This is a genomic window from Herbidospora sp. NBRC 101105, assembly GCF_030269205.1.
Classification (GTDB): domain Bacteria; phylum Actinomycetota; class Actinomycetes; order Streptosporangiales; family Streptosporangiaceae; genus Herbidospora; species Herbidospora solisilvae.
In genome coordinates this window covers 961,198-1,076,540 of record NZ_BSSX01000001.1, presented here as the reverse complement: position 1 = coordinate 1,076,540, position 115,343 = coordinate 961,198, and the positions used below count along the sequence as shown (strand labels likewise).

The 115,343-nt window shown below is 73.4% G+C and carries 74 protein-coding genes (2 of these 74 only partly in view); 18 read left to right on the top strand and 56 right to left on the bottom strand.

The genetic code is table 11. From position 1 onward, the window contains the following. From QSK34_RS04865 to QSK34_RS04815, 11 genes are all read right to left on the bottom strand, one after another. A protein-coding gene (locus QSK34_RS04865; RefSeq protein WP_285580330.1) for a serine hydrolase domain-containing protein crosses the window boundary here: on the bottom strand, positions 1-163 show its 5' portion. It extends 1,058 nt beyond the left edge of the window; 163 of the gene's 1,221 nt are visible here — the first part of the coding sequence; it begins with the start codon at positions 161-163; the stop codon falls past the left edge of the window. A 98-nt stretch (positions 164-261) separates the two neighbouring features. Further along, complete coding sequence (locus tag QSK34_RS04860) at positions 262-1,278, bottom strand: endonuclease/exonuclease/phosphatase family protein (protein WP_285580328.1); 1,017 nt, start codon at positions 1,276-1,278, stop codon at positions 262-264. After that, positions 1,275-2,291 (bottom strand): glycosyltransferase family 2 protein, encoded by a 1,017-nt coding sequence (locus QSK34_RS04855; protein ID WP_285580326.1) that lies wholly within the window; start codon positions 2,289-2,291, stop codon positions 1,275-1,277. The genes QSK34_RS04860 and QSK34_RS04855 overlap by 4 nt, the downstream gene beginning before the upstream one ends. Before the next feature lie 4 nt (positions 2,292-2,295). Then, a complete protein-coding gene (locus tag QSK34_RS04850; protein ID WP_285580324.1) occupies positions 2,296-3,537 on the bottom strand; it encodes an endonuclease/exonuclease/phosphatase family protein in 1,242 nt (413 codons plus the stop codon). Beyond that, positions 3,534-4,499: a class I SAM-dependent methyltransferase gene (locus tag QSK34_RS04845; protein WP_285580321.1), complete on the bottom strand. Its 966-nt coding sequence runs from the start codon at positions 4,497-4,499 to the stop codon at positions 3,534-3,536. Before QSK34_RS04845 ends, QSK34_RS04850 begins: the two co-directional genes overlap by 4 nt. Then, positions 4,496-5,437, bottom strand: coding sequence for a lysylphosphatidylglycerol synthase domain-containing protein (locus QSK34_RS04840; RefSeq protein ID WP_285580319.1), 942 nt, complete (start codon positions 5,435-5,437; stop codon positions 4,496-4,498). Before QSK34_RS04840 ends, QSK34_RS04845 begins: the two co-directional genes overlap by 4 nt. Then, a complete protein-coding gene (locus QSK34_RS04835) occupies positions 5,434-6,441 on the bottom strand; it encodes a glycosyltransferase family 2 protein (protein ID WP_285580317.1) in 1,008 nt (335 codons plus the stop codon). The genes QSK34_RS04840 and QSK34_RS04835 overlap by 4 nt, the downstream gene beginning before the upstream one ends. After that, positions 6,438-7,388, bottom strand: a complete 951-nt coding sequence (locus QSK34_RS04830; protein WP_285580316.1) for a glycosyltransferase family 2 protein — start codon at positions 7,386-7,388, stop codon at positions 6,438-6,440. Before QSK34_RS04830 ends, QSK34_RS04835 begins: the two co-directional genes overlap by 4 nt. Before the next feature lie 10 nt (positions 7,389-7,398). Continuing rightward, positions 7,399-8,340, bottom strand: coding sequence for a UbiA prenyltransferase family protein (locus QSK34_RS04825; protein WP_285580315.1), 942 nt, complete (start codon positions 8,338-8,340; stop codon positions 7,399-7,401). Positions 8,341-8,357: 17 nt separating this feature from the next. Further along, positions 8,358-9,425, bottom strand: coding sequence for an NAD-dependent epimerase/dehydratase family protein (locus QSK34_RS04820; RefSeq protein WP_285580313.1), 1,068 nt, complete (start codon positions 9,423-9,425; stop codon positions 8,358-8,360). Further along, a complete protein-coding gene (locus QSK34_RS04815) occupies positions 9,413-10,822 on the bottom strand; it encodes an aspartate aminotransferase family protein (protein ID WP_285580311.1) in 1,410 nt (469 codons plus the stop codon). The genes QSK34_RS04820 and QSK34_RS04815 overlap by 13 nt, the downstream gene beginning before the upstream one ends. A 187-nt stretch (positions 10,823-11,009) precedes the next feature. On the opposite strand from QSK34_RS04815, the gene QSK34_RS04810 reads away from it, so the two are divergent. Then, positions 11,010-13,154, top strand: coding sequence for an AfsR/SARP family transcriptional regulator (locus QSK34_RS04810; RefSeq protein WP_285580309.1), 2,145 nt, complete (start codon positions 11,010-11,012; stop codon positions 13,152-13,154). A 44-nt stretch (positions 13,155-13,198) separates the two neighbouring features. Here the strand turns inward: QSK34_RS04810 and QSK34_RS04805 are convergent, their stop codons facing one another. The 3 genes from QSK34_RS04805 to QSK34_RS04795 form a co-directional block, all read right to left on the bottom strand. Beyond that, positions 13,199-14,647, bottom strand: coding sequence for a purine-cytosine permease family protein (locus QSK34_RS04805; protein ID WP_285580306.1), 1,449 nt, complete (start codon positions 14,645-14,647; stop codon positions 13,199-13,201). Positions 14,648-14,867: 220 nt separating this feature from the next. Further along, the gene (locus tag QSK34_RS04800) at positions 14,868-18,428 is read right to left on the bottom strand and encodes a BTAD domain-containing putative transcriptional regulator (RefSeq protein WP_285580304.1); all 3,561 of its coding nucleotides are present in this window, start codon (positions 18,426-18,428) and stop codon (positions 14,868-14,870) included. A gap of 89 nt (positions 18,429-18,517) precedes the next feature. After that, complete coding sequence (locus QSK34_RS04795) at positions 18,518-19,225, bottom strand: alpha/beta fold hydrolase (protein WP_285580302.1); 708 nt, start codon at positions 19,223-19,225, stop codon at positions 18,518-18,520. 82 nt (positions 19,226-19,307) lie between these two features. Here QSK34_RS04795 and QSK34_RS04790 point away from each other — a divergent pair, with 82 nt between their 5' ends. Continuing rightward, a complete protein-coding gene (locus QSK34_RS04790) occupies positions 19,308-20,273 on the top strand; it encodes a helix-turn-helix transcriptional regulator (protein ID WP_285580300.1) in 966 nt (321 codons plus the stop codon). Between the two features lie 20 nt (positions 20,274-20,293). On the opposite strand, the gene QSK34_RS04785 is transcribed toward QSK34_RS04790, so the two are convergent. Further along, on the bottom strand, positions 20,294-20,701 hold the full coding sequence (locus QSK34_RS04785; protein ID WP_285580299.1) for a VOC family protein: 408 nt from the start codon (positions 20,699-20,701) through the stop codon (positions 20,294-20,296). Between the two features lie 91 nt (positions 20,702-20,792). Between QSK34_RS04785 and QSK34_RS04780 the strand changes: the two genes are divergently transcribed. Further along, positions 20,793-21,845 (top strand): helix-turn-helix transcriptional regulator, encoded by a 1,053-nt coding sequence (locus tag QSK34_RS04780; protein ID WP_285580297.1) that lies wholly within the window; start codon positions 20,793-20,795, stop codon positions 21,843-21,845. On the opposite strand, the gene QSK34_RS04775 is transcribed toward QSK34_RS04780, so the two are convergent. From QSK34_RS04775 to QSK34_RS04760, 4 genes are all read right to left on the bottom strand, one after another. Then, a complete protein-coding gene (locus QSK34_RS04775) occupies positions 21,824-22,219 on the bottom strand; it encodes a hypothetical protein (RefSeq protein ID WP_285580295.1) in 396 nt (131 codons plus the stop codon). The two genes, QSK34_RS04780 and QSK34_RS04775, sit on opposite strands and share 22 nt — an antisense overlap. A gap of 21 nt (positions 22,220-22,240) precedes the next feature. Then, a complete protein-coding gene (locus tag QSK34_RS04770; protein ID WP_161478400.1) occupies positions 22,241-22,684 on the bottom strand; it encodes a DUF1707 SHOCT-like domain-containing protein in 444 nt (147 codons plus the stop codon). After that, positions 22,668-23,357: a phosphotransferase gene (locus QSK34_RS04765; protein ID WP_161478401.1), complete on the bottom strand. Its 690-nt coding sequence runs from the start codon at positions 23,355-23,357 to the stop codon at positions 22,668-22,670. Before QSK34_RS04765 ends, QSK34_RS04770 begins: the two co-directional genes overlap by 17 nt. Positions 23,358-23,436: 79 nt before the next feature. Continuing rightward, positions 23,437-24,945 (bottom strand): glycosyltransferase family 39 protein, encoded by a 1,509-nt coding sequence (locus QSK34_RS04760; protein ID WP_285580292.1) that lies wholly within the window; start codon positions 24,943-24,945, stop codon positions 23,437-23,439. Positions 24,946-25,280: 335 nt separating this feature from the next. Between QSK34_RS04760 and QSK34_RS04755 the strand changes: the two genes are divergently transcribed. From QSK34_RS04755 to QSK34_RS04735, 5 genes are read left to right on the top strand one after another with little or no spacing between them, the layout of a single operon-like run. Then, on the top strand, positions 25,281-26,117 hold the full coding sequence (locus QSK34_RS04755) for an ABC transporter ATP-binding protein (protein ID WP_285580290.1): 837 nt from the start codon (positions 25,281-25,283) through the stop codon (positions 26,115-26,117). Beyond that, positions 26,107-26,901: an ABC transporter permease gene (locus QSK34_RS04750; RefSeq protein ID WP_285580288.1), complete on the top strand. Its 795-nt coding sequence runs from the start codon at positions 26,107-26,109 to the stop codon at positions 26,899-26,901. Before QSK34_RS04755 ends, QSK34_RS04750 begins: the two co-directional genes overlap by 11 nt. 45 nt (positions 26,902-26,946) lie before the next feature. Continuing rightward, a complete protein-coding gene (locus QSK34_RS04745) occupies positions 26,947-31,656 on the top strand; it encodes a type I polyketide synthase (RefSeq protein WP_353051365.1) in 4,710 nt (1,569 codons plus the stop codon). Next, positions 31,653-35,438, top strand: a complete 3,786-nt coding sequence (locus QSK34_RS04740; protein WP_285580284.1) for an SDR family NAD(P)-dependent oxidoreductase — start codon at positions 31,653-31,655, stop codon at positions 35,436-35,438. Before QSK34_RS04745 ends, QSK34_RS04740 begins: the two co-directional genes overlap by 4 nt. Beyond that, positions 35,435-36,595: an acyl-CoA dehydrogenase family protein gene (locus tag QSK34_RS04735; protein WP_285580282.1), complete on the top strand. Its 1,161-nt coding sequence runs from the start codon at positions 35,435-35,437 to the stop codon at positions 36,593-36,595. The genes QSK34_RS04740 and QSK34_RS04735 overlap by 4 nt, the downstream gene beginning before the upstream one ends. On the opposite strand, the gene QSK34_RS04730 is transcribed toward QSK34_RS04735, so the two are convergent. From QSK34_RS04730 to QSK34_RS04680, 11 genes are read right to left on the bottom strand one after another with little or no spacing between them, the layout of a single operon-like run. After that, a complete protein-coding gene (locus tag QSK34_RS04730; protein ID WP_285580280.1) occupies positions 36,558-37,196 on the bottom strand; it encodes a 4'-phosphopantetheinyl transferase family protein in 639 nt (212 codons plus the stop codon). The two genes, QSK34_RS04735 and QSK34_RS04730, sit on opposite strands and share 38 nt — an antisense overlap. Continuing rightward, complete coding sequence (locus tag QSK34_RS04725; RefSeq protein ID WP_285580278.1) at positions 37,193-37,969, bottom strand: thioesterase II family protein; 777 nt, start codon at positions 37,967-37,969, stop codon at positions 37,193-37,195. Before QSK34_RS04725 ends, QSK34_RS04730 begins: the two co-directional genes overlap by 4 nt. After that, the gene (locus tag QSK34_RS04720) at positions 37,959-39,038 is read right to left on the bottom strand and encodes an HAD-IIIC family phosphatase (RefSeq protein WP_285580276.1); all 1,080 of its coding nucleotides are present in this window, start codon (positions 39,036-39,038) and stop codon (positions 37,959-37,961) included. The genes QSK34_RS04725 and QSK34_RS04720 overlap by 11 nt, the downstream gene beginning before the upstream one ends. Next, positions 39,038-40,186, bottom strand: a complete 1,149-nt coding sequence (locus tag QSK34_RS04715; RefSeq protein WP_285580274.1) for an acyl-CoA dehydrogenase family protein — start codon at positions 40,184-40,186, stop codon at positions 39,038-39,040. The genes QSK34_RS04720 and QSK34_RS04715 overlap by 1 nt, the downstream gene beginning before the upstream one ends. A 1-nt stretch (position 40,187) precedes the next feature. After that, entirely contained in the window at positions 40,188-40,436 is a 249-nt protein-coding gene (locus tag QSK34_RS04710) for an acyl carrier protein (protein ID WP_161478411.1), read from the bottom strand. Positions 40,437-40,458: 22 nt separating this feature from the next. Further along, on the bottom strand, positions 40,459-41,307 hold the full coding sequence (locus QSK34_RS04705; protein WP_285580271.1) for a 3-hydroxyacyl-CoA dehydrogenase family protein: 849 nt from the start codon (positions 41,305-41,307) through the stop codon (positions 40,459-40,461). A 41-nt stretch (positions 41,308-41,348) separates the two neighbouring features. Beyond that, positions 41,349-50,435 carry a type I polyketide synthase gene (locus QSK34_RS04700; protein WP_285580269.1) on the bottom strand — a complete coding sequence of 3,029 codons (9,087 nt, stop codon included), beginning with the start codon at positions 50,433-50,435 and terminating at the stop codon, positions 41,349-41,351. An 11-nt stretch (positions 50,436-50,446) separates the two neighbouring features. Then, a complete protein-coding gene (locus tag QSK34_RS04695; RefSeq protein ID WP_285580267.1) occupies positions 50,447-55,144 on the bottom strand; it encodes a type I polyketide synthase in 4,698 nt (1,565 codons plus the stop codon). 45 nt (positions 55,145-55,189) lie between these two features. Beyond that, on the bottom strand, positions 55,190-60,571 hold the full coding sequence (locus tag QSK34_RS04690) for a type I polyketide synthase (RefSeq protein ID WP_285580265.1): 5,382 nt from the start codon (positions 60,569-60,571) through the stop codon (positions 55,190-55,192). 3 nt (positions 60,572-60,574) lie between these two features. Then, positions 60,575-65,983, bottom strand: a complete 5,409-nt coding sequence (locus tag QSK34_RS04685) for a type I polyketide synthase (protein ID WP_285580263.1) — start codon at positions 65,981-65,983, stop codon at positions 60,575-60,577. After that, positions 65,973-74,366 (bottom strand): type I polyketide synthase, encoded by an 8,394-nt coding sequence (locus tag QSK34_RS04680; RefSeq protein ID WP_285580261.1) that lies wholly within the window; start codon positions 74,364-74,366, stop codon positions 65,973-65,975. The genes QSK34_RS04685 and QSK34_RS04680 overlap by 11 nt, the downstream gene beginning before the upstream one ends. Before the next feature lie 309 nt (positions 74,367-74,675). On the opposite strand from QSK34_RS04680, the gene QSK34_RS04675 reads away from it, so the two are divergent. Both QSK34_RS04675 and QSK34_RS04670 read left to right on the top strand, forming a co-directional pair. Then, on the top strand, positions 74,676-75,227 hold the full coding sequence (locus QSK34_RS04675) for a hypothetical protein (protein ID WP_285580258.1): 552 nt from the start codon (positions 74,676-74,678) through the stop codon (positions 75,225-75,227). Between the two features lie 8 nt (positions 75,228-75,235). Beyond that, positions 75,236-76,606 carry a condensation domain-containing protein gene (locus QSK34_RS04670; RefSeq protein ID WP_285580256.1) on the top strand — a complete coding sequence of 457 codons (1,371 nt, stop codon included), beginning with the start codon at positions 75,236-75,238 and terminating at the stop codon, positions 76,604-76,606. A 29-nt stretch (positions 76,607-76,635) separates the two neighbouring features. Here QSK34_RS04670 and QSK34_RS04665 read toward each other — a convergent pair whose 3' ends face one another. From QSK34_RS04665 to QSK34_RS04655, 3 genes are read right to left on the bottom strand one after another with little or no spacing between them, the layout of a single operon-like run. Beyond that, positions 76,636-77,838 (bottom strand): pyridoxal-dependent decarboxylase, exosortase A system-associated, encoded by a 1,203-nt coding sequence (locus tag QSK34_RS04665; protein ID WP_285580254.1) that lies wholly within the window; start codon positions 77,836-77,838, stop codon positions 76,636-76,638. After that, positions 77,835-79,295: an AMP-binding protein gene (locus QSK34_RS04660; protein WP_285580252.1), complete on the bottom strand. Its 1,461-nt coding sequence runs from the start codon at positions 79,293-79,295 to the stop codon at positions 77,835-77,837. Before QSK34_RS04660 ends, QSK34_RS04665 begins: the two co-directional genes overlap by 4 nt. Before the next feature lie 3 nt (positions 79,296-79,298). Beyond that, the gene (locus tag QSK34_RS04655) at positions 79,299-79,556 is read right to left on the bottom strand and encodes a phosphopantetheine-binding protein (protein WP_161478422.1); all 258 of its coding nucleotides are present in this window, start codon (positions 79,554-79,556) and stop codon (positions 79,299-79,301) included. A 191-nt stretch (positions 79,557-79,747) separates the two neighbouring features. On the opposite strand from QSK34_RS04655, the gene QSK34_RS04650 reads away from it, so the two are divergent. The 3 genes from QSK34_RS04650 to QSK34_RS04640 are packed head-to-tail and all read left to right on the top strand — an operon-like array spanning position 79,748 to position 83,363. Further along, positions 79,748-81,310 (top strand): condensation domain-containing protein, encoded by a 1,563-nt coding sequence (locus tag QSK34_RS04650; protein ID WP_285580248.1) that lies wholly within the window; start codon positions 79,748-79,750, stop codon positions 81,308-81,310. Next, positions 81,307-82,197, top strand: a complete 891-nt coding sequence (locus QSK34_RS04645) for an LPD16 domain-containing protein (RefSeq protein WP_285580246.1) — start codon at positions 81,307-81,309, stop codon at positions 82,195-82,197. The genes QSK34_RS04650 and QSK34_RS04645 overlap by 4 nt, the downstream gene beginning before the upstream one ends. Before the next feature lie 11 nt (positions 82,198-82,208). Further along, positions 82,209-83,363, top strand: coding sequence for a cysteine desulfurase family protein (locus QSK34_RS04640; protein WP_285580244.1), 1,155 nt, complete (start codon positions 82,209-82,211; stop codon positions 83,361-83,363). Between the two features lie 35 nt (positions 83,364-83,398). On the opposite strand, the gene QSK34_RS04635 is transcribed toward QSK34_RS04640, so the two are convergent. From QSK34_RS04635 to fabG, 18 genes are read right to left on the bottom strand one after another with little or no spacing between them, the layout of a single operon-like run. Then, positions 83,399-84,346 (bottom strand): hypothetical protein, encoded by a 948-nt coding sequence (locus tag QSK34_RS04635; protein ID WP_285580242.1) that lies wholly within the window; start codon positions 84,344-84,346, stop codon positions 83,399-83,401. Between the two features lie 11 nt (positions 84,347-84,357). Continuing rightward, positions 84,358-85,500, bottom strand: a complete 1,143-nt coding sequence (locus tag QSK34_RS04630) for an ABC transporter permease (protein WP_285580240.1) — start codon at positions 85,498-85,500, stop codon at positions 84,358-84,360. Further along, positions 85,497-86,675 (bottom strand): ABC transporter permease, encoded by a 1,179-nt coding sequence (locus QSK34_RS04625; protein WP_285580238.1) that lies wholly within the window; start codon positions 86,673-86,675, stop codon positions 85,497-85,499. The genes QSK34_RS04630 and QSK34_RS04625 overlap by 4 nt, the downstream gene beginning before the upstream one ends. A 1-nt stretch (position 86,676) precedes the next feature. Next, positions 86,677-87,615: an ABC transporter ATP-binding protein gene (locus tag QSK34_RS04620; protein WP_285580236.1), complete on the bottom strand. Its 939-nt coding sequence runs from the start codon at positions 87,613-87,615 to the stop codon at positions 86,677-86,679. Then, the gene (locus tag QSK34_RS04615) at positions 87,612-88,610 is read right to left on the bottom strand and encodes a right-handed parallel beta-helix repeat-containing protein (RefSeq protein WP_285580234.1); all 999 of its coding nucleotides are present in this window, start codon (positions 88,608-88,610) and stop codon (positions 87,612-87,614) included. Before QSK34_RS04615 ends, QSK34_RS04620 begins: the two co-directional genes overlap by 4 nt. Next, positions 88,607-89,062, bottom strand: a complete 456-nt coding sequence (locus tag QSK34_RS04610; RefSeq protein WP_161478430.1) for a holo-ACP synthase — start codon at positions 89,060-89,062, stop codon at positions 88,607-88,609. Before QSK34_RS04610 ends, QSK34_RS04615 begins: the two co-directional genes overlap by 4 nt. Next, positions 89,059-89,844 carry an alpha/beta fold hydrolase gene (locus QSK34_RS04605; protein ID WP_285580231.1) on the bottom strand — a complete coding sequence of 262 codons (786 nt, stop codon included), beginning with the start codon at positions 89,842-89,844 and terminating at the stop codon, positions 89,059-89,061. The genes QSK34_RS04610 and QSK34_RS04605 overlap by 4 nt, the downstream gene beginning before the upstream one ends. A gap of 11 nt (positions 89,845-89,855) precedes the next feature. Then, the gene (locus tag QSK34_RS04600) at positions 89,856-90,695 is read right to left on the bottom strand and encodes an ester cyclase (protein WP_285580229.1); all 840 of its coding nucleotides are present in this window, start codon (positions 90,693-90,695) and stop codon (positions 89,856-89,858) included. Beyond that, positions 90,695-91,108 (bottom strand): holo-ACP synthase, encoded by a 414-nt coding sequence (locus tag QSK34_RS04595; RefSeq protein ID WP_285580227.1) that lies wholly within the window; start codon positions 91,106-91,108, stop codon positions 90,695-90,697. The genes QSK34_RS04600 and QSK34_RS04595 overlap by 1 nt, the downstream gene beginning before the upstream one ends. Continuing rightward, positions 91,105-92,016, bottom strand: coding sequence for an ACP S-malonyltransferase (locus QSK34_RS04590; RefSeq protein WP_285580225.1), 912 nt, complete (start codon positions 92,014-92,016; stop codon positions 91,105-91,107). The genes QSK34_RS04595 and QSK34_RS04590 overlap by 4 nt, the downstream gene beginning before the upstream one ends. Beyond that, complete coding sequence (locus QSK34_RS04585) at positions 92,016-92,885, bottom strand: alpha/beta fold hydrolase (protein ID WP_285580223.1); 870 nt, start codon at positions 92,883-92,885, stop codon at positions 92,016-92,018. The genes QSK34_RS04590 and QSK34_RS04585 overlap by 1 nt, the downstream gene beginning before the upstream one ends. After that, positions 92,882-94,111 carry an FAD-dependent oxidoreductase gene (locus QSK34_RS04580; RefSeq protein ID WP_285580221.1) on the bottom strand — a complete coding sequence of 410 codons (1,230 nt, stop codon included), beginning with the start codon at positions 94,109-94,111 and terminating at the stop codon, positions 92,882-92,884. The genes QSK34_RS04585 and QSK34_RS04580 overlap by 4 nt, the downstream gene beginning before the upstream one ends. Then, complete coding sequence (locus tag QSK34_RS04575) at positions 94,108-94,815, bottom strand: nitroreductase family protein (RefSeq protein WP_285580219.1); 708 nt, start codon at positions 94,813-94,815, stop codon at positions 94,108-94,110. The genes QSK34_RS04580 and QSK34_RS04575 overlap by 4 nt, the downstream gene beginning before the upstream one ends. Positions 94,816-94,826: 11 nt before the next feature. Further along, positions 94,827-97,067 (bottom strand): beta-ketoacyl-[acyl-carrier-protein] synthase family protein, encoded by a 2,241-nt coding sequence (locus tag QSK34_RS04570; protein WP_285580218.1) that lies wholly within the window; start codon positions 97,065-97,067, stop codon positions 94,827-94,829. A gap of 28 nt (positions 97,068-97,095) precedes the next feature. Further along, a complete protein-coding gene (locus QSK34_RS04565; protein WP_285580216.1) occupies positions 97,096-98,148 on the bottom strand; it encodes a glycine cleavage T C-terminal barrel domain-containing protein in 1,053 nt (350 codons plus the stop codon). Between the two features lie 4 nt (positions 98,149-98,152). After that, on the bottom strand, positions 98,153-98,626 hold the full coding sequence (fabZ, locus tag QSK34_RS04560; RefSeq protein WP_161478440.1) for a 3-hydroxyacyl-ACP dehydratase FabZ: 474 nt from the start codon (positions 98,624-98,626) through the stop codon (positions 98,153-98,155). Continuing rightward, positions 98,623-98,913 (bottom strand): acyl carrier protein, encoded by a 291-nt coding sequence (locus QSK34_RS04555; RefSeq protein ID WP_161478441.1) that lies wholly within the window; start codon positions 98,911-98,913, stop codon positions 98,623-98,625. The genes fabZ and QSK34_RS04555 overlap by 4 nt, the downstream gene beginning before the upstream one ends. Before the next feature lie 21 nt (positions 98,914-98,934). Next, complete coding sequence (gene fabG, locus QSK34_RS04550) at positions 98,935-99,684, bottom strand: 3-oxoacyl-ACP reductase FabG (protein WP_285580212.1); 750 nt, start codon at positions 99,682-99,684, stop codon at positions 98,935-98,937. A 134-nt stretch (positions 99,685-99,818) separates the two neighbouring features. Here fabG and QSK34_RS04545 point away from each other — a divergent pair, with 134 nt between their 5' ends. Further along, positions 99,819-101,357, top strand: a complete 1,539-nt coding sequence (locus QSK34_RS04545; RefSeq protein ID WP_285580210.1) for an FAD-dependent monooxygenase — start codon at positions 99,819-99,821, stop codon at positions 101,355-101,357. Here the strand turns inward: QSK34_RS04545 and QSK34_RS04540 are convergent. Further along, on the bottom strand, positions 101,338-102,747 hold the full coding sequence (locus QSK34_RS04540; RefSeq protein ID WP_285580208.1) for an AfsR/SARP family transcriptional regulator: 1,410 nt from the start codon (positions 102,745-102,747) through the stop codon (positions 101,338-101,340). The genes QSK34_RS04545 and QSK34_RS04540 overlap by 20 nt on opposite strands. Positions 102,748-103,020: 273 nt before the next feature. On the opposite strand from QSK34_RS04540, the gene QSK34_RS04535 reads away from it, so the two are divergent. Next, the gene (locus tag QSK34_RS04535; protein WP_285580206.1) at positions 103,021-103,935 is read left to right on the top strand and encodes an aldo/keto reductase; all 915 of its coding nucleotides are present in this window, start codon (positions 103,021-103,023) and stop codon (positions 103,933-103,935) included. On the opposite strand, the gene QSK34_RS04530 is transcribed toward QSK34_RS04535, so the two are convergent. The 3 genes from QSK34_RS04530 to QSK34_RS04520 form a co-directional block, all read right to left on the bottom strand. Then, a complete protein-coding gene (locus QSK34_RS04530) occupies positions 103,911-104,579 on the bottom strand; it encodes a response regulator (protein ID WP_285580204.1) in 669 nt (222 codons plus the stop codon). The genes QSK34_RS04535 and QSK34_RS04530 overlap by 25 nt on opposite strands. Continuing rightward, on the bottom strand, positions 104,560-105,267 hold the full coding sequence (locus tag QSK34_RS04525; protein WP_161478447.1) for a sensor histidine kinase: 708 nt from the start codon (positions 105,265-105,267) through the stop codon (positions 104,560-104,562). Before QSK34_RS04525 ends, QSK34_RS04530 begins: the two co-directional genes overlap by 20 nt. A 442-nt stretch (positions 105,268-105,709) precedes the next feature. Continuing rightward, complete coding sequence (locus QSK34_RS04520; RefSeq protein WP_285580202.1) at positions 105,710-106,663, bottom strand: UbiA family prenyltransferase; 954 nt, start codon at positions 106,661-106,663, stop codon at positions 105,710-105,712. Between the two features lie 327 nt (positions 106,664-106,990). Between QSK34_RS04520 and QSK34_RS04515 the strand changes: the two genes are divergently transcribed. Together QSK34_RS04515 and QSK34_RS04510 are read left to right on the top strand one after the other, a co-directional pair. Then, positions 106,991-108,712, top strand: a complete 1,722-nt coding sequence (locus tag QSK34_RS04515) for a 2-isopropylmalate synthase (protein ID WP_285580200.1) — start codon at positions 106,991-106,993, stop codon at positions 108,710-108,712. 15 nt (positions 108,713-108,727) lie between these two features. After that, on the top strand, positions 108,728-111,403 hold the full coding sequence (locus QSK34_RS04510; RefSeq protein WP_285580198.1) for an AAA family ATPase: 2,676 nt from the start codon (positions 108,728-108,730) through the stop codon (positions 111,401-111,403). Between the two features lies 1 nt (position 111,404). Here QSK34_RS04510 and QSK34_RS04505 read toward each other — a convergent pair whose 3' ends face one another. Continuing rightward, positions 111,405-112,802, bottom strand: a complete 1,398-nt coding sequence (locus QSK34_RS04505; RefSeq protein ID WP_285580196.1) for an acyl-CoA carboxylase subunit beta — start codon at positions 112,800-112,802, stop codon at positions 111,405-111,407. A gap of 218 nt (positions 112,803-113,020) precedes the next feature. Between QSK34_RS04505 and QSK34_RS04500 the strand changes: the two genes are divergently transcribed. Next, on the top strand, positions 113,021-115,343 hold the 5' portion of the coding sequence (locus tag QSK34_RS04500; RefSeq protein WP_285580194.1) for a GH92 family glycosyl hydrolase. 887 nt of this gene lie beyond the right edge of the window; the window shows 2,323 of its 3,210 coding nt (coding positions 1-2,323); the start codon lies at positions 113,021-113,023; its stop codon lies off the right edge, out of view.

Sequence of the window (115,343 nt, the reverse complement as noted above, 5' to 3'; positions counted from 1 at the left end):
GCGGGCCGCCGTCGTGGCGCATCGTGCCGAGCGTCTCGACGTGGGTCTCCTCGCCCCGGCTGACCAGGGCCACGACCCCGGGGATGCGCCCCGAGTCGACGTGCCGCGCCAGCACGTCGCGCAGCCTGTCCAGCCCGGTCTTGGTGAATCCGCCCTTACTCATGTGAAGCTCCCTGTCGCGGTGTTCTCTCGTGTGGGACAACCGTCGCCGGACCCGCTGACACCGGGCCGTCGCCGTGCTGACACCGCTGCCGGCGGACGTCAGGCGAGGCTGATCGACAGCGACTGGGCCCGGTGGTCGGAGAGGCCGCGCGGGTCCGGCAGTTCGCTCGTGTGGACGGTCACGCCCCTGGTGAAGGTCCAGTCGAGCTGCCACAGCGGGAGCACGCCCGCGTACCACGACGTGGGGTAGATCGAGCGGTTCGCCGTGTTCGCGCTCGTCAGGCGGTCGAACAGGGGGCGCAGTTCCCCCATCGCGCCGGTGCTGTTGAAGTCGCCGCTGACCAGGGCGGCGGAGGGGGTGGCGGCGAGGTCGGCCAGCAGGCCGCCGAACTGGGCGGCGCGGCGCTCGTCCCGGCCGCGCAGCTCCGTGTAGAAGCGGCCGGTGAACGGGTTCTCGTTCAGGACGTACTGGGCCGGGATGTGCACGTTGTAGACGGACAGGGTCGAGGCGCCGATCCGCAGGTCGGTGCGGAGGATCTTGGCGAGGTCGAAGGCGGCCTGCCACGACGGCCGGGGCCCGAGGGCGACCGCCGGGCCGACCCGGCGGACGGCGGCGATGGGGTAACGGGACAGCGTGACGAGCTCGCCCTCGGCCGCGAGGTGGTAGCCGGGGAAGGCGCGCCGCAGGGCCGCCAGGTCGTCGACCTCGCGGGGGCGGTCGCCGACCCAGTTCAGGTACTCCTGCAGGACGTAGACGTCGGCGTGCTGGTCGGTGAGGAAGCGGTAGAAGGCCCGGGGGTCGTCGTCCTGGTGCCAGTACTCGGTGTTCCACGAGAACACCCGCACCGCCCCGGGCGGCGGCGGGCCGTCCGGGACGGTCAGCGCGGCGGGGTTGAGGCCGCCGTGGGCGGCGCCCAGCAGCAGCGACCCGGCCGCCAGCAGCGCCGCCCGGCCGCGGCACCGGGCCGCTGCCAGGAGCGTGACCGGGACGGCCAGATAGAGGGCGGGCGGGATCATGTCGGGGATCAGCCACAACCAGAACCGGCCCGTGAGCAGGTGGTGCAGGATCACGAAGCCCAGCCAGCCGGCCGACGCGACCCCGGCCGCCTTCCTCAACGGGCCGGCTCGGGGGTGCGGGCGTCGTACAGGCGCCGGAAGGAGGGGGACGCCAGCCACTGGAGGGCGCCGGCTCCGACGCCCGCGAGGATGACGAGACCGACCACGAAGTGGACGGCGACGAAGTAGGCGCCGAAGAGCGGGCACTTGCGGCCGAAGACGAACCGGAACATCCCGGCGTCGCCGAGCGCCCACGCGGCCAGCGCCAGCGCCGGTGCCAGCGCCCACCACGGGCCGAGCAGGAACGGCGCGGGGAGGGTGAGCACGGCCAGCGCCGCCGCCAGGGACGCGAGCGCCCGCGCGGGCGTCTCGTAGCCCTGGGCGAAGCGGCGCTGCCGCGCGTAGAGCGGGACCCGCAGGCGGCCGCGCTGGAACAGCTTGCGCAGCAGGGTCGGGAGCTCGCGGTCGTGGCCCATCCGGCCGCGTATGGCGCGCGTGATCCGCACCCGGTAATGATCGCTCAGCCGTCTGCCGTAGTCGACCTCCTCGGTGTGGCGCAGCTCGGGGTTGAACGGGCCGATCTCGCGGAACACCGAGGCGCGGACGGCGAACATCGCCGACCACAGGAACGACACCTCCCCTTCCGACGCGATCGACCAGTAGTGGTGCTGGTGGGCGCGGTAGTCCTCGACGCGGGTGGAGCGGATCAGCGGGTCGGGGTCCTCGATGCCGCAGACCGCGCCGAGCGCCGGGTCGGCCGCCAGCAGGGCCACGCCGGTGGCGATCGCGTCGGGGGCCAGGGCGACGTCGGAGTCGACGAAGAAGAGGATCTCCCCGTTCGCGTGGGCGGCGCCGAGGTTCCTGGCCACGGCCGGTCCGCTGTTTCCCGGGGTGCGGATCACCGGCACGCCCATCGACGCGGCGACGGCGGCCGAGCCGTCGGTGCTGCAGTCGTCCACGACGACGACCTCCAGCGGCGTGTGGGTCTGCTCCCGGATCGCCGTCAGGACCAGCGGGAGGAACCGGGCGTGGTTGTAGGTCGGGACGATGACGGTGACCAGAGGGGGTTGCATCGGTTCACACCTCCGAGATGAGCAGTTCTTGCAGGTGGTGGGTGGACAGGCCGTCCGGCGCGTGCAGGTCGTAGTCGTGGACGGCCAGCTCCGGGGAGGTGAAGGTCCAGTCCATGCGCCACAGGCGCAGACCGGCGAAGGACAGGGTCGCCGGGTAGAGCGGGCCCTGGGCCGCCGTCAATCCGTCGAGGGCGCGCAGCCGGCCCGTGCCGGGCAGGGTGTTGAAGTTGCCGGAGGCCACGACCGGGTGCGGGTTGCGGCCGACGTCGGCGGCGAGCGCGGCGAACTGCGCCCGCCGGGCGTCGTCGAGGGTCGCGATGGCCTGGTAGAAGCGCGGGGACAGCGGGCTGGCGCTCAGGTAGAGCATGTCGAACAGGTGCACGTTGTAGACCGAGACGGTCCGCCCGCCGACACGGAGGTCGGTGCGCAGCGCGGCATGCCGCCAGTTCGGCGCGTACGGGTTGGGCGTCTCCCCCACCGCCGCCCGCGCGGCCACCGGGAAGCGGGAGATGGTCAGCAGCCCTTCGAGGGTGGTGATGTGGTGGCCGGGGAACTCGCGCCGCAGCAGATCGGCGTCGTCGATGGGGGTGGGCGCGCCCGGCCCGCAACCCGAGTGCTCCTGGAGCAGGTAGACGTCGGCCCGCCACTTCTTGAGGTAGCGCAGGAACCGGTCAGGGTCGTCGTCGGTGTTCCAGCAGTAGGCGTCCCAGGAGACGACCTTCACCGCGCCCGGCGGCGCCGGGCCGCCGCCCCCGCCGACGTGCACCCCCGCCTGGGTCGCGCCCAGCGCGAGGGCCCCGGCGGCGAGGGCGGCCGTCCACCGGCGGGTGCGGCCGGCCAGCGGCACGGCCGCCAGCAGCACCAGGGGAACCAGCACGAACAGCAGCGGCGGGATCACCAGGTCGGGGACGACCCAGAGCCAGGTCCGCCCGCTCAACGCCGATCGCGCCACGACGAGGGCCAGCGCCGCCGCCGCCAGGCTGACCAGCGCCCGTTCGCGCCGCGACGGCAGCCGCCGCCGCAGCACGAGCATCGGCACGGCGGCGACCAGCAGCAGCGGGACGGCGAAGAACACCACCAGCGGCGCCCCGCCGCCCCACCACCAGAAGTCCCCGCTCAGCCAGTTGACGACCGTGACCGCCAGCCAGGCCACCGGCACGCCGGCCGCCGCCCACCGGAGGATGCGAACCGTGCCGGGAGTCCGCTTCTCCGGGGCCTCCTCGCGCCGCGCCGAATCGAGCATCATGCCCGCCGGAACCAGAACGACGCGGGCAGGTAGTGCTGGGTGACGCCGAGCCGCTCCCACAGCGGGCGCAGCAGGCCGCGCAGCTCCGGGTCGTGCTGGACGAACGCGTTGGGCAGTTCGACGTCGTGGCGGCCGGGGTCGCCGAGCAGGAAGGCGGCCAGCAGGTACTGCTCCGAGTAGTGCCGCCAGCGCCACTCGGGCGGGTAGTCGAAGGGCAGCATGATGTCGTGCAGGTGCACCAGCACGCCGGGCGGCAGCAGCGGGAGCACCTCGAAGAAGAACACCGTCACGTCCGAGCCCATCAGCACCCGGTGGGAACCGTCGAGGAAGACGACGTCGCCGGGTTCGAGGCCGGCGAAGACGCTCAGGTCGGCGCGTTCGAGCGGGCTGCGGACGATGACGTCGCAGAGCGCGTCGACGTTCGCGCGGGGGGCCGGGTCGATCGAGGTGATCCGGGTGCGCAGGCCGTGGTCCTCGACGGCGCGGCGGGCGAACTTGGTCGAGTTGCCCGAGCCGATCTCGACGTACCGGCGCGGGCCGGTCTCGGCGAGCAGGCCGTAGAGGCCGAGCGCGTCCAGCGGGGGCAACCATCCGTTGTCCCAATAGGGCGTGGTGCCCGACGGCCGGTCGCGCACGGGGATGGCGGCCAGCGCGTCGGCCAGCTCCAGGAACCTCGACAACCGCCCGGCGTAGCGGTCGCGGCCCCGCTCGATCAGCGTGGTCAGCCCGGCGTGCGCCGGGCGGCCGTGGCCGAACCTCGGCTCGGGGTCGATCGGGTGGTCGATGAAGATCGGGCGGCGCAGCCCGAAGGCCGACAACACGGCCCCGTGCACGCCCGGGTGCCGTTCCAGCCACGCGAACGGCCGGTCGGCGAACGGCACGGCGCTGATCATCCGCAGCAGCGCCCCGGACACCGGCCCCGCGGGCACCTGCCGGGCCAGATGCCTGATCTGAGTGGTCATGACGACGCTCCTTGGGTGAGGGGTGCGGTACGGGTGAGGGCCAGCACGCCGAGGACGACGGCGGTCGACACCACGTCGACGACGGTGATCAGCACGCGGCTCAGCGCGACCAGGGTGATCAGGCCCGGCCCGGTCAGCAGGGTGGCGAGGGTGAGCCCGAGCACGACCTCGCGCGGGCCGAGCCCCGAGGGCATGACGAGGGTGAAGATGCCGGCCACGGTGGACAGGGCGAACCCGCCGATCCCCACCGACAACGCCCCGGCGGGCGGGGCGCCGAGCGCGACCGCGAGCAGGCCGACGTGCAGCCCGCTGATCAGCCAGCCGAGCGTCATCAGCCCGGTGACGGCGAGCAGCGTGCGCCGGCCGGGCAGCACGACCGGCCGGGCCTCGCCCCGGCGCAGGACCCGCTGCGCCACCCCGAGCAGCCGCCCGAAGAACCCGGGGGCCAGCAGCGGCAGCAGCGCCGCGCCCAGCAGCGGCAGCAGCGCCCACCAGAGCGGGTCGTCGGCCACCAGCCACGGCAGGGCGACGAGTCCGACGACGAGCCCGGCCACCACCCCGAGGCCCTGGCTGGCGACGAAGGCCCCGGCCAGCCGCGCGGCGGGCGCGCCGAGCGGCCGGGCCATGGCCGCGTGGGCGACGGCCGGCCAGACCCCGCCGGGAAGGTAGCGGGTGATCCCGGCGAGGAAGAAGACGCGGGCCGCGACCGGCAGCGGCAACCGGGTGCCGAGGCCCGCGAGCAGCATGCGCCACCCGAAGAAGCCGGGCAGGCCCCCGATCGACGCCAGCACGGCGGCGAGGATCGCGGTCGACCAGCCGACCTGGCGCAGGCTGTCGCCGACGCCGTGCCGCACCCGCCACAGCTGCCAGCCGAGGAAGGCGAGCACGAGCACGACGGCGGCCCACCGCAGGACGGCGAACACGCGCCGCCGGGTCACGCGGGCACCCGGGTGTACAGGCGGCGGAAGGAGCGGGAGGTGAGCCACTGGAGGATGCCGGCGCCCGCGCCGGCGGCGATGGTCAGGTTGATCAGGAAGTGCATGGCGGCGAAGTAGAGCGTGAAGGCGAGGCCTCGGCTGCTGAGCACGAACCGGTACATCCGGCGGTCGATCCAGAAGAACGACAGCAGGAGAAGGACGGGCAGCGCGGCGGTCCAGGCCAGGCCGGTGAGCAGGGGCGCCGGCACGGTCGCGGCGGCGAGCGCGGCGGCCAGGCTGGCGCCGGACTCCGGCGAGCCGACCACCCCGGCGGCGTAGCGGCGCTGGAGGAAGAACGGCACGTGCACGCGGGTGCGGGTGAAGACCTTCCAGAGCGCGGTGCGCAGTTCGGCGTCGTCGTCGTGCCGGCCGCGCACGGCCGAGGTGAGCATCACCGTGTACCCGCGGTCGGTGAGGCGTTCGCCCACGTCGGCGCCCTCCGACTGGGTGAGCGCGTCGGTCCACGGCCCGACCTCGGCCCAGACGCGGGCGGGGAAGGCGATGATGGCGACCGGCAGGAACCCGGTGATCGGGCCCTCGGCGACCAGGTACCAGTAGTGGCGGTAGAGGTTGCGGTACTCGCGCACCAGGCTGACCCGGTTGAGCGGGATCGCCTCGTAGTTGCCGCAGACCGCGCCGATCCCGGGGTCGGCCGTGAGGATCGCGACCGCCTGGGCGACGGCGTCGGGGGCGAGGGCGACGTCGGAGTCGAGGAAGAACAGGATCTCGCCCTTGGCGTGCTCGACGCCGAGGTTGCGGGCCACGCTCACGCCGCCGTTGCGGGGCGTGCGGAGCGGCTCGACGCCCATGGCGCGGGCGACGGCCACGGAGTCGTCGGTGCTGCAGTCGTCCACGAGGACGATCTCGACGTCGGGGTAGGTCTGCGCGCGGACCGCCTCCAGGCACTGCCCGAGCACGTACCCGTAGTTGTAGTTGGGGATGATCACGGAGACCAGCGGTCTCATGAGTCACCGGCCTTTCTGGGGAGCAATCCGGCCGCCGCCCCGGCGAGCAGGGCCGTGTGGACGAGGAAGTGCACCGCGACGAAGTAGACGAGGAAGGCGGGCCCGCGCTCGCGCCAGACGAACCGGGCCAGCGGCGGATCCGCGGCCGCGAACGCGAGCAGGAAGAACGCGGGCAGCAGCGGGGCGAACGGGCCGAGCGGGAGGGTGGCGAGGGTGAGCGCGGCGGCCAGGATGCCGCTCACGCGGTTGATGACGAGCGCGTCCTTGCGCAGGCGGTTGCGGGCCGACCGGCGCAGCAGCCGGGCCCGCCGGAACTGCTCGGCGAGCAGCGGCAGCAGCCGGTCGGCCTCGTCGTGCCGGCCGGTGATCGTCTCCGACAGCCGGATGCGGTGACCGGCCAGCAGCCGTTCGCTGTACTCGTCGTCCTCGGCCGCGCGGAGGGTGACGTCGAACGGGCCGACCTGCTCGAACACCCGCCGGGGCAGCGCGGCGAGGGCGAAGACCGCCGTCGCCGTCGGGCCCGCCCCCCGGCTCAGCGCGTGGTGCAGGTGGAGGGTGCGGTAGACCTCGACGGGGCCGTCGTCGATGAGCGGCTCCCGGTCGTACACCCCGTAGACGCAGCCGCAGCCCGGGTCGGCGGCGAGCAGGCGCACGGCGGCGGCCACCGCGTCGGGGGCGAGGGCCACGTCGGAGTCGAGGAAGAACAGGACCTCGCCGCGGGCCCGCGCGGCGCCGCTGTTGCGGGCCGCCGACACCCCCTGGTTGTACGGTTGCCGCACCACCACGCAGGGGTACTCGGCGGCCGTCTCGGGGGTGCCGTCGGTGCTGGCGTCGTCGACGACGATCACTTCGAGGGGACGGTGGGTCTGGGCCAGGGCCGAGGCCAGGCAGAGCCGGAGGGTCTTGGCGGCGTTGTAGGCCGGGATGACGACGGACACGAGGGTCATCGGGTCTCCTTCAGCGCAGCAGGACGGCGGCCAGCGCGGGGTGGCGGGCCAGGACGAAGGCCGTCCCGAGCACCAGCGCCAGGCCGAGCGCGGTGACGGCCAGGCCCCGGTCCCCGAGCAGGCCGCGCACCGGGTCACCGCCCCCGCCGTCGACGAGCACGACCTGCAGGTAGCGGAACAGCGCGAACAGCACGAACGGCGTGGCCAGCACCAGCGCCCCCGGCCCGTAGGGCCCGAGCGGCGCCTCGGTGCGCACGTACACGAGCCCGGCGACGGCCGACAACACGGCGGCGAACTGGAGCAGGTGGCCGGTGAGCTCGACCGAGTAGCCGCGCAGCGCGGGCCGGTGGTCCGGGCCGCTCTCCAGCAGCTCGCGGCGGCGTTTCCCGACGATCAGCAGCAGCGACAACGAGAACACCGTCACCACCAGCCAGCCGGAGATCGGCGCGCCGATCGCGGCGTACCCCTGCACGACCCGCAGCACGAACCCCAGCGCGACCGCGCCGACGTCGACCAGCGGCACGTGCTTGAGCGACCGGCTGTAGGCCACGTTGAGCACCAGGTAGGCCAGCAGCGGCCAGTACGGCCGGCCGGGGCCCGCCGCGACGATGAGCGCGAGCAGCACCACCAGCAGGGTCCGGTAGAGGTGGGCGGCCCGCACCGAGACGCGCCCGGCGGCGATCGGCCGGTGCCGTTTGACGGGATGCAGCCGGTCGCGGTGCCGGTCGGCCAGGTCGTTGCCGACGTAGACGCAGGCCCCGGCCAGGACGAACCCCGCGACCGCCCAGGCCGCCTGGGCGAGCGCGGTGAGGGTCCAGTGGCCGGCGTCCAGCAGGGGCAGCGGCACCAGCAGCAGGCTCTTGACGCTGTGCAGCGGCCGGAGCAGCGTGAGCAGGTCGACGACCCGGCCCGGCCGGGGACGGGCGGCGAGATCCGCCTCGATGACACCCATGTGGCCTCTCCCGGCCGTCAGAAGAGGAACTTGACGAGGGACAGCGCGCCCTGCCGCCAGGCGTCCCGGCTGGTGCGCCCGGCGGTCTTGGCCCGCGCGTTCTCCCGCCACCACGCGTAGGCGCCGAGGATGGCGTCCCGGTTGGAGTGGCGGGGCGCGAAGCCGAGCCGGTCGCGCGCCTTGCCGATGGCGACGTAGGAGTCGTCGAGCAGCTTGTAGAGCAGCCGGTCGTACACCGGGGACAGGCCGGTGCGGCCGAGCATCCTGAGCAGCGCGAGCGCCGGTCCCGCGGGCACCGACCGCACGCGTCTGCCGTGCCCGGCGGCGTCGAGCACGGCCTGGAAGTCCTCGCGCAGGGTGGCGAACTCGGCGGCGGCGATGTTGTAGGTGTCGTTCGCGACGTCGTCGGGCGCGTCCAGGACCAGCAGGATCGCGTCGACGAGGTCGTCGATGGCGAGCATCTGGATGCGCGCGCCGCCCCTGCCGAGGACCGGGAAGCCGTGCCCCTCCTCGGCCCACTCGAAGAGCATGGCGAACAGCCCCATGCGCCCGGGGCCGAGGAAGGTCTTCGGCCGGATGATCGGCACGCAGAGCCCGTCGGCCCGGAACTTCTCCGCGACCTCCTCGGCGGCGGCCTTGGCCCTGCTGTAGGGGTCGACGGGCTCGCGGGGATGGTCCTCGGGGGTGGGGACCAGTTTGGGCAGGCCGTAGACGGCGGTGGAGGAGATGTGCACCACCCGCGGCACGCCCGCGTCCCGCGCGGCGGTCAGCACGCTGCGGGTGCCCTCGACGATGACGCTGTGGATCTCGTCGTCGGGGTAGCTGGGCAGCGCGGAGGCGCAGTGGACGACGGCGTCGGCGCCGGCCAGCAGTTCGGTCATCCGGGCGGTGTCCCGGATGTCGGCGGCGGCTTCCCGCCGGACCCGGTCCAGGCCGTCGCGGTCCGGGCCGTCGCCGTTCGGGCCGGCGGCGTTCGGGTCGCCGGGATCGAGGTCGACGCCGAGGGCCGGGCGGCCCGTTTCGCGGAGGCGGCGCAGAAGGGTCGAGCCCAGCATGCCCGCGCTGCCCGTGACTACGATCCCCATCGCGGCGCCACCTTCTCCTTGACGAATCGGGTCGTCAGCCGGAGCAGGCCCTGGGCGAGGGTCTGGTCGAGGCTGTCGAGGAAGTACTCCACGTCGGCCGCCTCCACCACGAGGGGCGGGGCGGCGACCAGCGGGTTGGCGCCGTTGAGGGTGTAGTAGGCGTAGACGCCGTGGTCGCGGTAGAGGGCGTCGATCACGGCGCAGGTGATCAGCTTGACCCGGAAGCCGGGGTCGCGCGCCAGCCCCACGGGGGCCAGTCTCGCGACCCGGTCGAGCAGCTTCGGGCCGCCGTCCAGGAAGATCCCGTAGAGGGCGCCGGCCCCTCTGACCTGGGCCACCGTGTCCGGATACGTCTTCCTGACGCGTTCGAGGCCGGGCGCCAGCACCCGTTCGATCGCGCGGGCGCGGGCCGGGTAGTCGTCCTCGACGGCGATGTTGACCGCCTCGACGGCGGTGGCGGTCTCCTCGCCGAACCCGTAGTAGGTGGTGCTGGTGCTGTTCATCAGGGAGTCGCCGAGGTTGTCGTAGGCCCTGCGGAACACCGGCTCGCGGGCGATGTAGGCGGAGATGGACGACTTGCCGCCGCCGAACGACTTCGAGGTGGTGACGACGTCGGGCACGAGGCCGGGGTAGCGCATGAAGTAGAAGAGGCTGCCGGTCTTGCCCCAGCCGGTGTAGATCTCGTCGAAGATGAGCACGATGTCGTGGGCGTCACAGAGCTCGCGCAGCCCGCGCAGGAACTCCTCGGAGCAGGCCGTCATGGTCGACGCGCTGAACGGCTCGATCAGGATGGCGTAGACGTCCTTCCCGGCCATTCTCCGGACGGCGTCGAGGTCGCCGTACGGGAAGACCTCCACGCCCGGGATGCCGGGGAAGGTGAAGTTCTGGTGGGCCCCGGTGAGGCTGCCCGACCCGAGCAGCTTGCCGTGGAAGGCGATGTCGGCGCGCAGGATCCGGTGCCGGCGCCCGCGGTGGTACTTGTACGCCAGTTTCACCGCCCCCTCCACCGCCTCGGCGCCCGAATTGGGGAAGAAGGACATGTTCAGGTCGCCCGGCAGCAGCTGGGCGAGATTGTGGCCGAGCGCGGCGACGTACGGAGAGAAATAGGTCTTGTGCACCTCCATCCGCTGGAGGTCCTGGAACCTTTTTCGGGCGGCCAGGATCCGGGGGTGGTTGTGGCCGTGGTTGAGCACGCCGACCCCGCCGGTGAAGTCGAGGATCCGCCGGCCGGACCGGGTCCAGAGCCAGGCCCCCTCGGCGCGTTCGACCAGTTCACGGCCGAACCCGAACGAGGTCATCAGGGAGACCTGGCTGCGGTTGACGTGCTTGCGGTAGAGGTCGTGGACGTCTTCGGGGGTGAGCTGCTCGCATTCGTCGACGCTGATCAGATCAGACATGCGGCCACTTTGCGGGCCGTCCATAAAAGGCCGGTAAAGGCGTGGCTTGACAGAGTTCGGCATTTTTGTCCGGAAACCCGGATTGTGTGCGGCGTGAAATGCGGCGACGCCGCCGGGCCCCAAGTGCCTGAACTGAAGAATGGAACAAGGATCCCAGTATGTGAACAATATGTGGTATTGCCGGTCTATGCGGTTTCGTGTCCTCGGCACACTGGAAGTCCGCTCCGACGGCCACCGAGTGGTCCGGCTGGGCGCGGCCAAGCAGCGGGTCCTGCTGGCCGTCCTGTTGCTCCACGTCAACCGGCCGGTCCACGTCGACCGGCTCGTCGACGCCCTGTGGCCGCAACGCCCGCCCCGGACCGCCGCCGTGGCACTGCGGACCTACGTGTCGGCGCTGCGCCAGGTGCTCGGCCTGGCCGGCCGGTCCGAGCCGCCGCTGCTGTCGACGGTGCCCGGCGGCTACGAGATCCGCCTGACGGCGGCCGACCTCGACCTGCTCACCTTCGAGGACCTGGCCGCCCAGGGCCGCCGCGCGCTGACCGCCGGACGACCGGGCCTGGCCTCCGAACGCCTGCGCGGCGCCCTCGGCCTGTGGCGAGGCCGCCCTTTCGAGGACGTCGCCCTCGATCCCCGGCTCGAAGCCGAGCTGATCCGCCTGGAGGAACGCAAACTCGCCGCCCAGGAGACGTGGATCGAGTCGCAGCTGGCCCTCGGCCACCACGACGACCTGCTCGCCGACCTGGGCGCCCTCGTCGCCGAACAACCGCTGCGCGAACACCTGCACGCCCAGTGGATGCTGGCCCTGTACCGCTCGGGCCGCCAGGCCGACGCGCTGCGGGCCTACCGCGACCTGCGGCGACGCCTCAACGTCGACCTGGGCATCGAACCCAGCCCGCCCCTGCAACGCCTCCACCAGCAGATCCTCGGCGGCCACGCCGACCTGGCCGCACCGGCGGGCACCCCGCCCGTCGTCCCCCGGGAACTGCCGCGCGACATCGCCAGCTTCACCGGCCGGACGGCGGAGATCGCCTTCCTGGACGAGATCGCGACCGTCCCCGACGCCGCCGAGGCCAGGGGGAGCAGCCCGGTGATCGGCGCCGTCGACGGGATGGCCGGGGTCGGCAAGACGACCCTGGCCGTGCACGTCGCCCACCGGCTGGCCGACCGCTACCCCGACGGGCAGCTCTTCGTCGACCTGCGCGCCTTCACCCGGGGCGGCGCCCCGGTCGACCCCGGCGACGCCCTCGACCAGCTGCTCCGCTCGCTCGGCGTGCCCGGCGACCGCATCCCGCACGACCCCGGCGCCCGCGCCTCCCTCTACCGCACCCGGCTGGCCGGCCGCCGCGTCCTGGTCCTGCTCGACAACGTGGCCACCGAGGCCCAGGTCCGCCCGCTGCTCCCGGGCTCACCGACCTGCCTGGTGCTGATCACCAGCCGCCGCAGGCTGGCCGGCCTGGAGGACGTCCGCCCGCTCTCCCTGGACGTGCTCCCCCGAGCCGACGCCGTCACCCTGTTCGCCCGCACCGCCGGGGAACAGCGTGTCAGCGGCGAACCCCCCGGTCTGCTGGCCGAGATCGTGGAACTGTGCGGCCGCCTCCCGCTGGCGATCAGGATCGCCGCCGCCCGCCTGCGCATCCGCCCCGGCTGGACCCCCGCCCACCTGGCCGACCGCATGCGCGACCACCAGCACCGCCTGGGCGAGCTGGAGGTGGGCCCGCTGAGCATCGCCGCCGCGCTCGACCTCTCCTACCACCACCTCACCCCCGGCCAGCAGGACATGTACCGCCTGCTCGGCCTCCACCCCGGCCCCGACATCGAACCTCGGGCCGCCGCCGCGCTGGTCGGCACCACCGTGGAACACGCGGGCCGCCTCCTGGACGACCTGGTCGACGCCCACCTCCTCCAGGAACCGGCCCCCGGCCGTTACCGCTTCCACGACCTCCCCCGCGCCCACGCGAGCGCCACCCTGGCCGACGAGGACACCGACCACGACCGCCAGGAGGCGCTCACCCGCCTGTTCGACCACTACGTCGAGACGGCCTCGACGGCGGTGGAGACCGAACTCGCCAACCTGCTGGCCGTGGCCGTGCACGCAGCCAGGCACGGCCGGCCCGCCCACGCCCTCGGCCTGTCCGCGACCCTCCACCGGCACCTGCACGAATGCGCCCGGTACGACGACGCGCGGGTGCTCCACCGGACCGCGGTGCACGCGGCGAAGGCCATCGCGGACCTGTGCGGCCTGGGCGACGACCATCTGACGCAGGGGCGGTTCGGTCCGGCGGCGGAGTACTTCGAACGGGCCCTGAAGATGGTCGGGACCGCACCGGAGTGAACCGCCGTCGGCCGCCGCGGCCCTGGTGATCAGTCGTGTCGTCGTCATGGTTCGAGGGTCGCGACCGCGTGTTGCCGCTCGGCTGTCTCCGGCTTGCCCTCGGGCAGGCGCACGGCCGGCCAGTAGTAGACCTGCCGCCAGTCGGGCACCGGCTCCTGCTTCTCGCGGGGCGAGAGCAGGACGTACAGGCCGCCGGAGAGCGCGCCCGCCAGCAGGTAGCTGACGTCGTAACCGCCGGTCAGCAGCACCAGGGGGCCGGTGTAGAAGGTGCTGTCGGCGTCGAGCAGGCCGACGGCCGCGCCCGCCAGCCAGGCCAGCAGGGCGGGGCGGTTCCAGCCGCCGGTGAACCAGTAGCGCCCTCCCGTGCCGCCCTTGCGGTGCACCTGGAGGTCGCGGACGTCGTAGCCGCCCGACCGCAGGTGGCCGATGAGCGCGATGACCGCCCACGGCACCGTGACCACGGTCAGCACCACCACGAAACCGGTCACCGCGTCCTGCATCGTGTGCCGGCCGAGGAACAGCAGGCCGAGCGTCGCCGCCGCGACCAGCGTCGTGCCGGTCACCCGCGACAGGCGCGGCCACATGCCGTGCAGTTCCAGGCCCATGTTGTAGAGCGGCACCCCGGCCGCCCCCAGGCTGCCGAGCACTCCCCCGGCCAGGATGAACGGCGCGTACCAGCCGGGCGCGGCGGCCACCACGGCCGGGAGGTAGGAGTCACCGGCCCGCGCCGCGATCGCCAGGAAGGCCCCGAACAGCGCCGGGACGACCAGGCCGCAGAACAACCCGGCCGCCGTCGCCGTCATGAGCGCCCCCGGCCGGTGCCGCAATGGGGAGACGTAACGGGTGAAGTCTCCCAGCATCGTCACATAGGCCACCGGGCCGCTCAGCCCGGCCGTGACCAGGGCCAGGATCCAGGTGCCCGCCGCGCCGTCCATCACGTAGGGCCCGGCCGTCCAGGTCACGTCGAAGTCGTCCCAGAAGGCCACCACCCCGAACGTGAACGTCACCGCCATCACCGGGATCAGCCACCGGTTGAGCCTGGTCAGCACGTCGAAGCCGAACACCGCAAGGCCCGTCACCACGAGCGCGATCGCCAGGTGCACCAGCGGCTGGTCACCGCCTCCGACCACGGCGACGACGGCCTCCCCGGCGGTCCAGACGGCGACGGCGACGTACCCGAGCGACAACACCATGCCGATGGCCGAGCTCAGCAACCGTCCCCGCACGCCGAAGAACGCGCCGCTGGCGACCGTGCTGCTGGTGCCGGACCGGTAGCCCAGCAGCGCCAGCGGCGCGGCCATCAGCAGGCCGAGCACGGTGCCGGCGATCGTGGCGGTGACGACCTGCCACCAGCTCAGGCCGTAGGTGACCGGCAACCAGCCGAAGACGCTCGCGCTGAGCGACAGGTTCGAGCCGGCCAGCACCGCCGCGACGGTCCGGGGGCGGGTGGTGCGCCGGTGCTCCGGCATCGACGCGACGCCGTGCGTCTCCATGACAGGTCCCTTTCTTCGTGTCCTGCCATGAGGGTGCGCCTGCGGCGTTGTCCCGCTGTTGCCCGCGCGGCAAGCGCCGTGCAAGCGGTGCCGGTTAGACCTGGTTCACACCACTGAGCACCACATCGGGGAGATCGACATGGGCATGCCCACGCCGCGGCCGAACCGGCCGGCCGCACGCAGGACCGGCGAGGCCGAAGGGCCGCGCCGGGAGACGGACTCAGGACCCGAGCGCCACGGCGAGCACGGCCGGAACGGTGTGACCGCGGCCTGACGCCAGGGCCTCCTGGTACGCGGGCTCGCCGAGGACCTCGGCGAGGGAGGCGCGGAGCTCGCCGAGGTCCGCGCGTTCCGCCGGGGGCACCGGGGAGCCGATCGCCGTCCTGATGACGGAGGCGCCGCCGACCAGCTCGGCGGCCCTTCGGGTCTCTCCGGCCAGGTGCGCCGCCCGCGCCATGGCCTCCACGAGGCTGGCGCCCCGGCACAGGTCGCCGAGATCACGCTGGATGCGCAGCGCCGTGCGCAGGTGCGCGGCGGCCGTGGCGACCTCGCCCCGGCCGAGCGCCGTGAGGGCCAGCAGGTTCTCCGTCCACCCCTGTCCCTCGGGGAAGCCGACCTCCCCGAAGAGCCGCTCGGCCTCCCTGAGCCGCGCGGACGGGTCACGGCCGGTGTAGTGGTCGACGGCGGCCAGGTCGAGCAGGGTCCAGCCCAGGCGCTCCTTGTCGCCGAGCCCGGCGAAGATCCCGTGGGCCCGGGTGGCCCAGTCGCGGGCCTCGTCCCAGCGGGTGGCCAGCCAGCCGGCCAGCGCCATCAGTTCGAGCTGGAAGCCGACGCCCCAGGTGTCTCCGCGCGCCTCGTGGTGGCTCATGGCGCGTTCGTGGTGGGCGATGGCGTCGTCGTGACGTCCGGTCTCGCGGGCGATCTCGCCGAGCAGGCTCAGCGCGCCGGGATCCTCCTCGATCTCCAGGACCCGCTCGGCGTACCCGGTGGCCGTCGTGTAGTCGCACTGGTACGCCGTCAGCGTGGCCAGCCCGACCAGCGCCTTCGCGAGCAGGGGCGTGGGGGCCTCATCCGACAGGGTGGACTCCAGCCACTGGCGGCCCTCGGAGTAGTGGCCGCGCAGATAGAGGTAGCGCCAGGTGGCGACGGCCAGCCGGAGGGCCTGGTCGCCGGTGGCGTACCCGAGGGCGGCGCGCAGGTTGGCGTGCTCGGCCGACATCCGGTCGAGGGCGGCGACCAGGGTCGTGCCCCGCAGCCCGCGCTCGGCCTCTTCGGCCAGCGCCAGGAAGTGGGCGGCGTGCGCCCGCCTGGCCCGCTCGCCGTCGCCGAGGGTCTCGGCGGCGAACCGCCGGATCGTCTCCAGCATCCCGTAGCGCGCCCCGCCGGGGGTGACGTCGGCAGTGAGCAGGGACTTGTCCACGAGCCTGGCCAGGGTGTCGAGCACCGCCAGCTCGTCGGGGTGCCCGGCCACGGCCGCCGCCGCGGCCAGGTCGAAGCCGCCGGTGAAGACCGACAGGGCGGCCAGGAGGTCGCGTTCCTCGTCGTCGAGGAGCTGGAAACTCCACTCGCAGGCGGCCCGCAACCCCCTGTGGTGCGGCAGCGCGGTACGCGGACCGCCGGTGAGCAGGGAGAACCGGTCGTTGAGCCGGTCGGCGATCTCGGTGAGCGAGAGCACCCGCGCCCGCGCCGCGGCCAGCTCCAGGGCGAGCGGCAGGCCGTCGAGCTCGACGCAGATGCGCTCCAGCGCGGCCGCGTCCGCGGGCGAGAGGTCGGCGGACAGTCCGGCGCGTTCGAGGAACAACTCGGGGCCGTGCGCGGCGAGCGGCCGGACGGGGCGCACCACCTCTCCGGTGACGTGCAGCACCTCCCGCGAGGTGACCAGGAGGTGCACGTCGGCCGCCTTGCCCAGCAGCCAGTGCGCGAGATACGCGACCTCGGCGGCGACGTGCTCGCAGTTGTCCAGCACAAGCAGCACCCGCCGCCCGCGCAGCGCCTCGGCCAGCGCCGCCTCCAGCCCGCGCGCCCCGGTGGCGTGCACGCCCAGCGCGTCGGCGACCGCCGGGACCACGAACTCGGCGGTGGCCACCCCCGTCAGCTCGACCATCTCGACCCGGTCGAACCCCTCGCCGACCAGGGCGGCCACGGCTCCCGCCAGCCGGGTCTTGCCCACTCCCCCGGGTCCGGTCAGCGTGACCAGCCGATGCGCGGTCACCAGCTCCGACACGTGCACGAGGTCGGCGTCCCGCCCGATCAGCCGGGTCATGACGACGGGAACGGCCCGCGACAGAGCGGCGCGGGGGGTGACGGGCGGGGTCGCGGGCCTGCTCTCCACCCGTTCGGGGGCATGGCGGATCGCCATCGATCCCACGGGCGCGGCTCCGGGCCGGCGTGTTCCCCCCGACGGACGGCCACCCTGAGCAGCGGACGCCCCGACGGGGCCACGGTAGGCGAGCCGGGGCGGCGGGGCCGCGCCCGGCGCCCGCTCGGCCGAGGAACTCTCACTCCGGTAGGCCAGCCTCGGCGGCAACACCCCGCCTGGCGCCCGCGAGGGAACCGGCGAGACGGCGGGCCGAACGGCCTCCAGGGCAGCGCCGCCGACCTCCCGGGAGGGCTCAGCAGTGGACTCGCTGGCGGAATTCCTGCCGGACTCCCTGCCGGGCTCCCTGCCGGGTTGCCTGCCGGACTCCCCGCCGGGTTCCCCACCGGACTGTTTGGCGGACTCCCCGCCGGGTTCCCCACCGGACTCCCTGCCGGACTCCCTGCCGGACTCCCTGCCGGACTCCCTGCCGGACTCCCTGCCGGACTCCCTGCCGGACTCCCTGCCGGACTCCCTGCCGGACTCCCTGCCGGACTCCCTGCCGGACTCCCTGCCCGACTCCCTGCCGGGCGCCTTGGCGGGCTCACTGGCGGGCTTACCGTGATGATCAGCGGCGGTCGGGGCCGGGCCGGTCGGTTGGGCGCTGCGCGGGGGCGGTGCGGGCGGGCCGGTTCGTGGGTTCGGGCCGGTGGTCGTGGTCGTACCGGAAAGGGGTTCGCCGGAGAGGACCGCCGCTTCCAGGCGGCGGAGTTCGGGGCCGGGTTCCAGGCCCAGTTCGTCGCGGAGCACCCGCCGCACCCGCTGGTAGACGCGCAGCGCGTCGGCCTGGCGGCCGGCCAGGGCGTGGGCGGTCATGAGGAGTTCCCACAGGTGTTCGCGCAGCGGGTCCACCGTGACGAGGGCCTCCAGTTCGGCCGCCGTGGCGCGGTGGTCGCCGAGGCGGATCCTGGCGTCGAGGAGGTCCTCGGTCGCGGCCATGCGCAGTTCGCGCAGGCGGCCGGACTCGCCGTGGGCCCAGCCGTGCACCCCGCAGTCGGCCAGGGCGTCGCCGCGCCACATCGCCAGCGTGGCGGCGAGGGTGGTGGCGGCGGTCATCGCGTCGCCCGCGGCCAGGGCGGCCCGGCCGGCCGACACGCCCTGCTGGAAGCGGAAGACGTCGACCGACGACTCGGGCAGTGCCAGGCGGTAGCCGGGCGAACGGGTCTCCACGATCTCGCGGGCCCCGAGGTCGGACAGGGATCGGCGCAGATGGGAGACGTGCGCGTGCAGGGTGCGGGTCGCGGCGGGCGGCGGGTCCTCGCCGTGGAGACCGTCGATCAGGGCCTCGACGGGGACGACCCGGCCCGCCCGCAGGGCCAACAGGCCCAGGACGGCGCGGAGCCGTGACCGTGACAGGGAACTCGTACGGCCCCCCGAGGACACCTCGACGGAACCGAGCAGCGCCACCCGCATCTCCGACGCCACCTGGCGGTCTCCTTTCGTGTCGCCAGGCAATCATCGGGCATACCGGGGCGATTTCAAGTGGCGCTGCGCGGGCGACCTCAATGTCGGTGTCAGAGCAGGGCGGCGAGTTCCCTCGGCCGGGTGAGCATCGGCCAGTGGCCCGTGGGCAGTTCGGCGAACGTCCATTCGGGGGTGGCGAGGGGCGCGTACAGCGGATCGCCCGAGCCGATCATCTGGCGCACGGCCGCGAGGGGCATCGTGCAGGCGATCAGGGTCTTCGGGGTCGCCGGAATCTGTTCCGGCCGCCGCACGGACTGGGTCGCCGCGCCCCAGGGCTCAGGGGTGGCCCTGGCGCGGATCAGTGCCAGGTGCTCCTCGGTGAGGTCCGTGAACTGCCCGCCGCCCGGCTCGAACGGCGGCACGTCGAGGGCGAACCCGTCGCCGACCTGGGCGCGCCAGGCCTTCTGGGTGTCCGGGTCGTTGAAGTCGATCACGGCCAGGCCCGACGGCGGGGGCGCGGTGTCGACGTACACGACCCGGCTCAGCCGTTCCGGACGGCGGTCGGCCACCGCGGTCACCGGGACGGCGGCTCCGCTGTGCCCGACCAAAATCACGTCGTCCCAGCCCTCCATCGCCGCGATGACGTCGGCGGCGTGGGTCTCGACACCCACTTCGGCCGACGCCTCTCCGGCGCGTTCGGCCAGCCCGGTGAGGGTCACCGGCCGCACGTGGTGCCCGGCCTCGCGCAGTTCCCGCGCCACCTCCTCCCACACCCAGGCACCGAGCCAGAATCCGGGGACCAGCACATAGTTCGCCATCGTGGGCGTCCTTTCGTTCGAGGGACGGGCCGACACTAAGCTCGATACCGGACAAGATCCGCCCGGATTAAGAGAGAGATCCGTGTCACATCCGACGACCCGCGTGCTGGCGATGCTCGAGATCCTCCAGACCCATCACCGGCTCGGCGGGCGCGACCTCGCCGACCGGCTCGGCGTCGACGAGCGGACCGTGCGGCGCTACGCGGCCCGGCTCGCCGACCTCGGCGTTCCCGTGGTCGCCGAGCGCGGCAGGCACGGCGGATACCGGCTGCTGCCCGGCTACAAGCTGCCGCCCCTGATGCTCACCGACGACGAGGCGACGGCCGCCGTCCTCGGGCTGCGGGCCGCGCGACGTCTGGGCCTGGCGGCCGGGGCCGCCGACGCCGCGCTGGCCAAGATCCTCCGGGTCCTGCCGGTCCGGCTGCGCGACGAGGTCGGCGCGCTGGAGGAGACCCTCGACTTCACCCTCGCCGAACGGGTCGGCGCGACCCCGGCGAGCCGGGCCGTGCTCACGCTCGCCGCCGCCATCCGCGACCGCCGCCGCGTCACCCTCGACTACCGATCGTGGAAGGGCGAGCAGACCCGGCGCGACCTCGACGGCCACGGCCTGGTCTTCCACTCGGGCCGCTGGTACGTCACCGGGCACGACCACCGTTCCGGCGAGACCCGCACCTTCCGCGTCGACCGGATCTCCTCGGTCACGGCGGGCGAGGGCACCTACGACATCCCCGACGACGCCGACCCGGTCCGGCACGTCGTCGCGTCGCTGGCCCGGGTCCCCTACACGCACACCGTCGAGGTCGTGCTGCACGTGCCGCCCGCCGAGGCCGCGCGTCGCATCCCGCCGTCCGTCGCCGAACTCACCGCCACCCCCGGCGGGACGCTGATGACCATGCGCGCCGAGTCCCTCGACGGCGCCGCCACCATGCTCGCCGGCCTGGGCCACCCCTTCACGATCGTCGCCCCGCCCGAGCTGCGCGCCGCCGTCCGCCGTCTCGCCGCGTCCCTGCTCGAACGATCGCAGGAACCGCCGGCGGACGCGGAGTAGGCCACCCGAGCAGGACGACCTCATCCGTCCGTGCGGCCGAACTTCTCGATCGCCGCCGGGGTGACGGGGGTGAAGAAGTTGACCAGGTTGCCGTCGGGGTCGCGGAACAGCAGCGACCGGTTGCCCCAGGGCATCGTGGTCGGTTCGGCGACGAAGCCCGGGACGAGGCCGATCAGGTTCTGGTGGACGAGGTCCACGTCGCCGACGAGGAACTCGATGATCACGCTGTGGTTGTCCGCCGGTCGGGCGGAGCCGGGGGCGAACAGCGGGACGGTGCGGGTGCCGGCGATGGCGAGGGTGGCGCCCGAGGTCCTGAGTTCGGCGAAGTCGTCGGTGGCCCACGTCGCCCGCGCCCCCGTGGCCTTCTCGTAGAACCCGACGAGGCGCGCCACGTCGGCGGTGATGATGCGGATCGAGACGAAGTCCATGGATGTCTCCTCGGTCGGTGGAAACGTGCACGTCGGAGGCTAGGAGAGATAGTGGACAGAACCGGTCCTGTATCCGCGTTAGCCTGACGAGATGCCCCGACCCACCGGCCGCGTGCTGACGCTCCTGGAGTTGCTGCAGTCGGGCGGCACCCGGACCGTGGCCGAACTCGCCGACCGGCTCGGCGTCCAGGGACGCACCGTGCGGCGTTACGTGGACCAGCTGATCGACCTGGACGTGCCCGTGGAGTCGGTGCGCGGCCGCTACGGCGGTTACCGGCTCGCCCCCGGCTACCGCCTGCCCCCGCTCATGCTCACCGACGACGAGGCGCTGGCCGTCCTGCTCGGCTTGGTCGCCGGCCGCCGGGCGGGGTTGACGACGGCCGAGCGCACGGCGGGCGAGACGGCGTCGGCGAAGATCCGGCGGGTGCTGCCCAGGCACCTCGCCCGCCGGCTCGGCCCGCTCCTGGAGGCTCTCGCCTTCACCGACGAGCCCGGCGAGTTCGCCACCCCGGACGCCGAGGTCCTGCTCACCCTCGCCGACGCGGTGCGCCACCGCCGACCGGTCTCGATCCGCTACACCGACCGGGAGGGACGCCGAAGCGAACGCACGCTGCACGCGTACGGGATCGTCTCCCATGCGGGCCGGTGGTACGTCACGGGCGACGACGTCCGGATCGGCGCGGAGCGAAGCCTGCGGCTCGATCGCATCGAGGACGTGCGGGCCCTGCCCGGCTCGTTCGAGGCGCCCGCGGATGCCGATCCGGCACGACGGTTGTTGTCGGCGTTCGCCACGGCCGATCACCGGCATGAGGTGACCCTGCGCGTCCACGGGACGGTCGGGCGGATCCGCGCCCGCCTTCCCCCCGGCGTCGCGGGCCTGGAGGAGCACGAGCCCACGAGCGAGCGGTGGCGGCGCGTCGACCTGCGGGTGGAGCGGCTCGACTGGCTGCCTCCCCTCCTCGCCTCACTCGACCGGCCGTTCGTCGTCGAGCGCCCCGGCGAACTGCGCGACCTCGTCATCGCGCTCGCCGACCGCCTCACGTCCTACGCCCGCCAGGACGGGGAAGCGGCCGCCGAGCCCGGCGAGGTCGAGCAGCCTGGTCATCTGCCGGGTGGGGCGGGTCAGTCCCTGCCGGGGTCCTGATCATCGCCGGGCAATTGCGCCAGACTCTCCATGATGACCGCGGCCTCCCTGCGCCAGGTCGTCTCGAGGTCGTCGCCGCAGGCCGCGGCGAGGGCTTCCACCAGATGATGGATGACCAGCGTCGAAGCGACGAACAGAGCGGGCGGCCCCATGCCCAGTGTCGGCCCGCTGAGATCCCGGGTGATGAGGTCGAGGTCGCCGGACAGCCGGTCCAGGTCCTCGGGCGTCTTGATCTGCACCTCCAGACTGATCACGCTCAGTACGGCAGGCACCTTCTCGGCCACCAGGCCATCGAATCGCCGTCCTTCCTCGGGGGTGAAACTCTTCCAGCCGCGCATCACGCCCGGATGCCCCCGTTGCCGCCGTTCACGCACGACACCACTGCGGATTTACCGTCAGGAACGCGCGCTCCGCTTGGAGGCGGTGACGGCGTAGCTGACGGCGAGCAGCACCAGGCCCGGCGGGATGATGACCCACATCGGCCAGAAGTAGATGAGTTCGCGCTCGGTGAAGCTGAGCAGGACCCAGATGACCAGGTTGAGGGCGACCTTGGCGGCCCAGGCGATCCAGACGACCTTGAGCCAGCGGGGTAACGCGCCCGTCGCCACCACCGGCGCCTTCGTCTGGGTGGCGGTGACGGTGGGCGTCGTGGCCGGGGCGCTGGGGAGGTCCACGAAGAGCTTGTCGAGGTCGCCGAAGGTGACCGAGGCGTAGGCGCGGCTCATGCGGTCGTTGTACTCGTCGAGGCTGAGGCGGCCCTCGTCCACGGCGGCCAGCAGGTGGGCGACCGCGGCCTCGCGATCGCCATCGGAAACCCGGACGTCACGTCGATCTGCCATTGACTGCCTCCTCGAGGGTCGTGTGTTCGCGGGCGAGGAGGCGGTCGATGGCGGCCGTCTCCGCGTTGTCGGCGTTTCGGTCGGTACGGCGGCGGTCCGCCATAACGGTCAGGTAGGGCCGGGCCGCCTCGCGGTCGACGCGGTCGAGGAAGGCCGCCAGCATGAGATCCCGGCTGCGGCGCAGCCCGGGGTCCACGTAGCCCGACGCGAGGGCCAGCCAGGTGGCGGCGATGTCGGCGGCGGAGGCGCCCCGGCGGGCGGTGGCCCAGTCGATGACGCGGGGTCCGTCGCCCGTGAGCAGGACGTTGTGCGGGTGCAGGTCGAGGTGGAGCAGGTGGTTGCCGGCGCAGGCGGCGGGGAGCCAGCCGGGGGCGCGGACGGCGGACAATTTCTTGAGCAGGTCGGCGAGGAGCCTGCCGTGATCGCAGACCCGGCGCGGGTGGGCGGCGGCGTCCTGGTAGAGGCTCGGGCCGTCGAGGCGCTCCATCAGGATGTCGGGGCCGTCGGCGTCGTAGACCTGCGGCGCGGGGAAGCCGCCACGGCTGGCGTGGCGCATGACGGACGCCTCGCGCTCCAGGCTCCGGCCGTCTTTGGCCCGCCGGATGACCTTGCCCGCACCGGCCTCGTAGATGTCGCAGTCGCGCCCCGACCCGATCAGGCAACCTACGCGCATGGTAGCCAGGCTAAGGGTTTCGGCGCCGCGATAGGCGGGCGTCCCGGTGACATCTTCTCACCGCTCGTCGGTGCCGTCATCAGGTCGTCCGGAGGCTCGGCCAGAGGGCGGACCAGGGGACGGGAGCGGGGCCGCAGATCCGGATGACGTTCTCGCTGACCTGGTTGTCGATGTCGTGGCCGATGTCGACCGGGCCGACGAGCCGGCAGTCGGTGAACCGGGCGGGGATGCGGCGGTTCGCGGCGACGTGGACGAGCAGGACGGGGCCGTCGGCGCCGTCCGGAGGCGGGCCCCAGTCGGCGTAGCTCATGTGTCCCGAATAGGCGGCGGGCAGGCCGTGCTCGGGGCCGTACCGCGCGATCGCGGCGGCCTCGCCGTAGTTCTGGGCGAAGATGACGGCGCGGGCGCGGTCGGCCTCGGGGATCCCGTTCCACGCGTCCGCGACCGACCTGACGAACTCCGGCCAGCCGATCTGCTCCCCCACCTCGGCGTTCAACGCGTTCGGGAACCTCGCGGCGGCGGGCGGCAGGACCGGGAGCCCGATGACGACGTTGACGGCGGCCGCGACCGCGATGCCCGCGACGAGGACACGCGGACGGACCCGGCCGACGACGGGCGCCACCCCGGCCGCCATCGAGACCATCAGCAGCGGCAGGACGTAGTACGACTTGCCCCCGGTGAACTGCACGACGGCGACCAGCAACACGGTCGCCACGGGGATCAGCCGGGCCCAGCGGACCGACGGGTCGCGCCACAGGCGGACCAGGCCGGCCACCCAGATCGGGAGGAACAGCGGGGAGAGCTGCGCGATCAGCAGCGGGAGGAGCATCACGCGGTCGTCCGCGCCGTCCTCGCTGATGCCGGCCGCGACCGCGAACTGCGGCCAGCCGTTCGCGGCGCTCCAGATCAGGTTGGGCGCGGCGATGACCAGGGCGATGAGCGCGCCGATCGGCAACCAGCGGGTGCGCAGCACGTCTCTGGGCCCGACCAGCAGGAGCGCCAGGAACAGGGTCACCACCAGCAGCCCCAGCAGCTGCTTGTTCTCCATGCCGACGCCGACCGCGACGCCGATCGCCACGAACCAGCGGCCGTCGCCGGTGCGGAGCAGGCGCAGCACCAGCAGGCTGATCACCAGCCAGGCGAGCATGTCGAAGGTCGCGGTGGCCAGCAAGTGGCCCAGGCCCAGCACGATCCCGGAGGCGGCCGCGCAGCAGGCGGCGACGGACTGCACCCGGCGGTCGCCGCCGAGTTCGCGGGCGATCAGGGCGACGGTCACGACCGAGGCCACGCAGAGGATCGTGGCGACGACGCGGAGCGCGGCCGGGGTGTCGCCGAGCAGCGCGGTGCTCGCGCGGGCGAGCAGGGGGGTCAGCGGCGGCTGGTCGACGTAGCCCCAGTCGGGGTGATCGCCGGCGACCATGAAGTAGAGCTCGTCGCGGTGGAATCCGTACCGGCCGGACAAGGCGGTCAGCAGGACCGCGAGCGACGCCGCGACGGCGGCGATCGGGCCCGCCGCGACGGATGGCAGCCCCCTGAGGCGGCCGTCGCCTTCCTCCCGCGACTTCGTGTCAGAGCGTTCGATGGCCACCCGGAGATTCTGACATCAACCGGTCAATATGAACAGCGGTTTCCTGTCAATTGAGAATGGCCGTTTTCGCAGGTCAGCCTGCCCGGAATGGGCCGGACGCGGCGCCGGGCGCAACCCCTGTCTTTGTGCCGCCGGCGCGTAGGGGTGACCCCTGCCGGAGACCGGCCGCCCGCCGTTGGCCGGTTCTCCATGGCCACTTCCTGCCAATAGCGGCCGGGCCCGCCGCCGCTACTGTAGCGGTAACTCGATTTCTTCGACCAAATTCGAATTATCAAATTCGCGGGCCCGCGAAAAGCAACCGTCTTTTCGAGGTGAATAATCAAGGAGGTGACACGTTGCTGCAAGCCATCGATCTTGTCAAGCGATACGGCCCGGTCCTGGCGCTGGACGGATTCAGCCTGAGTGTGGCGGCCGGTGAGATCGTCGGGCTGGTCGGGCACAACGGCGCGGGCAAGACGACCTTCGTGGAGATCGTGTCGTACCTGATCCGTCAGGACGGCGGTCACGTGACCATCGACGGACGTCCGCCGTCGGCGAGCAGGGGGCGGGTGGGCGTCGCGCCGCAGCACATCGCGCTCTATCCGTCCGTCACCGTGCGCGAGCACCTCACCCTGTTCGGCAAGCTCGCGGGGCTGCGCCGGGCCGCGCTGGACAGCGCGATCGAGGAGCTGACCGTCGCGCTGAGGCTCGGCGCGTTCATCGACCGCAGGACGGCGGCGCTTTCCGGCGGGCAGCAGCGGCGGGTCCAGGCGGCCACCGCGCTGATCAACCGGCCCGGCCTGCTGCTGCTGGACGAACCGACCGCGGGCGCCGACCTGGAGACCCGCGAGGCGATGCTCGACGTCGTCAAGCAGCGCGCCGGCGACGGCGCGGCCATCGTCTACACCACGCACTACCTGCCCGAACTGGTCGAGTTGCAGGCCACCATCGCGGTCGCCCGCAACGGGAAGATCATCGCGCGGGGCACCTACGACGAGCTGGTCGACGGTCTGCCCGGGGAGGTGCGGCTGATCCACGACAACGAGGAGGAGGTCCGCGTCTCCACCACGCAGCCGGCCGCCACCCTGATCGACCTGCTGGGCCGCGCCGAGCGGCCGATCAGCACGATCGAGGTCCACAACCCCTCCTTGGACGACCTCTACCGATCCCTGGCGGTCAGCGATGCTCCTTGACACCGGCTACCGCCCCGGGCCGGCCGCAGCCCTGCGCGAATCCATGTACCGGATCCGCGCGCTGGCGAACAACAACACGCTCATCCGGCTCCGCGACCCCGGCCAGACGATCAGCTACGTGGTCATGCCGATGGTCCTGATGCTGGTCCTGAAGCCGCTCTACGTACGGGCGGTCGAGGGCGGCACCACCAAGGTGGTGACCGGGCTGCTGGTCATGTTCTCGGTGTTCGCGATCTCCATCGCGGGCAACGCGATCCTGGCCGAGCGCACCTGGAAGACCTGGGACCGGCTGCGGGTGAGCCGGGCGCCGGCCGCCGAGCTGCTGATCGGCAAGACCCTGCCGATCTACGTGGTGATGGTCGCGCAGCAGACCATCCTGCTGGTGTACGGCTGCCTCGTCATCGGCCTGCCCATCCCGGGCAACGTCCCGCTGGTCCTGGGGGCCATCCTGCTCTGGGCGTTCACGCTGCTGGCGATCGGCGCGCTGCTGGCCGCCATCGTGCGCAGCCACGGCGAGCTCAGCGTGATCACGGACGTGGGCGCGCTGACGCTCAGCTCGCTCGGCGGGGCGCTGGTGCCGCTGAGCCTGATGCCGGAGTGGGCGCAGGTCGCCGCGCAGGCGTCCCCCGGCTACTGGGCCCTGGAGATGTTGCAGGCCGCGGTCTCCGGCGACGCGGCCGGAGTCGTGCGGCCCGCGGCGATCCTGCTGGGGATCGCGCTGGTCTGCGGTGTGTTCGCGATTCGCCGGCTCACCCGCGGCTGGGGCCGCGGCGGGCTGCTCTAGAAGACGGCCGGCACAAACCAACCAACGAATTCGGTGAATAGGGGCATGTTGATGACGCAGCAACATCCACCCGTGGACGATTCCGATATTGCGATCATCGGCATGGCCGGTCGATTCCCGGGAGCCAATGACGTCGAAACGTTCTGGCGGAACATCAGCACCGGCGTCGAATCATTCACGCTTTTCTCGGACGAGGAACTCATTGAGGCGGGAGTGCCCGCGGCGACGTTCTCGAAGCCGAACTACGTCCGGAGCCGGCCGATTCTCGACGACATCCGCGGCTTCGACGCGGCGTTCTTCGGCTACAACCCGCGCGAGGCGACGCTGGCCGATCCGCAGCAGCGGCTCTTCCTCGAATGCGTGTGGGAGGTCCTGGAGTCGGCCGGGTACGGCTCGCCGGAGAGCCGCGGCTCGGTCGGCGTGTTCGCCGGCATGAACATCAGCGGCTACCTGCTGACCCGGCTGCAGGCCTTCGCCATGGGCATCGACACATCCGCGCTGATGATCGGCAACGACAAGGACTCGCTGGCCACGAACGTGTCGTTCCGGCTGGACCTGTCCGGGCCGAGCGTGACCGTGCAGACGTTCTGCTCGACCTCGCTGGTCGCGGTGCACCTGGCGAGCGAGGCGCTGCGCCGCGACGAGTGCGACATGGCGCTCGCGGGCGGCGTGTCGGTCCGGATCCCGGACCGGACCGGCTACCTGTGGGAGGAGGGCGGCCAGGAGTCGCCCGACGGCCACGTGCGGACCTTCGACGCGCAGGGCCGGGGCAGCATGTTCGGCGACGGCGCGGCCGTGGTCGCGCTGAAGCGCCTGGGCAAGGCGGTCGAAGACCGGGACACCGTGCTCGCGGTGATCCGCGCCTCGACGATCAACAACGACGGCGCGATGAAGTTCAGCTACCTGGCCCCCAGCATCGACGGCCAGCGCCGCTGCGTGTCCAAGGCGATCGAGAAGGCGGGTGTGGACCCGGCGCAGATCTCCTACGTCGAGGCGCACGGCACCGCCACCGAGGTCGGCGACCCGATGGAGGTCGCGGCCCTGACCAGGGCGTTCGGCCAGACCGAGAAGAAGCAGTACTGCATCCTCGGCTCGATCAAGCCGAACGTCGGCCACCTCGACCGCGCCTCCGGCGCGACCGGCCTGATCAAGGTCGTCCAGTCGCTGCGGCACGAGCTGATCCCCGGGACGCTGCACTACACCTCGCCGAACCCCGAGATCGACTTCGAGGCCAGCCCGTTCTACGTCACGTCCCGGCCCACCCCCTGGCCGCGCAGCGCCGACCGGCCGCGCATCGCCGGGATCAGCTCGCTCGGCATGGGCGGCACGAACGCGCACGCGATCATCGTCGAGGCCCCCGTCCCGGCCCCGCGCCCGGAGCGGCCCCGCCGCTGGCAGATCCTCCCGGTGTCGGCCCGGTCGGCCGCCTCCGCCGAGCGCATGGCCGTCCGCCTGGGCGAGAGCATCGCCGCCGACCCCGGCGTGGACCTGGGCGACGTCGCCTACACCCTCCAGAAGGGCCGCAAGGTCTTCAACCACCGCAAGGTCGTCGTCGCCGACGGCAACGCCAGGGCCGCCGCGCTGCTCACCGACCCGGCCGGGCCGCTGGGCCGGACCGACACGGCGGTCGGCCGCAAGACCGGGTTCCTGATCGCCGGCGTCGGCGAGCAGTACCCGGGCATGGTCGCCGCCCTGTACGAGGCCGAGCCCGCCTTCCGGGCCGACGTCGACGAGTGCGTCAGCCTGCTGGGCCTCACCGAGGCGTCCCAGCTGTCCGACGTCTTCGTCCCGGCCGGGCCCTCGAGCGCCCCCGACCTGGCCGCGCTGCTCGGGCGGACCGGGGACGCCTCCCCGCGGTCGGCCCCGAACGCGCACCTCATCCAGCCCGCCGTGTTCGTCGCCGAGTACGCGCTGGCCCGGCTCCTGATGAGCTGGGGCGTCAAGCCGGAGATCATGGTCGGCTACAGCCTCGGCGAGTACGTCGCGGCCTGCCTGTCCGGGGTGTTGTCGCTGGCCGACGCGCTCAAGCTGGTCGCCTACCGGGCCAAGCTGATCACCTCCCAGCCGGAGGGCGGCATGCTGGCCGTCGCCGCCGACGAGAGGCGGCTGAAGGCGGTGCTGGGCGACCTCGACCTCGACGTCGCGGTCCGCACCGGCTCGCAGCTCGTGCTGGCCAGGCCGGACGACGTCGTCGAGGCCGCCGCGGCGCGGCTCAGAGCGGCCGAGATCGGCTGCCGCCGCCTGCAGACCACGCACGCCTTCCACTCCCGGATGCTCGAACCGGTCGCGGCCGAGCTGACCTCCTGGATCAGCGCCAACGTGGCGCTGAACCCGCCGGTCATCCCGTACGTCAGCAACGTCACCGGCGAGATCGCCACCGCCGGGCTCGTCACCGACCCCGGCTACTGGGCCCGCCACATGTGCGAGACGGTCGAGTTCGGCGCCGGGCTCGCGCACGTGCTGCGCGGCGGCGACCTGACCCTGGTCGAGATCGGCCCCGGGCAGTCGCTCGGCGCGCTGACCCGCGGCCACCCCGACTGCGACCGCAACCAGTGGCCGCTGATCGTCACCACCCTGCCCGGCCAGGGCGACCAGGTGGAGACGCTCGCCGCCACCGCGACCGCCGTCGGCAAACTCTGGCTGGCCGGGGTTCCGATCGACTGGGACGCCTTACACGACGGCTGGACGCCCGGCCGGGTGCCGCTGCCGACCTACCCGTTCGAGCGCCAGGACTACTGGCTGGAGATCGACCAGTCGGCGCTGACCACCGGTGTGCCCCTGCTGGACGAGAGCGACCCCACGAGCATCGCGACCGCGCTGCCCCGCCTCCCGGACGAGCGGTGGATCAACATCCCGGTGTGGCGGCAGACGGCTCCCCAGCTCGTCCGCGAGGAGGAGCAGACCAGGTGGCTGCTCTTCACCGACGCCGGTCTGGCCGACACCCTGACCGGGACGGTGCGCGCCGCCCTGGACGCGCTCGGCCACGAGGTCGTGCTGGTCCGGCCCGGCGACGCCTACGCCGACACCCCCGACGGTTTCGTCGTCCGCCCCGGCTCGCAGGACGACATCGTCACGGCGCTGCGGACGCTCGGCGGCCGTGGCTTCGCGCCGGAACGGGTCGTGCACCTGTGGACCGCCGACCCGGCCCCCGCCGGCGGCGACGCCACCCAGGAGTGCCTGAAGCGGGGCCTGTACACGCTGGTCTCCTTCGCCAGGGCCGCGGTCGACCTCGGCCTGCCGGCCTGGTCGCTGGACATCGTCACCGTCGGCAGCCAGAAGGTGCTGTCCGGCGACACGATCGTCCCCGAGCGCAACACGCTGCTCGGCCCGACCCGGTTGATCCCGGTCGAGTACCCGAGGGTCAGAACCCGCCTGATCGACGTCGACGCCGAGACCGGGCCGGCCGCCCTGCGCGGGCTGCTGGCCGAGCTGCGGGCCGACCCCGCCGACCAGGTCGTCGCGCTGCGCGAGGGCCGCCGGTGGACGCCCGGCTACGAGGTCCTGGACGCGGCCGCCATCGACCGGACCGCCCCGGCCGTGGACGTGCGGCGCGGCGGGACCTACCTGGTGACCGGCGGCCTGGGCGGCATCGGCCTGGGCATGGCCGAGCTGCTGGCCGAGAGGTACCAGGCCAACCTGGTGCTGCTGGGCCGCACCCCGGTTCCGCCGAAGGAGCAGTGGAGCCAGATCCTGGCCGCCCCCGCCACCGCCGACGAGGTGCGGCGGCGGGTCGAGGGCCTGCGCCGCCTTGAGGCCGGCGGCACCGAGGTCGTCACGGTGGCCGGCGACGTGTCCAAGGTCGCGGACGTGCGGCGGGCGGTGGACGCGGCGATCGAGCGGTTCGGCGAGCTCAACGGCGTCCTGCACTGCGCGGGCGTGCCGGCGGTCGGCCTGATGCAGTTCAAGACGGTGGCCGACATCGAGCGCACGCTCGCGCCGAAGGTGGCCGGTTCGCTGGCCCTGGCCGAGGTGCTGAAGGACGTGCCGGTCGACTTCCTCGCCCTCTACTCCTCCACCACCTCCGCCACCGGCGGCGGCGCCGGCCAGGTCGACTACTGCGCGGCCAACGCGTTCCTGGACTCCTTCGCGCTCAGCGACCCCCTGCCCGGCGCGCTGGTCACCTCGGTCGACTGGTGCGAGTGGACCTGGAACGGCTGGACGGAGGGCCTGGAGAACTACGACGAGGGCTCCAAGCAGTACTTTACCTGGTACCGGGGCCTGTTCGGGCTCAGCTTCGAGGACGGCTTCGAGACCCTCGTCCGGGTGCTGAACAGCGGTGAACGGCATGTGGTCGCCTCCACCCAGGACTTCGCGCCGCTGGTGGCGATGAGCCGCAAGTCGTCCATCGAGAGCCACCAGGCGACGGTCAAGAAACTCAGGGACGCGTTCGGCCGGCACCCCCGGCCGGACCTGTCGACCGCGTTCGTGGAGCCGCAGAACGAGACCGAGGAGAAGATCGCCGAGGTGTGGACCGAGGCGCTCGGCCTGGAGTCGGTCGGGGTGCACGACAACTTCTTCGAGCTGGGCGGCAACTCGCTGCTCGGCATGGAGATCATCACGGAGGTCCGGAAGGCGCTCGGGCTGACCTACCTCCCGCCGCACATCCTCTACCAGTCGCCCACGATCTCATCGCTCGCCGAAGCGGCAACCGCGGGCGAGGCCAAGGAAGAGCAGACGGCCGACGTGCGCGAACAGCAGCGCACCTCGCGCATCGAACAGCGGCGGAACATGCTCCGGAGCGGAAGGACGTCATGACAGAAACCGACTACGCATCGGCGGTGGCGCTGATCGGCATGTCCGGTCGTTTTCCCGGCGCCGACAGCGTCGCCGACCTGTGGCGAAACGTACTGTCCGGGATCAAGGGCCTGCGCGAGATCACCGAGGAGGAGCTGCGCGAGACCGGCGTCGAGCCGGGCCAGATCGCCGACCCCCGCTACGTGCGGATCGGCGGCCCGCTGAACGGCCTGGAGCACTTCGACGCGGGGGTCTTCGGGATCAACCCGCGCGAGGCCGAGATGATGGACCCGCAGCACCGGCTGTTCCTGGAGACCTCGTGGGAGGCCCTGGAAGGCGCCGGCTACTGCCCCACCGACGTGCCGGGACAGGTCGCGGTGTTCGGCGGGTGCGGGTTCCCCGACTACGTGGTGAAGAACATCTTCCATCTCGCCAACGCGCCGGGCGGCGCGATGCTGATGGCGATCGGCAACGAGCGCGACTCGCTGGCGAACCTGGTGTCGTACAAGCTGGGGCTGCGCGGACCCGCGGTGTCGGTGCAGACCTTCTGCTCGACGTCGCTGGTGGCGGTGCACCTGGCGTGCCAGAGCCTGCTCACCTACGAGTGCGACATGGCGCTGGCGGGCGGCGCGTTCACGCCGCTCCCCCAGCCGGCCGGCTACCTGTACGAGCAGGGCGGCATCATGTCGCCCGACGGGAGGGTCCGCAGCTTCGACGCCGAGGCGGGCGGCACCGTGATGGGCAGCGGCGTCGGCACGGTGGCGCTCAAGCGCATGTCGGACGCGCTCGCCGACGGCGACGTGATCCACGCCGTCATCCTCGGCTCGGCCGCCAACAACGACGGCCGGATGCGGGCCGGGTACACCGCGCCGGGCGTGGACGGCCAGGCCGACGTGATCGAGACGGCGCTCGGTGTGGCCGGGGTCAAACCCGACACGATCGGCTACGTCGAGTGCCACGCCACCGGCACGATGCTGGGCGACTCGATCGAGCTGGCCGCGATGAACCGGGTGTTCACCCAGCCGCGTGAGACCCCGGCCGTGCTCGGTTCGCTGAAGCCGAGCCTGGGCCACCTCGACCGGGCCTCCGGCGTGACCGGGCTGATGCGGGCCGCGCTGAGCCTCAAGCACGAGCTGCTCCAGGGTGTGCCGGACTACGCCCAGCCGAACCCGGCGCTGGCCACCGCGCAGGACCGGTTCACCGTGCTGACCGAGCACCGGCCGTGGCCGGAGGGCCCGCATCCGCGCCGGGCCGGGGTCAGCTCGTTCGGCCTCGGCGGGACCAACGCCCACGTGGTGCTGGAGCAGGCGCCGCCGCGCGCGGCCCTCCCGCACCGGCCGGGCCCGCACCTGCTGACGTTCTCGGCGGCCGACGAGAACGCGCTGAACGAGCTCGGCGAGCGGCTGGCCGGTCATCTGGCCGGTGACTCCGGCGAGGACGTCGCGGACGTGGCGTTCACCCTGCAGATGTCGCGCGGCGGGTTCGCCCTGCGGCGCGCGGTCGTGGTCGCCGACCGCGACGACGCGGTCGTGGCGCTGACCGATCCCTCCCGTTGGATCGACGCCAAGACCCAGCGCCGCAACCCGAAGGTGCGCCTGGTCACGCCGGAGGGTGTGCCGGAGGCCTGGTGGCCGGAGCTGCTCGCGGCGGTCGACGCCGTGATCGGCATCGAGGACGGCACCGATCGGCACGACGCGGTCGGCGCGCTGGCCGACGGGCTGCGGCGGCTCGGCGTGCAGGTGACGCGTGAGGACGCCGCCCAGGCGTCGGAGGAGGTCGCCGTCGCCCCCGCCGACGGGACGCCCGCGGCCGAGTGGCTGCTGACCACGCTGGCCCGGTTGTGGCAGGCCGGCAGCACGATCGACTGGACCGCGCTGCACCGGGGCGCGGGCCGCAGGGTCGAACTGCCCACCTACCCGTGGCAGAAGCGCCGCTACTGGGTGAAGGCCGGCCCGAACACGCAGGCCGCCCCGGTGAGCGACGACAAGACGTTCGACCGGTCGAAGTGGACCTACCTGCCGACCTGGCGGCAGCGGCCGTTCGCGGTCGCCGACCTGGACGAGCGGCTGCGGGCGGCCGGTCCCTGGCTGGTCTTCGCCGACGACGCCCGGGGCGAGGCCCTGATCGACCGGCTGAACGCGGCGGGCGCCGAGGTCACGGCGGTACGGAGCGGCGAGAGCTTCGAGCAGCACGACTCGGGGGACTTCACCGTCCGGGTGGACAAGCCCGACGACATGGCCGAACTGCTGTACTCGCTGCTGGTCGCGCCGCGCGCGATCGTCCACGGGTTCAGCCTGGCCGCCTCCGAGCCGGCGCCGGGGCAGGACCCGGCCGCGCACTTCGACGCCGAACAGCGCCGCGGTTTCTACTCCGTGCTGGCGCTGGCCAGGGAACTGGTCGACAACAGCGGCTCCGCGCCGCGCGCCGAACTCGCCCTGCTCACCTCGGGGGCGGCCGGTGTGCTCGGCTCGGATCTGCGGCACCCGGAGCACTCCACGATGGCGGCGCTGGCCCCCAGCCTGGCCCAGGAGAACCCCCGGATCCGGGCCCGCACGATCGACGTCGACGCCGCCGGCGACGCCGTCCAGATCCTGGCCGCGATCCTGGCCCCGCACGAGGGCCCGGTCGCGGTCCGCGCCGGCGAGACCTGGTTGCGGAGCTACGAGCAGTTCCCGATCGACGATCTGACCGACGAGACCCGCCCGATCGTAAATGGCGAGACCGTGCTGATCACCGGTGGCCTCGGGGACGTCGGGCTCGTGCTCGCCCGGCACCTGGCCGCCGCGTACGGCTGCAACCTGGTCCTCACCGCCCGGTCGCCGCTGCCGCCCCGCGAGGAGTGGGAGGCGTTCCTGGCCGAGACGCCCTCCGGCGGCGAGCGCACCGCCCGGCACATCCGCAACATCCTGGACCTGGAAGGCCGGGGCGCGACCGTGCTCTGCCTGTCCGCCGACGTGGCGGACGAGGAGCGGATGGCGGCCGTGGTCGAGGCCGCGGTCGAGCGGTTCGGCGGGATCGACGTGGTGGTGCACGGCGCGGGCGTGCAGGACGGGGCCTACTTCAACTTCGCCCACCTGATGGACCGCGCCCAGTGCGACGCCCACCTGTCCGCCAAGGTCAAGGGCTTCCACGTGCTGGAGAAGGTGCTCGGCGGGCACGCCGCCGACCGGCGGATCACGCTCTCGTCCATCGCGGCGGTGCTGGGCGGCATGACGCTCGCGCCGTACGCGGCGGCCAACGCGGCGCTGGACGCCTACGTCCGGCAGTCGCGGGTGGCGGGCGGAGCCCGCTGGGTGACCGTCGACTGGGACACCTGGAGCATCGACGCCGGCCGCCTGGAAGGCCACAGCGAGGCCGTCGTCGGCTTCGCGATGGCTCCGGCGGAAGGCGTCGACGTCTTCGAGCGGGCTCTGTCGGCCACCGACCGGGCCGGCCATCTGGTCATCTCGACCGGTCCGCTGGAAGGCCGGCTGGCGATGTGGGTCACCAGCGACATCCACAGCGCCGACGACACCCCGGACGACCAGGAACGCCACCCGAGGCCGGATCTCAACAACCCCTACGTGGAGCCGGCCGAGGGCACCGAGGCGGCGCTGGCCGACATCTGGTCGCGGGTGCTGGGCATCGAGCCGATCGGCGCCACCGACAACTTCTTCGAGCTGGGCGGCCACTCGCTCCTCGCGATCGAGCTGACCACCAGGATCCGCAAGTCGCTGAACGCGTCGGTCCCGGTGACGGGGCTGCTGGAGTGCCCCACGGTGCGCCAGCTGGCCGAGCTGCTCGACGAACGGGAGACCGGATGAGGCAGCCGGAGCACGTGCGGGCGGTCCAGGCGTTCGCGCGCAGGGAGCTCGTCGGCAAGGACGCCTACCTCGACTCGCTGGCCGAGGCGCCGCTCCCGCTGTACGAGCGGTTCGCCGACACCGGCCTGGCGAACTGGTGGGTGCCGAAGGAGCACGGCGGCCCCGGCCTCAGCCTGGAGGACGGCGTGCGGATCGTCGCCGAACTCGCCTACGCCGACGCCGGCGCCGCGTTCACCCTGTTCATCCCGGTCCTGACGACCAGCATGGTCTCCTGGTACGGCTCTCCCGAACTGCGCGACCACTACCTGGGCAAGCTGGTGGCCGGAAACGGGTTCTGCGCGACACTCGGCAGCGAGCACGCGGCGGGCAGCGAGCTGGCCAGGATCACCACGACCGCCCGCCGCGACGGGGACGACGTCGTGCTGGACGGGGAGAAGGCGTTCTCCACGAACGCCGACTTCGCCGACTTCCTGGTGGTGGTCGCCCGCGCCGAACACGACCCGGCGGGTTACCTGGCGGTGCTGGTGCCGCGGGACACGCCGGGCATCCGGATCGACAAACGCTGGGACGTGCTGGGGTTGCGCTCCTCGGCGACGTACCAGGTGACGCTGACCGACTGCCGGGTGCCGGCCGCCAACGTGCTGCGCGGCAACGGGCTGCGGCTGCTGGAGGTGGGGCTGAACGCCAGCCGCATCCTGATCGCCACGACGGCGCTCGGCGTCGCCCGCCGGATCCGCGACGTGTGCCTGGAGTACGGCAGGTCCAAGCAGGTCAAGGGCGCCATCCTGGCGAACAACGCGGTGTTCGCCGCCAAGCTGGGCCAGTTCGAGATGCAGATCGACGTGATGGCGAACCAGTGCCTGGCGGCGGCCCGCCGGTACGACGAGATCGCGGCCCGGCCGGACGCGGCCGCGGAGTTCCTCCGGGTGGGCACGCTGAAGGCGGCGCTGACCACGAAGATGTTCTGCGGCCAGACCGGCTGGCAGATCGCCTCGGCCGCCTCCGAGATGTTCGGCGGCGTCGGCTACACCCACGACGCGGTGATCGGCAAGCTGCTGCGGGACGTGCGGTACGTGTCGATCGTGGAGGGCGGTGACGACGTGCTGCGGGACCTGGTGTTCAACCGGTACGTGGTGCCGGTGTCCCAGCGGTCGTGACAGAGACCGTGACCACGGCGCCCGCGTAGCCGGGCGCCACGTCGAGCCAGCGAAGGGAACGCGACGAACCCACCGTCGCGTTCCCTTCGTGCGTCACCAGCGCGTCCCGCAGACCGGCCAGGCCGGCCCCGGTCGCCTTGATGTAGGCCTCCTTGGCGCACCAGAGCCGGAAGTACTCCTCCCGGGGGGAGGCGGCCCGGGTCAGGTGGTCGACCTCGGCGGGCCGGTAAAGATGCCGGGCTATGGCCAGATGATCGAGGTCGTCGCGGACGCGCTCGACGTCGACGCCGACCCGCAGGCCCGGCGGGGCCACCCCGATCAGCGCCCACTCCTCGGAGTGCGACAGGTTGAAGTCGATCGGGCGGCCGGCCAGGTACGGCCTGCCGTTGTCCTCCGCGCCGAAGACGAGACCGGCCGGCGGCAGGCCGGTGAGCCCGCCGAGGAGGGCCCGCAGGGCGGCGTGCGCGACCGTGAAGCGGTGGCGCTCGACCGGGGTCGCCAGCGCCGCCGCGCGGGCCCGCTCGTCCCCGGAAAGCAGCGGGGCCCACCTCGCGCCATCCGGCTGATCGAGGTGGACCCGCCACACGAAGGTGTCCGTCACATCCATTTGAGCAGGGCTTTGGAGATGATCTTGTGGGTCAGCGCGGCCTGCTCGAACACCGCGAAGTGGCCGCCGACGAACGGCTGGAGCTCGTACTCCCTGGTGGTCTGCTCCCCCCACGGCGTCACGGTCTCGGCCTTGATCCGCGAGTCGTCGGTGCTGGGCATGGCCGTGATGGGGATGTCCAGCGGCTTCTCCTCGCGGTACTCGTAGGTCTCCTTGATCGTGAAGTCGGCGACCACGGCCGGGAGGATCATGTCCAGCACGCCGGGATCGGTCAGCAGCCACTCCGGCGTGCCGCCCAGCTCGCGGAGCATCGAGACGACCTCCGGCCGGGACATCTGCCCGACCGGCTTGCCGTCCTCGTAGGCGAGCTGAGGGGCGACGGAACCGGAGACGAACAGGTGCACCGGCGGCGGGCCGCCGCGGCGGCGGATCTCGCGGGCCAGTTCGAACGCGACGAGCGCGCCGAGGCTGTGGCCGTACAGGGCGTACCTGCGGTCGATCGAGCCGAGCGAGACGTCCGCCTGGACGATCTCGGCGAGGTCGGCCACCAGCGGGCCCATCCGGTCGTAGGCGGGCTCCCTGAGCCTGCTGTCCCGGCCCGGGAGCTGGATGGGCTGCACGGCCACGCCCGGCAGGACGCGCTGCCAGCTCCGGAAGGTGGAGGCGGCGCCGCCGGCGTGCGGCAGGCAGTACAGCGCGAGCGCGCCGGGGCCGGCGCCGGTCTGGCCCGCGAACGGCATCCACCGCCCGGCGTCGTCAAAGCTCATCGATGATCTCCAGCTGGACGTAGGACGGGGGCGGCTGGACGGTGCTCAGGTCGGCCTCCAGCACCACGTGGACGCCGTCCCGGCCGACCTCGCGGAACCCGGCGAAGGCGTAGGTGATCTGCATCATCCGGTTCCGGCCGGTCTCCACGAAGTCGGCGCGCACGCTCACCCCGGCCGCCTGGGCCAGCCGCATGATGTGGTTGAGCAGCACCATGCCGACGCCGCGGGACATGACCCGGCAGGACATCAGCATCATGTTGAGCCGCCACTCGGTCTCGCCCTTCTCCACCAGGGCCAGGCCGATCTTGCCGTAGCTGCCGAACCGGTCGGTCAGGGAGGCGACCAGCAGCAGGTGGTCGGGTGACTCGCGCAGCTCGTCCAGTTCCTCGTAGGAGTAGGTGCGGCCGGTCGAGTTGAGCTGGTTGGTGCGGACCGTCAGCTCCTCGGCCCGCTGGAGGTCGTCCCGTACGGCCGGGGCGATGGTGAACCGCATCTCCAGCCCGGCCAGGAACTCCTCGTTGGTGCCGACGAAACCGGACTCCAGATCGTCGCGCGCGGCCTGCGCCTGGTACATGGGGCGGCGCTGGGCGGACTCGTCGGTGACGAAGCGGGGGATGAACTCCGGCCGGGCCAGCGCCTCCTCCAGGTCCACGATGTCGACCAGGGTGACGGCGGGCAGGCCGTGCCCGACCTCGCCGCGTTCGAACTCCTGGTCGTCGACGAAGGCGAACGCGTCCAGCCCCAGGTTGAGCGCCTTCGCGATGCGCGCGATGGACTCGGATTTGGCGTTCCAGTTGATCTGCGGGTGCAGGAACATCTCGTCGAGGCCGAACTCGCGCAGCTTCTCCAGCGCGGCGTCGGCGTCGTTCTTGCTGGCGATCGAGTGCAGCACGCCCATCTGGTCGAGCCGGTGGATGTGCGCCACCACCGCGGGCCGCAGGGTGACCTCGCCGTCCTCCAGCAGCACGCCGTCCCAGAGCGTGTTGTCCAGGTCCCAGACCACGCACTTGATCCGTCCCTGGACGGGCTTCTCCGGGACGACAAGGGCCGTTTCGTCGACCACGGTCATCAGATGATCTCCCGTTCTGCCTGGCTGGCGATGGTGATGCGCTGGATCTCGTTGCTGCCCTCGATGATCTCCATGACCTTGGCGTCCCGGTACAGCCGCGCCACCGGGTAGTCGTGGCCGCAGCCGTTCGCGCCGTGGATCTGGACCGCCTCGGACGCGTGCCGCGCGGCGGCGGTGGAGGCGAAGTACTTCGCCACCCAGGTCGCCATGATCGTGGACGCCTCGCCGGCGTCCTTGAGCCGGCCGGCCTCCGCGACGAGCAGACGGGCCGCCCGCGCGTCGGTGACCATGTCGGAGAGTTTCGCCTGGATCAGCGGCAGGTCCTTCAGGAGCGACCCGCCGACGGTGCGGCGGGAGGCGTACGCGGCGCAGGCCTCCAGCGCGGCCTGGACGATGCCGACCGAGCCGGTCGCCACGCTGTAGCGGCCGAGGTCCAGGGTGCCGGTCAGCACCATGCCGGCGGTGAAGCCGCTCGGGCCGAGCAGCGCGTCCGGGCCGAGCGCGACGTCGCGGAAGGAGATCTCCGCGATCATCGACGCCCGGGTGCCGAGCATGTCCTCGATCGGCGTCACCTCGACGCCGGGACTGTCCCTGGGGACCAGGAACGCCCCGATGCTGGTGGCCGTGCGGGCGAAGACCAGGAACAGGTCGGCCCGCTGGCCGTTGGTGATCCACTTCTTGACGCCGTTGAGCACCCACCCGCCGTTCTTCTCCACGACGTTGCTGGCGATCCCGGAGGCGTCGCTGCCGGCGCCCGGCTCGGACAGGCAGAACGCGGCGAGCACGTCTCCCCGGCCGAGCGCCGGCACCCACTGCTCGCGCTGGGCCGGGCTGCCCCACCGCTGCACCGCCCACGACACCATCGTGTGCACGGTGAGCAGGCTGCGCACCGAGGAGCAGCCCCGGCCCACCTCCTCGTGGACCTCGCCGAGGGTGACCAGGTCCATCCCCCCGCCGCCGGTGTCGCGGGGCAGGAAGGGCGCCCAGAGCCCGGCGGCGGTCATCCGCTCCAGCAGCTCCTCGGGGACCCGGCCCTGCCGGTCGTACGCGTCGGCGTACGGGACGATGTGGGTGTCGACGAACGCGCGGGCGGACTTCCTGTCGGTGACCCGAAGGACGTCCGGCGCGGTCTCAGCCAGGGTCGTCATGTCAGACCCGCGCGGGGGAAAGCCGGTCCACCAGCTCCGCCATGCTGGTGGCGGACCGGAAGTTGTCGATCTTCAACTCGTCGTTGGGGATGGTGACCTCGAACGTCTTCTCGATGAACATCACCAGCTCCATGGCGAACAGCGAGTTCACGAAGCCCAGGGCGAAGATGTCCTGGGTCTCGTCGATCTCCGCCTGCGGGTAGCGGGCGCGCACGAAGTCGAGGATCTGGTCCTTGGCGTTGCCGGACATGTCTGGCTCCTTCGGGGATCGCTTAGTTGGCGTCGTAGGTGTAGAAACCGCGGCCCGACTTGCGGCCGTGCAGGCCCGCGTCGGTCATCTGCTTGAGCAGCGGGCACGGCCGGTACTTGCTGTCGGCGTAGTGCTCGTAGAGCACCTCGACGCTGTAGAGGATGGTGTCGACGCCGATCAGGTCGGCCGTCTCCAGCGGGCCCATCGGGTGGCCGAAACAGCTCCGGAACACCTCGTCGACCGACTCGGCGGTGGCGACGCCCTCGTGGACGAGGAACGCGGCCTCGTTCACGGTGAGCATCAGCACCCGGTTGGAGACGAACCCGCAGGCGTCCTTGACGTCGATGGCCTTCTTGCCCATCGCCGACAGCAGGTCGCGGACCCGCTCGACGGTCTCGGCGGTCGTGTGGAAGCCGGGGATCAGCTCGCACGCCGGCTTGGCCGGGACCGGGTTCATGAAGTGCACCCCGACGACCTGGCCCGGGCGGCCGGTGACGGCGGCGACCTTGGTGATCGGGATCGCGGAGGTGTTGACGACGAAGACGGTGTCCGGCCCGCAGACCGCGTCCATCGTCTCGTAGACCGCCCGCTTGACGTCCCAGTTCTCCGTCACGTTCTCGATGACCACGTCGGCCTTGGCGACCGCCTCGGCGCCCACCGCGGTGGTGATCCGGGACAGCACGTCGTCGGGGTCCAGGGCCGGGCCGCCCATCAGGCGGCTCATCCTGGCGTTGCGCCAGATGGTGGCGCGGGCCGCGGCGAGGATCTCCTCGTCCTTGTCCACCAGGACCACGTCGTGGCCGGTCTGTGCCAGGTTCTGGGCCACGCCGACGCCCATCACGCCGGCGCCCACCACACCGATAAGTGTCATGACCTCTCCGTTTCTCTGGTTGTCCTGCTGACAGATGACGTTCACCGGCGCCGGCGGGAGGCCGCCGACTCCAGGCCCGAGCGGCGGAGCTGGGCGCGGACGTGGCTGCCCCCGTTCTCGCCCGCCGTCCCCGGCGCCGGCGCCGGTCCCGAGGCGAGGGCCTCGACGGTCGCGGCGAGCGCGGCCACGGTCGGCGCCTCGTACAAGATGTGCGGCGGGAGCTCGGCGAGGGCGAACTCGCGGCGCAGGGCGGCCACGATGCTGACGCCCAGCAGCGAGTTGCCGCCCAGTTCGAAGAAGTTGTCGAGCACACCGATCCGGTCGAGGCGGAGCGCGTCGCCCCAGATGACCGCGATGGCCTCCTCCTTCGGCCCCGACGGCTCCTGGTAGGGCGTGACCAGCTCGGGCCTGGGGTGCCGGTCACCGGCGGCGCCGGCCACGGCGGGCGAGGTCACCGCCTCCAGGTTGAACCGCGCGCTGCCGGTGACGACGGTCTCGAAGTCCTGGGTGGAGACGATCACCCGGGGTTCGCCGCTGGCCAGGGCGCGCAGCAGCGAGCGGTACCCCTCCTCGAAGCCGATGCCGACCCTGGCCCGGTTCTCCTTGAAGAAGGTCTGGAGACCCTCGTCATAGCCGGCCAGGCCGGCCTCCCAGGCGTTCCAGGTCCACTCGCCCCAGTCGATCGAGACGACCTTGCGGCCGGTCGCGGCCAGGCGCAGCGCGTAGCCGTCGAGGTAGGCGTTGGCGGCGCAGTAGTCCACCTGGCCGGGGCCGCCGCCGGTGGCGGAGGTGATCGAGGAGAACAGCGCCAGGAAGTCCAGCTCGATCTCGCCGGGCTCGCCGATGCGGAGGGCCTCGGCCAGCGCCCGGGTTCCGGCGATCTTGGGGGCGAGCACGGCGTCCAGCTCGTCCGGCCGCTTGAACTGCATCAGGCCCATGGCCGGCAGGCCGGCCGCGTGCAGGACGCCGTGGAGCGCGCCGAACCGCTCGATCGCCGTGTCCACCGCCCGCCGCACCGCGGCCGGGTCGGACACGTCGCCGACCACGATCTCGACCTCGCCGCCGAGGTCGCGGACGGCCTGCACCCGCCGGGCGGCCTCGTCCCGGCCCGGCAGGCCGGACCGGGCGAGCAGGACGAGCCTGGCCTTGACGTCGCGGGCCATCCGTTCGGCCAGGCCGAGCGCGATGCCGCCGAGGCCGCCGGTGATCAGGTAGACGCCGCCGTCGCGCAGCGGAGTGGCGTCCGGGGTGGCCATGGTCTCGTAGCCGGGCAGGTGGCGGCGGCCCCGGCGGAGCGCCACGATCCGGTCGGTCTGCGGGCGGGCCAGTTCGGCGACCAGGCCGGAGGTGGTGTCGACGTCGATGAAGCGGGTGGTCACCCTCGGGTACTCCAGGGGGATCACCAGCGCCGGGCCGATCAGGGTCGAGCCGTCGGGGTCGCGGACCTCGCCGGGGATGACCTCCTGGGTGCCGGAGGCCACGACGTCCAGCGACCAGCCGTCGAGGCCGGACTCGCCCGCCGCCCTCGCCAGGGCGACCAGGGTGTGCAGGCCGTACTCGACGGTGGCCTCGCCGGGCTCCAGGGTCCACAGGTGCAGGACCCGGTCGAGCCCGCGGCCGGCGGCGCGCAGGTCGCGCAGGAGGGCGAGGGCGTCGGCCACGTTGCCCGGGCGGACCGTGTGGCCTTCGCCGGTGGCGGCGTAGCCCTCGCCGGGGCGGACCTGGACGACGGTCGCGCCGGTCGCGGCGAGTTCGGCGGTCACCGCGTCGGCCGCGCCCTCGCGGGTGAAGACGAGCCACGAGCGGGGCTGGTCAACGCTGGGCGCGGGGGCCGCGGTCTGCCGCCAGACCGGCAGGTGGAGCCACTGTTCCTCGGGCAGTTTGGGCAGGCCGGCGATGGCGTCGAACAGGTTGCCGCCGTCCAGGGCCGCCGGCTTCGCCTTCGGACCGGCCGGGACCGAGGTCCCCTCGATCCAGTAGCGGCGCCGCTGGAACGGGTAGGTCGGCAGCGGGATCCGGCCCGGCAGGCCGGCGGTCCCGGCCTCGGGCAGCCGTCCGTGGTAGGCGTTCCAGTCCAGCTCCGCGCCGACCAGCCAGAGCCGGGCCAGGCATCCGGCCAGCACCTCGTCGTCCGGCCGCGGGTCGCTCCCGCCGGGCAGCGCGTGCAGGATCAGCGGCCACCGCCGCGGCGGGCAGCCCGCCCCGCGGACCAGCGCGCCGAGCGACTGGCCGGGCCCGATCTCGACCACGGCCAGCTCGGGGTCGGCCAGCAGCGTCTCGACGCCCTTGCCGAATCGCACCGTCCCGCACATGTGCGCGGCCCAGTAACCCGGGTCGCAGACCAGGTCGGCGTCGGCGAGCTCGCCCGTCAGGTTGGAGATGTAGGGAAGCTCCGGCGGGTTCAGCCGGATGTTGGCCTTCACCCAGTCGGTCAGCTCGCCGGCGACCGGCTGGAGCATCCGGGAGTGGAAGGCGTGGGTGGTGTCCAGCGCCCGGCACGGGACGTCGGCCCGGCGCAGCTCGGCGACGAGCCGCTCCATCTCCTCCGACGGCCCGGCCACGACCGAGACCTGCGGGCCGTTGACGGCGGCGAGGTCCAGGCCGCGCCGCTCCAGCCGGAACCTGCGGCGCACGTCCTCGGCGGGCATCGAGACGGCCACCATGGACCCGGCGGGCATCGCTCCGATCAGCTTGGCCCGGTGCGCGACCAGGGCGATCGCGTCCGGCAGCGAGAGTACCCCCGCCAGGCAGGCCGCGACGTACTCGCCGAGGCTGTAGCCGAGCATCAGCCGGGGCTGGAGGCCCCATGACATCAGGGTGCGGGCCAGGGCGTACTCGACGGCGAACAGGGCCGGTTGGGCGATCTCGGTCCGCTTCAGCGTGGCGGCCCGGCCGTCGTGGTTCTCGGCCCGGCCGAGCAGGACGGCCAGGTCGTTGCCCGCGCCGCGTCCGCCGGCCACCAGGCCGGGCAGGTCGACGCCGTCGAGTGGCCCGCGCAGCAGCTCAAGGCATTCGTCGAGGGCCGCGCGGAACGCGGGTTCGCGCTCGTAGATCTCGGTGACCATGCCCGGGTACTGCTCGCCGACGCCCGCGAACAGGAACGCCGCCTGGCGGCCCTGCACGGTGTCGACCCGGGAGAGCAGCCCGTCCTGGGCGGCTTCGCCGGTGAGGATGCGGGCGGCGTCGGCGGTGGCGGTGGCGACGACGACCTTGCGGTGCTCGAACGTCTTGCGGCCCACCTGGAGGGTGTACGCGGCGTCCGCCAGGCGTGTGCCGGGGGCGGCCGCCAGGTGGTCGCCGAGCCGCCGGGCGGCCTCCTCGGCGGCGACCGCGTTGCGGGCCGAGACCGGCAGGATCTGGTGACGGCGGCCCTTCTCGTCGTTGACGGCGGCGGGCCGCACGGGGGCCTCTTCGATGACCATGTGCACGTTGGTGCCGCCCATCCCGAGCGAGTTGAGCCCGGCGATCCTCGGCCGGCCGTCGCGGGTCCGCCACGGGGAGAGCTCGGCGTTCACGTAGAAGGGGCTGTTGTCGAAGTCGATCTCGGGGTTGGGGGCCGTGTAGTGCAGGCTCGCCGGGATGACCTGGTTGGTCAGGGCGTAGGAGGTCTTGATCAGGCCGCTCGCCCCGGCCGCGCGGTCCAGGTGGCCGACGTTGGTCTTGACCGAGCCGATCGGGCAGTACCCCGTCTGCCGGGTGGGGCCGAACGCGCGGGTCAGCGCGGCCACCTCGATCGGGTCGCCGAGTTCGGTGGCGGTGCCGTGCGCCTCGACGTAACTGATGTCCTCACCGGTGACGTCGGCGTCGGCCAGCGCGTCGGCGATCACCCGGGCCTGGCCGACCACGCTGGGCGCGGTGTAGCCGACCTTGAGCGCGCCGTCGTTGTTCATCGCGGAGCCGCGGATCACGGCCCAGACGTGGTCGCCGTCCCTGACCGCGTCCGACAGTCGCTTGAGCAGGACCACGGCGGCCCCGTCGCCGAACATGCTCCCCCGGGCCTGCGCGTCGAAGGTGCGGACGTGGCCGTCGGGCGACTCCATGCCGCCGGGGCCGAAGACGTGGCCGACCTTGTCGGGCACGCGGATCGAGACCCCTCCGGCCAGGGCCATCTCGCACTCCCCCGCGCGCAGGCTCTGCACCGCCATGTGGGTGGCGACCAGGGAGGTGGAGCAGAACGTCTGGACGGCGACGCTCGGGCCGTGCAGGTCGAACAGGTAGGAGACCGTGGTGGTGAGCGCGTCCTTGTCGTTGCCCATGATGATCTCGTAGTGGCTGACGTCCTCGTCCTCGCGCAGCAGGCGCTCGCCCATGTGGAGGAGGTAGGTGCTGAGGTTGGCGCCGCCGTAGACGCCGACCCGGCCGCGGTGCTCGGGGGCGCCGTAGCCGGCGTGCTCCAGGGCCTCCCAGCAGACTTCGAGGAACAGGCGCTGCTGCGGGTCGGTGAGGGCGGCCATGCGGGGGCTGATGCCGAAGAACTGGGCGTCGAAGCCGGCGACGTCGTCCAGGATCGGGCGGGCGGGGACGTACGCGGGGTCGTGGATGAGGGCCTCGTCGACGCCGGCCGCCCTGAGCTCCTCGGGGGTGAAGAAGCTGATCGACTCGACGCCGTCGCGGAGGTTGCGCCAGAAGGCGTCCACGTCGCCGGCGCCGGGGAACCGGCCGGCCATGCCGACGATGGCGATCCGCCGGTCGTCGTCGCTCCGGGTCGCCCCGACGGGGGCGGCGGGCCGGGGGGCGGCCTTGGCCGGGGCCGCCGCGGCGCCGCGTTCGTCCAGGATGGCGGCCAGCCGGTTGACCGTCGGGGCCTCGAAGAGCAGCACCGTCGGGACGGCGACCCCGAACCGCTTCTTGACCAGTGCCAGCATCTGGAGCGCGACCAGCGAGTTCCCGCCGAGGTCGAAGAAGTTGTCGCGGGTGCCGACGGGCTCGACGCCCAGCACCTCCGACCACAACTCGGCCAGGCCGCGCTCGGTGCCGGTCAGCGGCGGGCTGTAGGGCTGCGGCAGCTCGGGCCGGGGGAACCGCTCGGCGGCGTGCGCCGGTCCGGGTCCGGCGGCGACCTGCGGCAGCCGGTCGGCCAGGCCGCCCGCGGCCACCACGACGGCGGGCCGTCCGATCGCGATCACCTGGTCGAGGGCGGCCAGGGACTCGGCCGCGGTCATGGAGTGGGCGGCCATCGCCGCGCCCATCCCGCCTTCGAGGCGCTCCAGCGTGACCGACCAGGTGTCCCAGCTCGCGGAGATCCATCCCGGCTTCCGGGCCAGGGCGGTGAGCGCGGCGTTGGCGGCCGAGTAGCTGCCGAACGCGATGCCGCCCAGGATCGAGGAGGTGGACGAGAACAACACGCAGAAGTCCACCTCTGGAAGCACCTCCGCCAGGACGCGGGCACCCGTGACCTTCGCGCCGAAGTGGCGCTCGACGGCGGCCTCGGTGACGTCGCGGAGCGGGAGGAAGGTGTCGGGCCCGGTCTCGGCGGCGGCGTGCACCACTCCGTCGACCCGGCCCACCTCGGCGAGCAGGGCGCGCATCGCGGCGGCGTCGGTGACGTCCGCGCGAGGGGTGAGCACCTCCGCGCCGAGCGCGCGCAGCCGCTCGGCGGCGTCGCCGCGCGGGCCGCTGCGGCTGGTCAGGATCAGCCGGCCCGCGCCGGCCCGGATCAGGTGCTCCCCGACGAGCAGACCGACGTCGCCGAGGCCGCCGGTGATCAGGTAGGTGCCGCCGGGGCGCACCCCTATCCGGTCCCTGGCGGCGGCGGCCGGGACGAACTCGCGCACGTGGCGGCGGCCGTTCCGGTAGGCGACCAGGACGTCGGCCGACGTGCCCCGCAGCTCGGCGGCCAGGGCGTCGGCGTGCCCCGCGGCGCTCGCGCGCGGATCCAGGTCCACGCCGCGGCAGTCGAGGGCCAGGTACTCCTGGTTGCCGATGATCGGCAGCGTCGCCGCGGCGGCCTGGGCCGGGTCGGCGTGCTCCCCCGGCGCGACCGCCTGGCCGCCCAGCGTGGCGACGACGACCCGGGTGCTCTCGCCGCCCTCGTCGCCGAAGGCGTCCAGCAACCGGGCCAGCGGCACGACGGCCCGCCCGTCCGGGCCGCTGCCGGGGTCGAGGAGGCGGAGGTCGGCCACGACGACGGGGCCGTCCTCGGCCAGCCGCCGGGCCAGCGCGACGTGGTCGGCGGCCGAAGCGAGGTCGACGGTGAAGCCGCCGGGGACCTCGGCGAACGAGTCTCCCGCCCGTACGGTCACCACCTCGCCGCCGTCGGCGCGGAGCGACCGCGCCAGCGCCTCGGCGACGCCGGTGGCGTCGGCGAACAGGACGTGACGGCCGATGGTGCGCTTTTCCGCGGGCAGCGCCTCGGCGGCCCAGCGCGACTCCAGCAGCCGGACGTGGTCGGGGTCGGCCGCCAGGCGGGGCGCCTCGGCGGGACGCCCGGCCGGGGCGTCGATCCAGTAGCGCTCCCGCTGGAAGGGGTAGGTGGGCAGGCCGACCTTGGCGGCCGGCCGGTCCTGCCGGTAGCCGGGCCAGTCGATCGGGACGCCGGCCAGCCAGAGCCGTCCGACGGCCTCGGCGAGCACGGACCCGGCCGGGCGCGGGTCGGCGGCGGCCGGGAGGGTGGCGACGACCAGCGGCCAGCGCTCGCGCGGGCAGTCCCGGTGCGCCCGGACCATCGCGCCCAGCGACTGGCCGGGGCCCAGCTCCAGCAGGGCGTGGTCGCCCTGGGCCAGCAGCGTGCCCAGCACGGCGTCGAACCGGACCGGCGCGCACATGTGCTCGGCCCAGTAGCCGGGGTCGGTGGCCTGCGCCTCGGTGATCAGCGCGCCGGTGACGTTCGACACGTACGGGATGCGCGGCGCGGACAACTCGACGTTGGCGCCGATCCAGGCCGTCAGCTCGGCGCGGACCGGCTCCATCATCCGGGAGTGGAAGGCGTGCCCGGTGGCCAGCGGGCGGCACGGGATCCCGTCGGCCGCGAGCAGCGCCCGGACCGCCTCCATGGCGGCGGGCTCGCCCGCGAGCACGGTCAGGTCGGGGCCGTTCTCGGCGGCCACGTCGATCCCCGCGATCCCGGCCCGCGTGATCCGGGCGGCCAGGTCGGCCGCGCCGAGCGGGACCGCGCCCATCGCGCCCTCGGGCAGCGTGTCGATCAGCGTGGCCCGGTGCGCCACCAGCGCGAGCGCCGACTCCAGCGAGAGCACCCCGGCGAGGCACGCGGCGACGTACTCGCCGAGGCTGTACCCGGCCAGCACGGCCGGGGTGACGCCCCAGCCGATGAGGGTCCTGGCCAGGGCGTATTCGACGGAGAAGAGCGCGGGGTGCAGCAGCGCGGTCGGCATCGCGTCGGAGCCGGCGCTCTCGCGGCCGAGGAGGGCGCCCAGGCCGCCGCCCGAACGGGTGTCGCGGGGGCGGAGCATCTCCTCCAGCGGGTCGGCTTGCATCCGGGCGCGGAGGATCGCGCGGCACTCGTCCAGGGCGGCCCGGAACGCGGGCTCGGTGGCGTAGAGGTCCTCGGCCAGGCCCGGGTACTGCTCGCCGGTGCCCGGGATCAGGAAGCCGACCGGGCGGTCGCCGCGGCTCTCCGCGCGCCCCAGCACACCGGCGTCCCGCATCCCGGCGACGGCCTCCCCGGCCGTGGCGGCGACCAGGAACCGGCGGTGCTCGAAGACGCGGCGGCCGGTCTGCAGGGTGTGGGCGACGTCGCCGAGCCGCAGGCCGGGGTTGCCGGCGAGGTGGCCGGCGAGACCGGCGGTCAGCTCGTCGGCGGCCTTCGCCGAACGGGCCGACCAGATGAGCAGCTGCGGCCGGGACGTGTCGGCCGGCCGGGAGACCGGCGGGGCCTGCTCCAGCACGACGTGCGCGTTGGTGCCGCCGATGCCGAAGGCGCTGACGCCCGCCCTCCGGACCCGGCCCGCTTCGCGCGGCCACGCGCGCAGGCCGGTGACCACGTCGAGCCGGGCCCCTCCGGCGCTGAGCTGCGCGTTCGGCGTGGACAGGTTGCGGGTCGGCGGGATCTCGCCGTGCCGGAGCGCGAGCGCCGCCTTGATCAGGTTGGTCACGCCGGCGGCCCGGTCGAGGTGGCCGACGTTGGGCTTGACCGAGCCGATCAGCAGGTTCTGGCCCTGGAACACCTGCTGGAGCGCGGCCAGTTCGGCGGCGTCGCCGAGCGCGGTGCCGGTGCCGTGCGCCTCCACGTAGTCGATGTCGGCCGGCGCCAGACCGGCGGCGGCGAGCGCCTCCGCCATCACGGCCGCCTGGCCCTGCACGCCCGGCGCGGTGAAGCCGACCTTGCGACCGGCGTCGTTGTTGACCGCCCAGCCCCGGATGACCGCGTAGATCTGGTCGCCGTCGGCGAGGGCGTCCTCCAGCCGCCGCAGCGCGACCACGCCGACGCCGCTGCCGAGCGGCGCGCCGAGGCCGCCCGCGTCGAAGGCGCGGCACTCGCCGTCCGGCGGGGCGATGCCGCCCTGCTGGTAGAGGTAGCCGACCCGGTGCGGGACGCCGACCGCCACGCCGCCGGCCAGCGCGAGATCACTCTCGAAGGCGGCCAGGCTGCTGGCGGCGGCGCAGATCGCCACCAGCGACGTCGAGCAGTAGCTCTGCACGGAGTAGCTGGGACCGGACAGGCCGAGGGTGTGCGAGACCCGGGTGGTGAGGGAGTCCTTGTCGTTGGCCAGGCCCACGGCGAGCTCGCCCATGACGGCGCCGATCTCGCTGGGCACCAGGTTGTTCTGCAGATAGGAGCTCCACGCCGAGCCGCCGAAGACGCCGATCGCGCCGTCGAAGCGGGTGGGGTCGCAGCCCGCGTCCTCCAGCGCCTCCCAGCTGTGCTCAAGGAAGAGCCGGTGCTGCGGGTCGAGGATCTGCGCCTCCTTCGGGCTGAACCCGAAGAAGCCCGCGTCGAACAGCTCGACCCCGTCGATCACGGCCCCGGCCTTCACGTAACCGGGGTCGGCGAGCAGGTCCTCGGGCACGCCGGAGGCCCGGAGTTCCTCGTCGGTGAAGCGGGTCACCCCGGATCGGCCGGCCCGGATGGCCGTCCACAGGTCGGCCACACCGGACGCGCCGGGGAACCGGCCGGACATCCCGACGATCGCGATGTCGGTGCCCTCGTTGTCAGCCACGTCGTCAAACACGTCGGGTGTCCTCACTTTCGCGTCCCCGAGCGGGCGCGGCGACGCCGCGACCCCCGCGCCGAGCTGGTGTCCAGAGCCTGGCGGGCGCCTTCGGCGGCGTCTCCGGCCACCGCCGCGGCGAACTCCGCCACGGTCGGGTGTTCGAACAGCACGGCGGGCGCGATCGGCACGCCGAGCTCCTTCTCGATGGCGATCACCATGGCCATCCCGACCAGGGAGTTGCCGCCGAGGTCGAAGAACGGGTCGTGGACGCCGACCCGGTCGATGCCGAGGTAGGCGGCCCACACTTCGGCGACGGCGGTCTCCGTCTCGGTCCGGGGGGCCGCGTAGTCGGTGCGCAGTTCCGGGCGCGGGAAGCGCTCGCTGAGCGAGACGGCCGTGGCCGCTCCGACCAGCGCGTCGAGGTCGACCATCGCGGACCAGTCGCGGAGCACCTCGCCGAGCGGCTGCCGGACCGCCAGGACGCTGCCGTGCCCACCGGCCACGATCCGGTCCAGCAGGGCACAGCCGGCGTCGTCGGCGAAGCCGTACCGCTCGCGGTAGGCGCGTACGCGTTCGGCCAGGCCGGTGGCGGTCTTGAGGCTTTCGGCCTGCCAGTCGTCGTGCTGCCAGGGGCCCCAGGCGATCGACACGACGCGGGTGGAGGGCGCCGAGGCGGCGAGCGCCTCGCCGTAGGCGTCCAGGACGGTGTTGGCGGCGCAGTAGTCGCTCTCGCCGATGCCGCCGAACGCGGTGACGGCGGAGGAGTACAGGACGAGCAGTTCGGGCCGCCGGTCGGCGGGGGTGCCCGGGCCGACGAGTTCGGCCAGCGGGCCCATCGCGAGGACCTTGGGGGCGAGCACCGCTCCCGCGTCCGCGAGCGCCCTGCGCCGCGCCATCCCGCCGGCGGGCAGCCCGGCGGCGTGGACGACGCCGGTGAGCGTGCCGAAGTGGTCGCGGCAGCCCTCCAGCGCGGCCCGGAGCTCGGCGGGCACGCCGACGTCGGCGGTGAGCAGCAGCACCTCGGCTCCGGCGGCCTCCAGTTCCGCGACGTCCCGCAGGCTGCGCCCGGCCCTGCTCTCAGGGTCGGCGTCGTGGGAGAGCGCGGTCCTGCCGACCAGCGCGAGCCTGCGCACCCCGGCCCGGACCAGGTGCCGGGCCAGCGCCATTCCCAGGCCGCGGGTGCCACCGGTGATCAGGTAGACGCCGTCCTCCCGCCACGGCGAGGGCGGGTCGGGGACCGCGGGCGCCTCGGCCCAGCCGCGCAGCCAGCGCCGGCCGCGCCGCCAGCCGGAGACCCGGTCGTGAACGGTGTCGTCGTGGCCGATGTCCAGCAGCAGTTCGCGGCCGATCTGCGCAGCGGCGGCGTCGGCGTCCGGCGCGTCAGGGTCGAGGTCGACGCCGGTCCAGTCCAGGCCCGCGTACTCGTGCCGGATCGCGCGGCCCAGACCGTGGGTCACCGCCCGGTACGGGGCCGTCGCGTCCGCGCCGAGGATCTCGGCGGCCCCCCGGGTGACGGTCAGCAGCCGTACGTCCCGGTCGCCGAGGGACTGGGCGGCGAGCAGCAGGCTGTCGAAGCCGTATTCGACGGCGGTGCGCGGGTCGTCGGCGAGGAGGCTCCACAGGTGGGCCACCCGGACCGGCCCGTCACCGTCGGCGAGGGCGAACACCTCGGCGTAGTGCGCGGGGTCGCGGGGGTCGATGACCAGGCGGCGGCCCTCGCGGCGCAACCCGGTCCCGGCGACCACCTCGACGACCCGCGTGCCCGCGGCGGCGGCGCGGTCGGCGAGCGCCGTGCCGACGCCGCCGGAGTCGGCGAACACGATCAGCGGTCCGTCCAGCCGCAGGTCGGCGGGGACGGCCGGGCGCGCCGGGTCACGCTGCCAGGCGGGGGCGAAGCAGAGATCCGCCGGTTCGGCCGGCCGGGCGGACGGCACCGGCGAGCTGCCGCCCTCCCCGATCTCGGGCCAGAAGCGGGTCCGCTGGAACGGGTACGCCGGCAGGCTGACGACGCGGCCCGGACCCGGCTGGACACGCTCCCAGGTCACGCCCGCGCCGACTTCCCACAACCGGGAGCAGGTCTCCAGGAGCTCGACCCGGGCGTCGCGCGGTTCTCCACCGGCCCAGGAGGCCGGCAGGGTGCCCAGGACCGCGGCCCGGGACCCGCCCGCGAGGTTCTGCCGGACCAGCCCGCCGAGCGTCTGCCCCGCGCCGAGTTCGACGAACACGTCGACGTCCTGCTCGACGCAGTGCCCCACCGCGTCGGCGAACCTGACCGTGCTGACGAGCTGGTCGGCCCAGTACGCGCTGCTGGTGGCCTGCTCCGCGGTCATCGGCCGGCCGGTGAGGTTGCACAGGATCGTGGTGGCCGGGGCCCGCCGGGGCACCGATTCGATCAGCGCGGCCAGTTTCTCCCGCGCGGGTTCGAGCAGCGTCGAGTGGAAGGCGTGCGCGGAGCGCAGCGGGCGGCAGGCGACGCCCTCGGCGAGCAGCCGGTGGGTGACGTCGTCGATCTCGTCGGGCGCGCCGCTGAGGACGGTCATCGAGGGGCCGTTCAGCGCGGCGACGCCGGTTGTGGTCCCGGTGAGGAAGGCGCGGACCCGGTCCTCGCCGGCCGCGACGGCGACCATCTTCCCGGCCGGGACGGCGCTGATCAGGCGGGCGCGTTCGGTGACGACACGCAGCGCGTCCTCCAGGGTGAAGACCCCCGCCAGGGTGGCGGCGACGTATTCGCCGAGGCTGTAGCCGAGCAGCACGTCCGGACGCACGCCCCGGTGCGCGAGCAGCCGGGCCAGCGCGTACTCGACGGTGAACAGGAACGGGTGGGCGACCTCGGCGTGCGCCAGCCGGTCGTCGGCCCCTGTGGATTCCTGCGCGCGGCCGAGCAGGACGGCCAGGTCTCCGGAAGAGGCGGTCCGCTCGGCCGGTTCGAACAGCGGGCGCAGGTCGACGTCCCCGAGGAGTTCCACGCAGCGGTCGACCGCTTCGGCGTAGACGGGTTCGGCCTCGTAGAGCTCCCGGCCGAGGCCGGCGTACTGGTCGCCGACGCCGGGGAGGAGGAAGGCGACGCGCGGCCGCCCCTTGACGCGCGCGGCGGGTCCAGAGGCGGCGGCGGCCCGGAGCCCGCGGACGGCCCCGGCCACGTCGTCGCAGACCAGGACGCGGCGGTGGTCGTGCTCGGCGCGGCCGGTCCGCAGCGTGTGCGCGACGTCGGCCAGGTCGGCGCCGGGGTGGTCCTCCAGCCAGGAGGCGAGGCGGGCGGCGTGCTCCCGGAACGCCGCGTCGCCGGCGGCCGAGAGGGGCAGCGCGTGCGGACCTTCGGCTACCGCCGCCGGTCCGGGCGGCGGCGCGGATTCGAGCACCAGGTGGGCGTTGGTGCCGGACAGGCCGAACGAGCTGACCCCGACCAGGCGCGGCGTGCCCTCGCCGGGCAGCGGCACCGCGCCGGCGGCCGGCTGGATCGAGCCGTCCGCGGGGACGGCCGGGGACGGCCGGGTCAGGTTGAGGGTCTGGGGGATGAGCCGGTTCTCCAGGATCAGCACCGACTTGATCAGCCCGGCGACGCCGGCGGCGGCCTGGGTGTGGCCGATGTTGGTCTTGACCGCGCCGACCCGCAGGGGGCGTTCGGCCGACCGGCCGCCGAAGACGTCGTGCAGGGCGCCGAGCTCGATCGCGTCGCCGAGGTGGGTGCCCGAGCCGTGCGCCTCGACGTGGTCGATGTCGTCGGGCGACACGCCGGCGGCGGCCAACGCGCTGGTGATCACCGCGACCTGGGCGCTGCGGCTGGGGGCGGTGAGGCCGTTGCTGCGGCCGTCCTGGTTGACGGCGGAGCCGCGCAGCACGGCCCGGATGCGGCGGCCGTTCGCGATCGCCTTGGAGAGCGGTTCGAGCACGACCAGGCCGGCGCCCTCCCCCATCACGTAGCCGTCGGCGTCGGCGTCGAACGTCTTGCACATGCCGTCCTGGCAGAGCATCCCGCCGGCGCAGGCCTGGATGAAGTTGGTGGGGTGGATGGTGAGCGACGCCCCGGCCGCGACGGCCAGGTCGCATTCGCCGCGCCGCAGGCTCTCGGCGGCCAGGTGCACCGCGATCAGCGACGAGGAGCAGGCGGTGTCGACCGTGAGCGTCGGGCCCGACAGGTTGAACTGGTAGGCGATCCGCCCGGCGGCGACGCTGGCGGACACCCCCGAGGCCAGATAGGGGTCGGCCAGCGCGTCCCGGCCCTGGCGTTCGAGCTGGAGACGGCCGTACTGGAGGGTGTCCATCAGCCCGATGACCACGGCGGTGCGGCTGCCCGCCACCCGGGCCGGGGAGACGCCGGCGTTCTCCAGGCCCTCCCACGTCAGCTCCAGCAGGAGCCGGTGGTGGGGGTCGACGCGGAGCGCCTCACGCGGGGACAGGCCGAAGAACTCGGCGTCCCAGGTGGTGATCTCCGGCAGGAACGCGCCGTGCCTGGTGTACATGGCGGCCGGGGTGCGCGGGTCGGGGTCGTAGTAGTCGTCGATGTCCCAGCGCGAGGCCGGCACCTCGGAGATGCCGTTGCGGCCCTGCGACAACATGTCCCAGTACCCCTCGACCGTCTCGCCTCCGCCGGGGTAGCGGCAGGACATGCCGATGATCGCGACCGGTTCGTGGGTCCGGTCCTCGGCGGCGGCGAGCTGGCGGCGCGTCTGGGTCAGTTCGACGGTCACACGCTTGAGGTAGGCGCGGAGTTTTTCCTCGTTCCCCATCTGTCGAGCCTTTCCAGTAGCGAGGGGTGGTGGTCGGGACGGCGGTCAGAGTTCGTTGTCGATCAGCGCGAAGATCTCCTCGTCGGACGCCGAGCCGATCTTCGCCACCACTCCCGTCGCGTCGGCCGGGGGCGCGAGCCTGGTCAGGCCGGTCTGGAGGATGGCGACGAGCTTGTTCCTGACCGCGTCCGCCTCACCGTTGAGGGAGCCCAGCTCGGCCTCGACCCGCTCCAGCGCGCCGCGCAGCGTCTCCTCGGGCGAGGGTGCGGCGGGGGCGAGGCTCCGGAACAGGTAGCCGGTCAGCGCGGTGACCGTCGGATGGTCGAAGACGAGCGTCGCGGGCAGCCGCAGGCCGGTCTCCGCGTTGAGCCGGTTGCGGAGCTCGACGGCGGTCAGGGAGTCGAAGCCGAGCTCGTTGAACGCGCGGTCCACGTCGATCCCGGCGGCGCTGCCGTGCGCCAGCACGGCGGCGACGTGGCCGCGGACGAGGTCGGTGAGCAGCCGCCTGGCCTCGGTCTCCGGCACCGCGGCCAGCCGTCCTGGCAGGTCGCCGCCGGCGGGCGCGGCCGGGGCGCCGCCCGACGCGGCCTGCCGGCGCGGCGCGCGGACCATCCCGAGCAGCATCGGCGGCAGGTCGCCCCGTTCGGCGCGGGCCTGGAGCCCGCCGACGTCCCAGCCGGCGGCGACGACCAGCGGTTCGGCGCTGCCGAGGGCGGCGTCGAACAGGTCCAGGCCGGCTTCGGCGGGGAGCGGCGCGACGCCGGAGCGGGCCATCCTGGCCACGTCGCCGTGGGTGAGGCCGCCGGTCATGCCGCTGCCGGCGTCCCACAGGCCCCAGGCGATCGACACGGCCGGCAGGCCGGTCTCGCGGCGGTGCGCGGCGAGGGCGTCCAGGAACACGTTCGCGGCGGCGTAGTTGCCCTGCCCGGCGCTGCCGAGCGTGCCGGCCAGCGAGGAGAACAGCACGAAGGCCGACAGCGGCCGGTCGCGGGTGAGTTCGTGCAGGTGCCAGGCGGCGTCGGCCTTGGGCGCGAACACGGTGTCGAGGCGGTCGCCGTCCAGTTGCTCGACGGTCGCGTCGTCCAGGACGCCGGCGGTGTGCACGACGCCGGTCAGCGGCCGGTCGGGCGGCACGAGCGCGAGCGCGGCGGCCAGCGCGGCGCGGTCGGCGACGTCGCACGCGACGACCGTGACCCGCGCGCCGAGCGCGCCCAGGTCGCCGGCCAGCTCGCCCGCGCCGGGCGCGTCCAGGCCGCGCCGGGAGACCAGCAGCAGATCCCGTACGCCGTGCCGCTCCACCAGCCGCCGGGCGACCAGGCTGCCCAGGCCGCCGGTGCCGCCGGTGACCAGCACCGTGCCCTCACCGAGGCCGGGCGGCTCGGGCGGTTCGGGGGTCCGGCGGGCCAGGCGGGGGGCCAGCAGCGCGCCGTCCACGGCCATGAGCTGCGTCTCCCCCGCCGCGACCGCGCCGGCCACGGCGGGCCAGTCGGTGAACCCCTCCGCGGCCTCCAGGAGCACGAACCGGCCGGGGTGCTCCGACATCGCGGTGCGGACCAGCCCGCGCACGGCCGCGCCGGTCAGATCACCCGGCCGGGTCACGAACACCAGGCGGGAGTCGGCGAAGCGCTCGTCCCCCGCCCACGTCCGGATCAGGTCGAGCGCCCGGCCGCACTCCTCCCTCAGCGCGGCCGGCAGCTCGCTCGACGGGCCGGCGCCGACCGTGGCGACGACGAATCCCGGCACGTCGGCGGGGAGCGGACCGGCCCCGAGGAAGACGAACGGGGTCTCGTCTGCGGCCGGCACGGCGAGCTTCACCCAGTCCATCCCGTGGAGGACGGGCCCCCGCGCGACGGACGTGCGCGCCGGGGCGGTCCGCACCCGCAGGTCGCCGATGGAGAACACCGGGCGGCCGGACGCGTCCGCCGCCTCGACCGTCGCGTCGTCCCCCGACGGGACCAGCCGGACCCGCAGCAGGGTGGCCCCCGAGGCGTGCAGGGTGACGCCCCGGAACGCGAACGGCAGGCGCGGCGCGCCGGGCCCGGCGGCCAGCACCATCGGGTGGAAGGCCGCGTCCAGCACGGCCGGGTGGATGCCGAACCCGGCGACGTCCAGGTCCAGGGCGATCTCGGCGAACAGTTCGGCGCCCCGGGTCCACATGGCGCGCACGCCCTGAAAGGCCGGGCCGTACTCGTAGCCGAGGTCGGCCAGCCGCTCGTAGCCGCCGTCGACCGGGACCGGCTCGGCGTCGGCGGGCGGCCAGGAGGCCGCCCAGGCGGACAGGTCCGCCGCCTCCGGCGGGCCGGCGACGAGGAACCCGGAGACGTGCCGCGTCCAGGTCACGCCGGTGCGGGCGAAGACCCCGACGGCGCGGCGGCCGTCGGCGCCGGGCGGGCCGACGATGACCTGAAGAGGCACGGCGTCGCCCTCGGAGAGGAACAGCGGCGCCTCGATGACCAGTTCCTCCAGGTGGTCGAAGCCCGCGAGCGCGCCGCCTTCGAGGGCCAGCTCGACGAAGGCCGCACCCGGCAGCAGCACGCCGCCCTCGACGGCGTGGTCGGCCAGCCAGGGCGCGGTCGCCGCGCTCAGCTCCCCGGTGAGCAGGAATCCGTCGTCGGCCGTCGGCACCACGGCGGTGAGCAGGGGGTGGCCGGAGGCGTCGATCCCGGCGGGCGCGATCCCGGCCGGCCCGGCGGCGCCGAGCCAGTAGCGGCGGCGCTCGAAGGCGTACGTCGGCAGGTCCACGGTGTGGTCGGGCCCGGGGGTGACGGCCGCGCTCCAGTCGACCTCCGCGCCGAGGACGTACGCGTCGGCCAGCGCGGTCAGGAAGCGGCGATGGTCGCCCGCTCCCCGGCGCAGGGTCGCGGCGACGCCCGCCGGGATCCCGGCCGACTCGCAGATCTCCCGCAGGTCGTGGCCGAGCACCGGATGCGGGCTCACCTCGACGAACAACGGCGTGCCGGTGCCCGCGAAGGCGGTGACCGCCGACTCGATCAGGACCGGGTTGCGGAGGCTCTCGTACCAGTAGGCGGTGGTCAGGTCGGCCGTGTCGATGAACTCGCCCCGGTGCGCGGAGCTGAACGCGATGTCGGTCGCCTGGGGCGCGACGCCGTCCAGGGTGGCCAGCAGTTCCTCGCGGAGCGCTTCGACGTGCGGGGTGTGGGAGGCGTAGTCGACCACGATCCGGCGGATCTGGACGGCGCCGCCGTGGGCGGCGGTGAAGGCGTCCAGCGCGTCGGCGTCGCCGGCGACGACGCAGCCGGCGGGGCCGCTGTGCACCGCGATCCAGATCTGGTCCCGCCAGGGCTCCAGCAGGTCGCGGACCTGCCCGGCGGGGAGCGACACGGCGAGCATGCCGCCGGTGCCGCTCAGCTTGACCAGGGCCCGGCTGCGCAGCGCGACGATCTTGGCGGCGTCCTCCAGTGAGAGCGCGCCCGCCACGCAGGCGGCGGCGATCTCGCCCTGGGAGTGGCCGACCACGGCCGCGGGTTCGACGCCGAACGAGCGCCACGCCGCGGCCAGGGAGACCATCACCGCGAACAGGACCGGCTGGACGACGTCGGTGCCCGCCAGCTCCGGCGCTCCCTCGTCGGCGCGCAGCACACCGGTGACCGACCAGCCCGTGTGCACGCGCAGGGCCTTCTCGCAGCGCTGCATCTGCGCGCGGAACGCCTCGTTGGAGTCGAGCAGGTCGACCGCCATGCCGGCCCACTGGGAGCCCTGACCGGGGAAGACGAAGACCTGCCGGGTGTCGGCGGGGGCGACCCCGGTCACGGCGGCGGGGTGCGGGGCGCCCTCGGCGAGGGCGGTCAGCGCGGCGACCAGTTCGGCGCGGTCCGCGGCGACGACGACGGCGCGGTGGGCGAAGCCGGAGCGGCGGGCCAGGAGCCGGCCGGCGGCGGACAGGTCGGCCTCGGGGGCGTCGCCGGCGAACCCGCTCAGCCGGGAGGCCTGGCCGCGCAGGGAGGCGGCGGACTTCGCGCTGAGGACCCAGACGAGGGGACCGCCGGCCGGGGCCTCGGCCTCGGTCTCGGTCTCGGTCTCGGCGGCGGGCGCCTCCTCCAGGATGAGGTGGGCGTTCGTGCCGCTGATCCCGAAACTCGACACGGCCGTCCGGACCACCCGGCCGGCGGGGAGCGGGACCGGCTCGGTGAGCAGCCGCACCCCTCCCGACGACCAGTCCACATGCGGCGTCGGTTCCGCGACGTGCAGGGTCATCGGCAGGGTCCGGTGCTCCATCGCCTTGATCATCTTGATCACGCCGGCCACCCCGGCGGCGGCCTGGGTGTGCCCGATGTTCGACTTCACCGAGCCGAGCCAGAGCGGCCGGTCGGCTCCCCTCTTGCGTCCGTAGGTGGCGAGCAGGGCCTGGGCCTCGATCGGGTCGCCGAGCCGGGTGCCGGTGCCGTGCGCCTCGACGGCGTCGACGTCGCGGGTGTCGAGCCGCGCGTCGGCCAGCGCCTGCCGCACGACCCGCTCCTGGGCGGGGCCGTTGGGCGCGGTCATGCCGTTGCTCGCGCCGTCCTGGTTGACGGCCGAGCCGCGCACCACCGCGAGGATCCTGCGGTTGTTGCGCCGCGCGTCCGACAGGCGCTCCAGCAGCAGGATGCCGACGCCCTCGGCCCAGGCCGCGCCGTCGGCGGTCGAGCTGAAGGACTTGCAGCGGCCGTCGGCGGAGATGGCCCGCTGCCGGGAGAACTCGATGAACGGCTCCGCCGAGGCCATCACGGTGGCGCCCCCGGCGAGCGCGAGGGAGCACTCGCCCCGCCGCAGCGCCTGCACCGCCAGGTGGATGGCGACCAGCGAGGAGGAGCAGGCCGTGTCCACCGAGATCGACGGGCCCTCCAGCCCGAAGGTGTACGACACCCGCCCCGACAACACGCTGGAGGCGCTGGAGGTGAACAGCGTGCCCTCGACCGCGGCCGGGACCGTGCCGATGAAGCGGCCGGCGTAGTGCTCGTACATGTTGCCGACGTAGACCCCGGTGAGGCTGCCGCGCAGCGTGGCCGGGTCGATGCCGGCCCGTTCGAACGCCTCCCACGACGACTCCAGCACCAGCCGGTGCTGCGGGTCGGTGGCCAGCGCGGTGCGCGGGCTCATCCCGAAGAACGCGGCGTCGAAGTCGCCCGCGTCGTACACGAAGCCGCCGTGGCGGGTGTACGACTTGCCCACCGCCTCCGGGTCGGGGTCGTACAGGTCGGTGGCCCAGCCCCGGTCGGCGGGGAACTCGCCGATCGCGTCCACGCCGCCGGCCACCAGCTCCCACAACTCTTCGGGGCTGGTCACCCCGCCGGGGTAGCGGCAGGCCATGCCGACGACCGCGACTGGCTCGTGCCGGCGTTCCTCCAGCTCCGCGAGGTGCTCGCGGGTGTCCTCCAGCTCGATGATCGCGCGTTTGAGGTAGTCGCGAAGTCTGTCCTCAGTGGTCACGGGTCACCCCTCGTTGTCGATGAGCGCGAAGATCTCCTCGTCGGAGGCCGAGTCGATCCGGCCGGCCACGTCGTCCGCGTCGCCCGCCTCACGCGTGGCGTCGGCGGCGGTGAAGCGGTTGAGGCCGTTCTGCAGGATCGCGACGACCTTGTTCCTGATCGCGTCTCCGGCGGCTGCCGTGATCATCGATTCGACGTGTTCCAGCGCGCCGCGCAGTATCTCCACGGGCGAGTTGGTGGCCGGGGCGAGGGTCTTGAACAGGTAGTCGGTCAACGCGTTCACGGTCGGGTGGTCGAAGACCAGCGTGGCCGGGAGCAGCAGGCCGGTCTCGGCGTTGAGCCGGTTGCGGAGTTCGACCGCGGTGAGCGAGTCGAAGCCGAGTTCGCTGAAGGCCCGGTCGACGCCGACGCCGGCGGGATTTCCGTGCGCCAGGACGGCCGCGACGTGGGCGCGGACGGTGTCGGTGAGCAGCCGCAGCGCGTCGGGCTCCGACAGCCCGGCCAGCCGTTCCCCGAGCCCGCCGGACGGGCCCGGCCCGGCCGCCGGTCCTCCGGCGGCGACCCGGCGCGGGAGGCGGACCAGGCCGTGGGCGATCGGGGGCAGGTCTCCCGTCTCGGCCCTGGCCCGCAGCCCGGCGGTGTTCCATCGGGCCGCCACGACGAGCGGTTCCCGGCTGCCGAGCGCCGCGTCCAGGAGGTCGAGGCCCTGCTCGACGGTGAGCGGGGCGATGCCGGCGCGGGCCAGCCGGGCCGTGTCGGCCTCGGACAGCGTGCCGGACATTCCCGATTCGGTCTCCCAGAGCCCCCACGCGATCGACACGCCGGGCAGGCCCGCCTTGCGGCGGTGCGCGGCCAGGGCGTCCAGGAACGTGTTCGCGGCGGCGTAGTTGCCCTGGCCCGGGTTGCCGAGCACGCCGGCCAGCGAGGAGAACAGCACGAAGGCCGACAGCGGCAGGCCTCGGGTGAGCTCGTGCAGGTGCCAGGCGGCGTCGGCCTTGGGCGCGAACACGGTGTCGAGGCGGGCGGGGGTGAGCCCGTCGACGGTGGCGTCGTCGAGCACCCCGGCCGTGTGCACGACCGCGGTGAGCGGCCGGTCGGGCGGGACGAGCGCGAGCGCGGCGGCCAGCGCGTCCGGGTCGGACACGTCGCACGCGGCGACGGTCACCCGGGCTCCGTAACCGCCGAGCTGGGAGACGAGCAGCCCCGCGCCGGGCGCGTCCAGGCCGCGCCGGGAGACCAGCAGCAGATCCCGTACGCCGTGCCGCTCCACCAGCCGCCGGGCGACCAGGCTGCCCAGGCCGCCGGTGCCGCCGGTGACCAGCACCGTGCCCTCGCTGAGCCCGGCCGCCGGTCCGGCGGTCCGGCGGGCCAGCCGGGGGGCCAGCAGGACGCCGTCACGGGCCGTCAGCTGCGATTCGCCCGCCTCCACCGCGGCGGCGACCGAACCCCAGGCGGTGAAGTCGGGCTCCGCGTCCAGCAGGACGAACCTGCCGGGGTGCTCCGACTGCGCCGACCGCACCAGGCCCAGCACGGCGGCGCCGGCCAGATCGTCGGCGCGGATGCGGAACACCAGGCGCGAACCGGCGAAGCGGTCGCCCGACACCCAGGTCTGGATCAGGTCGAGCGCCTGTCCGGACAGTTCGCGCACGGCCGCCGGCACATTGCCGTCGCCGCTGGTCAGGGTGGTCACCACGAACACGGGCACGGGTTCCAGCGACGCGAGGTGGGCCGGCTCCGGGAACGCGAACCCGGATCCGTTCCCGGCCGGCCCGCTCACCTCCACCCAGTCCACGCCGTGCGGCACCGGGCCGGTCGAGGCGGCCAGCGCGGACGCCGGGACCGGCCGGGCCCGGAGCGACTCCATCGAGAACACCGGCCGCCCCAGGTTGTCGGCCGCCTGGACGGCGCACCCGTCGGCGTCGACGGAGGTGAGCCGGACCCGCAGGCGGCGCGCCCCGGCGGCCAGCAACCGCACGCCGCGGAACTCGAACGGGAGGCGGAGCTCACCGGCGGCGGTGTCGGCCAGCAGCACGGGGTGGAACATCGCGTCCAGGAGGGCGGGGTGGACGCCGTACCCCGTGACGTCCTGGTCGTCGTCGAGGGCGACCTCGGCGAGCAGGTCCTCGCCCTGCCGCCAGAGGGCGCGCACGGCCTGGAAGGAGGGGCCGTACTCGTAGCCGAGGTCGGCCAGCCGCTCGTAGCCGCCGTCGACGGGGAGGGGGACGGCGTCGGCGGGAGGCCATTCGGCGGCCCAGGCGGCGGCCGTCGCCGGGGCGGGCGCCGCGCTGACGAGGCCGGAGACGTGCCGGGTCCAGACGGCCTCCGGCTCGCCGGCGGGCCGGGAGTAGACCCGGATCGGGCGGGGGCCGTCGGCGTGCTGGAGCACGACCTGCACGTCGACCGCGCCGCGGGAGGGCAGCACCAGCGGCGCCTCGAACATGATCTCCTCGATCGTGTCGCAGCCGATCCGGCCGCCCACGTCGAGCACCAGGTCGACCAGCGCGGCGCCGGGCAGCACGGCCGAGCCGAGCATCACGTGCTCGCCCAGCCAGGGGGCGGACGAGACGGCGAGCCGGCCGGTGAGGATCGTGGTGCCGTCGTCGGCGAGGTCGACGGCCGCGCCCAGCAGGGGGTGGCCGGCGTCGCGCAGCCCGGCCGAGGTCACGTCGCCGGTGCGGAGGAGCGAGCTGAGCCAGAACCGCTCACGGTCGAAGGCGTAGGTGGGCAGTTCCACGTGCGCGCCGCCGCCGGACAGCGCCGCCCAGTCGACCGGGACCCCGGTGACGGCCACCCGCGCGAGGCAGTCGACGAGCGAGTCGGGCTCGGGACGCTGCCGCCGGTGCAGTGAGGCGATCACCGTGCCGGTCCCGGTGACGCAGTCGTGCGCCATCCCGGCCAGCACCGCCTCGGGCCCGACCTCCAGGAAGGCGCGCACGCCCTCCGCCTCCAGCCGTTCGATCATCGGCTGGAACAGCACCGCGTGCCGGATCTGGTCCAGCCAGTACGACGGCCGGGTCCAGGTGGCGTCGCCGCCCAGGTTGGTGGCGGCCGGGATCTGCGGTTCGGTGAACAGGGCGGTGCGGAGTTCGGCCTCGAACGCGGCCAGCATGGGCTCCATCAGCGCGGAGTGGAAGGCGTGGCTGACCGGCAGCCTGCGAGTGCGGCGGCCGAGTTCGCGCCAGCGCGCCCCCACCGCGAGCGTCGCCTCCTCGGGGCCGGACACGACGACGGAGGCGGGCCCGTTGACAGCCGCGACGCCGACCTGGCCGGTCAGGCCGGGCCGTACCTCGTCGACGCCCGCCTCGATGGCGACCATCGCGCCGGGCACGTCCAGCGCCTGCATGAGCCGCCCCCTGGCGGCGATCAGCCGGGCCGCGTCGGCGAGCGACCAGACGCCGGACACGTGCGCGGCGGCGAACTCGCCGACGGAGTGGCCGGCCACGAAGTCGGGGGTGACACCGAGCGATTCGAGCAGCCGGTAGGCGGCCACCTCGTAGGCGAACAGCGCGGGCTGGGTGTAGCGGGTCTTGTTCAGCAGCGCCGCGTCCGGCGTGCCGGGTTCGGCCCACATGACCTGGCGGAGCGGCCGGTCCAGGTAGCGGTCCAGGGCGGCGCAGACCTCGTCGAGCGCGGCGGCGAAGACGGGTGAGGCGGCGGCCAGTTCGCGGCCCATGCCGGCCCGCTGGCCGCCCTGTCCGGTGAACAGGAACGCCAGCCGGGGGCGGTCCGGCGCGGTGCCGGTGATCCACTCGTTCTGGAGGTGGCCGCCGAGGCGGGCCAGCAGGGCCTCCCGGTCGTGGCCGACGACGACGGCGCGGTGTTCGAACCTGGCCCGCCGGGTCGCCAGGGCGTGCGCGACGTCGGCGGGGGTCATCGTCGGGTCGGCGCTGACCAGCCGGTGCAGCCGGGCGGCCTGTTCGCGCAGCGACGTGGCGGTGCGGGCGCTGAGCGGCCACGCGTGCGGGGCGCCGGCGACCGCGGGGGCCTGGATCGGCGGTTCCGGCTGCTCGGGGGCCTCTTCGAGGATGACGTGCGCGTTCGTGCCGCCGATGCCGAACGAGGAGACGCCGGCCCGGCGCGGGCGGCCGTCGCGGAACCAGCGGCGTGCGCTGGTCAGCAGCCGGATCCCGGCGCCCTGACCCGCCTGGTCGAGCTGGGTGATCTGGTTGTCGGCGTCGTCCGCGTGCAGCGTGCGGGGCAGCACGCCGTGCCGCATCGCCAGCACCATCTTGATCATGCCGGCCACCCCGGCGGCGGCCTGGGAGTGGCCGATGTTCGACTTCACCGAGCCGAGCCAGAGCGGGCCGTCCTTGGAGCGGCCCTGCCCGTACGTGGCGAGCAGCGCGCCCGCCTCGATCGGGTCGCCGAGCCGGGTGCCGGTGCCGTGCGCCTCGACGGCGTCGACGTCGCGGGTCTCCAGCCGGGAGTCGGCGAGCGCCTGCTCGACGACCTTCTCCTGGGCCGGGCCGTTCGGGGCGGTGAGCCCGTTGCTGGCGCCGTCCTGGTTGACGGCCGAGCCGCGGATGACGGCCAGCACGCGGCGGCCGCCCCGGCGCGCGTCCGACAGCCGCTCCAGCAGGAGCATGCCGGCGCCCTCGCCCCAGGCCACGCCGTCCGCGTCGGCGGAGAACGACTTGCACCGCCCGTCGGGCGCCAGCGCGCGCTGGCGGGAGAACTCGACGAAGGAGTCGGGCGTGGCCATCACGGTGACGCCTCCCGCGAGGGCCATCGTGCACTCGCCGCGCCGCAGCGCCTGCACCGCCAGGTGGATGGCGACCAGCGAGGAGGAGCAGGCCGTGTCCACCGAGATCGACGGGCCCTCCAGCCCGAAGGTGTAGGACACCCGCCCCGGCAGCACGCTGGGCGCGCTCGACACCAGCAGCGTGCCCTCGACCCCCTCGGGGACCGCCCCGTCGGTGAACCGCGAGGAGTAGTCGCTGTACATGTTGCCGACGTAGACCCCGGTGAGGCTGCCGCGCAGCGTGGCCGGGTCGATGCCGGCTCGCTCGAAGGCCTCCCAGGAGGTCTCCAGCATGAGCCGGTGCTGCGGGTCGGTGGCCAGCGCGGTGCGCGGGCTCATCCCGAAGAACGCGTTGTCGAAGTCGCCCGCGTCGTAGAGGAAACCGCCGTGCCGGGCGTACGACCGGCCCATCGCCTCGGGGTCGGGGTCGTAGAGACCCTCGACGTCCCAGCCGCGGTCGGCGGGCATGTCGCCGATGGCGTCGCCGCCCGCGGCGACCAGGTCCCACAACTCCTCCGGGCTGGTGACCCCGCCCGGATAGCGGCAGGCCATGCCGACGATCGCGATGGGTTCGTGCCGGCGGTCGTCGCTGTCGCTGAGCCGTTGCCGGGCCTCCGCCAACTCGACGATCGCGCGCTTGAGATATTCGCGCAGTTTGTCCTCAGTCGCCATGTTCGGACCTTTCCGGTGAGGACCTCAGGAATGACGCCTTGGCCCGGTCGTCGAGCAGCGCGAAGATCTCCTCGTCCGAGGCGGAGCTGAGCCGCTCCGCCGCGTCCGCGGTGCCGCTCGGCCACCCTCGGAGCCTGGTGGTCGGGGCGGCCCCGAAGGTTTCCAGGCCGCTCTGCAGAATCGCGACGAGCTTTTCGCGGAGGGAGTCTCCGTCGCCGTTGGCGGCGGCGACCATGGACGCGACCTGTTCCAGCGCGGCGCGCAGCGTGTCCTCGGCGGTGGGCGCGGCGGGCGCCAGGGTGTGGAACAGGTGGTCGGCGAGGGCCTCGACGGTGGGATGGTCGAAGATCAGCGTCGGCGAGAGCCGCAGCCCGGTCTCGGTGGTGAGCCGGTTGCGCAACTCGACGGCGGTGAGGGAGTCGAAGCCGAGTTCGCTGAAGGCGCGGTCGACGCCGATGCTGCTCGCGGCGCCGTGCGCCAGGACGGCGGCGACGTGCGCGCGGACGACGTCGACCAGGCGGGCCCGGGCGTCGTCCGGGGTGAGGCGGGCCAGGCTCTCGGCCAGGCCGCCCGTTCCGGTCGCCTGCTCGGCGCCCTTCCCCGCGGTCCGGCTCGGGGCGCGGACCAGGCCGCGCAGCGGCGGGGGCAGTTCCCCGGCCGCCGCCCTCGCGCGAAGCCCGGCGCGGTCCCAGGTCGCGGCCACCAAAAGAGGGTCCTGCGTGGTCAGTGCCGCGTCGAAGAGCTCCAGGCCCTGTTCGGTGCTCATCGGAGCGATGCCGGCGCGGGCCAGGCGGGCCGTGTCGGCCTCGGACAGCGTGCCCGACATCCCCGATCCGGTGTCCCAGAGGCCCCAGGCGACGGAGACGGCCGGCAGGTTCATGGCGTGGCGGTGGGCCGCGAGCGCGTCCAGGAAGGCGTTGGCGGCGGCGTAGTTGCCCTGGCCGGCGTTGCCGAGCACGCCCGCCACCGAGGAGAACATCAGGAAGGTGGTCGCCTCGGGGAGGAGTTCGTGCAGGTGCCAGGCGGCGTCGGCCTTCGGCGCGAACACGTTGTCCAGGCGTCCGGCCGACATGCCCTCGACGGTGACGTCGTCCAGGACGGCGGCGGCGTGGACGACGGCGGTGACCCGGTGGCCGGCGAGAAGTGTCGCCAGCCGGGTCCGGTCGGACACGTCGCAGGCGGCGACGGTGACGCGGGCGCCCCTGGCCTCCAGTTCGGCCCGCAGTTCGGCCGCGCCGGGCGCGTCGGGGCCGCGCCGGGAGACCAGCAGCAGGTCGTGCACGCCGTGCCGCTCGACCAGTCGCCGGGCGACCAGCGGGCCCAGCCCGCCGGTGCCGCCGGTGACGAGCACGGTGCCCGCGCCCAGCCCCTCGGTGTTCCCGGCGACGCTCCGGCGGGCCAGGTGGGGCACCAGGACCGTGCCGTCGCCCGTCACGAGCTGCGTCTCGCCCGCCGCCACGGCGGCCGCGGCCGCGCCCCAGGCGGTGAACCCCTCTTCCACGTCGAGCAGGACGAACCGTCCCGGATGCTCGGACTGCGCGGAGCGCACCAGCCCCCAGAGCGCGCCGCCCGCCGGCGACGTGCGCGCCCCCCGGGTGACGAACACCAGCCGCGAGGTGGCGAACCGGTCGTCGCCCACCCAGGCCTGGATGAGGTTGAGCGCCTGGTTCATGGCGTCGTGCGCGCCGTAGGGCAGGTCGTCGTCGTCCGCCGGGATCGGCGCCAGCACGGTGGCGGGGACGCCGCCGACGGACATCTCCGCGACGGACACCAGGTCATAGCCGCGTGCCGCGACCACCCCGGCCGCGTCCAGCGCCGCGCCGATCTCGTCGGCGAACTCCTCCAGCCCGACGACGGCCCAGCGCCGGTCGCTCAGGTCGGCGGCCGGCGTCTCCGCCGCGACCCAGTCGAGGCCGTACATCTGCGCGGCGGGCCGCGTCGCGCCCCGGGGCACCCTGCGCAGATGGAGCGCGTCCGCCTCGGCGATCGGGGAGCCGGTGCCGTCGTAGATCGTCAGGGAGTCGCCCGACAGGCGCACCCTGAGCGCGTCCGCGCCCCGGGCGGACACCCGCACCCCGGTCCAGGAGAAGGGCAGCAGCAGCGTGCCGGGGTCGCGCGCCTCGTCGGCGGCCTCCAGCACCAGGAGGTGGAGAGCCGCGTCCAGCAGCGCCGGGTGGAGGGTGAACCCCTCTCCACGCAGCGGCTCGGGCAGCGCGACCTCCACATGGGTGTCCGCGCCGGACCGCCAGGCGGCGCGCAGGCCCTGGAAGGCGGGGCCGTACTGGTAGCCGTGGTCGGCCAGCCGCTGGTAGGCGTCGGCGACGTCCACGGGCGTGCCGGGCGACCAGGCCGATGCCGGGGCCGGTGCCGTGGCCGACTGCGCGAGTGTGCCCGCCGCGTGCCGGGTCCACGGGTTCTCGGCGTCCGCGGCCGGGCGGGCGTGGATGGTGAACGCGCGCCGCCCCTGCTCGTCGGCGGGGGCGACCGCGACCTGGACCTCGACCGACCACGCGCCCCGCAGCGGCAGGGGCGCCTCGATCGTCAGCTCCTCGACCTCCTCGCAGTCCGCGGCGGCCGCGGCGGCCAGCGCGAACTCCAGGAACGCCGTGCCGGGCAGGATCGCCTCGCCGTCGACGGCGTGGTCGCCCAGCCAGGGCGCGCCGCCACGCGACACCCGCCCGCTGAGCAGGAACCCGTCGTCGGCCAGCGCCACCACCGTGCCGAGCAGGGGGTGGCCCGAGGCGCCCGGCCCCGCGGGGGCGTCGCCGTCGAGCCAGTGGCGGCTGCGCTCGAACGGGTAGGTGGGCAGCTCGACGTGGTGGCCCGGCCCGCCGCCGAGCGCGGCGGCCCAGTCGATCTCGGCGCCCAGCGTGTACGCGTGGGCGACCGCCGTCAGGAACCGCGCGAGACCACCCTGGTCACGCCGGAGTGTGCCGGTGGCCCCGCCCGGCCGGTCGGCCGCCGCCAGGGTGTCCTGGACGTGCCCGGTCAGCGTCGGATGGGGGCTGGCCTCGATGAAGACCGGGGTGCCCTCGAACGCCTCGATCGCCTGCTGGAAACGGACCGGGGTGCGGAGGCTGGTGAACCAGTAGTCGGCGGTGAGCTCGGCGGGGTCGATGAACGCGCCGTCGCGGGCCGAGCAGAACGCGACCTCGGTCGGGCGCGGCGTGACGTCGCCGAGCGTGGCCAGCAGCTCCTCGCGCAGCGCCGCGATGTGCGGGGTGTGCGCGGCGTAGTCGATCGCGACCGGCCGGGTCCGCACGGCCTCGCCGCACTCCGCCGCGTACTCCGCCAGCGCGTCCAGGTCGCCGGCGACGACCGTGCTGGCCGGGCCGCTGTACACGGCGGGCCACAACCGGCCGTCCCAGCGCGCCAGATCGATCCGGTCGGCCGGCAGCGACACGGCGAGCATGCCGCCGGTGCCGCCCAGCTTCATCAGCGCCTTGCTGCGTAGCGCCACGACCTTGGCCGCGTCCTCCAGCGACAGCGCCCCCGCGACGTACGCCGCGGTGATCTCCCCCTGCGAGTGCCCGACCACGGCGGTGGGATCCACCCCGACCGACCGCCACAACGCGGCCAGCGAGGCCATCACCGCGAACAGCACCGGCTGGATGACGTCGGAGCCCTCCAGCTCGGGCGCGCCCTCGGCCCCCCGCAGGACGTCCGCCACCGACCAGCCGGCATACGGCCTGAGCGCGTCGTCGCACCGGGCCAGGTGCTCCCGGAACACGGCGCTGGACGCCAGCAGCTCGACGGCCATCCCGGCCCACTGCGACCCCTGACCGGGGAAGACGAACACCGGCCGGGAGGGGCCCGCGGCGACGCCCGCCACCACGGCCGCGTGCGGCGTGCCGGCGGCGACCGCCGCCAGTGCTTCGAGGAGGTCCGCCCGGTCCCGCGCCACCACGACCGCGCGGTGCGCGAAGGCCGCCCGCCGCGCCAGCAGCGGTCCGGCCGCGGCCAGATCCTCATCGGCGGCGGCCTCGGCGAACGCGCCGAGGCGCACCGCGTGCTCCCGGAGCGCGCCGCCGGTCTTCGCCGACAACACCCAGACCAGCGGGGAGGTGGCGGAAGTCGGGGAGCTCGCGGAGCTCGCGGAGCTCGCGGAGCTCGCGGAGCTCGCGGAGCTCGCGGAGCTCGGGGCGACCGGCTCGCGTTCCAGGATGACGTGGGCGTTGGTGCCGCTGATGCCGAAGCTGGAGACGGCCGCCCGGAGCGGCCGGTCGCCCGGCAGGCCGACCGGTTCGGTGAGGAGGCGCACCCGGCCCGCCGACCAGTCGACCTGGGTGGTGGGCTCGTCGGCGTGGAGGGTGCGCGGGAGGGTGCGGTGCTCCAGGGACTTGACCATCTTGATCAGGCCGCCGACCCCGGCCGCGGCCTGGGTGTGCCCGACGTTGGACTTCAGGGAGCCGAGCCAGACCGGCCGGTCCGGATCGCGGTCCGCGCCGTAGGCGGCGATGATCGACTCGGCTTCGATCGGGTCGCCGAGCCGGGTTCCCGTGCCGTGCGCCTCCACCGCGTCCACGTCGGCGGGCGACAGGCGGGCGTCCGCGAGCGCCTGGCGGATGACGTCGCGCTGGGCCTGGCCGCTCGGCGCGGTGAGGCCGTTGCTCGCGCCGTCCTGGTTGATCGCGCCGCCGCGCAGGACGGCCAGGACCGGGTGGCCGTGCCGGACCGCGTCCGACCGCCGTTCGAGCAGGAGCATGCCCACGCCCTCGCCCCAGCCGGTGCCGTCGGCCTGGGCGGAGAAGGCCTTGCAGCGGCCGTCGGCGGCCAGGCCGCCCTGCCTGCTGAACTCGACGAACAGCCCGGGGTTGGACATCACGGTCGCGCCCCCGGCCAGCGCCAGCGAGCACTCGCCCCGCCGCAGCGCCTGCATGGCCAGCACGATCGCGACCAGCGACGACGAGCACGCCGTGTCGACCGTGATCGCGGGGCCGCGCAGGCCCAGCGTGTAGGCGATCCGGCCGGAGGCGACGCTGAGGGCGGTGCCGGTCAGCAGATGGCCGTCGGCGACGCCGGTGGGCCGGTGCAGGCGCGGCCCGTAGTCGGAGGACATCGCGCCGACGAAGACGCCGGTGGGGGTGCCGTCGAGTGTGGCCGGGTCCAGGCCGGCCCGTTCGACGGTCTCCCAGGAGACCTCCATCAGCAGCCGCTGCTGGGGGTCCATGGCGACCGCCTCGCGCGGGCTGATCCCGAAGAATCCGGCGTCGAACAGATCCGCGCCGGTGAGGAAGCCGCCGTGGCGGGTGTCGCTGGTGCCCGACAACGCGTCGAGGTCCCAGCCCCGGTCCTCGGGGAACGCGCCGACGGCGTCGGCCCCGGCGCGCACGAGCCGCCACAGCTCCTCGGGGGTCGTCACGCCGCCGGGGTAGCGGCAGCCCATCGCGACCACCACGATCGGGTCGCCGTCGGGGCCGGTCGGCTCGGCCGGGGCGGCGGCGACCGTGCCGCCGCCGGTCAGCGTGTACAGATGGTCGGCCAGCCGGTCGGGCGTCGGGTGGTCGAACAGCAGCCCGGTGGGCAGCCGCGTCCCGAGCGCGGCACGCAGCCGGGCCCGCAGGTCCTCCGTGGCCGCCGAGTCGAAACCGAGGTCCTTGAACGTCCGGTGCGGCTCCACGCCCGTGCCGTCCTGGTGCCCGAGGACACCGGCGGCGGTGGTGAGCACCAGGTCGCGGATCTCGCGCCGCGACAGCCCGGCGGGCGCGTCGCCCGTCTCCGGACCGGCCGTCGTGACCACCGGGGAGGAGGAGCGGGGCACGATCGCCGCCTGGCCGTGCCGGCGGCGCTGGAACGGGTAGGTCGGCAGGTCGATCCGCCGGGCCGAGGCGTCGCCCCGGGCCGCCCAGTCGACGGGGGCCCCCGCCGTGTACGCCTCGGCCAGCGACCGCGTGAACCGGTCGGTCCCGCCCTCGCCGCGCCGCAGCGACCCGACGACCGCGACGTCCCGCTCCGCGTCCTCGGCCGTCTCCGCGACGCCCCCGCCGAGCACCGGATGCGGGCTGCACTCGACGAACAGGGCGGCGCCCAGGTCGAGCGCCGACCGGGTGGCCTGCGCGAACCGGACCGGCTGCCGCAGATTGCGGTACCAGTACCCGGCGTCGAGCCCGGAGGTGTCCATGGGCTCGCCGGTGAGGGTGGAGACGAACCGGATCGCCGAGCGCACCGGCCGGATCGGCGCCAGCGCGGCGACGACCTCGTCGCGCACGCTCTCGACCTCGGGCGAGTGGGAGGCGTAGTCGACCGGCAGCAGCTTGACCCGGTGCCCGTCGGCGGCGAGCCGCTCCCCCAGTCCGGCGAGGACCGCGCGCGGCCCGGACACGACCGCCGAGCGCGGGCCGTTGAACGCCGCGACGCCCACTTCCGGCGATAGCGGGCGCACGGCCGCCTCGACGACGTCGAGCGGCGCGGCGACCGACATCATGCCGCCGCGCCCGGCGATCCCGGCGATGGCCCGGCTGCGGAGCGCCACGACCCGCGCCCCGTCCGCCAGGCTCAGCGCCCCGGCGACGGTGGCCGCGGCGATCTCGCCCTGCGAGTGCCCGAGGACCAGGTCGGGTTCGACGCCGTTCGCCCGCCACAACCCGGCGAGCGACACCATGACCGCCCACAACGCCGGCTGCACCACGTCGACCCGGTCCAGGCCGGGGGCGCCGGGCGCGCCGCGCAGGACGCCGAGGACGGAGTAGTCGACGAACGGCGCGAGCGCGGCCTCGCAGGAGGCGACGAGCGCGGCGAACTCCGGCGACCCGTCGAGCAGTTCCGCGGCCATCCCCGCCCACTGCGACCCCTGGCCGGGGAAGACGAACGCCCGCCGGCCGGAGACGACCGATCCGCTCACCACCGACTCGTCGGGCCGCCCGCCGGCGAACGCGTCGAGCGCCTCCCGGCGGCGCTCGCCGAGGACCACCGCCCGGTGCTCGAGGTGCGCCCGGGTCGTGACCAGCGAGAGCGCCACGTCGGCGGCGCGGACCGCCGGCTCGCCGTCGATCCGGTCGCGGAGGCGTCCGGCCTGCGCGCGGAGCGCCTCGGCCGACCGCGCGGAGATCACCCAGGGCGGTCCGGGGACGTCCGGGGAACCGGCGTCCGGAGACCCGGTGCTCGCCGGGGCCTCGGCGAGGACCAGATGGCAGTTGGTGCCGCCCATGCCGAACGAGCTGACGCCCGCGACCAGCCGATCGCCGGGGGCGGGCCACGGGCGGGAGGCCTGGACGACCTCAAGGGCCAGGTCGGCGAGGGGGATGTCCGGGTTCGGGCTCTCGAAGTGGAGGCTGGGCGGCAGCTCGCGGTTCTTGAGGCTGAGCACGACCTTGAGGAGTCCGGCGACGCCCGCAGCGCCTTCGAGGTGGCCGATGTTCGTCTTGACCGAACCGACCAGCAGGGGATGCCCCGGGGGGCGGGATCCGGCGTGGGCCCCGCCGAGGGCGGCGGCCTCGATCGGGTCGCCCACCTTCGTGCCGGTGCCGTGCAGCTCGACGTACTGGACCTCCTCGGGGGCGACCCCGGCCGAGCGGCGGGCCAGCGTGATGACCTCCTGCTGGGCGCGGGCGCTCGGCACGGTCAGGCCGTCGCCGCCGCCGTCGTTGTTGACGGCCCCGCCGAGGATCACGCAGTGCACCGTGTCGCCGTCGGCGAGCGCCGCGGCGAGCGGCTTGAGCACGACGAGCGCGCCGCCCTCGCCCCGGACGTAACCGTTCGCGCGGGCGTCGAAGGTGTGGCAGCGCCCGTCGGGGGACAACGCGCCGAAGCTGCCGATGGCGTCGGTCGTCCGGGCGAGCAGGTTCAGGTTGACGCCGCCGGCCAGGGCCAGGCCGGTCTCGCCCCGACGCAGGCTCCCGCACGCCAGCTCCACCGCCACCAGCGACGACGACTGGCCCGTGTCCAGCGTGAGGCTCGGGCCGCGCAGACCCAGGAAGTAGGAGACGCGATTGGCGATCATCGCCCGGTTGGCGCCGACGTAGGTGTGCCGCCCGGGTTCGCCGAGCAGGGCGGCGTGGTCGTTGGAGATCGCGCCGACGAACACCCCGGCCGCCGCGTCCCGCAGGGTGGTGGGGGCGACCCCGGCGTGCTCCAGCGCCTCCCAGGCGAGTTCCAGGACCAGCCGCTGCTGCGGGTCCATGGCGGCGGCCTCGTTCGGGGAGATCCCGAAGAAGGCGGCGTCGAAACCGTCCACGTCGTCGACGAACCCGCCCCGGCCGGGGGCGGCGGCGTCCGGCCACCGGCCGGCGGGGACCTCGGTCACCGCGTCCACGCCGTCCCGGAGGAGGCGCCAGAAACGCTCGGGGGTGTCCGCCCTGGGAAGCCGGCAGGAAAGGCCCACCACAGCGACCGGCTCGACCGACGAATCGCGCCGGGCGTCCGACTGAATCGAGTCCTGAACCATGAATGCGCCACCTCGAGCCGTAATATCCATACGGGGAAAACGATGGACACCAGCGTTATTCAAATGGTCACCACTGGAAGTTACTGCGACCCTACGGGCGGCTCCCCGCGCCGGGCCACGATCGCCTGCTGGCACCTTGTTGCCAGTAGCTAGTTGTCATCGCCGCCCGGCGGCGGCGCCTTGACACGACCGCACGCGCGAGCTCTGATGCTGGTACCACGCGCTATTTTCGACCGAAATCGAATAGACGCCCGCACGGAATTCATCTCTGGGGAGAACTCTTTGGGAGAAGAGGCCGGGTCGCGAAACGTGAGCCCGCCATTCGATCCGGCGATGGTCTGGGCCGCCTCGGCCGGGATCCTCCTGGTCGCCGGTGGCGTGCTGTTCCCGTTCCGGGGGATCGACGCGCTCGTGGGCGGGGTCTGGGCGGCCGGTCTGGTGGTCTGCGTGCTCCTGGTCGTGTCGCGGCGGACCGAGCCCGAACCGGTGTCGGCGCTGCGGTGGGGTTCGGCGGTCACCCTGGCCGGGGGTGGGGCCGCGCTCGCCGTCGGCGGCGACTTCACGCTGTTCCTGGCGGCGCAGGCGCTGCCGGTCGTCGTGGTGTCCGCCGCGGTGCTCCGGCCGCTGGCCCGCCGCACCGATTGGGTGCGGCCCCGGCTGGTCAGGGTGCGGCTCGCGTGGACCGTCGCGGGCTCCTACGCCGGCCTGGTCGTGTTCAGCCTGATGCAGGATCTGCGGGGGTTGCCGTTGATCCATCCCGACGTGGCGAGCCTGGTCACGCTGGGGACCATGTTCGAGATCGCCGTCGCCGTCGCCGTCTACGTGCTGTGGCTGGGACGGCAGTCCGTCACGAACCGCTAGGAGAACCGATGCCCGCCGACGCCCCCCTCAGCCACGGTCAGCTCTTCAGCTGGCGCGAGATCGAGCGATATCCGGACGACTGGATGCAGGACGCGAACCTCCCCATCGTCTGCGACCTGCGGGGGCTGCCGATGGCCCGGGTCGAGAACGCGCTGCGGGTGCTGATGGACCGGCACGAGCCGCTGCGCACCACCTATCACGTCGTGGACGGGCAGCCGGTCCAGCGGGTGCACGAGTCGGCGGAACTGCCGATCGAGCGGGTCGACCGGGTGGTCCGCGACTGGGAGGACCCCGAGGACACCAAGGACGAACTGTGCGCGCTGCCGTTCGCGATGGAGGGCGGCCTGTGCTGGCGCGGGCGCATGATCACCACCAACGGGTCGGCGGTGTTCCTCGCGTTGTCCTTCTCCCATCTGATCATGGACGTCTGGTCGATCAACCACCTGACCGACCAGTTCAGCGCCCTGATCGCCGACCCGGGGGCGGTCGCCGAACTCGGGCCGACGCCGAGCGAGCTGGCCCGCGAGCAGCGCACCGAGCGGTGGCGGGACCGGCAGGAGGCGTCGGAACGGTACTGGCGGCGCACCCTCGGCGACGTCCTGGCCGACCCGCTGCCGACGCTGCCGGCCAAGGTGAAGCGCGACCGCCTTGAGGTCACCCTGCACTCGCACCGCCTCGGCGGGCTGGCCGCGCTGGCCGCCAGAAGGCTCGGCGTGACCGCGCCCGCGCTGGTGATGGCGCTGGTCGCCGCGGGTCTGGCCCGCCACACCGACACCGGCAGGGTGACGATGAGCCTGATGGCCTCCAACCGGTTCTCGCCGGAACACCACCATGTGATCGGCACGATGAACCAGCTCATCCCGGTCGTCGCGACGGTCGACCCGGGAGCGCCGCTGGGCGAGCACGTCAAGCGCCTCCACTGGGCCGGGGCGCGGGCCTACCGCTACTCCTCCTACGACTTCGACCGGATCGCCGCGCTCGCCGCGGAGGTCGCCGCCGAGCGTGGCGTCGAGCTGGCGCACGACTGCTGGGTGAACCAGCTGTTCCGCTGCTGGTTCAACTACGTGCAGCTCGACCGCCGGGCGTCCGACGCCACCGCCGACACCCCGGCCGAGTTGTCGTGGACGCCGCTGGCGCAGCAGTACGGCCAGCCGTTCCGGGTCAGGGTGACGGTGGCCAACGGCCGGACCAGCATCTTCATGCTCGCCGACCCGGCGGTCATCCCGGCCGCGAGCATGGTCGCCATGCTGCGCACGATCGCGCACGGCGTCCAGGTCGCCGCGACGGCCCCGGAGACCGGCCTCAAGGACCTGTGGGACGTCGACCACGCGGGCCTGGCGCCGTCCCTGTTCCCCGCGACGGCGCCCCTGCCGGAGTGAGCGGTGCCGGGCCCGGCCCGGCACCCGTCTCACACCAGGATCTCGACCGGCGTGGGATGGCTGAGGAACGCGGTGGGGCTCGCCGTGAGGCCGTACGCGCCTGCCTGGAACACGACGACCAGGTCGCCGATCTCGGCTTTCGGGAGTTCCACCCGGTCGCCGAGCAGGTCGAGGGGTGTGCACAGGCGGCCGACCACGGTGACCGGCACGTCCGCGGGCTGGCCCATACGGGTGGCCACGGCCATCGGATAGTTGCGCCGGATCACCTGCCCGAGGTTCCCCGAGGCCGCCAGCTGGTGGTGCATCCCGCCGTCCACGACCACGAAGGTGGTGCCCCGCGATTCCTTGCGGTCCACGACCCGGGTGACGTACACGCCGGCCTCGCCGACCAGATAGCGCCCGAGTTCGATGACGACGCGGGCGTCGGGCAGCAGCGGGGTGACGCGCTCGTCCATGAGCCGCGCCAGGTTCTCGCCGATCGGCGCCAGGTCGAGGGGCCGGTCGCGGTGCGAGTACGGGATGCCGAACCCGCCGCCGAGGTTGAGGTACCGGATGGGCGGCGACACGTCGGCGAGCCCGAGGACCAGGTCGACGGTGCGCCGCTGCGCCTCGCAGATGTGGTCGGCGCGCAGGTTCTGCGAGCCCGCGAAGACGTGGAAGCCCTGGAAGTCGACGTCGTCGCCCAGCCGGGCGAGCACCTCGGGCACCCGTTCGGCGTCGATGCCGAACTGCTGCGGCCCGCCGCCCAGGCGCATGCCGGAGCCTCGCACCGTGAAGTCGGGATTGACCCGGATCGCGATCCGGGCGGGAACCCCGAGGGCGGCGCCGATCGCGCGCACCCTGGCCAGTTCGGTCTCCGATTCGAGTTCAACCGTCACGCCGGCCGCGACCGCCTGGGTCAGTTCCTCGACGGTCTTGCCCGGCCCGGCGAAACCGATCCGGCCGGCGGGCACCGGCGTGTCGAGCGCGTGCCGCAACTCCCCCGCCGAGGCCACGTCGAAGCCGTCGACCAGGCCGCTCAGATGCTGCAGCAGGGCGGGCATCGGGTTGGCCTTGACCGCGTAGCTCAGCTCGACTCCGGCGGGCAGGGCGGCGCGGACGGAGGCGACCCTGCGGGTCACGAGGGCGCGGTCGTAGGCGAAGAACGGCGTGCTCCCGGCCCGGGCGGCGAGCCTCCCGACGGGTATCCCACCGACGGTCAGCTCCCCGTCGCGGTGGCCTGCCCACGTCATCGCATCGCCCGGCGGCGCAGTTCGGCGCGGTCGAACTTGCCGTTTCCCGAGCGGGGCAACGCGTCGGCGAGGACGAACCGGCGCGGCACCATGTAGCGGGGCAGGTCGTGTTCCATCGCCCGGCGCAGCTCCTCGGGGGTGGTGGTGGCGGCGGTGAGCACGGCGTGCAGCGTCACCGCCTCGCCCAGGTCCTCGTCCGGCACGCCGACCGCGACGGCCTCGGCGACCAGGCCGGTGGCGTAGGCCGCCTCCTCCACCTCGGTCGGGCTCAGCCGGTAGCCGGAGGTCTTGATCATGTCGTCGGTGCGTCCGACGAAGTAGATGAAGCCGTCGTCGTCGCGGTAGGCGACGTCGCCCGACCAGACGGCGATCTCGTCGGCGCCGGGCGGGAACGGCCGGAACCGCGCCGCGGTCCGGGCCGGGTCGTTCCAGTAGCCGAGTGACACCAGCGGTCCCCGGTGCACGATCTCCCCCTCCTCGCCGGGGTCGCAGACCGAACCGTCCGCCCGTACGACCAGGACCTCCGCCCCGGGGATCGCCTTGCCGATCGATCCGGGCCGGCGGTCGATCTCCGCGGGGTCGAGGTAGGTGGACCGGAAGGCCTCGGTCAGGCCGTACATCAGGAAGGGGGTGGCCTGGGGGAACGTCTCGCGCAGCCGGGCCAGGGTGGTCGTGGGCAGCCGTCCGCCGGTGTTCGCGAAATAGCGCAGGTGCCGGGTCGCCTCGCCGGGCCATCGCTGGCCGGCGAGCTGGGTCCACAGCGGCGGCACGCAGGTCAGCGCCGTCACCCGGTGCCGGGCGCAGAGCCGGACGACGTCGCGGGGCAGCAGGTAGTTGACCAGCACCACATGGGCTCCGGCCAGGAACGTGGTGGTGAGCTGGCTCAGCCCGGCGTCGAAGCTCAGCGGCAGCGCCGCGAGGACCACGTCGTCGGCGGTGTGGCCGAGGTAACCGGCGACGCTCTCCGCGCCCGTGAGCAGGTTGCCGTGGCTCAGCACGACGCCCTTCGGCCGTCCGGTGCTGCCGGAGGTGTAGAGGATCGCCGCGATGCCGGCGGGGGCGGTCGCCTCGTGCCGGTCCGGCGTCCCCGCGCCCAGGTCCTCGATCAGCGACGTGCGCACCGAACCGGTCAGCGTGCGCGCCCGCTCGGCTGTGGTGAGCAGGAGCACGGCGCCGCAGTCCTCGATGACGTACTCGACCTGCCGCGGTTTGAAGAGCGGATTGATCGGGACGACGACCCCGCCGGCCGCCGCCACCGCGAAGATCGCCACGACCGTTTCGAGGCGCTTCTCCGCGTATATCGCGACCCGGGCGCCGGGCTCCAGCCCGCGCAGCCCCTCGGCCGCCCGCGCGACCCGGCTGCGCAGCTCGCGATAGGTGAGCGTCTCATCCTTGTACGTGACCGCCGCGTGGTCGTCGGCACCGAACCGCAGCAGGTCGTCCAGGCGCGTCAGCACGGCTCAGAGCCCGGCCCGCGCCGAGTCCAGCAGCGCCGACAGCCGGGCCCACAACGACCCCACCGTCGCGAACGTCTCCTCGTCGAGGATGTCGTCGGGCAGCTCCTGGTCGTACCCGTCCTCCAGATCGACCAGCAACTGCACCACTCCCATCGAATCCAGCCCGAGCGCGGTGAGATCGTCACCGGGGGCCAGATCACCCGGCCCGGCGTAGGGCAGATGCCGGCGGAGAATGGCCTGGAACTCGTGAGGTATTTCCATCACGGGTCTCCTCGAAATTGCTGCGCTGAATTACCGTGTTCAGCGTCATTGAATTCCGCGACACCTGTCAAGAAATGACTCTGGCAGCTTTATGCCGAAGACAACATGCCAGCGGCAGGTCAGGACGGCGGCCGTCTTCTCATTTAGCCTGAGTACGCTGAACCGTTCAACCGCAGGAGGCCGGGTCGCCGATGAACATGGATCTCGGCTGGGGTCAGCATTACATCTGGCTCCGCTACCACGAACTGCCGCCGGGCGCTCGCCACAATACACATATCATTCTGAATCTGGACATTCCAGCGGGCCTGACGATCCAGAACTGCCGGGCGGTTCTCAATCAGACGGTCCGCCGGCACGAGACGCTGCGCACCACCTACCACTTCGACCGCGACGGCGACCCCTACCGGGTCGTCCGCCCGCCCGGCCCGTGTCCCCTCGTCGTCCTGTCCGCCGAGAAGGACGGCACGGCCATGCCCGCCGAGGTCGTCGACCGGCTCGGCACGGCCGAGTTCGACATCGCCGAAGAATGGCCGATCCGGGTCGTCATCATCACCACCGAGGGCGCGCCCCGGCAGGCGGTGGTGGTGCTGAACCACCTCGCGGTGGACATGTGGACGGTCACGGAGCTGAAGCGCGAGATGTGGGCGAGCTGCGCGGGCGTGGTGGCCCGGCGGCCCACCGCCGTCGAACCGGTCCGGCACCGCCCCTCCGATCTGGTCCGGCACGAGGCGTCCCTGGACCCGGCGCCGGCGCTGGCGTACTGGGAGAAGGAGATCGAGGCCATGCCGGCCGACGGGTTCGGCGACCGCCGCCGGCCCGGACCGCCCGTGGAGACGCTGCGGGCCTCACTGGTCTCCCCGGCCCTGCTGGGGGCCGCGCAGCGGATCGCCGCCCGCCACCGGGTGTGGCCGTCGCAGGTCCACCTGGCGGCCTACACGGCGCTGATGGCCGCCTACACCGGCGGCCCGTCCTTCGACCATCTGACGTTCACCGGCAACCGCGAGAGCGGCCCGTACTCGAACGTCCTGACCTGCATGTTCTCCCCGCTGCTCATGCGCGTCGACGTGCGGGACGACCCGCCCTTCGCCGAGTTGCTGGCCCGCGTCGCCGACCGGTTCGAGCAGGCGCGGGAGCACGCCTACGTCCCCTACGGCGCGGTGGTCGAGCTGCTGGCCAGGAAGGGCGCCCGGCTGGCCTCGGAGTTCAACTTCATCAAGCAGCCCACCCTGGAGTCCCGCGCGCGGCGCAGCAGGGTCACCTGGCAGCCGGCGGCCGACGCCTACGGCACCGACACCTACGTCCGGGTCGACCAGTGGCGGGACTCCGTCGTGGTCGCGCTGCACGCCGCCTCCTCGGTCATGGACGGGGACGCCGTCGAGCGTTTCCTGCGCGCCCTGGAGACCGTGATCCTCACCTACGACGCGACGCCGGACGGCCTGCGGACCAGCGACGTCGCCGCACTGGCCGGCTTCGCCCCGGCGCCCGCCCCCGCCCGGCGGCACGACCTGCGGACCGTCCCGGAGCAGGGGGCGGTGGAGGCCCTGACGGCCGCCGTCGCCCAGGCGAACGGGCTCGCCGGCGTCGACCCGGACCGGAACTACGCCGGCGCCGGGGGCAGGGTCCTGCGGATCCCGCGGGTGCTCGCCCTGCTCCGGGACCTCGGATGGGCGGGAGTCACCCTCCACGAGCTCACCGGCGTCACGCCGCTGGGCACCCTGGCGGGCCAATTACTACAACCCGGAGTTCGATCATGACTGAACTGTCCACGGAGACCATAAGCAAGTTCCACCAGCTCGTCTCCTCGGAGCAGGAGCTTCGCACCGCCATCGACCGCGAACTCGCCACCGCGAACCTGGACGGGCTCGTCGTCATGGGCGGCCACTTCATGCTGTTCGAGGAGGAGGGCACCGGCAGGCTCGTCCCCGGCGTCCTGGAGGAGCAGTCGTCCACCACGATGCGCGACCGGATCGCCGGCCGGGTCGGGATCTTCCCCGGATACACCTGGCGGCTCTCGGTCGACCTGATCACGTCGTACGCGAAAACCGTCGCCGACGTCAGGCTGCTGCTGCTGATCAACGACTGGCAGTACGTCCCCACCGGCGGCCGTCCCGCCTCTGAGCTGCGTGCCGAGTTCCTCGACGGTTTCACCGCGCTGCCCGGCGGCTACGAGCGCATCCTGCGCGAGGCGGGGCTGGACGCGGGGAGCGTGCTGCCCAGCCGCAAACACCCGCTGGCGTTCCCGGAGACCTGGCTCAAGTACCGCTTCCAGAAGGCCGCCGACAAGTTCGTCAAGCAGGGGAAGCTCGAAAAGCGGGTGCTGGAGTCCGGCGCGAACGACACCGAGGTCTCGTTCCTGGACGAGTCGGGCAACTACCGCACCCTGATCAGCTGCGGCGTCACCGGCTGCGCCGGCGAGATCACCGAGATGATCTCCGAGGTCCACCGGGCCGGCTACCGGACCATCGTGATCTACGCCCCGGGCGAGTGCCTGTCCCCGGTGCGGACCGGGGTCGAGATCGCGCTCAGCCTCTACGGGCTCACCGGCATGACCGTCGTGATCGCCGACCCCGGCGGCAGCGGCGAGATGTCCACCGACGAGATCTACTCGAAGCTGGTGACGGTCAGCACCTTCCGGAGTTGAGGGGCGGAACCATGGACGTCATATACCTGGACAACTGCGCCACCACCCGGGTGGACGAGGAAGTGCTCGACGCGATGCTGCCGTATCTGCGCGAGGAGTTCGGCAACCCGTCCTCCCCTCACCTGCTGGGCAAGCGTGCCCGCAGGGCGGTGGACGGGGCCGCCGAGTCGGTCGCGCGGCTTCTCGGCGGCGACCCGGCCGGCGTCGTGTTCACCTCCGGCGCGACCGAGAGCAACAACATCGCGCTGCTCGGCGCGTTCGGCCACGACGACCGCGCCCCGGTCAACGCGGTGTTCTGCCCCACCGACCACAAGTCGTCGTTGTCGGTCGCCCGCGCGCTGCGCGGGCGCGGCGTCGGCGTCCGGACCATGGCGATCCGGGCCGACGGCGTGGTCGACCTCCCCCGGTTCGCCGACCGGCTCGACTTCGACACCCGGGTGGCCACGGTGGCCTGGGTGAACAGCGAGATCGGCACCATCCAGCCGGTCCGCGAGATGGCCGCGCTCTGCCATGAGAGCGGCGCGCTGCTGCACGTCGACGCCGCCCCGGCCGCGGGCCGGATCCCGATCGACGTGACCGGCGCGGCCGTCGACACCCTGGCCATGTCCGCCCACAAGATCGGCGGCCCGAAGGGCGTCGGCGTCCTGTACGTCCGCCCGGAGATCCGCCGCAGGATCCGCCCCATCACCTACGGCGGCGGCCAGTACGACCTGCGCAGCGGCACCATCCCCACCCACCTGGCGGTCGGTCTCGGCACGGCCTGCGAGCTGGCCTCGGCCCGGATGGAGGAGGACGGCAGGAAGGTCGCGCTGCTGCGCGCGACCGCGCTGGAACTGCTCACCCGGCGCATCCCCGGCCTGCGCCTCAACGGGCGCCCGGAGGCCGGCGTCCCGCACGTGCTGAACCTGGTGCTGCCGGGCGTGCGCGGCGAGAGCCTGGTCGCGAGCCTGCCGTCGGTGGCGCTGTCGACCGGGTCGGCGTGCAACTCCGACTCCCAGGAACCCTCACCCGTGCTCACCGCGATCGGGGTGAGCGCCGAGGACGCCAACAGCTCCGTCAGGATGTGCCTGAGCCCCCGCATGACGGTCGAGGAACTGGTCAGAGGACTGAACCTGGTCTGCGACCGGGCCGGCGCCCTGGCCGGCGTCGTGGTGGCGACGCGCTGAGAACTCGGGTCCGCCGCCGGCGGCGGCGGACCCCCTCACGCGCCGCCGGCCAGGAAGGTGCGGGCCGCCTGCACCCCGGCCTGGAACCTGCTGGTGGCCTCCAGGTCACGCATCAGGGTGGCGATGTGCCGGCGGCAGCTCCGCACCGACATGCCGAGCTTGCGGGCCACCACCTCGTCGGTGTAGCCCTTCGCCATCAGCCCCGCGATGGCCTGGCGCAGGTCGTCGGCGACGTTCGCGTAGCCGGACTCGGCGCCCTCCAGCGGCGTCGCGGTGTCCCACAGGTGGTCGAACAGGTCGAGCAGGAACCGCACGATGCCGTCGTTGTGCACCCGCGCCACGTTGGTCTCGCCGTCCGACAGGCCGAACAGCACGACCAGCGTGCGGTCGAAGACGACCGCGGAGCGCGGGACGTGACTGACCGTGCCGATGGCCGCGCCCGCGTCGATGAGCTGCTTCAGCTTCATCCGGGTGGTCAGGTCGGCCCGGTTCCGGTGCTGGCAGACGATCCGCACGGTGACGCCGCGCGAGAGCAGCGGCAGGTACGCCCGCGCCAGCTCCTCGGCGTCGTCGTCACCGGACTGCAGGACCAGCACCTCGGTACGGCAGGCGTCCCCGGCCATCTTGAGGAAGCCGCGCACCTCCAGCGACCCGGCCAGGTACTCGATCGGCGACGGCGCGGGACCGACGAAGTCCCGGATCTGGTCGATCAGCTCCCGCCGCTGGTAGATCTCCCGCTCGACCGAGGAGACCAGCGCGTTGGCCGCGACCTGCGGGTCCACCGGGATGAACCGGTGGGCGGCGCCGTCGACGGCGCGTAACAGACGGCTCTCGACGAGCTGGTTCACCGCCTCGTTCAGCTCGCGCACGCCGATGCCGAGCTCGCCGGCCGCCACGTCGAGAGCGTCGATGGCGCCCTTCCTGGTCGCGTATCGGTAGACACCCGCGATGTCGGCGGGCCATTTGGTGGTCGAATTCATCATGTGCTGCCTCCTCAGAGGGTTCTCGTTCGTCGGCTGAACAGGACAAGGGACAGGCTCAGCAGGACGGCGGCCATGAGGCCCAGGACGGCGACCTCCAGCAGCACGTCGCCGAGTCCGGTCCCCGGCCGGGAAAGAGTCAGGAGGGCGTCCATCCCCCAGGCGTGCGGGAACAGGTGGCCGATGGTGTCGAGCGTGGGGCCGGCGGCCTCGGCGGGCCACAGGCAGCCGCCGAGCATGCCGAGCACGATGCCGAGCGGCGGCCCGATCGCCGACGGCTGCGCCGACGAGCGGACCAGGCTGCCCATCAGGATCGCGGCGCCGGTGGCGACCAGCGCGAAGACGCCCACGACGGCGGCGACGCCGAACGGCTCGCCCCAGGAGACGCCGAACAGCAGCGAACTCACCACCATGATGAGCACCGCCTGGGCGGCGGCCACGAGGAAGCGGCTGAGCGCCTCGCCGAACAGGACGGCCCCACGCCGCACCGGGGCGGTGAAGGCCCGGGGCAGCATGCCGATGCGGCGGCTCTCGACGAGCGCGGCGGCGACGGCCATGGAGTTGATGAACGTGAACAGCAGCAGGTTGGCCGGGGCGGTGTAGGCGAACCCGCGCGGGGTCGCGGACGCCGTGTCGGAGCCGACCACCTCGACGTCGGCCGAGGCGGCCTGCGCCCTGCGCACCAGTTCGGCGGCGTGGGCCGGGCTCGCGCCGGCCGAGGTGGCGGCGCGGGTGGCCTCGATGACGCCGGCGACCCGGCCGACGGAGGCGTCGACGGCGCTGCGGGCGGCCATGCCGCTGCCGCTGGACTGCGTCATGACCAGCTCGAATCTGGTCGAGCCCGGCGGGATGACGACTCCGGCGGCCAGCGCGCCCCCGCGGACGCCGGCCCGCAGCTCCTCCTCGCCGCCGACGGTGGTGATCTCCAGGTCGGGGTGGGCGCGCAGCTCCGCCAGGACGGCGGCGGCCACGGGGTCGGACTCCTGGGCCACCACGCCGACCGGCAGCCGCGCGGCGGCGGCGCCGCCGCCCAGCGCCATGCCGACGAAGATGATGCTGACGAACGGCATGACCACGATGAAGAACAGGCCCACCCGGTCGCGGGAGTGGCGGCGGAGGTTGGCGGCGACGAGCGCCCAGACGGGGTGCGGTCTCATCCGAGCAGTCCCTTCCGGAAGCCCGTCGCGGCGAGCCCGAAGGCGGCCGCGGCGATCGCGCACAGGACGCCGATCGGCACGGCCACCGAGGCCAGTCCCGCGCCCGAGCCGGCCAGGCCGGTGAGCCCGGTGGTGGTCCAGGCGTTCGGGGTGAACAGGGCGATCTTCTGGAGCACGTCCGGCAGGGTGTAGAGCGGGACCAGGCTGCCGCCGAAGAACGCGGCCACGAAGGAGATCACCATGATCACTCCGTCCGCCTGGGCGTCGGTCCTGGCCCGGCTGGCGACCAGCATGGTGATCGCGGTGGCGGCCAGCACGTGCGCGAGCAGGAGGGTGAACACCGCCACCGGGTCGCCCCAGGTGGAGCCGAAGATCAGCACCGAGGAGACCCAGGTGACGCAGACGCTGACCATGGCGAGGGCGAACCCGACGACGGCCTTGCCCGCGATCGGCACCCAGCCGTGGATCGGCCCGGCCCGCATCCGGTCCAGCGTGCCCTGTTTGCGTTCGATCAGCAGGGACCGGAACGACGCGCCGACCACGAAGAAGGCGAACAGCGCGGCCATGCCGGCGCCGTAGTAGACCGACAGGTCGACCCTGCCGCCGGCCATCGGGTCGTTCTCCAGGGTCAGGGCCGGCCCGGCCGCGCCGTTGCGCTCGACGAACTCCTTGACCTCGCCGGCGGGCACGCCCGCGTCCAGGGAGGCGCGGACCGCGAGCGTGCGGGCCCGCACCAGGCTGGAGATCCGGTCCACCACGGCGTTCGCGACCACCCCGGCCAGCGGCGTGTCCGCCGAGGTCAGCACGTCGACCTGGCCGCCCTGGCCCGCGCCGACACTGTCGCTGAACCCCGGGGGGAAGATGATCGCGGCGCCGATGTCGCCCGCGTCCAGGGCGCTCTGGGCCTGCGCCCGGCCGGGCAGGTCGCGCAGCGTCAGCACGCCGTCGAGCTCCGTGGACGCCATGACCTCGCGGCGGACCCCGGCGGGGAACTCGCCGCCGTCGAGGTCGACCATGCCGACGGTGGCCCGCAGCGGCGGGTCGTCGCCGCCGAGCGCCACTCCGAACAGGGTGGCCATGGCCACCGGCACGATGATCGCGATGATCAGGGCGGTCCGGTCCCGCACCCGGGTCCGGAGCTCCAGGGCACTCACCGTGAGAAGCGATCGCACCATGTCAGTCCCTGAGCGTGCTGCCGGTGAGGTGCAGGAAGGTGGCCTCGAGGTCGGGTTCGACGACCTCGACGGCGGTGACGGCGGCGATGCCGTCGACCGTGGAGATGACCGAGGGCAGCAGGTACCGGCCGCCTTCGGCGATCAGCCGGACCGATCCGGTCGCGGTGCGGACCGCCTCGGTGACGCCGCCCAGGCCGCGCAGCTTGGCGAGCGCGGTGTCGACGTCGCCGTCCAGGGTGAGCTCGATCCGGTCGGCCCCGCCGACCAGCGCGACCAGCTCGTGGCGGGTGCCCTCGGCGACGATGGAGCCGTGGTCGACGATGGCGATCCGGTCGCAGACGCGCTCCACCTCCTCCATGTAGTGGGAGGTGTAGAGCAGGGCCATGCCGTCGGCCACCAGGCGTTCGAGGCCGTCCAGGATGGACTTGCGGCTCTGCGGGTCGACGCCGACCGTGGGCTCGTCCAGGATGAGCAGTTCGGGGCGGTGCAGCAGGGCGGCGCCGATGTTGATGCGCCGCTTCATGCCGCCGGAGTAGGTGTCGAGTTTGGCGTCGGCGCGGTCGGCGAGGCCGACCAGGTCGAGCACCTCCTCCACCCGCGCGCGCACCGCCTTGCGCGGGAGGCCGAACAGGCGGCAGAAGAAGCGCAGGTTCTCCCGGCCGGTCAGATCCGGGTAGAGGGCGATCTCCTGCGGGACGTAGCCGATCTTCGCCTTGGCCGCCATCGGGTCGGCGGAAAGGTCCGCGCCGCCGACCACGACCGTGCCCGTGTCGGGCTTGAGCAGGCCGACCAGCATGGAGATGGTGGTGGTCTTGCCCGCGCCGTTCGGGCCCAGCAGCCCGTAGGCCTCGCCCGGCGCGATGGTGAACCCGACGTCGCGCACCGCGACCACGCCGCCGTAGCTCTTGCTGAGGTTCGCGCAGGTCAGCGTGTCGGTCATGGCCGCCACCCCAGCGCCTCGGCGGGTTCTCCCTTGGCGGCCACGTTGCCGGCGAAGGTCTGGAGCGCGAGGTCGACGCCGAGCTGGTAGTCCAGCGGCGTGTTGCCGGTGACCCTGTTCCACAGGACGTGGTTGGCGACCGCGTCGTCGCCGCCCCAGCCCTTGGAGGAGCCCATCACGAACGCGGCGCCCATCACGGACTCGCCGCTGGGGTGGTTGTCGTGGACGTCGTTGTCGACCACGCAGACCCGCTCGGTGCCGATCAGCGCGATCCCCACGCCCGAGATCGGCGGGCCCGCCGCGCCCAGCTCGCCGGGGTCGTCGCCGCCGGAGGCCAGGCCGTTGCCGTGGACGACGTTGCCGGCGACCAGGCAGTCGCGCACCCCGCCGTCCGGCTCGCCCTCGTAGGTCTGGTTGAGCAGCATCAGCCCGATGGCGTTGCCGTGGCTGACGTTGCGCAGCACCCGCACCCCGCTGGAGTTGTCGACGAACACGCCGAACGCGTTGGCGAAGGTCTCGTTGCCCTCGATGAGCACCTCGCCCCGGCCGCAGAAACTGACCGCGACGCCGCCGTACTGGCTGCCGGAGGCGCGGCACCGGAGCACCTCGCAGCCGGCGCCCTCCCGCACGTAGACCCCCCAGACGGCGTTGTCCACGGCGGTCACGTCGCGGACGGCGAGGCCGGTGACGGAGTGGGCGTAGACGCCCGCGCCGGAGAAGCCGCGCACGGTCAGCCCGGCGACGGTGAGGTCGCGGACGCCGTGCGCGACGACGCCGGAGACCACGTCCGCGCCCGCGTCGTGCAGTTTCGGGACGTCGGGGCGGACCCCTGGTCCGGGGAGCAGCACGGCCCCCTCCCCGCGCAGGGTCACCCCGTCGTGCCTGATCCAGACGTTCCCCGGGTACTCCCCCGCGTCGAGCAGGATCGTCGCGCCGGGGCCCGCCTCGTCCAGGGCGGCCTGGATCGACCCGCCGGGCCGGACGGTTGTGGTCATGGACATCGGGCGTCCTTCCTGTCGACGTGGACGACGGCGAGGGAGACGAGCAGCCCCGCGCCGCTCCCCCAGCGGGCCGCGCCCGCCACCGGGCCGTCCAGGCGGAGCCGGGCGGCCTCCCGGCAGGCGCCGCGCAGGACGTACGCCGCGCCGGCGGTCAGGGTCAGGCCGGTGGCGGCGGTGAGCTCGGCGGCCGCCTCGTCGAGCAGCTCGCCGACCCAGGGCGGCGGCGGTTCCGGCGCGGCCTCGAAGTCGTGCCAGCTGAAGCCGGGCGGGCGGCCCCCGACGGCCTTGATCAGGCTCTCCTTGACCGGGAACGTCGCCGCGTCCAGGCCGCGGTCACGTTCGGCGCGGGTGGCGAGGTGGCGGGCGAAGGTCGCGCCGCCGCGCGCGGCGGCACGGGTCAGCCGGTCGGCCGACACGATGTCCACCCCGACCAGGACGGCGGTCATGCGGGCACCCGGCCGTGCCGGTCCAGGAACGACTCCAGGATCGCGGTGTACTCGGCGGCCCGTTCGATCATCGGGATGTGGCCGCTGTCCGCCACCACGACGACCTCGGCCTCGGGGTACTCGGCGAGCAGCTCCAGCCAGGGGTCGACCGGGGTCATCCGGTCGTGCCGGCCCCACACGTACGCCGACGGGCAGCGCACCTTGTCCAGCGCGGGCCTGACCTGGTAGCGGCGGGTGGCCTTGATGCTGCGGGCCATGCTGACCATCGCCTCGGGCGCCAGTAGCATGGTGCCGACGCCGTCCATCTGCTCCTGGGTGAAGAACCGCTCCTCGCCGTGGAAGAGCGCGGCCATCATCCGCTCGCCGAACTCCGCGCCGACCGGCCGCACGCTGGCCCGCCGGTCGAAGCTGAGGCCGACGTCGGGGTCGGGGGTGAGGCCGGGGGCGCCGCTGACCACGATGCCGCGCACCCGGTCGGGGTGACGCCCGGCGAGGTCGATCGCGACGAGCCCGCCGAGCGAGTTGGCGCACACGACCACGTCCCGCGCGCCCGCCTCGTCGCAGGCCGACAGGAGCGCGTCGCCGAGCCGTTCGATCGACCCCGCCACCCGCCGGTCGAGGGCGCAGATGGCCTCGTGGGTGCGGAGCACCGGCAGGCCCGCCGCCGCCAGGCGCCGGTAGGGGTGCTCCCAGATCCAGCCGCCCGCGAACAGCGCGGACATGAACACCACGGTCGGCCGGTCGCCGTCCCCCGGCGCGTGCTCGAAGGTGAAGTCGGTCATCGTTGCTCCCGTCACAGTAGGGGGACGTCGGCGGGCGTCCACCCGCAGCCGCAGGCCGCGCCGTCGGCGAGCCGGACCACGGTGCCGCAGTCGGCGCAGCGGGCGTACTCGCGGACGGTCTCGGGGATCAGGACGCTGGTGAGGGCGCGGGCGCTGAGCCCGGCCTTGAAGAATCTGCGCACCGCCCGCTGGTGCGGGCGGGCGTGCACGGCCCGCACCGACTCGGGCCGGTCGAAGGCGGCGAGCGTGTACTTCCGGTCGCCGACGTCGAACGTGGCGACCCCGAGGAAGCCCTTGGAGGCCCGCAGCCCCTTGACGATCTCCACGCTGAGCAGGTCCACCTCGGCGGCCTCCGCCGGGTCGCGGACCTCCACCCAGGTGAGGGTGAACGCGCCGGGCCGGTCGGTACGTCCGCTCGCCGCCCGTGCGCTGACCCCGAACTCGCGCACCTCGTCGGCGGCCGGCACGAAGGCGGCCCGGTACCCGAGCGCCTCGGCGACGGCCAGCCGGTCGAAGGAGCGCCTGACCCGCCCCTCGGCGGTGACGAGGTCGGTCCCGGTGATCCTGACGACGCCGCCGACGCCGGGAATGCCCAGGTAGGAGGCGCGGTGGTCGGCTTCGACGGTCCACCAGACGGTCGCGGCGTCGGCGTCTCCCGTCACCTGCTCGACCTGGAGGCGCGGGTTCCTGAATCGCTCCAGGACGGCCGCCGCGTGCGCGGCCAGCGCGTCGCCGCTCAGCCAGCCGTCGGTGTCGGGGTCCTGGAACGCGGTGACGGCGGCGGCCACGGCGGCGGGGTCGGCGTTCCGCCACGCCTCCAGATGCGCTTCGGCGATCTTCCTGGCGTCCATCACCCCTCCTCTTCGCGGAGCTCGGCCGACGCCACGGCCATCGCCAGCGCCCGGCCGGACGTGTGGCTGAGCGAGAGCCGGATGCGCTGGTCGATCCGGGTCGCGAGGGCGGGGCCGAGCCGGACGGAAGGGGGATGGCCGTCGTTGCAGGCGGCGGTGCGGGCGCAGGCCGCGGTGGGGCGGGGCAGGACCTCGACCTGGGCCAGGTGCTCGGCCGTCGGCGGGACGCCGAGCAGGCGCAGGACGGCGCGCTTGGCGGCCAGCCGGCCCGCCCAGTGCTGGAGCGACCGGCCCGCGCCGGAGCGCAGCCGTTCGGCCGGGGTGTAGACGTCCTCGATCCGCATGCCGTCCAGCAGGTCCTGCGGCCGGGTGAGCCCGGCGAAGGCGACCATGGCGCTGCCCCACCGGCTCATGCCGCGAACTCCCTGGCCAGCCGGCGCAGCGTGCCGGGGTCGGCCATGCTGAGGCAGCGCGCGCCGGCCCGGCGGGACAACCCGGCCAGCACCTTGCTGTCGCCCACCTCGACGGCGAGCCCGAGCGCGTCCACGACCGTGACGGTGTCCGTCCAGCGGACCCGGCCGGTGAGCTGGGCGATCAGCGCGTCCCTGAGCACGTCGAGGTCCTCGGTGGGCCGGCCGGTGACGTTGGGCACGACCGGCACCCGGGGCGCCGCCATCGGCGCGGCCCGGACGGCCTCGGCCCATCCCGGCACGGCCGCGGCCATCAGCGGCGAGTGGAAGGCGTTGCCCACCGACAGCGGCACGATCTTGTCGGCGTCGGCGTCGGCGGCCAGGCCGGTCAGCCGGTCCAGCGCCGCCGTCGAACCGGAGACGACCACGTGTCCGGGCGCGTTCTCCAGCCCGACCACGAGAGGCTCCTCCGGGGCCTGGGCCAGCGCGGCCAGCTCCTCGACCCGCTCGACCGGCAGGCCCATCACCGCGCGCATCCCGCCCGTCACGCCGACCCGCGACATCAGCCGCGACCTGGTCTCCACCAGGCGGACGGTGTCGGCGAGCCCGAGCACCCCGGCCGCGTGCAGCGCGGTCAGCTCGCCGACGCTGTGCCCGGCCACTACGCCCGGCTCATAGCCCTCCTCCCGCAGGACGGCCAGCGCCGCCAGGTTGCACGCGGTCACCGCGATCTGCGCGTGCTCGGTGGCCACCAGCCGGTCGAGCGGGCCGCGCACGCACAACGCCGAGATCGGGTGGGTCAGGAGTCCGTCCACCTCGTCGAGCACGGCGCGGGCGACCGGCCGGCGGCGCAACCAGGCGCCCATGCCGACCCGGACGGTGCCCTGACCGGGGAACAGGTAGCCGAGCATCAGAGCCGCCTGCGCGGGCGTCGTTCGGCCTGGGCCGAGTCCTCCGTGCCGAGGAAGCCCAGCAGCAGCTTGCTGACCAGTTCGGGGGCGTCGAGCGGGATCCAGTGGCCGGCCTCCTCGACCCGCTCGTACCGCCACGGGCCCTTCACGAACTTGGCCGAGCCGAGCATGCCCTCCTCGCGCAGCGCCTGGTCGCGGGACCCCCAGATGCCCAGGGTCGGGGCCAGGACCGGCGGGAACGGCCGGGCGGGCCGCAGCTCCGCCTCGGGCGAGCGGTTCGCGCGGTACCAGTTCAGGCCGGCGGTCAGCGCGCCGGGCCGGGCCATGTCGCGCAGGTAGCGGTCGTGGTCGCCCTCCCTGCCCATGATTTCCTTGAACAGCCGCCAGCCGTTGCGGCGCAGCAGTTCCTCGCTGATCCCGGGGAACTGGTAGAGCAGCATGTACCAGGAGGCCGCGCGCTGCTCGATGGACGGCCGCGCGAACACCCCGGGGTGGCCGACCGACAACACGGCCAGGTGGTCGATCCTGCGGGGCATCAGGAACGCGTACATCCAGGCGATGGCCGCGCCCCAGTCGTGGCCGACCACGTGCGGGCGGCGGATGCCGAGCTTGCCGGTGAGCGCGACGACGTCGTTGACGATCGTCTGCATGCGGTACGCCTCGATCTCCTGCGGCTTGGAGGAGTCGCCGAAGCCGCGCAGGTCGGGCGCGATCACCCGGAATCCGCCCTCGGCGAGCGCCGGGATCTGGTGCCGCCACAGATAGGAGGAGTCGGGGTAGCCGTGCAGCAGGATGACGGGGTCGCCTTCGCCCTCGTCCACGTAGGCGATGTCGACGTCGTTGACGCGCACCGTCTTCTTCTCGGTCATGCCGTCTCCCTGAACAACCGTTCGGCGAAGAACTCGCTGAATCCGAACTCGGGCACATCTTCGGGGGCCACCATGTTCAGCAGGCCCGTGACCTGGGCGGCGAAGTTCTTCGCCATCAACCGGCGGGCCCGCCGGCGGCGTTCCACCGCCTCGGGGCCGAACTCCACGTGCAGCCGGCTGACGATGTCGGCGCCGAACGCCAGCCGGTCGAGCCGGAACTCGCGCTCCCGCACGTACGGCTCGAACGCCGCCGGCGACCAGTCGCCGGAGCCGAGCAGGATGTCGCAGACGGTCCGGGAGTCGCGCATCGCGCAGGAGAGCCCGGTGCCGAGCACCGTGTCGGCGTTGCCGGCCTCGTCGCCGATCAGCACCACGCCCTCGGCCAGCGGCGGCCCCTCCGGCACGCTCGACACCGACGGCCACACCGACAGCGGCCCGGCCGGAACGGCCTCGGTGACGGCCTTGCCGCGGTCGGGCAGGCAGTCGAGCTCGAACGCGGCCAGGAACCGTTCGACGCCCCCCTCGCCCCGGTAGCGCAGCTTGTTCTCGGCGGGGAAGTTCAGGTAGAGGCGGGCGCGGCCGTACCCCTGCGGGAAGACCATGAACATCACGTCGCCCTCGGTGCCCATGGCCTGCACGTCGGCCGGCCAGGCGTCCAGGCCCTCGACCATCATGCCGCCGCCCCAGTGGTGCATGGAGTTGCGCATGGTGACGCCGATCTGCCGCCCGACGGTGCAGCCCCGGCCGGTCGCGCCGAGCACCATCCTCGGGCGGATCTCGTGCCCGCCCTCGGCGGTCTGGTAGGTGACGACGGGTTCCGGTCCGGCGGTGACGCGGATGCGGGAGGCGTCCATCACCAGGCGGGCGCCCGACCCCACGGCCTGCGCGGCCATCAGCTCGCACACCGCGTGGTGCGGGAACGACATCGGGCCGCCGACGCCGGGGATGAACCCGGTCATGTCCACGGCCTCCACCTCGTCGTCGCCGACCGCCTCGTCCCAGGTCATCCACTCGCGGATCTCCCAGGCTCCGCCCGCCCCGAAGCAGTCGTAGACGCCGAGCCGCTGCGCCTCGCGGATGCCCCAGGGGGCCAGCCACTCACCGCGGACCAGGTCGTGGTAGGCCTGCTGCTTCTCCAGGAGCACGACCTCCAGCCCACCGGCGGACAGTCGGCAGGCCGCCGACGCGCCCGCGATGCCGCCTCCGACGATCACGACATCGGTCATGCCTCCCACCTCTCCCAGTACGTGCGTTCCTTCGCGCCGACCCGGTCCGCCGGGCGGAAGTCGGTGCCCACCGTGTAGGCGACCGGGATCATGCAGACCTGCGTCACCCCGGACGGGATGCCCAGCAGCTCGCCGACCTGCCGCTCGTGCGGGATGTGCATGCAGGTGATCGTGCTGCCGAGGCCGCGGCTGCGCAGCGCCAGCTGGAAGGACCAGATGGCGGGGAAGATCGAGCCGTAGAAGATGCTGGCCCGCATCGGGCCGAGCCGGACGTGGTGGCCCGGGTCCTCCGGCGGCTTGGTCGACATGCGCTCCCGCCACGCGGCGTCGATCGCCTCGATGTCCGGCGGGCGGCCGAGCACACACGGGATGACCAGGATCGGCACCCGCGCGATCGTCTCGGCCAGCGCGACCACCGACGCGTTGTTGCGGCGGGCCTGCGCCGTGTTCCGCCGCCGCCCCGCGTTGGTCCACACGTCGTTGCGGTGGAACAACCAGGACGCCCGCGTCATCTCGGCGATCTTCTCTTTGACGGCGGGCTCGCTGACCACGAGCCAGCGCCAGTTCTGGTGGTTGTTCGCGGTGGGCGCCTGGACGGCGATCTCCAGCGTCTCCTCGACGATCTCCCTGGGCACCGGCCGGTCCAGGTCCAGGCGGCGGCGTACGGACCGGGTCGTGGTCAGCAGCCGATCGGTCTCGCTCACCTCGAAGAGGGTCATATCGCCCCCAGCACGACGGCGCCGCGCACCGAGCCGGGCGCGGAGCTGAGCACCAGCGCCCGCCGGGCCGGCTCCGGCAGCTCCGGTTCGCCCAGGTAGTCGGCGAGCCCGCCGGCCACCGGCGTGGCCAGCCCGGTCAGGGCGGGCGCGACCCCGTCCCTGATCGCGAGCGCGGCCAGCGTGATGTTGAGGGCGCCGGTCGCGGCCTGGCAGTCGCCGGTGAGCCCGGCCGACGCGGTCAGCGGCACACCCGGCAGCGCGGCCAGCACGGAGGCGGCCTCCTCGGCGTCGTCGCCGCCCCCGGTGGCCGCGCCGACCACCAGGTCGAGCGGCTCGGTGAGCCCGGCGAGGCCGGTGAGCCCGTCGAAGGGGCCGCTGACGTGACCGGCCGCCAGCACCCGCGCGTACGGAGTCCCGCCCCGCGCCGCGCAGTGGTCGGCCGCCTCCACCACGAACGCGACCGCCGCCGACCCGGGCACCCGTTCCGAGTCCCGGTCGTACGGCGACACGAAGGTGTCCTGCGGCACCACGCCGACGTGCTCGTCGGCGGCCACCACCAGGACCACATCGGCCTTGCCGTCCCTGATCATCTCCAGCGCGCAGGTCAGCGCGATCGACGCCGACGCCCCGCCGCTGCAGATCGTCGTGGTCGGCCCGCGTAACCCGAGGGTCTGGCAGACCGCGCCGCCGGTGGCGTTCAGCACCACGTTGGAGAAGCTGAGCACAGCGGGCTTGTTCGGGTTGGCCGCGATGCTGTCGTCGAAGCCGCCGGTGCTCTCCGCCGACCCGGCGCCGGTGGCGAACACCAGCGCGACGTCGTCGAGTTCCTTCCTGGGCAGCTTCAGCCCGGCGTCCTCCCAGCTCAGCCGGGCGGCCGCGATGGCCATCCTGGACAGGTTGTTCATGTGCCGCCAGAGCGAGCGGGGCGCGAACGTCCGGCCCTCCAGGGAGGGCCGCGCGCCCGGTGCCCGGCGACCGGCCAGGATGGCCTCGGTGGTCTCGGCCACGCCGGCCCCGAGCCCGCTGACCGGCCCGAGCCCGGTGATCACGGCCTCCCGCGGCGCCGGTTCCGCCCACTCCCGGTCGGGGCCCGGTGTGGTCAGGACCAGCGAGACGTTGTTGCCGCCGAAGGCGTAGTTGTTGGAGACGACCGTGCCGGTCGAGAGCTTGCGCGCCTGGTTCGGCACGAAGTCCAGGTCGCCGGGCACGGCCTCGGCGTCGAAGCCGATCGTGGGGGGCGCGACGCCGTCGCGCAGGGCGAGCACCGCGGCGACCGCCTCGACCGCGCCGGCCGCGCCCAGGGTGTGGCCGACGAACGACTTGATGCTGCTGGTCGGCACCTGCCCGGCGCGCGGCCCGAAGACCGTGCGCATGACCTTGGCCTCCATGGCGTCGTTGGCCGGGGTGCCCGTGCCGTGCCCGCTGACGTAGCCGACGTCGCCGGTGGTCAGGCCGGCGTCGGCGAGCGCCCGCCGCATCGCCGACACCCCGCCGCGGCCGGTGGGGTCGGGGGCGGTGGCGTGGTAGGCGTCGGCGGACAGGCCGTACCCGGCGACCTCGGCCAGCGGGACCGCGCCCCGGGCCAGCGCCAGGTCCAGCGGCTCCAGCAGCAGGAACGCGGCTCCTTCGCCGAGGTTCAGGCCGTCGGAGTGGCTGTAGGGCCGGCACGGGCCGGTGCTCAGGGCCTTGAGCCCGGCGAAACCGGCGTAGGTGCCGAACAGCAGCGGGTCGACGCCGCCGGCCAGGACGGCGTCGGCCTCCCCTGCGCGGATCTTGTCCTTGGCCAGCCCGACCGCGTTGCCGCCGGCCGCGCAGGCCGTGGACACCAGGATGCGGGGGCCGCGCATGCCCAGCCGGTCGGCGATCACGTCCTGGGTGTGGTGCATGGGCTGGTAGTGGCCGGCCGCGTCGGGGGTGGCCTGGCACTTGCCGAGGATCATCCCGAACCGGGTGGCCTCGACGCCGGTCAGCCCCGCCTGGGCGATCGCCTGGCGGGCGGCGATCAGGGCGAGCGCGGCGGTGCGGTCCAGGGTGGTGTCGGGCTCGGGCAGTTGCCCGGTGACCCACTCGTCCGGGACCTGTCCGGCGTACCGGGCCTCGAAGACCTCGAAGGCCGGGTCCTGGATGGGGGTGAGGCCGCCCTGGCCGGTGGTGAGCCGGTGCCAGAACTCTTCGGGGTCTCGGCCGACGGCACAGATGACTCCCAGGCCGGTGACGACGACGGGCCGCAGCGCCATACTGGATCTCCTTACCTGGCGGAACCGATCAGATGATCGGGATGCTCCAGCTCTTGGGCACGATGTAAGGGCTGGTCAGCGTGGTCACGCCGGCGCCTTCCACGGTGAGCTCCAGCCCGGCGGCGGCCAGCCCGGCCTCCACCCTGGCCAGGCCGAGGGTCGCGCCGAGGCCGACGCTGCGCACCGCGAACACCACCTCGCCGACGTCCTCGCCGCCGGCCAGCACGCGCGCACCCGGCTCGGGCACGACGTCGCCGCCGGAGAAGCCGACGGTCCTGCGGCCCTGCCGCGACTCGAACGCGGCGAGCACGGCCTCCTTGCCGACGAACTCGTCCTTGGTGACGTCGACCAGCCAGTTGGCGCCGATCTCGATCACGTCGGCGTCGCCGGCGGTCTCCAGCCGGGGAATGGGCTGGCGCACCTCCAGCATCGCCAGCTCCAGCGCCTCCTGCCCGGAGGGGGTGACGTGCTCCAGGGTGGCCCGCCACAGGTCGGCGGCCGACTCGACCGGCACGATCATCTGGTAGCCGTACTCGCCGGTGAACCCGGTCCGGGCGAAGACGATCTCGACGTCGTTCCACACGGTGTCCGCCACCGCCTCGAAGGGCAGCGAGGCCAGCTCGCCGTCGATCAGGCGGCCGACGACGCCCCAGGCGTACGGGCCTTCGAGGCCGATCACGGTCAGGTCGGCGGACCGGTCGACGATCTCCACGCCCTCGTCGTTGTGGGCCCGCAGATGCTCGATCAGCCGGGTGCCCGCCCCGACCGAGCTCTCCAGCAGCAGCCCGTCCTCCCGGCCGAACGCCAGGACCTGGTCGACGACCCGCCCGTCGTCGTCCAGCACCAGGCTCATCATGCAGCGCTCGGAGGTCAGGTACTCCACGTCGCGGGCGAGCACCCGCTGCGCGAAGTCGACCGCGGCGGGGCCGCTGATCTCGACCAGCGTGTGCCCGCTCAGGTCGAGTGCCACCGCCCGGTCCCTGAGCACGCCGTACTCGGCCGACAGGTCGGTGAAGCGGAGCGGGACGGTGGCGTCGCCCACCTGGCCGTGAACGGTGCCCTCGGGGTGCGTGAGCGTCATCTGGTCACACCTTTCCTGCGGCGGCGTTGCCCGCCGGATCGACGATGGTGAGGTTTCCTTCGGCGGCGACCTGGCCGTCGACCCGGGCCGAGACCCGGAACTCGGCGAAGCCCGCGCCGCCGCCGGTCCGCTCGGCGGTCAGGGTGAGCCGGTCGCCGGGGACGACGGGGCGGCGGAACCGCATCGACCTGACCCCGGCCAGGTAACTGATCCGGCTGGCCCCGGCCAGGGCGAAGACCACGCCGGCGAGCTGCGCCATGGCCTCGATGATCACCACGCCGGGCAGCACCGCCTCGGTCGGGAAGTGGCCCTGGAACCACAATTCGGTGCCGGTGACGTTCTTGGTCGCCGTGCCCTTGACGCCGGGTTCGACCTTGCCGACCCGGTCCAGCAGCAACATCGGCCAGCGGTGCGGCAGCACCTCGCGGATCTGGTCGTTGGTCAGCCCGGTGACGGGGGCCGCCGCCACGATCGTCATGCGCTCGCCCTGAGCCGCGGGTCGACCTCGTCGGCGAGGCGGGAGATGGAGCCGAAGACGGCCATCTCGCTGTCGTACAGGGCCACCCCGAACTCGGCCTCGATCGCGACGTACAGCTCCAGCACGTCCAGGCTGTCGAGTTCCAGGCCGCGCCCGAAGAGCGGCTGGTCGTCGGTGATCCAGTCGGGCTCGACCTCCAGGTCGAGGCGGGACACGATCATCTTCTTGATCTGGCTGCACGTCTGCTGACGCTCGGCGGCCTTGGCGCGGAGCTCGTCGACGGTCATCTGTCCTCCAGGTTGGGTTCTTCAGCCGAGGCCGCCGCCGTGGGCGACCACGACAGAGCCGGAGATGTAAGACGCCTTGTCGGATGCGAGGAAGCTGACGATCGAGGCGATCTCCTCGGGCCGCCCCATCCGGCCCAGCCGGATGCGGGACTCGTACTGCTTCCTGATCTCGGCGGGCACCTTTCGGGTCATGTCGGTGGCGACGAAACCGGGCGCGACGACGTTCGCGCGCACCCCGTGGGGGGCGGCCTCGTTGGACAGCGCCCTGGTGAACGCGATGATCGCGCCCTTGGACGCCACGTAGTTGGTCTGGCCGGGGAAGCCGCCGTCCAGGCCGCTGGTGGAGGACAGCGTCACGATCGCGCCGCGGCGCTGGTGCTGCATCAGCCGCAGGCCCTCCCGGCAGACCAGGAAGGTGCCGGTCATGTTGACGTCCATCGGCGTGCGGAACTGCTCCAGGTTCATCGCGACGAGGTAGCGGTCCAGGGTGATGCCGGCGCTGGTCACCAGGATGTCCAGCCGGCCCTGGACGGCGCGGACCTCGCGGAACATCGCCCGCACCGCGTCCTCGTCGGTGACGTCCGCGCGGACGGCCGTCGCGGTGCCGCCGCGCTCCTCGATGAGGGTGACGACCTCCTTGGCGTCGGCCTCGGAGCGGGCGTAGTTGACGATCACGTGCGCGCCCTCGGCGGCGAGGTCGAGCGCGACGGCCCGGCCGATGCCGCGGGAGCCACCCGTAACCAGGGCCACGGAGCCTTCGGCAAAGAGCATCGTCGTCTCCAGACAATCGAACTCGGAAATAGTCCGAAACTTCAAGAATCAAGCTACTAAGGCGCGATATCACGCCTGTATCACCGGGTTATCCGAGCATTGACGCGCATTTGGCGGCATATGATTCTGTCCCCGTGGACGAGAACGTCGAGGTTTTGATAGTGGGCGGCGGCCCGGTCGGGCTGGCGGCGTCCATCGAGTTGTCCCGGCACGAAATACGTTCGTTACTCGTAGAAAAACATCCGGACACATCGCTTTTCCCGAAAGCGCGGCTCATCTCCACCCGGACGATGGAGATCCTGCGCTCCTGGGGCATCCAGGACGAGGTGGAACGGGCCGGCATGCCGCGCGAGGACGTGCTGGCGGTCGGCGTCGGCACCTCGCTGAGCGCCGGCGACTACCTGCGCAAGGCGGCGGCCATCGCCGAGGACGCGGCACAGAGCCCGACCTACACCTATCTGTGCTCCCAGGACATCCTCGAAGTGATCATGCGCAGGGTCGCCCGGTCGGCCGCCGACGTGCGCTTCGGCACCACCATGACCGACCTGCGGATCGACCCTGACGGGGTCGAGGCGACGGTGGTCGCGGACGGAGTCGCCACCCGGGTCAGGGCCCGCTACCTGATCGCCGCCGACGGCGGCCGCAGCACGATCCGCGAGCGGCTCGGCATCGCCGTGGAAGGGCCGCCCCCGCTCGGGCACATGGTCAGCATCATGTTCGACGCCGACTTCGACTTCCTGCCCCCCGGCCGCCGCGCCGCCCTCTCCTTCGTGCGCAGCACCCCCGGCGGCGCGATCGAGGCGGTCGACAACCGCCGCCGCTGGATCATGCAGACCGGGTACGACCCCGCCAGGGGCGGCAGCGCCGACGACTTCACCGAGGAGTACTGCCTGGCCGCCGTGCGTTCGGCGATCGGCATCCCCGACCACCCGGTCGACATCGTGGGCGTGATGCCCTGGCTCCAGCAGGCCGTGGTCGCCGCCGAGTTCGCCAGGGACCCCGTCTACCTGGCCGGGGACGCCGCGCACGTGGCCACCCCGCAGGGCGGGTTCGGCATGAACTGCGGCATCCAGGACGCGCACAACCTGGCCTGGAAGCTGGCCGCCGTCCTGCGCGGCGAGGCCGGCCCGCGACTGCTGGACACCTACGCGGAGGAACGCCGCCCGATCGCGGTGCGCACCGTGGACGAGAGCCTGGTCAACGCCATGATCACGGCCCAGATGATGGCCGGGCGGCTGTCCATGCACGAGGCCATCGAGCGGCAGGCGGGGCGGCGCGGGTCGGAGGGACTGGTGCTGGGCTTCCACTACGACTCGGCCGCCGTCGTCCCGGACGGCACGCCGGCCCCCGCCCCGGCCGACCCCTACCGGACGTACGTGCCGACCGCCCGGCCGGGCCACCGCGCCCCGCACCTCTGGGTGTCGCCCGGCGTGTCCACGCTCGACCTGCTCGGCCCGGGGTTCACGCTGCTCACCGCGGCAGGCAGCGGCTGGGCCGCGGCGCCGGGGGTGAAGGTGATGGAGATCGACTCGGCGGAGTGGGCGGAGGCGTACGGCGTCGGCCCGGAGGGCGCGGTCCTAGTGCGCCCCGACGGCCACGTCGGCTGGCGCACCCGGGGCGGCGACCACGCCGAACTGGAGAAGGCCCTCGACGTCATCCTGTGCCGGACGTGACCGACCCGGCCAGGGAGCGGATGCGGGCGGCCCCCATCCGCAACCGCAGCGGGTTGCCGGAGGAGTGCGCCAGCAGATCGGTCACGGCCTGCGCCCCGGCCGGGCCGGCCAGCAGACCGGCCAGTTCCCTGGCGGCCTCGGCGGCGAGCGGCCGGACGAACTCGCGGTGCGCGCCCTGCCGGGCCACCAGCTCGTCCAGCGGGTCGGTGCTGGTCACGATCACCCGGCAGTCGGCGCCGCCGGGCAGCAGCGGCAGCACCTGGGCGGCGTCCCTGGCTCCGTCCAGCACCACGACCATCCGGCGGCGGGCCGTCCAGCTGCGGAACAGCGCGACCTTCTCGTCGCGGTCGGCGGGGATGTCGGCGCGGGGCACGCCGAGCGCGCGCAGGAACCGTCCCAGCACGGCGGCGGGCTCGGTCTCCTCCAGGTCGGCGAACAGGTGTCCGTCGGGGAACCAGCCGGCCCGGTCGTGCGCCCACCGCAACGCCAGCGCGGTCTTGCCGATGCCGGCCGGGCCGCTCAGCACGGTCGTGCCGGGCAGCGCCGTCTCCGGGTCGGGCCGCAGCACCGCGTCCAGCGCGGCCAGTTCCTCCCCGCGCCCGACGAACGGCAGGACGCGGGGCGGGAGCTGGGACGGCACCACGACCGCGCCGGCCCGGTGCGCGGGCTGCCGCATCAGGCCCGACTCGTCGCGCAGGATGCGCTCGTGCAGGTGGCGCAGCGCGGGGCCGGGCTCCAGGCCGATCTGGTCGCGCAGGTAGCGGCGGGTCTCCTGGTAGGCGCGCAGCGCGTCGGCACGCCGGCCGGCCCGGTACTGGGCCAGCATGAGCTGGGCCCTGACCCGCTCACGGAACGGGTGCTCGGCGACCAGCGCCAGCAGTTCGGGGATCACCTCGTGGTGGTGGCCCAGCTCGATCTCCAGCTCCAGGCAGGCCTCGGCGGCCTCCAGCCGGGACTCCTCCATCCGGGCCACGTCGTAGCGCAGGCCCCGGATGTCCTCGAAGGGGTTACCGCGCCAGAGCGCGAGCGCCTCGCGCAGCAGCCGGACCGCCTGCTCGCGGTTCTTGCCCGCGGCCTCGCCCCGGGAACGGGCCACCAGGGACTGGAACCGCAACCAGTCGATGCTGTCGGGGGCGGGGCGGATCAGGTAGCCAGGGCTGGACGTCTCGATCACGCCGGCGCCCAGGACACGGCGGAGCCGGGACACGCAGATGGCGATCTGGCGGCGCGCGCTGGGGGGCGCGGACTCCGTCCAGACGGTCTCGATCAGGCGGTCGACGCTGACCGCGCGCCCCGCGTTGAGCACCAGGCTGGCCAGGATCGCCAGTTCACGGCTGGCGCAGATCCGCAACTCGGCGCCGTCGCGCAGGACCTGCATGGGGCCGAGCACCCGGAATATGAAACCGCGGTCCATCATCGGGCCCATATATTCTCGAAGAGATGATGTCGAGCAATTTCCATAATCTCTCCCGCACAGATTCCACTGACTCCGAACCTAATCAGCGGCCTCTCGTCCCGGCACCCCTAGCCACCCCCTGTTACCCCCCACCCCACCGCCCGGCGGGGGTTCCCCTATTTCCCCGGCCAAACCGGCGGCGAACGAACCGTCACTGTACGCTTTTGACGGGACTTTGACGGACACAGGGCTCGCCGAGGGGGGAAATTGCGTTTCACCAGACTCGGCCGCTACGGCCCGGTGATCTCCAATATCGGGCTCGGCACCCTCGCGCTGTCCGGGGCGTACGGGGCGGTGGAACCCGGCGACGCGCTCAACCTGATCGGCCGCGCGCTGGACGCCGGCGTCAGCATCGTCGACACCGCCGACCTCTACGACGACGGCCGGGTCGAGCGCCTGATCGGCCGGGCGGTCGCGGGCCGCCGCCAGGAGGTCGTGGTCTGCACCCGCGGGAGCGGCACGGCGCAGGCGTGCGAGGCGTCGCTGAAACGCCTCGACGTGGACGCCATCGACCTCTATTACCTGCGCTCACCCCACCGGGACGCCCCGGTCGAGGAGAGCATGTCCGGGCTGGCCGACCTGGTCAGAGCCGGGAAGGTCCGCCATGTCGGGCTGTCCGACGGGACGCTGCGGCAGCTCCGCGAGGCCAGCGCCGTCCATCCGGTGGCCGCGCTCGGAGTGGAGTACTCGTTGTGGGGACTGCGCGCCCAGCCCGGCCTGCTGGACGAGGCCCGGCGGCTGGGCGTCAGCGTCGTGGCCGCCCGCCCGGTCGGCCGCGGTTTCCTCACCGGCCGCATCCGTTCCGCCGACCAGCTGGCGCCCGGCGACTGGCGGCGCGGCGACCCCCGCTTCCACCCCGCCGGCCTGCGGCGCGGCCAGGACCCGCTGCGCGCGGTCGAGGACGTCGCCGCCCGGCTGGACCTGGGCGCGGGCCGGCTGGCGCTCGGCTGGCTGCTGTCCCAGGGCGACCACGTCGTGCCGGTGCCGAGCACCCGCGACGAGGTGCATCTGGAGATGAACCTGTCCGCCTCCGAGGTGCGGCTCGCCCCGGGCATCCGCGACGAGCTCAGCCGGATCTTCCCGCCCGGGACGGCGGATCAGTCGGACTCCCTCCTGCTCTGACCCGGGATCAGCGACGCGGCCGTCGCCTTGTTGACGGCGTCGATCCGGGAGACCGCGTTGAGCTTCACGAAGATGTTGCGCATGTGCCGCTTGACGGTCGCCTCGGCCAGCCCGAGCCGGCGGGCGATCTGGAGGTTGCTCAGCGCCTGCGCGGCCAGCTGCAGGATCTCCTTCTCCTTGTCGGTCAGCACCCCCGGCTGCGGGCCCTCGACCTGGGCCAGGCTGGTGCGGGACACGGCGAGCACGACCCGGCCCGGGTCCTCGCAGACGCCGCGCACGGCCGCGAACAGTTCGTGCCGGTGGATGCTCTTGAGCAGGTAGCCGCTGATCCCGGCCGCCAGCAGGCGGGTGAGGAGGTGCGGGCCGTCGTACATGCTCAGGATGATGATCCGGGTGGCCGGCGAGAACGCCCGGATCCGGGTGACGGTCTCCAGCACGTCGTCGCCGGGGATCTCCACGTCCAGCAGCACCACGTCGGGGCGGGTGTCCCGCACGAGCCGCACGGCGTCGGAGGAGTTGCCCGCCTCTCCGGCGATGACCAGGTCGGCGGTGGATTCGAGGATCTCGCGCAGGCCCTCGCGGAACAGGGCGTGGTCGTCGACGAGCGCGATCGAGATCTTCCCGCTAGAGCTCGTCGGACTCACGGGACTGCCTCTTGAGCGGGATGGACAGGTCGACCCGGCAGCCGCTGCCGGGGGCGCTGGTGATCGTCAGCCGGCCGCCGAGCAGCTCGGCCCGCTCCCGCATCGAGGCCAGCCCCACGCCGCGGCCCCGGGCCCGGGACGGCTCGAAGCCCCGGCCGTTGTCCTGGACGAACGCCTGGAGTTCGTGCGGGGCGATGTCGACCCGCATGAGGACCACCGACGGCCCGCCGTGGGTCAGCGCGTTCCTGGTCGCCTCGCGGATGATCAGGAAGGACTCGTCCAGGACACGCGGCTCGGCCCACGACTCGTCGCCGTTCACGTCCAGGCCGACCGACACCCCGTCGTCCTCGATCGCCTCCAGGAACCCGAGCAGCGCCTTCTCCAGGCTCTTGACCGTCGTCTGCGGGTGCAGTTCCGAGGTGATCTGGCGGAGGTGCTCCATCGCCTCCTGGATCGCCTGCTGGGCGACCCCGAGCTTGATGGCCGCCCTGGCGGGGTCGGTGCCGCGGTGCAGCTCCGACAGCGCGAGCTGCTGGTGCGCGACGCTGACGCCGTGACCGATCCGGTCGTGCAGGTCACGCGCGATCCGGCGGCGCTCCTCCTCCTGCGCCTGCTGGACCTGGTTGAGCAGGAACCCGTGATAACTCTCGGAGGCCTCCTTGACCCGGCGCGACAGGCTCTCCTCCATGCCGGTGGCGACCAGCGCGAAGACGTCGGTGGGGTTGTCGGAGCCGGCCGCAATTTGCCGTGCCAGATGTGTGAGCGCGGACCGGAAAAAAAGTGAGCCCGCCTCAAGAGAAGCCTTCGGGTGAACTCCGGAAGCCGCTCTGCTGGTGCCCACTTCCCAGGCGTGAAACTTATGGAGTTCGTTGACCTGCACTTTTCCGGAGCGCAGTGTCGCGGCCACGTCGTCGAGAACGTACTGGGCCGTCATAAGAGCCTGGCGAACCGCGTTCGGATCCGCCGAGAGCGTGTTGCCGGTGGCGTGCAGCTCCGACTCGAATTCCTCAAGGATTTCGGCCCGGCACGCATCCACGAATCTCGCCGGATCACTCTCCGCCCCGAAATCAGCACCCAAGGAAGTCCCTCTCGATTTGGGACGCGCGAGAGCCTACAATCTCTCACTTACGTCACAAAAGCAACATATCCTTCCCAATATTAGAGGACAGGACAGTAATGTGAACCACGTATTGCGTGGCCATGAAGGCCCGGTAAGGCCTGCGCCGCCGTCGCCGGGCGGCCGCGGCGTCCGCGCTGCGGCCCGCCAGGGTGACCGCCACCGCTCCGGCGAACATTGCCAGCGCGGTCTCGGCGAGCGGCGCCGAGAGCGCCGCGCTCACCACCCAGAATGACCCCGCCAGCAGCAGCGCGGCGGCCGACATGACGTTCCTGGCCGCACGCGCGCCGTAGACCACCGCGATGGTGCGCCGGCCGGCGGCGGCGTCCCCCTCGATGTCGGACAGGTCCTTGGCCGGGATGCCGACGAGCGTCATCCAGCAGGTCGCGGCCGTCGCGAACATGATCAGGCTGAGCGGCGTGGCCCCGTCCGCCCCGTTGACGACCACGGTGAACCCGCCCCAGTAGGCCAGCAGCCCCGACCCGCAGAGCACCGCGACGGTGCCGCCGGAGCGCCGCTTCAGGCGGAACGGCGCGCCCGAGTACAGGTATCCGAGGACCAGGTTGGCCGCGATGACCCAGGTCATCGCGGGGGGCAGCCCGGCGGTCGCCACCAGCGACAGGGCCGCGGTGACCGCCGCCGCCGCGGTCGCCGTGCGCGGGTCGAGGTCGTTGCGGGCGATCGGCCGGCGGGACCCGTTGACCCGGTCCTCGTGGACGTCCGAGACGCCGTTGCCCACATAAATGGCAAAAATAGACAAGACCCAGGCGGCGGCGCCCTGCAGCACCTTCGCCGGGTCGGGGGCGGCGGCGACCGGCAGCGCCAGCATCGCCCCCGTCAGGAATCTCAGCATGGACACGGCCAGGACGGCCGGCCGGGCCTCGATCGCGCAGAACCGCAGCGCTCTCGTCGCGCGTCTGAGGGCGGAAGGTCCGGATGCCCGGCCCGATACCCAGGTGCTCGCCATGACCGATTGTTATGCCGGAATCAAAGCCCGGTTAAGGGGGATAATCCGAGGGTGGCAGGCGGGAATACAACTTTTGATACCCCCCTTACCACTCGGGGCTACTTTCCCCGAACTGCCGACACCCTTTCTTGCCGGGTCACGGCGGCCCCTATTAGCTTGAGGCCAGCGAAACAGGGATCGTACAACTTTCAACGAGTCCAACCTTAGGGAACCTCGTGCCGGATATCAAGCTCCGGCGCCACCAGGGCCTTGACTGGTAAGCGCACAGGTCAGACCGTGCTGGACTCCCCCTACCCGCCGGTATTCATCAGGAAAGGAAATACGGCGATGAAAGGTGTCCAGCGCTATTCCGGATTCACCCCCCTTGTTCTGGCCGATCGCACGTGGCCGGGAAACCGCATCAGCACCGCGCCGCGGTGGCTCTCCACCGACCTGCGGGACGGCAACCAGTCACTCGCCGACCCGATGACACCCGAGCGGAAACTCCTGATGTTCGACCTCCTCGTGGGAATCGGCTACAAGGAGATCGAGATCGGTTTCCCGGTGGCCAGCCGGAGCGACCACGATTTCGTGCGGATGCTCATCGAGCGCGACCGGATCCCCGACGACGTCTCGATCACCGTGCTCACCCAGGCCCGTGACGACCAGATCCGGCGCACCGTGGAGTCCCTGAAGGGCGCGCGCCGCGCGGTCGTGCACATCTACAACGCGACCTCCCCCCTGTTCCGCCGCACCGTGTTCAACCTGGACCGGGCGGGCGTGCGCGACCTGGCCGTCCAGGGCACCCGGACGATGATGCGCCACGCCGAGCGCATGCTGCCCGACTGCGAGCTGGCCTACCAGTACTCCCCCGAGCTGTTCAACGAGACCGAGGCCGACTTCGCCCTGGAGGTGTGCGAGGCCGTCATGCGGGTCTGGCAGCCCGAGCACGGGCGCGGCATCATCCTGAACTTCCCGACGACGGTCGAGCGGTCGCTCCCGAACGTCTTCGCCGACCAGATCGAGTGGCTGCACCGCAACCTGTCCCGGCGCGAGCACGTCTGCCTGTCGGTGCACCCCCACAACGACCGGGGCACCGCGGTCGCCTCGGCCGAGCTGGCCCTGCTGGCCGGCGCCGAACGGGTCGAGGGCTGCCTGTTCGGCAACGGGGAACGCGCCGGCAACGTCTGCCTGGTCACCCTGGCGATGAACATGTACAGCCACGGCGTCGACCCCGGCGTCGACTTCTCGGAGATCAACGCCGTCCGGCGCACGGTCGAGCGGTGCACCGGGCTGCCGGTCCACCCCCGCCACCCCTACGGCGGCGACCTCGTCTACACCGCGTTCTCCGGGTCGCACCAGGACGCCATCAAGAAGGGCTTCGACGATCGCGTCCGGCAGGGCGCGGAGACGGGCACGCCCCCCGACGCGCTGCCGTGGCAGGTGCCGTACCTGCCGCTGGACCCCAAGGACGTGGGCCGCACGTACGAGGCGGTGGTCCGGGTGAACGGCCAGTCCGGCAAGGGCGGCGTGGCCTACGTGATGAGCGCCTGGCACGGCCTGAACCTGCCGCGCGGCCTGCAGGCCGACCTGTCCGCCCGGGTGCAGTGGCACGCCGACGCGGCCGGCGGCGAACTGAGCCCGAACCGGATCGGCGCACTGTTCTCCGAGGAGTACCTCTTCCGCGGCGAGCCGGCCGACCCGCTCCCGGTGGGCCGCGAACCGCTCGCGGCGACCCTGCACGTCGACGGCGGGTTCGAGGTCGGCGGCGACCAGGCGGACGCGTTCGGCGCCCTGGGCTCGGTGCTGAGCCCGTGGGGCATCCGGGTCGACGTGGTGCACCGCACCGGACGGCCGCTCGACCACGACGACCTCACCCCCGACCAGGCGGTCAGGTCCGGCGACGAGACCGTGATCTACGCCGAGTGCCGCAGCGGCGGAGCGGTCGCCTGGGGCGCGGGCATCGACAGGGACGTCGCGGCGGCGGCCTTCTCCGCGGTCCGCGCCGCCGCCGACCGGCTCGCCCGGGACGGCCATCTGGACGCCCACCTGGCCGCCGCCGGCCATTGACCAGGGAGGACGACGGTGGACGACACCCATGAGGGCATGGCGACGCTGCGGGCGCCGCTGGCCGAGGCGGTCGCGGGCAAGGGCCGGATCGCGATGGTCACCGGCGCGGTGGCGACCGGCAAGAGCGACCTGCTGTACCTGATCGCCGAGCACGCCCTCGACGAGGGCGCGCTGCCGCTGACGGCCACCGGTTCGCCGGCCGAGAGCGGCCTGCCGCTGGGCGTGTTGTCCCAGCTCCTGCACCACGCGCCGCTGCCGGACGAGCAGCGGTCAGCCATGCTCGGCCTCCTGCACGAGGGCGCCCGCAGGCAACTGGCCGGCGAGTCGATCGAGCACGTGGACGCGCAGATCGTGGACGCCCTGTGCGCGGTCCTGCTGGAACTGGCCGGGCGCCGCCCGCTGCTGATCACGGTCGACGACGTGCACCACGCCGACCGCGCCTCCCAGTTGTGCCTGGCCTACCTGGCCAGGCGGATCAGGTTCGCCGGCGTCATGCTGGTGTTCAGCGCCCCCGACCACGGCCCCCACCTGCGCACCCTCTTCCACACCGACGTGCTCAGGCAGCCGCACTGCCGTCCCGTTCGGCTCACCCACCTGTCCCGCGCGGGCGTCGACGCCCGGCTCGGCGACGCCGCCCACCGGTTCGGCGCGCTCGTCCACACGCTGAGCGGCGGCAACCGGCTGCTCGTCGACGCCCTGCTGGAGGACCTCCAGGCGACCGGCGCCCCCGGTGACCGCTACGGCGAGGCGGTGCTGGCGTGCGTGCGCAGGCTGGGGCCGTGCGTCCAGGAGGCGGCGTACGGACTGGCGGTGCTGGGCGAGCCCGGCTCGATCAGCCGCCTGCTCGGCCTCGGCGAGAGCGAGGCCGTCGTCGCCAAGTCGCTCCAGGCGATGGCCGGGGCCGGGCTGCTGGACGGCGGCCGGTTCCGGCACGAGGCGGCGCGCTCGGCCGTCCTGGCCGAACTGGACGCCGCCGACCGCATCCACCTGCACCGCCGCGCCGCCGAACTGGCCCACCGCGACGGCGCGTCGGCCGACGTCGTGGCCGGTCACCTCCTGCGGGCCAGCCACGCGGGCGACCCGTGGGCGCTGTCGGCCCTGGAGGAGGCGGCCAGGCTCGCGCTCCGCGAGGACGGCGTGGAGTCCGCGATCGAGTACCTCCGGCTGGCCTGGCGCGCCTGCGACGACGAGCGCCGCCGGGCCAGGATCGGCACCGCGCTGGTCCGGGCCGAATGGCGGATCGACCCCGGCACCCCCGCCGGCCATCTGGCCGGGCTGACCGACGCCCTGCACAAGGGGCACCTCGGCGGCGGGGAGACCGTCGTCCTGGCCAAGGCGCTGCTCTGGCACGGCCACACCCGCGACGCCCTGGACGTCCTGGACCGCCTGAACGAACTGGGCGAACCCGACCCGGAGACCGCGGCCGAACTCGCCGCCGCCCGCCCGTGGTTCCGCGCCCTCTACCCGTCGTTCCTGCCGCACCTGCCGGAGGTCGGCGTCCCGGCCGCCCCGGCCCTGGGAGTCGGCCGCCGGATCCAGTCGGCCGATGTGCTCGCCGACGTCCTCACCGACGGTCCCGGCGACGAGACCATGGCCGCCGCCGAGCACATCCTGCGCGGCTGCCGCCTCGATGAGGTGACCATGGACACGGTGGAGACGGCGCTGCTGGCCCTGACCTACACCGACCGCCCCGGCCGCGCCGCCCCGTGGTGCGACGCGTTCATCGCCGAGGCCGAAGCCCGGCGTGCGCCCAGCCGCCAGGCCCGCCTGTCCGCCATCCGGGCCGAGATCCGCCTCCGCGAGGGCGACCTGGCCGCGGCGGCCGGGGACGCGCGGCGCGCCCTGGAGATCATCCCCGCCGGGAGCTGGGGGGTGGCCGTGGGCGGGCCGCTGGGCACCCTGCTGCTGGCCGGCGCCGCGATGGGCCGGCTCGACGACTGCCTGCCCGAGTTCAACCTGCCCGTCCCCGAGGCGATGCTGGAGACCCGGTACGGCCTGCAGTACCTGCGGGGCAAGGGCCGTCTCAACCTGACGGCCGGCCATCCTGGCCAGGCCCTGCGGGACTTCCGGTCGTGCGGCGAGCTGATGACACGATGGGACCTGGACGCCCCCGGCTTCATCGCGTGGCGGCTGGACGCCGCCGAGGCCCTGATCGCGCTGGGCGAGGAAGAGGAGGCCGGGCGGCTCGTCAAGGAGCAGCTCTCCCGCTGCGGCCCTCGGTCCCGGCGGGTGCGCGGCTCGGCCTTACGCCTGCTGGCCGCCGTCAGCGAGGTCCGGCAGCGCCCGCCGCTCCTGCGCCAGGCGGCCGACCTGCTCCAGGAGGGCGGCGACCGCTACGAGTACGCCCGCCTGCTGGCCGACCTCACCGAGGCCTGCCACGCCGTCGGCGAACACCGCAGGGCCGGGATGCTCCGGCAGCGCGCCCGCGCCATGGCCAGGGAATGCCACGCCGAGCCGCTCGTCCAGGCCCTGGCCCGCAGGGACGATCCGGGGGCCGGCGTGCCCGCGCAGCTCAGCGACGCAGAACACCGGGTGGCGCGGCTGGCCGCCGAGGGTCACACGAACCTGGAGATCGCCACCCGGCTGTACATCACCGTCAGCACGGTCGAGCAGCACCTGACCCGCGTCTTCCGCAAGCTGAACGTGTCCCGCCGCACGGAGTTGCCGGCCACCCTCGCGCGCGTCGGATGACTCACAACGGGATGTTGCCGTGCCGCCCGCGCGCGTGAGGGGCCCGGTCCAGGGCCTCCGCCAGGCGGAGCCGGGTGGTCTCGGGCGCGATGACCTCGTCGACGACGCCGAGCGCGAGCGCCCGTTCGACTCCGCCGGAGACGCGCAGGTGCTCCTGGGTGAGCCGGGCCCTCAGCTCCGCGCGCTCGCCCTCGGGCGCGGCGGCCAGCGCCTTGCGGTGCAGGATGCCGACGGCGGACTCGGCCCCCATGACCGCGACCTCCGCGTCCGGCCACGCGAAGACGGCGGTGGCGCCGAGGGAGCGTGAGTTCATCGCGATGTACGCGCCACCGTACGACTTGCGGGTGATCAGGGTCACCCGGGGCACCACCGATTCGGCGAAGGCGTGCAGCAGCTTCGCGCCGCGCCGGACGACACCGTCCCACTCCTGGGCGACCCCGGGCAGATAGCCGGGCACGTCGACGACCACCACCAACGGCACGCCGAGCGCGTCGCACATCCGCACGAACCGGGCCGCCTTCTCGGCGGAGAGCGTGTCCAGGCACCCGCCCTTACGGATCGGATTGTTGGCCAGCACGCCGACGGAACGCCCGCCCAGCCGGCCCAGGCCGACGAGGATGTTGCCGGCCCAGCGCGGCTGCAACTCCAGGAATCCCTCGTCGACGATCGCGCGCACGAGCGGCCGGACGTCGTACGCGCGGCGCGGCGAGTCCGGCAGGATCGCGGCCAGGTCACGGCCTTCGGCGAGCGCCCCCAGATCGAAGCTCCCGGGCCGGGTGAAGACGCCCGTGAGCCGGCGCGCCTGCTCGTACGCCTCCTCCTCACCGTTCGCGACCAGGTGCGCGACCCCCGACTTGGGACCGTGCGCCCCGGGACCCCCGAGCCCGGCCATGTCGATGCGCTCCCCCGTGACGCTGCGGACGATCTCGGGGCCGGTGATGAAGATCCGCGCGTCCTCGGCCATGATCACGATGTCGGTGAGCGCGGGCCCGTACGCGGCGGCTCCCGCGGCGGGACCCAGGACGACCGAGATCTGCGGGATCACCCCCGACACCCTGGTCATGGCGGCGAACATCCGTCCCACCCCGTGCATCGACTCGACCCCGTCGGCCAGGCGCGCCCCGCCCGAGTGCCACAACCCGATCACCGGGCAGCCGAGCCGTTCGGCCGCGCCGATGGCCTCGACGACGCGCTCCGCGCCCGCTCCTCCGAGCGCGCCACCCATCCGGGTCGCGTCGGTGCAGTAGGCGACGACCACCGAACCGTCCACCCGCCCGCACACGGCCTGCACCCCGCTCTCGTCGTCGGCGTGCAGCGGCACCGCCGAACCGGGGTCGAGCAGGCGGGCCAGCCGGACCGAGGGAGCCCGGTGATCCATCTCGATTTCGACGATCGGCATGGTGGTCATCCGCGAATCCCGATTCCCTGAGAGGTGTTTCGCCGAATGTGCCCAGCCGCGCCTCCGGCGGCCAACCCCTATTTTCGGCCATCTCCGCCCGCAAGCCCATGACCAGCGGAAACGCCTATTGGCAACTTGTGGCCGCCATTTCTGTCAATTGACGCGTCCTCTCACATCCACGTTTCCTCTCTGTGATCACCTGAACAATGGAGGGCACTTTGTCCATATGGTCAGCACCGACGATCGCCGCGCTTCTGGCGGCGATGGCACTGCCGGCGGGCGCGGTGGCCGACACCGTGCCCACCCCTGTCAGCGACGTGGCCGCACTGGTCAACCCGTTCCTCGGCACCAAGGCGGGCGCCGCCGACTTCGGGCACGGCGGCGGCGCGGGAATGAACTTCCCCGGCGCGGTCGTGCCGTTCGGCATGATGCAGTGGAGCCCCGACACGATGGAGAACGCCGGAGGCGGCTACGCGTGGGAGGACAACCGCCTGCGCGGGTTCTCGATGACGCACATCTCCGGGCCCGGGTGCACCGGCGCGCAGGACTTCCCCGTGATCCCGATCTCCGGCCGGATCGGCCGGTCGCCCGCGACCCACGGCGCCGACTACGTCCAGACGTTCCGGCACGAGAACGAGAAGGCCGTCCCCGGCTACTACAGCTCGGTCCTCGACACCGGCGTCAAGACCGAGCTGTCGGCGAGCACCCGCGGCGGTGTGGCGCGCTTCGGCTTCCCGGCCGGCAGGCCGGGCACGCTGCTGCTGAACACCAGCGGCTCGGTCAACGGCGTGGACGACGGCGAGACCCGGATCAGCGGCAACACCGTCACCGGCTGGGTGCAGACGGGCGGCTTCTGCGGCCCGCCGATGCGGTACAAGGTGTACTTCCACGCCACGTTCGACCAGCCGATCATCGGCTACGGCACCTGGAAGGACGGCACCGTCACGCCGGGCGGCGCGGCCGTGCGCAACGCCTCGGAGGCCAAGGTCGCCAACGCCGAGGTGGTCACCCCCGGCGACGTCTCGGTGAACGGGCCCGGCTCGGGCGCCTACCTGGAGTTCGATCCCGCCAAGCCGGTCCAGATGCGGGTGGGCCTGTCCTACGTGAGCCTGGCCGGCGCGAAGAACAACCTGGCGGCCGAGATCGGCCAGGACGGCGTCGACCAGGTCGCCGCGAAGGCGCGGGCCGCCTGGAACACCAGACTGGGGCAGGTGCGGATCGGCGGCGGCACCGACGAACAGCGCCGCACCTTCTACAGCAACCTCTACCACGCGCTGCTCCAGCCGTACGTCTTCGAGGACGTGGACGGCAGCTACACCGGCATGAACGGCCAGACGTACAAGGTCGCGCCGGGAAGGCACCACTACGCGACGTTCTCCGGCTGGGACATCTACCGCAGCGAGGTCCAGCTCCTCGCCCTGCTCGCCCCGGACGTGGCAAGTGACATCGCCCAGTCCATGTACGACAACGCCCAGTCGGTCGGCAACGTCTGGGACCGCTGGTCCCACCAGAACGCGATCACCGGCGTCATGGTCGGCGACCCGTTCCACTCGATCCTGTCCAGCGTGCACGCCTTCGGCGCCCGCTCCTTCGACGCCCCCGCGGCCCTGAAGGCGATGGCCGAGTCCGCCCGCCGGGTCGGCCCCAAGGACATCGGCCACCCGCAGCTCGGCTACGACCAGCGCCCCGGCAACGCCGACTTCATGGCCAAGGGCTACGTCCCGATGGACGTGTCGACCACCCTGGAGTACGGCATCGCCGACTTCGGCATCGCCCAGCTGGCCGCCCGCCTGGGCGACACCGCGCTGGCGGGCGAGTTCATGAAGCGCGCCCAGGCCTGGCAGGCCACCTACAACCCGGCCAACACGTGGATCCAGCCGAAGATGGCCGACGGCGCGTTCCGCTCGCCGTTCGACCCGGCCACGATGAACTCCTACATCGAGGGCAACGGCGCGCAGTACCACTGGCTGGTGCCGCACAACGTGCGCGGCCTGTTCGACTCGATGGGCGGCGACGCGGCGGCGGCCACCCGCCTGGACGGCTTCTTCAAGGTCCTCAACGCGGGCCCGAACCAGCCGTACGCCTACCTCGGCAACGAACCGTCCGCCGCCACGCCGTGGTTGTACGCGTGGGCCGGGCAGCCGTACAAGACCCAGGACCTGGTCCGGCGCATCCAGAAGGAGCTCTTCTCCTCGGCCCCGGACGGCCTGGTCGGCAACGACGACCTCGGCGCGATGGGCTCCTGGTACGTCTGGTCGGCGATCGGCCTGTTCCCGGCGATCCCCGGCCGCGCCGAGTTGCTGGTCAACACGCCGCTGTTCGACACGATCACGATCAAGCGCCCGGCCGGCGACCTGGTCGTCAACGCGCCGGGCTCCGCCAACCGATACGTCAACACCTTGAAGGTCAACGGCGTGGCCACCACGAAGGCGTGGCTGCCGGAGACGATCGCGCAGCGCGGCGGCAGACTCGACTTCACCACCTCGGCCGTCCCGAACACCACGTTCGGCGCGTCCCGCGCCGACGCGCCCCCGAGCTTCA

Bases quoted from the DNA above. Each gene is read 5' to 3' on its own strand.
- QSK34_RS04855 (WP_285580326.1), bottom strand. From the start codon at position 2,291: ATGCAACCCCCTCTGGTCACCGTCATCGTCCCGACCTACAACCACGCC.
- QSK34_RS04850 (WP_285580324.1), bottom strand. From the start codon at position 3,537: ATGATGCTCGATTCGGCGCGGCGCGAGGAGGCCCCGGAGAAGCGGACT.
- QSK34_RS04845 (WP_285580321.1), bottom strand. From the start codon at position 4,499: ATGACCACTCAGATCAGGCATCTGGCCCGGCAGGTGCCCGCGGGGCCG.
- QSK34_RS04835 (WP_285580317.1), bottom strand. From the start codon at position 6,441: ATGAGACCGCTGGTCTCCGTGATCATCCCCAACTACAACTACGGGTAC.
- QSK34_RS04830 (WP_285580316.1), bottom strand. From the start codon at position 7,388: ATGACCCTCGTGTCCGTCGTCATCCCGGCCTACAACGCCGCCAAGACC.
- QSK34_RS04825 (WP_285580315.1), bottom strand. From the start codon at position 8,340: ATGGGTGTCATCGAGGCGGATCTCGCCGCCCGTCCCCGGCCGGGCCGG.
- QSK34_RS04820 (WP_285580313.1), bottom strand. From the start codon at position 9,425: ATGGGGATCGTAGTCACGGGCAGCGCGGGCATGCTGGGCTCGACCCTT.
- QSK34_RS04815 (WP_285580311.1), bottom strand. From the start codon at position 10,822: ATGTCTGATCTGATCAGCGTCGACGAATGCGAGCAGCTCACCCCCGAA.
- QSK34_RS04810 (WP_285580309.1), top strand. From the start codon at position 11,010: ATGCGGTTTCGTGTCCTCGGCACACTGGAAGTCCGCTCCGACGGCCAC.
- QSK34_RS04805 (WP_285580306.1), bottom strand. From the start codon at position 14,647: ATGGAGACGCACGGCGTCGCGTCGATGCCGGAGCACCGGCGCACCACC.
- QSK34_RS04795 (WP_285580302.1), bottom strand. From the start codon at position 19,225: ATGGCGAACTATGTGCTGGTCCCCGGATTCTGGCTCGGTGCCTGGGTG.
- QSK34_RS04785 (WP_285580299.1), bottom strand. From the start codon at position 20,701: ATGGACTTCGTCTCGATCCGCATCATCACCGCCGACGTGGCGCGCCTC.
- QSK34_RS04780 (WP_285580297.1), top strand. From the start codon at position 20,793: ATGCCCCGACCCACCGGCCGCGTGCTGACGCTCCTGGAGTTGCTGCAG.
- QSK34_RS04770 (WP_161478400.1), bottom strand. From the start codon at position 22,684: ATGGCAGATCGACGTGACGTCCGGGTTTCCGATGGCGATCGCGAGGCC.
- QSK34_RS04765 (WP_161478401.1), bottom strand. From the start codon at position 23,357: ATGCGCGTAGGTTGCCTGATCGGGTCGGGGCGCGACTGCGACATCTAC.
- QSK34_RS04750 (WP_285580288.1), top strand. From the start codon at position 26,107: ATGCTCCTTGACACCGGCTACCGCCCCGGGCCGGCCGCAGCCCTGCGC.
- QSK34_RS04745 (WP_353051365.1), top strand. From the start codon at position 26,947: ATGTTGATGACGCAGCAACATCCACCCGTGGACGATTCCGATATTGCG.
- QSK34_RS04740 (WP_285580284.1), top strand. From the start codon at position 31,653: ATGACAGAAACCGACTACGCATCGGCGGTGGCGCTGATCGGCATGTCC.
- QSK34_RS04735 (WP_285580282.1), top strand. From the start codon at position 35,435: ATGAGGCAGCCGGAGCACGTGCGGGCGGTCCAGGCGTTCGCGCGCAGG.
- QSK34_RS04725 (WP_285580278.1), bottom strand. From the start codon at position 37,969: ATGAGCTTTGACGACGCCGGGCGGTGGATGCCGTTCGCGGGCCAGACC.
- QSK34_RS04720 (WP_285580276.1), bottom strand. From the start codon at position 39,038: ATGACCGTGGTCGACGAAACGGCCCTTGTCGTCCCGGAGAAGCCCGTC.
- QSK34_RS04715 (WP_285580274.1), bottom strand. From the start codon at position 40,186: ATGACGACCCTGGCTGAGACCGCGCCGGACGTCCTTCGGGTCACCGAC.
- QSK34_RS04710 (WP_161478411.1), bottom strand. From the start codon at position 40,436: ATGTCCGGCAACGCCAAGGACCAGATCCTCGACTTCGTGCGCGCCCGC.
- QSK34_RS04705 (WP_285580271.1), bottom strand. From the start codon at position 41,307: ATGACACTTATCGGTGTGGTGGGCGCCGGCGTGATGGGCGTCGGCGTG.
- QSK34_RS04695 (WP_285580267.1), bottom strand. From the start codon at position 55,144: ATGGGGAACGAGGAAAAACTCCGCGCCTACCTCAAGCGTGTGACCGTC.
- QSK34_RS04685 (WP_285580263.1), bottom strand. From the start codon at position 65,983: ATGGCGACTGAGGACAAACTGCGCGAATATCTCAAGCGCGCGATCGTC.
- QSK34_RS04680 (WP_285580261.1), bottom strand. From the start codon at position 74,366: ATGGTTCAGGACTCGATTCAGTCGGACGCCCGGCGCGATTCGTCGGTC.
- QSK34_RS04670 (WP_285580256.1), top strand. From the start codon at position 75,236: ATGCCCGCCGACGCCCCCCTCAGCCACGGTCAGCTCTTCAGCTGGCGC.
- QSK34_RS04665 (WP_285580254.1), bottom strand. From the start codon at position 77,838: ATGACGTGGGCAGGCCACCGCGACGGGGAGCTGACCGTCGGTGGGATA.
- QSK34_RS04655 (WP_161478422.1), bottom strand. From the start codon at position 79,556: ATGGAAATACCTCACGAGTTCCAGGCCATTCTCCGCCGGCATCTGCCC.
- QSK34_RS04650 (WP_285580248.1), top strand. From the start codon at position 79,748: ATGAACATGGATCTCGGCTGGGGTCAGCATTACATCTGGCTCCGCTAC.
- QSK34_RS04645 (WP_285580246.1), top strand. From the start codon at position 81,307: ATGACTGAACTGTCCACGGAGACCATAAGCAAGTTCCACCAGCTCGTC.
- QSK34_RS04640 (WP_285580244.1), top strand. From the start codon at position 82,209: ATGGACGTCATATACCTGGACAACTGCGCCACCACCCGGGTGGACGAG.
- QSK34_RS04635 (WP_285580242.1), bottom strand. From the start codon at position 84,346: ATGATGAATTCGACCACCAAATGGCCCGCCGACATCGCGGGTGTCTAC.
- QSK34_RS04630 (WP_285580240.1), bottom strand. From the start codon at position 85,500: ATGAGACCGCACCCCGTCTGGGCGCTCGTCGCCGCCAACCTCCGCCGC.
- QSK34_RS04625 (WP_285580238.1), bottom strand. From the start codon at position 86,675: ATGGTGCGATCGCTTCTCACGGTGAGTGCCCTGGAGCTCCGGACCCGG.
- QSK34_RS04620 (WP_285580236.1), bottom strand. From the start codon at position 87,615: ATGACCGACACGCTGACCTGCGCGAACCTCAGCAAGAGCTACGGCGGC.
- QSK34_RS04615 (WP_285580234.1), bottom strand. From the start codon at position 88,610: ATGACCACAACCGTCCGGCCCGGCGGGTCGATCCAGGCCGCCCTGGAC.
- QSK34_RS04610 (WP_161478430.1), bottom strand. From the start codon at position 89,062: ATGACCGCCGTCCTGGTCGGGGTGGACATCGTGTCGGCCGACCGGCTG.
- QSK34_RS04605 (WP_285580231.1), bottom strand. From the start codon at position 89,844: ATGACCGACTTCACCTTCGAGCACGCGCCGGGGGACGGCGACCGGCCG.
- QSK34_RS04600 (WP_285580229.1), bottom strand. From the start codon at position 90,695: ATGGACGCCAGGAAGATCGCCGAAGCGCATCTGGAGGCGTGGCGGAAC.
- QSK34_RS04595 (WP_285580227.1), bottom strand. From the start codon at position 91,108: ATGAGCCGGTGGGGCAGCGCCATGGTCGCCTTCGCCGGGCTCACCCGG.
- QSK34_RS04590 (WP_285580225.1), bottom strand. From the start codon at position 92,016: ATGCTCGGCTACCTGTTCCCCGGTCAGGGCACCGTCCGGGTCGGCATG.
- QSK34_RS04585 (WP_285580223.1), bottom strand. From the start codon at position 92,885: ATGACCGAGAAGAAGACGGTGCGCGTCAACGACGTCGACATCGCCTAC.
- QSK34_RS04580 (WP_285580221.1), bottom strand. From the start codon at position 94,111: ATGACCGATGTCGTGATCGTCGGAGGCGGCATCGCGGGCGCGTCGGCG.
- QSK34_RS04570 (WP_285580218.1), bottom strand. From the start codon at position 97,067: ATGGCGCTGCGGCCCGTCGTCGTCACCGGCCTGGGAGTCATCTGTGCC.
- QSK34_RS04565 (WP_285580216.1), bottom strand. From the start codon at position 98,148: ATGACGCTCACGCACCCCGAGGGCACCGTTCACGGCCAGGTGGGCGAC.
- fabZ (WP_161478440.1), bottom strand. From the start codon at position 98,626: ATGACGATCGTGGCGGCGGCCCCCGTCACCGGGCTGACCAACGACCAG.
- QSK34_RS04555 (WP_161478441.1), bottom strand. From the start codon at position 98,913: ATGACCGTCGACGAGCTCCGCGCCAAGGCCGCCGAGCGTCAGCAGACG.
- fabG (WP_285580212.1), bottom strand. From the start codon at position 99,684: ATGCTCTTTGCCGAAGGCTCCGTGGCCCTGGTTACGGGTGGCTCCCGC.
- QSK34_RS04525 (WP_161478447.1), bottom strand. From the start codon at position 105,267: ATGGAGGAGAGCCTGTCGCGCCGGGTCAAGGAGGCCTCCGAGAGTTAT.
- QSK34_RS04520 (WP_285580202.1), bottom strand. From the start codon at position 106,663: ATGGCGAGCACCTGGGTATCGGGCCGGGCATCCGGACCTTCCGCCCTC.
- QSK34_RS04515 (WP_285580200.1), top strand. From the start codon at position 106,991: ATGAAAGGTGTCCAGCGCTATTCCGGATTCACCCCCCTTGTTCTGGCC.
- QSK34_RS04505 (WP_285580196.1), bottom strand. From the start codon at position 112,802: ATGCCGATCGTCGAAATCGAGATGGATCACCGGGCTCCCTCGGTCCGG.